Source organism: Petralouisia muris (assembly GCF_004793545.1).
Classification (GTDB): domain Bacteria; phylum Bacillota; class Clostridia; order Lachnospirales; family Lachnospiraceae; genus Petralouisia; species Petralouisia muris.
In genome coordinates this window covers 1-90,004 of sequence record NZ_SRYA01000019.1, presented here as the reverse complement: position 1 = coordinate 90,004, position 90,004 = coordinate 1, and the positions used below count along the sequence as shown (strand labels likewise).

The 90,004-nt window shown below is 43.1% G+C and carries 97 protein-coding genes, 1 tRNA gene and 5 pseudogenes; 39 read left to right on the top strand and 64 right to left on the bottom strand.

The annotated features are described in order from the left end of the window. Positions 1 to 148 precede the first annotated feature (148 nt). The 10 genes from E5329_RS11330 to E5329_RS11295 form a co-directional block, all read right to left on the bottom strand. Entirely contained in the window at positions 149 to 3,436 is a 3,288-nt protein-coding gene (locus E5329_RS11330; RefSeq protein ID WP_135989647.1) for a DEAD/DEAH box helicase, read from the bottom strand. Continuing rightward, positions 3,421 to 4,308, bottom strand: coding sequence for a Hachiman antiphage defense system protein HamA (locus E5329_RS11325; protein WP_135989646.1), 888 nt, complete (start codon positions 4,306 to 4,308; stop codon positions 3,421 to 3,423). Before E5329_RS11325 ends, E5329_RS11330 begins: the two co-directional genes overlap by 16 nt. A gap of 279 nt (positions 4,309 to 4,587) precedes the next feature. Beyond that, a complete protein-coding gene (locus tag E5329_RS11320) occupies positions 4,588 to 5,187 on the bottom strand; it encodes a hypothetical protein (protein ID WP_135989644.1) in 600 nt (199 codons plus the stop codon). 183 nt (positions 5,188 to 5,370) lie between these two features. After that, positions 5,371 to 5,817, bottom strand: a complete 447-nt coding sequence (locus E5329_RS11315) for a hypothetical protein (RefSeq protein ID WP_135989642.1) — start codon at positions 5,815 to 5,817, stop codon at positions 5,371 to 5,373. An 8-nt stretch (positions 5,818 to 5,825) separates the two neighbouring features. Continuing rightward, the gene (locus E5329_RS29730; RefSeq protein ID WP_168356590.1) at positions 5,826 to 5,972 is read right to left on the bottom strand and encodes a hypothetical protein; all 147 of its coding nucleotides are present in this window, start codon (positions 5,970 to 5,972) and stop codon (positions 5,826 to 5,828) included. A gap of 25 nt (positions 5,973 to 5,997) precedes the next feature. Further along, positions 5,998 to 7,593, bottom strand: a complete 1,596-nt coding sequence (locus E5329_RS11310; RefSeq protein WP_135989641.1) for a hypothetical protein — start codon at positions 7,591 to 7,593, stop codon at positions 5,998 to 6,000. Positions 7,594 to 7,609: 16 nt separating this feature from the next. Next, on the bottom strand, positions 7,610 to 9,142 hold the full coding sequence (locus E5329_RS11305; protein WP_135989640.1) for an AAA family ATPase: 1,533 nt from the start codon (positions 9,140 to 9,142) through the stop codon (positions 7,610 to 7,612). Positions 9,143 to 9,159: 17 nt separating this feature from the next. Next, positions 9,160 to 9,813, bottom strand: coding sequence for a hypothetical protein (locus tag E5329_RS11300; RefSeq protein ID WP_135989639.1), 654 nt, complete (start codon positions 9,811 to 9,813; stop codon positions 9,160 to 9,162). Further along, positions 9,800 to 9,940: a hypothetical protein gene (locus E5329_RS30630; RefSeq protein ID WP_275443203.1), complete on the bottom strand. Its 141-nt coding sequence runs from the start codon at positions 9,938 to 9,940 to the stop codon at positions 9,800 to 9,802. Before E5329_RS30630 ends, E5329_RS11300 begins: the two co-directional genes overlap by 14 nt. A gap of 24 nt (positions 9,941 to 9,964) precedes the next feature. Next, positions 9,965 to 10,549, bottom strand: a complete 585-nt coding sequence (locus E5329_RS11295; protein WP_275443201.1) for a WYL domain-containing protein — start codon at positions 10,547 to 10,549, stop codon at positions 9,965 to 9,967. A 188-nt stretch (positions 10,550 to 10,737) separates the two neighbouring features. Here E5329_RS11295 and E5329_RS11290 point away from each other — a divergent pair, with 188 nt between their 5' ends. Further along, complete coding sequence (locus E5329_RS11290; RefSeq protein ID WP_135989638.1) at positions 10,738 to 11,022, top strand: helix-turn-helix domain-containing protein; 285 nt, start codon at positions 10,738 to 10,740, stop codon at positions 11,020 to 11,022. A gap of 92 nt (positions 11,023 to 11,114) precedes the next feature. Here E5329_RS11290 and E5329_RS11285 read toward each other — a convergent pair whose 3' ends face one another. Together E5329_RS11285 and E5329_RS30625 are read right to left on the bottom strand one after the other, a co-directional pair. Next, the gene (locus E5329_RS11285; protein ID WP_135989637.1) at positions 11,115 to 11,342 is read right to left on the bottom strand and encodes a hypothetical protein; all 228 of its coding nucleotides are present in this window, start codon (positions 11,340 to 11,342) and stop codon (positions 11,115 to 11,117) included. Between the two features lie 91 nt (positions 11,343 to 11,433). After that, positions 11,434 to 11,565, bottom strand: a complete 132-nt coding sequence (locus E5329_RS30625; protein ID WP_275443200.1) for a hypothetical protein — start codon at positions 11,563 to 11,565, stop codon at positions 11,434 to 11,436. 503 nt (positions 11,566 to 12,068) lie between these two features. Here E5329_RS30625 and E5329_RS11280 point away from each other — a divergent pair. Next, positions 12,069 to 12,335 carry a hypothetical protein gene (locus tag E5329_RS11280; RefSeq protein ID WP_135989636.1) on the top strand — a complete coding sequence of 89 codons (267 nt, stop codon included), beginning with the start codon at positions 12,069 to 12,071 and terminating at the stop codon, positions 12,333 to 12,335. Then, a complete protein-coding gene (locus E5329_RS11275) occupies positions 12,328 to 12,819 on the top strand; it encodes a hypothetical protein (RefSeq protein WP_135989634.1) in 492 nt (163 codons plus the stop codon). The genes E5329_RS11280 and E5329_RS11275 overlap by 8 nt, the downstream gene beginning before the upstream one ends. Positions 12,820 to 13,020: 201 nt before the next feature. Here E5329_RS11275 and E5329_RS11270 read toward each other — a convergent pair whose 3' ends face one another. The 5 genes from E5329_RS11270 to E5329_RS11255 all read right to left on the bottom strand — a co-directional run bounded on the left by E5329_RS11270 (position 13,021) and on the right by E5329_RS11255 (position 17,784). After that, entirely contained in the window at positions 13,021 to 13,515 is a 495-nt protein-coding gene (locus tag E5329_RS11270; RefSeq protein WP_135989633.1) for a JAB domain-containing protein, read from the bottom strand. 302 nt (positions 13,516 to 13,817) lie between these two features. Further along, entirely contained in the window at positions 13,818 to 15,515 is a 1,698-nt protein-coding gene (locus E5329_RS11265; RefSeq protein ID WP_135989632.1) for an AAA family ATPase, read from the bottom strand. Positions 15,516 to 15,864: 349 nt separating this feature from the next. Then, on the bottom strand, positions 15,865 to 16,041 hold the full coding sequence (locus E5329_RS29725) for a hypothetical protein (protein ID WP_168356589.1): 177 nt from the start codon (positions 16,039 to 16,041) through the stop codon (positions 15,865 to 15,867). Positions 16,042 to 16,244: 203 nt separating this feature from the next. Beyond that, positions 16,245 to 17,201, bottom strand: coding sequence for a DEAD/DEAH box helicase (locus E5329_RS11260; protein ID WP_168356588.1), 957 nt, complete (start codon positions 17,199 to 17,201; stop codon positions 16,245 to 16,247). A 127-nt stretch (positions 17,202 to 17,328) separates the two neighbouring features. Further along, positions 17,329 to 17,784, bottom strand: a complete 456-nt coding sequence (locus E5329_RS11255; protein WP_135989629.1) for a helix-turn-helix domain-containing protein — start codon at positions 17,782 to 17,784, stop codon at positions 17,329 to 17,331. A 27-nt stretch (positions 17,785 to 17,811) separates the two neighbouring features. Between E5329_RS11255 and E5329_RS11250 the strand changes: the two are divergent. Together E5329_RS11250 and E5329_RS11245 are read left to right on the top strand one after the other, a co-directional pair. Next, positions 17,812 to 18,444 (top strand): annotated as a pseudogene (locus E5329_RS11250) (ABC transporter ATP-binding protein); the annotation flags it as partial. Next, positions 18,437 to 19,237, top strand: a complete 801-nt coding sequence (locus E5329_RS11245) for an ABC transporter permease (protein WP_135989627.1) — start codon at positions 18,437 to 18,439, stop codon at positions 19,235 to 19,237. The pseudogene E5329_RS11250 and the gene E5329_RS11245, both read left to right, overlap by 8 nt. A 126-nt stretch (positions 19,238 to 19,363) precedes the next feature. Here E5329_RS11245 and E5329_RS11240 read toward each other — a convergent pair whose 3' ends face one another. The 3 genes from E5329_RS11240 to E5329_RS11230 all read right to left on the bottom strand — a co-directional run bounded on the left by E5329_RS11240 (position 19,364) and on the right by E5329_RS11230 (position 20,926). Continuing rightward, entirely contained in the window at positions 19,364 to 20,185 is an 822-nt protein-coding gene (locus E5329_RS11240) for a 4'-phosphopantetheinyl transferase family protein (protein WP_168356587.1), read from the bottom strand. A 21-nt stretch (positions 20,186 to 20,206) separates the two neighbouring features. Further along, positions 20,207 to 20,743, bottom strand: a complete 537-nt coding sequence (locus E5329_RS11235; protein ID WP_135989625.1) for a Uma2 family endonuclease — start codon at positions 20,741 to 20,743, stop codon at positions 20,207 to 20,209. Positions 20,744 to 20,853: 110 nt separating this feature from the next. After that, a tRNA-Thr gene (locus E5329_RS11230) sits at positions 20,854 to 20,926 on the bottom strand. A 257-nt stretch (positions 20,927 to 21,183) separates the two neighbouring features. Here E5329_RS11230 and E5329_RS11225 point away from each other — a divergent pair. From E5329_RS11225 to E5329_RS11205, 5 genes are read left to right on the top strand one after another with little or no spacing between them, the layout of a single operon-like run. After that, positions 21,184 to 21,723, top strand: coding sequence for a helix-turn-helix domain-containing protein (locus tag E5329_RS11225; protein ID WP_135989624.1), 540 nt, complete (start codon positions 21,184 to 21,186; stop codon positions 21,721 to 21,723). Between the two features lie 15 nt (positions 21,724 to 21,738). Beyond that, positions 21,739 to 22,812 carry a spermidine/putrescine ABC transporter ATP-binding protein gene (gene potA / locus E5329_RS11220; RefSeq protein WP_135989623.1) on the top strand — a complete coding sequence of 358 codons (1,074 nt, stop codon included), beginning with the start codon at positions 21,739 to 21,741 and terminating at the stop codon, positions 22,810 to 22,812. 39 nt (positions 22,813 to 22,851) lie between these two features. Further along, positions 22,852 to 23,673 carry an ABC transporter permease gene (locus E5329_RS11215; protein ID WP_135989622.1) on the top strand — a complete coding sequence of 274 codons (822 nt, stop codon included), beginning with the start codon at positions 22,852 to 22,854 and terminating at the stop codon, positions 23,671 to 23,673. Then, complete coding sequence (locus tag E5329_RS11210; protein ID WP_135989621.1) at positions 23,667 to 24,449, top strand: ABC transporter permease; 783 nt, start codon at positions 23,667 to 23,669, stop codon at positions 24,447 to 24,449. Before E5329_RS11215 ends, E5329_RS11210 begins: the two co-directional genes overlap by 7 nt. Before the next feature lie 31 nt (positions 24,450 to 24,480). Beyond that, positions 24,481 to 25,542, top strand: coding sequence for an ABC transporter substrate-binding protein (locus tag E5329_RS11205; protein WP_275443199.1), 1,062 nt, complete (start codon positions 24,481 to 24,483; stop codon positions 25,540 to 25,542). A 147-nt stretch (positions 25,543 to 25,689) separates the two neighbouring features. Here E5329_RS11205 and E5329_RS11200 read toward each other — a convergent pair whose 3' ends face one another. The 5 genes from E5329_RS11200 to E5329_RS11180 all read right to left on the bottom strand — a co-directional run bounded on the left by E5329_RS11200 (position 25,690) and on the right by E5329_RS11180 (position 31,644). Continuing rightward, entirely contained in the window at positions 25,690 to 27,477 is a 1,788-nt protein-coding gene (locus E5329_RS11200; RefSeq protein WP_135989620.1) for a peptide ABC transporter substrate-binding protein, read from the bottom strand. A 65-nt stretch (positions 27,478 to 27,542) separates the two neighbouring features. Continuing rightward, positions 27,543 to 28,586, bottom strand: coding sequence for an ABC transporter ATP-binding protein (locus E5329_RS11195; RefSeq protein WP_135989619.1), 1,044 nt, complete (start codon positions 28,584 to 28,586; stop codon positions 27,543 to 27,545). Then, the gene (locus E5329_RS11190; protein ID WP_135989618.1) at positions 28,583 to 29,593 is read right to left on the bottom strand and encodes an ABC transporter ATP-binding protein; all 1,011 of its coding nucleotides are present in this window, start codon (positions 29,591 to 29,593) and stop codon (positions 28,583 to 28,585) included. Before E5329_RS11190 ends, E5329_RS11195 begins: the two co-directional genes overlap by 4 nt. A gap of 16 nt (positions 29,594 to 29,609) precedes the next feature. Beyond that, positions 29,610 to 30,698 (bottom strand): ABC transporter permease, encoded by a 1,089-nt coding sequence (locus E5329_RS11185; protein WP_135989617.1) that lies wholly within the window; start codon positions 30,696 to 30,698, stop codon positions 29,610 to 29,612. A 34-nt stretch (positions 30,699 to 30,732) separates the two neighbouring features. Then, positions 30,733 to 31,644, bottom strand: coding sequence for an ABC transporter permease (locus E5329_RS11180; RefSeq protein WP_135989616.1), 912 nt, complete (start codon positions 31,642 to 31,644; stop codon positions 30,733 to 30,735). 351 nt (positions 31,645 to 31,995) lie between these two features. On the opposite strand from E5329_RS11180, the gene E5329_RS11175 reads away from it, so the two are divergent. Next, on the top strand, positions 31,996 to 32,916 hold the full coding sequence (locus E5329_RS11175; RefSeq protein ID WP_135989615.1) for a DUF5688 family protein: 921 nt from the start codon (positions 31,996 to 31,998) through the stop codon (positions 32,914 to 32,916). On the opposite strand, the gene glgA is transcribed toward E5329_RS11175, so the two are convergent. Together glgA and spo0A are read right to left on the bottom strand one after the other, a co-directional pair. Beyond that, positions 32,901 to 34,337 carry a glycogen synthase GlgA gene (glgA, locus tag E5329_RS11170; RefSeq protein WP_135989614.1) on the bottom strand — a complete coding sequence of 479 codons (1,437 nt, stop codon included), beginning with the start codon at positions 34,335 to 34,337 and terminating at the stop codon, positions 32,901 to 32,903. The two genes, E5329_RS11175 and glgA, sit on opposite strands and share 16 nt — an antisense overlap. A gap of 16 nt (positions 34,338 to 34,353) precedes the next feature. Then, complete coding sequence (gene spo0A / locus E5329_RS11165; RefSeq protein WP_135989613.1) at positions 34,354 to 35,154, bottom strand: sporulation transcription factor Spo0A; 801 nt, start codon at positions 35,152 to 35,154, stop codon at positions 34,354 to 34,356. A gap of 453 nt (positions 35,155 to 35,607) precedes the next feature. Here spo0A and E5329_RS32155 point away from each other — a divergent pair, with 453 nt between their 5' ends. Beyond that, positions 35,608 to 35,736: a transposase gene (locus E5329_RS32155; RefSeq protein ID WP_275443206.1), complete on the top strand. Its 129-nt coding sequence runs from the start codon at positions 35,608 to 35,610 to the stop codon at positions 35,734 to 35,736. Between the two features lie 10 nt (positions 35,737 to 35,746). On the opposite strand, the pseudogene E5329_RS32150 reads toward E5329_RS32155, so the two are convergent. The 3 genes and pseudogenes from E5329_RS32150 to E5329_RS11150 all read right to left on the bottom strand — a co-directional run. After that, positions 35,747 to 35,920 (bottom strand): annotated as a pseudogene (locus E5329_RS32150) (FMN-binding protein); the annotation flags it as partial. A 292-nt stretch (positions 35,921 to 36,212) separates the two neighbouring features. After that, complete coding sequence (locus E5329_RS11155; protein WP_275443198.1) at positions 36,213 to 36,476, bottom strand: NAD(P)H-dependent oxidoreductase; 264 nt, start codon at positions 36,474 to 36,476, stop codon at positions 36,213 to 36,215. Then, positions 36,473 to 37,120 carry a TetR/AcrR family transcriptional regulator gene (locus tag E5329_RS11150; protein WP_135989611.1) on the bottom strand — a complete coding sequence of 216 codons (648 nt, stop codon included), beginning with the start codon at positions 37,118 to 37,120 and terminating at the stop codon, positions 36,473 to 36,475. Before E5329_RS11150 ends, E5329_RS11155 begins: the two co-directional genes overlap by 4 nt. Before the next feature lie 317 nt (positions 37,121 to 37,437). Between E5329_RS11150 and E5329_RS11145 the strand changes: the two genes are divergently transcribed. Next, positions 37,438 to 38,661 (top strand): 6-phosphofructokinase, encoded by a 1,224-nt coding sequence (locus E5329_RS11145; RefSeq protein WP_330572105.1) that lies wholly within the window; start codon positions 37,438 to 37,440, stop codon positions 38,659 to 38,661. A gap of 87 nt (positions 38,662 to 38,748) precedes the next feature. On the opposite strand, the gene E5329_RS11140 is transcribed toward E5329_RS11145, so the two are convergent. The 7 genes from E5329_RS11140 to E5329_RS11110 all read right to left on the bottom strand — a co-directional run bounded on the left by E5329_RS11140 (position 38,749) and on the right by E5329_RS11110 (position 48,881). After that, on the bottom strand, positions 38,749 to 39,630 hold the full coding sequence (locus tag E5329_RS11140) for a ZIP family metal transporter (RefSeq protein WP_135989609.1): 882 nt from the start codon (positions 39,628 to 39,630) through the stop codon (positions 38,749 to 38,751). Positions 39,631 to 39,685: 55 nt separating this feature from the next. Continuing rightward, positions 39,686 to 40,600 (bottom strand): alpha/beta hydrolase, encoded by a 915-nt coding sequence (locus E5329_RS11135; protein ID WP_135989608.1) that lies wholly within the window; start codon positions 40,598 to 40,600, stop codon positions 39,686 to 39,688. Between the two features lie 67 nt (positions 40,601 to 40,667). Then, on the bottom strand, positions 40,668 to 41,336 hold the full coding sequence (locus tag E5329_RS11130; protein ID WP_135989607.1) for a DUF6320 domain-containing protein: 669 nt from the start codon (positions 41,334 to 41,336) through the stop codon (positions 40,668 to 40,670). Further along, positions 41,333 to 42,610 carry a hypothetical protein gene (locus E5329_RS11125; protein ID WP_135989606.1) on the bottom strand — a complete coding sequence of 426 codons (1,278 nt, stop codon included), beginning with the start codon at positions 42,608 to 42,610 and terminating at the stop codon, positions 41,333 to 41,335. The genes E5329_RS11130 and E5329_RS11125 overlap by 4 nt, the downstream gene beginning before the upstream one ends. A gap of 25 nt (positions 42,611 to 42,635) precedes the next feature. Continuing rightward, positions 42,636 to 45,440, bottom strand: coding sequence for a response regulator (locus E5329_RS11120; RefSeq protein ID WP_135989605.1), 2,805 nt, complete (start codon positions 45,438 to 45,440; stop codon positions 42,636 to 42,638). 25 nt (positions 45,441 to 45,465) lie between these two features. Next, the gene (locus E5329_RS11115) at positions 45,466 to 47,520 is read right to left on the bottom strand and encodes a glycoside hydrolase family 31 protein (protein ID WP_135989604.1); all 2,055 of its coding nucleotides are present in this window, start codon (positions 47,518 to 47,520) and stop codon (positions 45,466 to 45,468) included. Positions 47,521 to 47,561: 41 nt separating this feature from the next. Next, positions 47,562 to 48,881 carry an aspartate kinase gene (locus E5329_RS11110; RefSeq protein ID WP_135989603.1) on the bottom strand — a complete coding sequence of 440 codons (1,320 nt, stop codon included), beginning with the start codon at positions 48,879 to 48,881 and terminating at the stop codon, positions 47,562 to 47,564. Positions 48,882 to 49,160: 279 nt separating this feature from the next. Here E5329_RS11110 and E5329_RS11105 point away from each other — a divergent pair, with 279 nt between their 5' ends. The 4 genes and pseudogenes from E5329_RS11105 to E5329_RS11090 form a co-directional block, all read left to right on the top strand. Next, the gene (locus tag E5329_RS11105) at positions 49,161 to 49,895 is read left to right on the top strand and encodes a LytR/AlgR family response regulator transcription factor (RefSeq protein ID WP_135989602.1); all 735 of its coding nucleotides are present in this window, start codon (positions 49,161 to 49,163) and stop codon (positions 49,893 to 49,895) included. A 9-nt stretch (positions 49,896 to 49,904) separates the two neighbouring features. After that, a complete protein-coding gene (locus tag E5329_RS11100) occupies positions 49,905 to 51,194 on the top strand; it encodes a sensor histidine kinase (protein WP_135989601.1) in 1,290 nt (429 codons plus the stop codon). A gap of 117 nt (positions 51,195 to 51,311) precedes the next feature. Further along, complete coding sequence (locus E5329_RS11095) at positions 51,312 to 53,246, top strand: GGDEF domain-containing protein (RefSeq protein WP_135989600.1); 1,935 nt, start codon at positions 51,312 to 51,314, stop codon at positions 53,244 to 53,246. Positions 53,247 to 53,318: 72 nt separating this feature from the next. Next, positions 53,319 to 53,810: pseudogene (locus E5329_RS11090) on the top strand (transposase); the annotation flags it as partial. A 140-nt stretch (positions 53,811 to 53,950) separates the two neighbouring features. On the opposite strand, the gene E5329_RS11085 reads toward E5329_RS11090, so the two are convergent. From E5329_RS11085 to E5329_RS30610, 3 genes are read right to left on the bottom strand one after another with little or no spacing between them, the layout of a single operon-like run. Beyond that, positions 53,951 to 54,253 carry an AAA family ATPase gene (locus E5329_RS11085; RefSeq protein ID WP_275443197.1) on the bottom strand — a complete coding sequence of 101 codons (303 nt, stop codon included), beginning with the start codon at positions 54,251 to 54,253 and terminating at the stop codon, positions 53,951 to 53,953. Continuing rightward, positions 54,250 to 54,816 (bottom strand): transposase, encoded by a 567-nt coding sequence (locus E5329_RS11080; RefSeq protein WP_168356586.1) that lies wholly within the window; start codon positions 54,814 to 54,816, stop codon positions 54,250 to 54,252. Before E5329_RS11080 ends, E5329_RS11085 begins: the two co-directional genes overlap by 4 nt. Beyond that, positions 54,813 to 54,914: a winged helix-turn-helix domain-containing protein gene (locus E5329_RS30610; RefSeq protein WP_275443196.1), complete on the bottom strand. Its 102-nt coding sequence runs from the start codon at positions 54,912 to 54,914 to the stop codon at positions 54,813 to 54,815. The genes E5329_RS11080 and E5329_RS30610 overlap by 4 nt, the downstream gene beginning before the upstream one ends. 363 nt (positions 54,915 to 55,277) lie before the next feature. Between E5329_RS30610 and E5329_RS32145 the strand changes: the two are divergent. Both E5329_RS32145 and E5329_RS32825 read left to right on the top strand, forming a co-directional pair. Continuing rightward, positions 55,278 to 55,457 (top strand): annotated as a pseudogene (locus E5329_RS32145) (transposase); the annotation flags it as partial. A gap of 455 nt (positions 55,458 to 55,912) precedes the next feature. Further along, positions 55,913 to 57,370 (top strand): DDE-type integrase/transposase/recombinase, encoded by a 1,458-nt coding sequence (locus E5329_RS32825; protein WP_135989597.1) that lies wholly within the window; start codon positions 55,913 to 55,915, stop codon positions 57,368 to 57,370. 347 nt (positions 57,371 to 57,717) lie between these two features. Here the strand turns inward: E5329_RS32825 and E5329_RS11055 are convergent, their stop codons facing one another. Together E5329_RS11055 and E5329_RS11050 are read right to left on the bottom strand one after the other, a co-directional pair. Further along, a complete protein-coding gene (locus E5329_RS11055) occupies positions 57,718 to 58,467 on the bottom strand; it encodes an Rpn family recombination-promoting nuclease/putative transposase (protein WP_275443205.1) in 750 nt (249 codons plus the stop codon). A gap of 245 nt (positions 58,468 to 58,712) precedes the next feature. Then, positions 58,713 to 59,003 (bottom strand): hypothetical protein, encoded by a 291-nt coding sequence (locus E5329_RS11050; RefSeq protein WP_275443195.1) that lies wholly within the window; start codon positions 59,001 to 59,003, stop codon positions 58,713 to 58,715. Between the two features lie 421 nt (positions 59,004 to 59,424). Between E5329_RS11050 and E5329_RS11045 the strand changes: the two genes are divergently transcribed. The 6 genes from E5329_RS11045 (at position 59,425) to E5329_RS11020 (ending at position 63,346) form a co-directional block, all read left to right on the top strand. After that, positions 59,425 to 59,775 carry a TnpV protein gene (locus E5329_RS11045; protein WP_135989596.1) on the top strand — a complete coding sequence of 117 codons (351 nt, stop codon included), beginning with the start codon at positions 59,425 to 59,427 and terminating at the stop codon, positions 59,773 to 59,775. 159 nt (positions 59,776 to 59,934) lie between these two features. Beyond that, positions 59,935 to 60,477: a DUF6609 family protein gene (locus E5329_RS11040; protein ID WP_135989595.1), complete on the top strand. Its 543-nt coding sequence runs from the start codon at positions 59,935 to 59,937 to the stop codon at positions 60,475 to 60,477. Between the two features lie 68 nt (positions 60,478 to 60,545). Beyond that, positions 60,546 to 60,824 carry a hypothetical protein gene (locus E5329_RS11035; protein ID WP_135989594.1) on the top strand — a complete coding sequence of 93 codons (279 nt, stop codon included), beginning with the start codon at positions 60,546 to 60,548 and terminating at the stop codon, positions 60,822 to 60,824. Positions 60,825 to 61,242: 418 nt separating this feature from the next. Further along, positions 61,243 to 61,692: a helix-turn-helix domain-containing protein gene (locus E5329_RS11030; protein ID WP_275443194.1), complete on the top strand. Its 450-nt coding sequence runs from the start codon at positions 61,243 to 61,245 to the stop codon at positions 61,690 to 61,692. Positions 61,693 to 61,725: 33 nt separating this feature from the next. Next, the gene (locus tag E5329_RS11025; protein WP_135989593.1) at positions 61,726 to 62,454 is read left to right on the top strand and encodes a DUF3239 domain-containing protein; all 729 of its coding nucleotides are present in this window, start codon (positions 61,726 to 61,728) and stop codon (positions 62,452 to 62,454) included. A gap of 106 nt (positions 62,455 to 62,560) precedes the next feature. Then, positions 62,561 to 63,346 (top strand): CPBP family intramembrane glutamic endopeptidase, encoded by a 786-nt coding sequence (locus E5329_RS11020; protein WP_135989592.1) that lies wholly within the window; start codon positions 62,561 to 62,563, stop codon positions 63,344 to 63,346. 47 nt (positions 63,347 to 63,393) lie between these two features. Here E5329_RS11020 and E5329_RS11015 read toward each other — a convergent pair whose 3' ends face one another. Together E5329_RS11015 and E5329_RS11010 are read right to left on the bottom strand one after the other, a co-directional pair. After that, a complete protein-coding gene (locus tag E5329_RS11015; RefSeq protein ID WP_135989591.1) occupies positions 63,394 to 64,341 on the bottom strand; it encodes an IS110 family transposase in 948 nt (315 codons plus the stop codon). Between the two features lie 81 nt (positions 64,342 to 64,422). After that, complete coding sequence (locus tag E5329_RS11010) at positions 64,423 to 64,713, bottom strand: hypothetical protein (protein ID WP_135989590.1); 291 nt, start codon at positions 64,711 to 64,713, stop codon at positions 64,423 to 64,425. A 192-nt stretch (positions 64,714 to 64,905) separates the two neighbouring features. Here E5329_RS11010 and E5329_RS11005 point away from each other — a divergent pair, with 192 nt between their 5' ends. After that, positions 64,906 to 65,643 carry a hypothetical protein gene (locus tag E5329_RS11005; protein ID WP_135989589.1) on the top strand — a complete coding sequence of 246 codons (738 nt, stop codon included), beginning with the start codon at positions 64,906 to 64,908 and terminating at the stop codon, positions 65,641 to 65,643. A 13-nt stretch (positions 65,644 to 65,656) separates the two neighbouring features. Next, positions 65,657 to 65,809, top strand: a complete 153-nt coding sequence (locus E5329_RS29720; protein ID WP_168356585.1) for a hypothetical protein — start codon at positions 65,657 to 65,659, stop codon at positions 65,807 to 65,809. Between the two features lie 104 nt (positions 65,810 to 65,913). Here E5329_RS29720 and E5329_RS11000 read toward each other — a convergent pair whose 3' ends face one another. From E5329_RS11000 to E5329_RS10985, 4 genes are all read right to left on the bottom strand, one after another. Further along, the gene (locus E5329_RS11000; RefSeq protein ID WP_135989588.1) at positions 65,914 to 67,158 is read right to left on the bottom strand and encodes an MFS transporter; all 1,245 of its coding nucleotides are present in this window, start codon (positions 67,156 to 67,158) and stop codon (positions 65,914 to 65,916) included. A gap of 97 nt (positions 67,159 to 67,255) precedes the next feature. After that, the gene (locus tag E5329_RS10995) at positions 67,256 to 68,425 is read right to left on the bottom strand and encodes a helix-turn-helix domain-containing protein (protein ID WP_135989587.1); all 1,170 of its coding nucleotides are present in this window, start codon (positions 68,423 to 68,425) and stop codon (positions 67,256 to 67,258) included. After that, a complete protein-coding gene (locus tag E5329_RS10990) occupies positions 68,407 to 69,741 on the bottom strand; it encodes an RNA-binding domain-containing protein (RefSeq protein WP_135989586.1) in 1,335 nt (444 codons plus the stop codon). The genes E5329_RS10995 and E5329_RS10990 overlap by 19 nt, the downstream gene beginning before the upstream one ends. A gap of 122 nt (positions 69,742 to 69,863) precedes the next feature. Next, positions 69,864 to 70,241 (bottom strand): TnpV protein, encoded by a 378-nt coding sequence (locus E5329_RS10985; RefSeq protein ID WP_135989585.1) that lies wholly within the window; start codon positions 70,239 to 70,241, stop codon positions 69,864 to 69,866. 639 nt (positions 70,242 to 70,880) lie between these two features. On the opposite strand from E5329_RS10985, the gene E5329_RS30605 reads away from it, so the two are divergent. The 8 genes from E5329_RS30605 to E5329_RS10945 all read left to right on the top strand — a co-directional run bounded on the left by E5329_RS30605 (position 70,881) and on the right by E5329_RS10945 (position 76,415). After that, positions 70,881 to 71,117 (top strand): hypothetical protein, encoded by a 237-nt coding sequence (locus E5329_RS30605; RefSeq protein ID WP_275443193.1) that lies wholly within the window; start codon positions 70,881 to 70,883, stop codon positions 71,115 to 71,117. Between the two features lie 907 nt (positions 71,118 to 72,024). Next, positions 72,025 to 72,327, top strand: coding sequence for a plasmid mobilization protein (locus tag E5329_RS10975; protein ID WP_135989584.1), 303 nt, complete (start codon positions 72,025 to 72,027; stop codon positions 72,325 to 72,327). Next, positions 72,328 to 73,104 carry a relaxase/mobilization nuclease domain-containing protein gene (locus E5329_RS10970; RefSeq protein ID WP_135989583.1) on the top strand — a complete coding sequence of 259 codons (777 nt, stop codon included), beginning with the start codon at positions 72,328 to 72,330 and terminating at the stop codon, positions 73,102 to 73,104. Further along, entirely contained in the window at positions 73,086 to 73,385 is a 300-nt protein-coding gene (locus E5329_RS10965; RefSeq protein ID WP_135989582.1) for a hypothetical protein, read from the top strand. Before E5329_RS10970 ends, E5329_RS10965 begins: the two co-directional genes overlap by 19 nt. 53 nt (positions 73,386 to 73,438) lie before the next feature. Next, positions 73,439 to 74,335, top strand: coding sequence for a ParB/RepB/Spo0J family partition protein (locus E5329_RS10960; protein WP_135989581.1), 897 nt, complete (start codon positions 73,439 to 73,441; stop codon positions 74,333 to 74,335). Positions 74,336 to 74,344: 9 nt separating this feature from the next. Continuing rightward, positions 74,345 to 74,629, top strand: coding sequence for a transposon-encoded TnpW family protein (locus E5329_RS10955; protein ID WP_135989580.1), 285 nt, complete (start codon positions 74,345 to 74,347; stop codon positions 74,627 to 74,629). A gap of 85 nt (positions 74,630 to 74,714) precedes the next feature. Continuing rightward, positions 74,715 to 76,019: a recombinase family protein gene (locus tag E5329_RS10950; RefSeq protein WP_135989579.1), complete on the top strand. Its 1,305-nt coding sequence runs from the start codon at positions 74,715 to 74,717 to the stop codon at positions 76,017 to 76,019. A 54-nt stretch (positions 76,020 to 76,073) separates the two neighbouring features. Continuing rightward, a complete protein-coding gene (locus E5329_RS10945) occupies positions 76,074 to 76,415 on the top strand; it encodes a DUF4368 domain-containing protein (RefSeq protein ID WP_135989578.1) in 342 nt (113 codons plus the stop codon). 397 nt (positions 76,416 to 76,812) lie between these two features. On the opposite strand, the gene E5329_RS10940 is transcribed toward E5329_RS10945, so the two are convergent. The 4 genes from E5329_RS10940 to E5329_RS10925 all read right to left on the bottom strand — a co-directional run bounded on the left by E5329_RS10940 (position 76,813) and on the right by E5329_RS10925 (position 80,180). Further along, positions 76,813 to 77,013, bottom strand: a complete 201-nt coding sequence (locus E5329_RS10940) for a cysteine-rich KTR domain-containing protein (protein WP_135989577.1) — start codon at positions 77,011 to 77,013, stop codon at positions 76,813 to 76,815. Between the two features lie 19 nt (positions 77,014 to 77,032). Continuing rightward, positions 77,033 to 78,451, bottom strand: coding sequence for an MATE family efflux transporter (locus E5329_RS10935; RefSeq protein ID WP_135989576.1), 1,419 nt, complete (start codon positions 78,449 to 78,451; stop codon positions 77,033 to 77,035). Next, positions 78,411 to 79,463 (bottom strand): GNAT family N-acetyltransferase, encoded by a 1,053-nt coding sequence (locus E5329_RS10930; RefSeq protein WP_275443192.1) that lies wholly within the window; start codon positions 79,461 to 79,463, stop codon positions 78,411 to 78,413. The genes E5329_RS10935 and E5329_RS10930 overlap by 41 nt, the downstream gene beginning before the upstream one ends. 189 nt (positions 79,464 to 79,652) lie before the next feature. After that, positions 79,653 to 80,180, bottom strand: a complete 528-nt coding sequence (locus E5329_RS10925) for a PadR family transcriptional regulator (RefSeq protein WP_135989575.1) — start codon at positions 80,178 to 80,180, stop codon at positions 79,653 to 79,655. 123 nt (positions 80,181 to 80,303) lie between these two features. Here E5329_RS10925 and E5329_RS10920 point away from each other — a divergent pair. Further along, positions 80,304 to 81,351 (top strand): annotated as a pseudogene (locus E5329_RS10920) (MATE family efflux transporter). 105 nt (positions 81,352 to 81,456) lie between these two features. Here the strand turns inward: E5329_RS10920 and E5329_RS10915 are convergent. From E5329_RS10915 to E5329_RS10900, 4 genes are read right to left on the bottom strand one after another with little or no spacing between them, the layout of a single operon-like run. Continuing rightward, entirely contained in the window at positions 81,457 to 82,065 is a 609-nt protein-coding gene (locus tag E5329_RS10915) for an L-2-amino-thiazoline-4-carboxylic acid hydrolase (RefSeq protein WP_135989574.1), read from the bottom strand. A 27-nt stretch (positions 82,066 to 82,092) separates the two neighbouring features. After that, the gene (locus tag E5329_RS10910) at positions 82,093 to 82,257 is read right to left on the bottom strand and encodes a cysteine-rich KTR domain-containing protein (RefSeq protein WP_135989573.1); all 165 of its coding nucleotides are present in this window, start codon (positions 82,255 to 82,257) and stop codon (positions 82,093 to 82,095) included. A 17-nt stretch (positions 82,258 to 82,274) separates the two neighbouring features. Beyond that, positions 82,275 to 82,913: a DUF998 domain-containing protein gene (locus tag E5329_RS10905; protein WP_135989572.1), complete on the bottom strand. Its 639-nt coding sequence runs from the start codon at positions 82,911 to 82,913 to the stop codon at positions 82,275 to 82,277. 13 nt (positions 82,914 to 82,926) lie between these two features. Beyond that, the gene (locus E5329_RS10900; protein ID WP_135989571.1) at positions 82,927 to 83,394 is read right to left on the bottom strand and encodes a hypothetical protein; all 468 of its coding nucleotides are present in this window, start codon (positions 83,392 to 83,394) and stop codon (positions 82,927 to 82,929) included. A gap of 120 nt (positions 83,395 to 83,514) precedes the next feature. Here E5329_RS10900 and E5329_RS10895 point away from each other — a divergent pair, with 120 nt between their 5' ends. After that, the gene (locus tag E5329_RS10895; RefSeq protein ID WP_135989570.1) at positions 83,515 to 84,051 is read left to right on the top strand and encodes a PadR family transcriptional regulator; all 537 of its coding nucleotides are present in this window, start codon (positions 83,515 to 83,517) and stop codon (positions 84,049 to 84,051) included. Between the two features lie 41 nt (positions 84,052 to 84,092). Beyond that, a complete protein-coding gene (locus E5329_RS10890; RefSeq protein ID WP_135989569.1) occupies positions 84,093 to 84,902 on the top strand; it encodes an AraC family transcriptional regulator in 810 nt (269 codons plus the stop codon). Positions 84,903 to 85,007: 105 nt separating this feature from the next. Here the strand turns inward: E5329_RS10890 and E5329_RS10880 are convergent, their stop codons facing one another. The 6 genes from E5329_RS10880 to E5329_RS10855 form a co-directional block, all read right to left on the bottom strand. After that, positions 85,008 to 85,136 carry a cysteine-rich KTR domain-containing protein gene (locus E5329_RS10880; RefSeq protein ID WP_135989568.1) on the bottom strand — a complete coding sequence of 43 codons (129 nt, stop codon included), beginning with the start codon at positions 85,134 to 85,136 and terminating at the stop codon, positions 85,008 to 85,010. Positions 85,137 to 85,143: 7 nt separating this feature from the next. After that, a complete protein-coding gene (locus E5329_RS10875; protein ID WP_135989567.1) occupies positions 85,144 to 85,560 on the bottom strand; it encodes a YjdF family protein in 417 nt (138 codons plus the stop codon). Position 85,561: 1 nt separating this feature from the next. After that, positions 85,562 to 86,089, bottom strand: a complete 528-nt coding sequence (locus E5329_RS10870; RefSeq protein ID WP_135989566.1) for a PadR family transcriptional regulator — start codon at positions 86,087 to 86,089, stop codon at positions 85,562 to 85,564. A 129-nt stretch (positions 86,090 to 86,218) separates the two neighbouring features. After that, positions 86,219 to 86,932 carry a conjugal transfer protein gene (locus E5329_RS10865; RefSeq protein ID WP_135989565.1) on the bottom strand — a complete coding sequence of 238 codons (714 nt, stop codon included), beginning with the start codon at positions 86,930 to 86,932 and terminating at the stop codon, positions 86,219 to 86,221. Between the two features lie 2 nt (positions 86,933 to 86,934). After that, a complete protein-coding gene (locus tag E5329_RS10860) occupies positions 86,935 to 87,567 on the bottom strand; it encodes a CatB-related O-acetyltransferase (protein WP_135989564.1) in 633 nt (210 codons plus the stop codon). Between the two features lie 131 nt (positions 87,568 to 87,698). After that, positions 87,699 to 87,962 (bottom strand): CD3324 family protein, encoded by a 264-nt coding sequence (locus tag E5329_RS10855; RefSeq protein WP_120409864.1) that lies wholly within the window; start codon positions 87,960 to 87,962, stop codon positions 87,699 to 87,701. Positions 87,963 to 88,396: 434 nt separating this feature from the next. Here E5329_RS10855 and E5329_RS10850 point away from each other — a divergent pair, with 434 nt between their 5' ends. Then, positions 88,397 to 88,783: a helix-turn-helix transcriptional regulator gene (locus E5329_RS10850; protein ID WP_275443191.1), complete on the top strand. Its 387-nt coding sequence runs from the start codon at positions 88,397 to 88,399 to the stop codon at positions 88,781 to 88,783. A 54-nt stretch (positions 88,784 to 88,837) separates the two neighbouring features. Here the strand turns inward: E5329_RS10850 and E5329_RS10845 are convergent, their stop codons facing one another. Together E5329_RS10845 and E5329_RS10840 are read right to left on the bottom strand one after the other, a co-directional pair. Further along, positions 88,838 to 89,215 (bottom strand): group II intron maturase-specific domain-containing protein, encoded by a 378-nt coding sequence (locus E5329_RS10845; protein ID WP_275443190.1) that lies wholly within the window; start codon positions 89,213 to 89,215, stop codon positions 88,838 to 88,840. 280 nt (positions 89,216 to 89,495) lie between these two features. Continuing rightward, positions 89,496 to 89,795 carry a group II intron maturase-specific domain-containing protein gene (locus E5329_RS10840; protein ID WP_275443204.1) on the bottom strand — a complete coding sequence of 100 codons (300 nt, stop codon included), beginning with the start codon at positions 89,793 to 89,795 and terminating at the stop codon, positions 89,496 to 89,498. Positions 89,796 to 90,004: the final 209 nt, after the last annotated feature.

The following is a 90,004-nucleotide window of genomic DNA, read 5'->3' as shown; positions in this document are numbered from 1 at the left end:
GTTCGGTAAACTCTTGTTCTTTTTCTCTCCTCAAAAATCGCAATTTCCTATAAAGCGAAAAAAGCAGGAGGTTTTTTCCTCCTGCCTGAATCAGCGGTTTCACTGTTATAATATGCAATTGAATTATGGGCGTTTATCAACCAACCACCTACTCCACTCTTTCTATCAGGATTTTAATCCTGTTTCCGCTGATTTCACAAATAGTGCATTCAAGCTGATAACCACTTTCTATGATATCATATATTTCTTCAGAACATTTCATCGGTACATACCCTAACGTATATTTTCTGTCATATGTCATGGCTTTTACTGCATACATATCATATTCATTCTCTTTATCCTGAACTAATTCCACATGCTTATTGTCTTCAAAATACTCTATGCCTATTTTGAAATAATCATAATATTTCAGACCCATGACGGGACATTTTATCGCCCTGCTTTTATCAAAATAGTGGGTCAGTTCTCTTTTTATAGAACGATATTTTGCAACCTGTTCCAGAATATACCTGTCAAATTTATCTCCAAAAGAATTCTGCAATTTCTCCTTTTGCACATTTACAACCCAATCCGTGATATCCGTTTCCTTATTTTCCTCTTCATATAAGGCATTTAAATCAATGGCAAGCTCACGTGATTTGATTCCGCTTTCACATAACAGCACAACATTTTCATCCAATGTCCCATACTTTACGCACCGAATTAGTAAGGAAATCATGCTGTATGCCTCCGAATTTTCATCCACATACACTAATAATGCACTTAATGCCCACGGAACAATATACTGAAACATCCTTCTTATGTACTTTGTGCATCTTTCCGTTGTTTCCTGCAAATCATTTTCTTCTCTGAAAATTTCTTCCCGGAAGGCTATATAGGAGCTGCCTTGAAGCCACATTTGAATCGCGGCATAATGATTTACTCGTTCGTCCTCTGGCAGAAATTCATTGCATTCCAATAATTCTAAATATATATGTTCTGGCAGCATGATCTGCATTTCATCCAGATCATTTACTTTCTCTGCCAACTCACACAAAGTTCTGTTTGTATCATAGGAAACCCCGGTTTTATTACATTTTTGCAAAAAAGAAAATGGAATTTCACGAGCCAAGCCATAATATTCGGACACATATCTGTCCATCATTTCTTCCACCTTAGATGAACGCTCTAAAAAAAATGAACTTTTATATTTCTCCTTAAACTCTTCTGCATCACAGTCCGGCATCATTTCATACAAAGAAAAAACAAATATTTGAATCCTCTCTATCATAGCCCAAAGGGATTTCTGTTCTTTGTCCAACTGGTCAAATCCCATCTGCTCTATCATTTCCAATTCATTTTCTTCACATTTATCAAATGAGCTCTCCAATACATTCGTGATTTTTTCACCATAATAGTATTCTAACAGCCGATCTTTCTCTTCCTTTTTGTATATATCTGGATACTTGATTAAAAAAATTTTTCCTTCCGTATCAACCAATGCCCTTCCAATCCTACCGGCAATATTCTTATAGTCGCCTAAATCCAAGCTTCTTTTCTTGTCAAAACTAAATACACTTCCAATCACTAATGTGCTCACAGGCAAATTCACTCCATCTGCCAATGTTGTGGTACATGCCAAAACTTTTATCACTTTTCCTTTATACGCGCTTTCAATAACGGCTCTGACATCCTCCGGTAAATCTGCATTATGGAAGGCAACGCCATACTCCAAAACATTTACAAGGGGATGGCTCTTTCCAAGCTGTCTGGCAATCGTCTGTCTTAAAGCCTGCAGCCTGACATCATGATATTTTTCCCTGTATTTTTCACATCTGGATATGAATCCTTTCATATCCCTTTTTGTATAAAAAAATACCAGAATGGTTTCTTCTTTCATCGTATTAACTGCTTTCCAGCATAAATCATACTTTGTATCCGATCTTTTGGCATCCTTACCGTTCGTTCTCTTTTTCCCATACGTTACTTTCTGAAAAACATTTTTCATTTCTGCACTCAGTTTATAAGCATATTTCACCCTTAAATGATATTCTTCATAAACGGTTTGCTGTTTTCCTATGCTATTTCCATACACTTTCACATTATTTTTGGGCAGATAAAACATGCCATAAATCTTTTTTGATGGAGTCCATTTATTATCATATACCGTTGCTTCTATATCTGCCAGACTTTCTCTTAACCCATCCACAATTGCCGACATCATGATTATTTTGTAATCGTATTTACTTTTGTTATAAATGAACCAGGCAATTAACGTCTCTTCTAACCAGCCGCGCTGGCCGTCTGATATTTTATGAAATTCATCAAATACGATGCATTGTAATTTTTCAAACAGCTCCGCCTGTTTTCTTGTTAATAAATCAAGTTTTTCCGGCGTCAAAATCAAAATCACAGGCTTATCAAACTGGAACTCTTCTTCAAATTCCAATTCCTTCTGTATCTGTATTCCAACTTTCCGAAACCGCCTGATAAATGAGTTCTCAATCTCATTGGTCAACGCAATGGTAGGAACAACATATATGGCAATCCCTTTCTTCCCGGACAGAAACCGATATAGAATCAGTTCAGATATCAATGTTTTGCCTGCGCTTGTAGGCAATGACAGAAAGAAAATATCTTTTTCTGTTTTTATTTTTTCCAACATGTCAAACAAAAAAGACTGGGATTTCCACAACTCATAAACATTATGCTCTTCTTTCTGAGTCAGCACATCGATATACTCTTTTATGCTTCTGTTTCGGCTTAATAAATTTCTAATTGAGCAGGAATCCATTTTCTCTGAAACAAGAAAAATCAGCCTGAACATGTAATAATGCTCTGAATCCGCTTCTTTTAATTCCATTAAAACTTCACTCAATCCATCCAAATCATCATGCTGTCCGTCCCGGTAAACCATGCTTTTGGAAAAAGCAATCACAGCATTCCGCAATTTATCGTCCGTCATCTTCTGTCTGGATATTATTTTAAATTCCCTCGCCAAAAACATTGCGTATAATTGCGTATAACCGGAATTCTTTTCTATGTCAGGGCACTTGTTCATTACAAGCCTGGCTAATATGATGCTGTTCGCTTGATTTTCCGCTAAAGAATAACATATGGAAGAAAATATTCCGTACTCTGCTGTTTCATCCTCTGGATACAATTCAGATTTACACAATACTTCAAAACAAAATGCCGCAATTTCAAATCCCTGCAGGCACACCTCATCTTCATACTGAAAATTTGTCAGCTTTGTCATAAGATAAAAAGCTATCTTATTGTATACTTCCAACTCTTTTGCGTAATTTCCATGGTTTGGAATATGAAATAAATCTCTCTCCAATATCTGCAGGTGAACCAACCCAAGCTGTTCTCTGATTGCTGCAATATCTTCCTTTTTTTCAAGCAGCCGCTTAATATTTGAATAGAGCCGCTCTGCGCCTACAACACGTTCCATATCCTATCCCTCATTCGTTCTATTACATCCTCAATATTGTATATCCCAATTAATTTAAATCTTCTGCACGCAGGAAAATCATCCACGATTTCTTCCAATTCCTCTTTTACTTTGCGAAACGCAAGCTTTCCAGCATTCTTTCCCTGATAATCATAATTAATCGCGCCTGCAACACGTTTCTTTTTATTTCCGCTCCCTGTAAGCCTATAAAAGATATCCAACATTTCTTCCAGAAAAGCCGAATATTCCGGTATGCTCTCATCATCACTTTCCAGGATACTCTGATAAATTTCACTGAAATTTTTATCTATCCTTCCTTGGAACGCCTGGATGATTTCCGGCAATCTTGTACTGTAACTGTTTCCGGTTGTTTTTACCTCTCCAATTATCATATAATAGCCATCCACATCTTTACGGATATCAATAAAATCAATTCCAGGCACTTTTGACGATTTCTTAGGGAATTTCGGTTCTATGTAAACCTTTTCGTCTTCAAAAATCTGCTCTCTTAATATGTAGTAAAAGCACTCGCCAAAATATCCTTTCACTGCATCATCATCAAATGATAATTTGAAATCTTTCGTCAACTTATACTTATCATCGCTGATAAAACCTGTATAAAATATATCCTGGAAAATTTTCTTTCTTCCGCTGTTCAATACGGAACTACCATTGACAGCATCTTCCATTTCCCTCAGCAGTTTAGCAGATGGGCATCTAAGCCTGCAGATAAATAGAGCGAACTCTTTGCAGAATTCATCTATCTCTGTATCGGATAAATCCTTCATGTTTATCTCAATTTTCCTGCAGCTATTGATTTCAGCATAATTTACGATGTCAAACCACCGGTTGATGTCTGGAAATTTCTTCACGCTTGCATCTCCCCACTCTTCTTAAATTCTACAATTTTCGGATACTTTACGTTTCCATTGTATCATGGATTGGAATTTCTTACCACAGCAATCACTGATTCAGATTGATAAATCATTGCCTGTTCCATTTCTGAATTATCACAGTTTGTGTAAGCATAAAGTTTGTGGCAGGGAAAACATTATTCCCTGCCACGTTTGGGCTCGCTTACAAACTGATTTAATTTTTGTGGGATTCCACAACTTTTACCTTATCCTCTATTTCTGGAAAATACAGCATTTTCAGAGTGGGTTTTCCAGAGATATGCGCATCTCCTGAATCTGCTTTTTCCATTTGGGGAGATTTGTTTCTACTATTTTGATATCTTCCGGTTCCAATCTGCCATGAGTATTTTTTTCCATGATGCAAAGCAACTGGGAAAGGTCATGGGCTATGCCTTCCTTCTGTCCGCCTGGAAGATTCTGGCAGAATGAGTCCAGCGCGGACGTTCTTTGCATTTCTTCTCCCTGTCCTGATTTCTGAGCATAATCCAGCAATTCCGCCACGTATTCATTGACATCTATGGAAGCATCTTTCCAGAAAATCTTAAGCAGCCTCATAATCTCTCTGATTCCCGCTCTTAATTCTTTGACATTTCCATCACATCTCTCAACAAAACTTTCAAACTGATCTCCAACTTCCGTAATCGGGTTTTTCAAATCCTTTATAAAAGAATCCCACAATATTTTTTTATGTTCTGCTGTTATCTTGGACCTCCAAGAGAAAGCACCAGTATCTATATGGTTTTTTAATATAGTACATTCATATTCCCTCACTTCACAAACGATCCAATCTCTTAAAGTGCATATTTCTTCTGCTTCATTCATTTCGTCTGTTGCCATTCTTTCATTCTCCTGTTTCTTAATACAGTTTTCATGCCAATCATTTCTCCGCAATCCAAAATCCGCCTGGCACTGTTCACTGTTTTTGCATAGTAATTTTATCCATCTTTCCTGAATTTTCCTGGGTATATCCGGCATTCCACTTCTCCCGGATATACCCTTTTCCACCAGATACACAGGCAATTATAATGATTCCATTTGCTTCAGGCATGACTTCATGGTCTGAATCTGCTCCTTCCAGTTCGGCACATTTTTTTCCAATGCTTCCATATCCTCTAACTGCAATTCCCTGCGCATATTTTTCTTTAAAATGCAGAGCAATTGCTCCCGTTGTTCGATTCTGTACAGGATGCCGCCTTTTTCTTCTTCCGAAAATTCCTTGTATAACCGGTTCAGGACAACGGTTTGATTTCTTTTCGGTTCTTTTCCCTGCATGGCATTTGCCCGCTCCATCAACCTTTCAACCTGTTCTTCCCGAATATCATATTCCCAATTTCCTGGAAAACTTTCTACCAGCTCCCGGATATATCTTTTCAATTCAATTTCATTTTCAACCTTCTGAAGAAATATTTCATACCAACTGCCCAGCTTTGTGCTGGGATCTTCCAGTCTCTGAATCAGCGACCCCATTTTCTGATTTATACTTTCCCTTCGTCAGTAAAAGCCTTAACCTTATCTAGGAGCATAAACATTTCCATCTTCATTCCCATCTTCAAATTAGCCATTATCGTTTCAATATCCTCATTCCCTTTTGCATATCCTATATCACCTTTGAAAAGTATCATATTTCATCCTCCTGTATTTCATTTATTACCAGAACAAAGAGCGTATTCCATCCACAATGCTTCCACCAAGTTCTTTTATGCCTTCCCAGGCCCTTTTCACAACTTCCCCGCCCTTTTCTGCAATCTTTTTTGCTCCATTGAACACTTTCTCTCCAACCGCGCTTCCGGCAGTATAACCCACAATGCCGCCAATCAGGCCTCCGGCAATCGGCCCCACAATGGGTATCCAGCCAAGGGCTGCAGCTCCAATTCCCGCCCCGGCTCCGGCACAGGCCAGGCCGGAAACCATGGCTGTGCTGGTTCTCCCCATGTGCTCCAGGCCTTCACTCATGGTCAAGTCCCCTTTCGCAACTTTCCAGAGGATTTTTACATTTTTCACAGCTACACAGGCAATCTTTGTAATGGTTCCCGGAGCCATTGGTTTTGGCAGGATAGAAAACACGCCTTTTTCCGATGCTACCGTCAGCGCGCCTCCCGCCGCTGCCTTGACGCCGGTATCCGCCCCTGTTCGTAAAGCTGCTTCCACCACTTCGTTCCCGTCAATTTCCTCTCCATTGAACACCTGTCCTGCCAAGCTGATTCCGGTAGTAAGCAATGCAGCCTGCATTCCGGCCACGCCGGCCTGTTTTCCAAGATTGATGGCCAATTCCCTGGTATTGTATACATTCCAGTCAGTTCTTGGAATTACACCCGATTCCTGTGCCTCTGCCTGCATCTGTTTTACTGTTTCTTTTGTCAGAGGGTCAGCTGTAATTCCCACTTCATCTGTACCACCGATATATGCTGTTACACTCTTATTCGGGAATGCCCTCTGCACCTCCTCCACCTGGTCCGCAGGTACCACCATACGCTGATTATTGTAATTTCCCCGTTTGAACAGCTCAATGGTGGACCGGGCGTCTTTGCCAAATTTAAACTGATACTGATGTACAATCTTCTCTGCCTCATTTTTCTTCCTGATTACCACATCAAAAGCGTTTTTTCCATATGCTTCTCCCTGTTTTGGTATTTCCGCATAGAGTTCAGATTTTTGTAATGTAGCTTTCACATTAAAGCTGTTTACCTGATGCTGCTCTGCAATAAAGCCATCCAGATTGATACATTCTTTGATTCCACCATCCATCCGCCGGACTGTCCTCATCATCTGGGTATTGGCTTTTTCCATGGCGGCATTAATCTGGTTCAGGTAATCCCCGTACTTATTGACTGCCACCCCTTTTGCCGCTTCCTCCATACGATCGGCAAACCACCTCTCTTTCGTCCTTCCATTTTCCATCTGTCTTGTCATATCCTGCAAATCCGCATCATATTCCCGGATGGAAGTGACAATTTCTTCTTTCATTTTCCGGGCTTCTTCCTGGGATTTTTCCGGAAGCTCTTTTTTGAGTTGGCATTCCAGCCATGCAAATTCTTCCTGCTCCTGTCCGCTTTCTTTGTATGCTGTCAGAAAGCGCTCCCAGATCTCCCGGACTTTGGCAGCCTCTTTTACCGTTAGCCCATCCACAGCAATTCCAGATTCTTCCAGTTCACCAACCACGGTTTTTACATCTGAACTGTCTTTCAACCTGCCAGCCACGGACTGCCCGCTTTCTTCCTCACAATATGTTTTTCTTTCTTCCATCCAATTTTCCTCCTGTTTATCTGCCGCTGGAAGCACATTTGAATTTCCGTTCCTTATACTCCTTCTCCAGTTTTTCAATATCATCCTTCATGACTTCATTGAGGGAATGGGTGGCTTCTATGGCCTCCAGTATATCCGAAGTAGAAATACATGGCCTGCCCTGTACAAAAGCATTTTCAATTCCATCTTTCACCACGCCCTCAATATCTGCTCCGCTGTATCCCTCCGTTTTGTTCACCAGCGTTTTGATGTCTATCCGTTCCAAATCTCCCGGCCTGCGTTTTCTGATATGAATTTCAAATATCTTTTCCCGCTCCCCCGGCGCAGGCAGCTTCACATAGAAAATTTCATCAAACCTGCCTTTTCGCATCAGCTCCGGGGGAAGCTTCATAATGTCATTGGCTGTGGCCACCACAAACACTGCGCTTTTTTTCTCCTGCATCCAGGTTAAGAACTGGCCGAACAGCCTTGTGGTAACTTCCGCGCCGCCTCCGGTTCCGCCGATTCCTGCAAATGCTTTTTCCAGCTCGTCCACCCACAGGACACAGGGGGAAATGGCTTCTGCCAGTGAAATGGCCTGGCGCAGGTTCGCCTCCGATTCCCCCACATATTTTCCCATCAGCCGCCCCATGTCCAGTTTCAGCAGCGGCACCTCAAACAGCTGGGCTGAGGCTTTGGCGTTCAGCGATTTTCCGCAGCCGGGAACCCCTGCAATCAGCACGCCTTTGGGAAGCTCCACGCCATAGCTTCTGGCTCCTGCCATATCCTTTAAAATAACGGCTTTCCTTCCCAGCCATTCCTTCAGGTTTTTCAGGCCGCCAATGTCCTCCATGCGCTCCGTGACCGGAATCATTTCCAGTATCCCGGCTTTTCGTATCATCTGCTGCTTCTGTTCCACGATAAGCTGTATAGTTTCCCGGTCAATTTTTCCTCTTGCGGAAACATCCAGAGCAAGAATCGTCTCAATTTCCAGTTTGGAAAGCCCTTTAAAGGCCACCACAATTTCATTCAGTAATTTTTCGTACAGGCTGCCCATGTTGCAGGCTTCCAGAAAATCACAGATAACTTCCCGTATGGCTTCCTCCTCCAGAAAATCTTCCTGTAAAAGCACCATGTATTTCTCCAATTCCCTTGGAACCCTGACAATGGGAGAAATAAAAATAAATGTGGTTTCCAGTTCCCCTCTCTCGATTTTCAAGCAGGCATTTTTCAGAAGGGCCACCAGCTTCGTCTCTTCCAGATAAGGATGGATGTCTTTGACAATCAATATTTTCCGATCTAATTCCCCATGGCATGCGCCGTCCCTGATTAAATCGTAAAGGCTTTTCTGGCCGCTTATTGTCTCATGGATGCTGACAGGCTTTCCCTGTTCCGTTTTTTTCCGGTTCACGCAGCCCTCCAGTTCATTCCATTCCCAGATTTTCCGGCTTCCGGTCACCTTCAGAATCATTTCGTCAATTTTATTGTCATCAAAACTGTCGATATAGATAATAGGCATCTGGGCATCAATATATTCCCGCAGCTTTGTTTCAAATTTTTCTTCTCTCACATGCCATTCCTTCCCATTCAGCGCAATGCCTGCTGCACTTTATCCAGATACAAATCCAACACGTCCAACAATCCGAAAAAGACATCTTCTACCCCTGTTTCCTGGGCAATCTTTCTCATCTCTTCTTCTGCAAACGCAACATCCCGCAATTTAATTTTCTTTTCCTTAAATTCTTCCCGGCTCTTGATTTCCAGCCAGATGGCTGGACGGTTGACGCCGATGCACTCTATGTTTTCCATCCATTCCGGTATCCGAAATTCTTTTCCAAAAAGATACACCCTGCCGCAGCCTGACTTTGCCAGCCGCTCCAATTCTTCCTGGCTGCCTGCAATATGCTCCATGTTCTGAAGCTGCTCTTCACTGACATATGGCTTTAGCTGCTCTTTCAATTCTGTCTGTTTCATGACTGCCTGCAAATCAATTTCACAGGATCCCTTCCATTGAACTCCCAAGGCCTCTGACAATTTCTGTCCAAAATCCGCCTCGCTGCCGTCCAGTTTCTGAACAGCTTCCCAAATATCATCGTAATAATTATTTTCCAGCCATCGTTCTAATTTTCCATTGGAAAAATATTCTGCCGCCAGCCCAGCGTCAAAATGCTCCCTAAGCTCTTCAATGCCCCTTGCTTCCGCCCCATCTTTCATCACCAATGGGAATTTAATCCTCTTCATTTATCTTTTCTCCTTTTCTCTTAAATTTCTTGTATAGTTCCTTCCCTTTCTGGTAGCTGTACTTCCTTGCAATCTCCTTTCCATATTTCTGGATGGCTATCTGGAAGGATTCTATTTCAACCAGCAAAAATGCAAAAAGCTCCTGGCCCTTCTAGTAGCCCAAAAGATAAAATTCCCCTCCCTGATATTCCACTGCAACTGGGTAAAACCGAATCCTTTTCTTTCCCTGGCTGTTTCCTTTCATCTTTAACCGGATGATGTTCCGCTCCAAAATGCATTCCAGCAAATCACCAAACAGTTTTAAAAAGGCTTCCTGCCCTTCTTTTTCCTCATACTGGCTGATTTCCTGCCGGATTAATTTCTCCACTGCATCTTTTTTCCTTTTCTCCGCTACAGACTGCAGGCTCCTTGCAAACCCTTCAAACTCATTTTTTTCCAATACCTGCCCGTTTTTGAGTATTTTAAGGATCAGCGCCAGTTCTGAGAAGGACAGTTCCCCGTTTTCGCAGCTGCCCGGCATCTGATATCTATTTCTGGATGGGATATAGTCGGCTCGCTGCCCGCTGTAATTTTCGCTTAAGAATATCCTGACTTTTTCTATATCCCTTTCAAATGTACGTTCAGAGATTCCATGTTCCATGCAGAAAGCCTCCTTATGGACTTCCCTTCCCCTGCGCATGGTGTCATACATTATCAAAATCCGGTTTACCTCATCCGTCCTATCTGCCTTTGCCATCCTACCAGACCTCCGTTACAGCTATACCATACTTTATGGGAACGACATATTATGACGCTCTGGAAAAATTTTTTGTTTTTTTGTATAAAAACCTTAAATTCTGTATATTGGTCTATTTTAACAATACTTTAGTATTTTGTTAATATATTCCAGATTCGATAAGCTGATAAAAAAGAAAGGAATCTCATATGTTTGGCGAAATAATAAAAAAAATACGGACTTCCCGCAATCTGAACCAGGTACAGATGGCAAATGAACTGAATGTTTCCAAGCAAACCGTTTCCAACTGGGAGAATAATAACATCCTCCCCTCCATTGAAATGCTGGTCAAAATCTCACGGTTCTTTTCTGTGAGTACAGACTATCTGCTGGAGTTGGATGACAGAAATTATATTGAGATCACCGGATTAACTGATACACAGCTGGCACATATACAGCAGATTATCTGTGATATTATTGATGGGAAGGACTGATTTCCTTTTTTGGATTTTGGATACTCCTTTCTATTAATCCTTCCACTTTCCAAAAAAGCGTTATTCTTCCACTCCCGTAGAAAATGAGACAGTCATTCCACCTCTGGCATGCTGTCCTGCAGAATTGCAAGTGCATACCGATACCCATCCATAAAAGCTGTGGTTCCTGTCCCGTCTATCAATTCTTCTATTTTCCGTCTCAGTTCCATACTGTTCTGCTCTGGAACAAGGGTGAGCAGTTTTTCTGTTTCATGACAAATTTCCACTTCATACTTCTGTTGATTCCATTGTCTCTTTTCATTTCGTTCTTCTTTTTGCATACTCCTGCCTCCTCCTGCTAAGCTGCCTAGACTTTTCTGTACCAGGCTATTTTATGCCCGTTACTATTTTTACTGTTGCTTTCTGTTAGTCTTATGATATTGTCCTTACTTCCGTAAAATCTGAATATCCTGCTGCAAGCTTGAAAACCTCTGTTCCCCATAAAACAGCAATTACACTGGTCGGAAAATGGAATTCAGGAATAATTCCATTATTCCATTTCATCCGAAAAGAACCTCCATGCCACCTGGCTGTGTATCACAGCTATAATATGTAATTCAAATATTGTTTCTTGGCATCTTCTTCCATCTGCCACAGTCATTTATTATTTTTTACATCTAATGGTAACATCCCATTGTTGCTGATGGTAACCGCTTACAATCTTTTGTGCGTACAAACTCCAAACGAAAAAATTCCAGAAGCCCAAAATACGGGATCCTGGGATACGCACAAAAGGCTGGTTACCTGCTGGAATGCTGCCTTCGCTATCAAATACAATAACCGCCACTCTTAGCTTTCTGCATGATTTACTTTCCATTATACTGTATCTATATATCTTATATCCTATATTCTATATATGGTTTGCATCTTTCATTTCCTAATATATATTCCGTTCTTTCTCCTCCGATTATATTTTCTTTATTCATATGTTTTCATCATCTATCAAAATTAAAAAATATATCATCTCTCACATAAATGTAACAAAAACCATAAAGGAGCAAATGAATATGAGCAAAAAAGAACGAATTTTTCTCCGTGTCACCTCAGACAAGAAAGAGCTCTGGGAACAGCGGGCGAAAAAACAAGGACTTACACTTACCGGACTAATAACATACCGCATGGACAACTGTGAAACCATACCGCCCAAAACCCACGAACAGAATGTTGTGGATTCCATGAAAGAAAATTATTTGATTAATACCTTCCTTCAAAGTCCTGATTTATCTGACAAAACAAAAAATATCATTGTAAAGGAGATGAAAAAATATGTCTGATCTACAGATTATAAATTTCGAGGGGAATTACGATAACGAAGACGCTTACAACCGGGTTTTAGGCTATATTGCACAGAAAAAATATATTGGAGGATTTGGTTTTTCCTGTATGCCAGAAATCTCCGTGGTTGAGTGGTTCCGGCTGAGTGAATTTTATTCCAACTATCCCTGTTCCAGAAAAATATGGCACTTTGCCATCACTTTCCAGAAAGAATGGGACAGTCGCAGCCTGATTTCTATGGCGGTATGGGTTTGCGGCATATTCCGGGAAAAATATCAGAGTTTGTGGGGCGTAGATTACAGCCAGGGAACTCCCCACCTGCATTTCGCCATAAACTCCTTCAGTTACCATCCTGATATTCCACCATTATCAGAAACGGAAATGCACAGATACCTGGAAGATTTACAGGGACGCTTGCAGCAGCTTTATCCAAACAAAACAATATCCTTAATATTTAAAGAAAAAGACGGCAGCTATGTTTGAGCAGTATGATGACATCCGCACCGTAAAAGAAGCCTCTGATACTTCCCATCTCTTATTTCTGTTGTACCTGCCTTGATAATATTTCCTTTGTACCGGCATTCCCTTTTCCCCCTGAAATTATTGTTGTTCTATAAAAGCACAAAATACAGCTATGGGTTTTCCATAGCTGTAAATTTTCCCGCTATTTCTGTTTGTTATCACTTAATCTGGAATTTCTGAAAGCACAACTGACAGTTTCCCCTCCTTTGCAAAGCTGAACCAGGAATCCCTTCCTACAATGATATGGTCGTAAAGCTGGATTCCCATAAACTCCGAAGCCACCCGTACCTTATCCGTCACACTAAAATCTTCTCTTGAAGGGTTCGACAATCCCCCGGAATGGTTATGGGCAAGTACAATCCCTGCTGCCCCGCATAGCAATGCTCGGATAAAGATTTCCCTTACCCCAACCAATGCCGCATTGTGCGTACCATGAGCCAACTCAAAAAACCCGATTGGCCTGCAGCCAGAAGTCATGCAGATAAGGTACATGTATTCCTCTGCCCTTTCTGACAAGTGAAACACATCATTCATGACCTGCACAATCTTTTCTGGGCCGTTTAAGTTTTCCACTTTTTTATAATTTTCTGAAAACTCTTCCACTAAGATATTTCTGTAATCCTGGTTAAGTGCCGTGTTAAACTTCTTTATTTTCAATTCTTTCGCTTCCTTTTCCTCTATTTTCTCCTAACTCCGGCCATCTCCGGTGAGACGCTTGGTTATCCTGCTATGAAAATCAGAGACGTTGCGCCACTGTGTATAAAACAAAAGCAAACCAGAGGCATCTTGCGCTTTTTCGCTCTCCGCAAGGTTCTGTTTTATAGTGCCCCCATCATGCAAAGTCTGCCGTCCGGCGGGCCGCATGGCCATCCATGCTGTGAAAGCTTTAGCTTTCATAGCAAAAAAAGGGACTGTCCATCTCCAGACAGTCCCAATAATTTTATATTTCAAAAATCCAATTAATTTTGTCCCTTCCCAAACCGGACTTCACAATCCTTCCGGAAAAACGACACTCCATAGCAGTCAATCTTCCGGTATCCTTCCGCACGCAACTCTTCCATATATCTTTTATCATATATCTGCTGCAGCGCTCTTTTTGCGTCATTTTCCAAATCGTCAATGGAATCTGACACTTTGATTTCCAGAATAAATGACCTCCCCCGCAGGGATGGGCTTTTCACCATAATGTCAGAACGGCCATTTCCCGATTCACGGTTAGACTTCACCAGATAATTCTCACTTTGGCTTAAGATTCCTGCCAGAAAGCCATGATAAAAGTTTTCCGCGCTGTCGTAAAAACTGACAGTATGGAACAGCTGGCCAGTCAATATGTCTGTCATTTTCTGGGCATTGCCGTCTTCCATCGCGCGGTACAAATCATGAAAATCCTCTTTCTTTATGATATCCTTCATCCAGTTCATAATCGTAGTCTCGTAAATCGTCATGACTTCCAGGTTGGGAACCCGTACTTTCAAAAAGGTATATTTCCCTTTAAAATATTCTCTTTCCTTTGTCAGATACCCTGTAAAATACAGGAAATTCCAAAGATTTTCGCTATTGCTGTGCATATCCCCATAAGTCACTTCTTCATGCACTTGGATGTCCAGAGTACCACCACTCAGAAGTATCTCAATCTGCCCTTTCATCTCCCTGTCGGCCCTGGCAATCATGTCCTTAATGATGTCATTGGAACTGGTATTAATCCAATAGGGACGCGGAAATGCATTTACATCTGAATACAAATCATATAGAAACTTAATCACGCTCCAGGGATTATAAACCTCTGCATCTCCAAATAAATACCCATCGTACCATTCCTTCATGGTGGGAAAACGGCTTTCCACGCCATAATCTTCCATCATCTGGAACACTTCCCGCTCTGTAAACCCGAAATGCTCGCTGTATTTCTTGTCAAGCACAGATATAATGTTCAGGTGGTTTAATCCCGTAAATATGCTTTCTTTTGAAATGCGCAGGCATCCAGTAATCACCGCGAACTGCAGATAATCATTGGTTTTTAATGCAGACTCAAACAACGAACGGATAAAATCCACCATTTCATTATAAAAACCTTTAAAATACGCATTCTCCAAAGGAACATCATATTCATCTATCAAAATAATTACATGCCTGCCTACCGTTTGGCAGAGACATTTGCTCAGGAACTTCAGGGAACTGGAATAATCATCATACTCCGCTTTCCCGTCTGCTATTTTTCGAAACAGGGATTTTACAGCATCATCCATTTTTCCACTTTCCAGTACATATTGATGCCTCTGGAATTCTTCTGCAAGTTCATTTTTTATTTTGCCATATGCCGATTCAAAGGTTGGCTGTTTTGCTGATTTCAATGTTAGGTTGATAACCGGATACCTGCTCATGTATTTTTCATACTCTTTTCCTTGTTCTATAATCTTCAACCCCTGAAAAAGCCTTTTATTTCCTTCATTTTTCTCCGAAACTCCCGTATCCTCAAAAAAATACCGGAGCATACTTAAGTTTAGTGTCTTTCCAAAACGTCTTGGTCGGGTAAAAAGATTTACTTTCCCTTTCAAGTCCAATAGTTCTTTTATAAACATTGTTTTATCTACATAATAATAGCCAGACTTTATCATGTCTTCAAAATTATCAACGCCTACTGGTAATGGTTTCTTCATTACTGCCACCTCCATATCATGCCAGATCGCTATACCGCGTGGCATTCTGCCCTCAGAATTCCTGCTTAGGCATATTATAACCTATCTCTCTTTGTTTCACAATCAATTTCCATATGGCAATGGCAAAGCCACTTCCAAATGCCTTTTTGTATTTTGACAAATCCTACATATCAGGTCTTCCATTTTCCAAAAAACTTTATTGTTCCGTTATTCCATTTCATCTGAAAAGAATCTCCACACCGCCTATTACAAATTTTTCGTAGGCTTTTTTGCCAAGATTTAATATATACCCAAAAACGGGCACACCATATAGGCATGCCCGCTTGTAGTCAGAAATTATTCAAAAATTTTAATGAACCAAATTCTGCAGCAATTGTCTCTGCTGCTGTTTTGTAAGTCCTGATTTCCCCACTTTCTCAGATATTTTTCCTGTCCAAAATTCTTCCGACTGCTCCCTATCAAAAACTGAAGATGCCTGTTCCGGCATATGTACCACAATCCTGATTTCCTGTCTCTTTCCTGCCATAACAACCCACTTCCCGTCAGCAGAGGCTCATAGTATACTATGCGCTCGCTGACAATTTATTCTTTATGGGTTGTTTGAAGGATTGTAAGAATTAACAGTCTGCCTTTATGTATATTTTTGTAATAATTTTCATCTCTCTCAGAATACAAAAACGGGATTATTCAATAATAGTGCCATCATTCTTCAGATTCACATACTTCCTTTTATGGATTTCCATCCACAATCCCATACTCTTTTCCCTCTCTCACCAAACAATAATTCAGTCCAATAAATTTCATTACATCATTGAATTTTTTTGTAAGAGGTCTGTTATCACTGCTTTTACTATATTCTTCTATCAGTCCTTTTATCACCTTCTTATCCTTTTCTTCAGAAACATCACAGGATTTTAAAATACGCACTATATCAAGTCGAATCTTTTCTCGTACCGCTTTTCTATCTTCTTCACTTAATACTTTCCCTTTGTAGTTCTCTATTACCTCACGCATTTTTCCAAGCAACGACTGCATTAATTCTTTACATTTTTCTTCAACATTTTTACATCCTATCCACTCCAGCTGTTCTTTAAGAAAAGCGGTTCCACCTTCGTATTCAAATCTATCAACCATTTTCTGATAATATTGGTACAAATAATCCCATTGTTTCACCGCTAGTTCATTGAAAATCAACGAAGTTCCTTTTACAAAACAGAGTTTTCTTGCACATTGATAGGAAAACTCAGATTTCATAATTTTTTCTAACAATTTATCCTCCTGACCCGAAAATTCCGTTTTAAATTTTACCTGTTTCTCACTTGTTAAAAAAAACCGTTCAAAATCTTTTTTATCTCTTAATAAAATATATACATTCAGGCACTCGGTATCTTCCCTTTTCCTTTTCCGTCCAAGCATCTGGATGAATTGCTCCCTTGTTGTTGCCATGATAATAAAATTCCGCAATTCATAATCTTTAATTGAAATTCCATTATCTAAAACACTCGTCGCTATTAATACATCCTCTTTAAAACACTCTTTATTACCAATGTATTTTACTATATCAGCTCCCTCTTCCTCATTTTTTGAATCAGAATCTATAAAAACAACCGTTCTCTTTCTTGATGTTTCACTTTCCTTCTGTAATGATTTATCTAATAAGCTTTTAATTTCCTTTCCTCTTTCCAATTCTTCCCTATTTTTCCTAACTATAACACCTTTTTCTTCTCATCACCACCCCTTTATTTGGAAAAGCAAGGACTTTCTATTTTTGCCTACAGAGAAAACAGGACCACATACTCTGCAGTCCCGTTTTTTACCTTTCCTTCCATTTTGTAACTACATGGTAATATTTCTCTGGAATCTGAACAGCGCCTGTCTCATACTTTTTATAAGACGACAGAGACACTCCTGTATTTTCCGCAAATTCCTTCTGTGACATGTTCTTTTCCTTTCGGATTTTCTTTAAATATCCCGGCACATCCGTTGTATCCACAAATATATGATACTCATTGCAGAAATAATATGTCTCAATTCCAAAATAATCTGCCATTCCTTTTAAGAGGCCGATATTCATATGTCCTTCCGCTATCTTTCCATTTGCATAAGCAAACACTGTATCATGGGAACACCCAATTGCTTCTCCTAATTCCCGATATGAAATCTTTGATTTCTTGATAAAATATTTAATCCTAATATAAATTTTATTTTCCATCCCGCAATAATCATCAAACATGCCCTCAAACACTTTATCAGACCTGGTTAAAATCACTCCCTTTGTTTCCCCTGCTGAACCATCGGCAAATCCACCCTCCTCTCCCTTCTGTCAGGGCTTCTGGAACCGGAACACGGTTCCATCTTGTTTTATGGACAGAAGCTGAACCAGAAAAGCTGCAATGCCATCGGCTATATGCTGCAGCACGACCATCTGTTTGAATGGCGCACCATTGAGAAAAACATTCTGCTTGGACTGGAAATCCAGAATAAGCTGACGCCGGAAACAAAAGGAACAGCGCTGAATATGCTGAAAACCTACGGCTTGTACAAATTCAAAGACGCCAGGCCCTCTCAGCTTTCCGGCGGCATGCGCCAACGGGCGGCCCTGATCCGCACCCTTGTACTGAAGCCGGAAATCCTGCTGTTGGATGAACCTTTCTCCGCTCTGGATTATCAAACACGTCTCACCGTAGGGGATGATATTGGGGCAATTATCAAAAAAGAAGGAAAAACCGCAATTCTGGTAACCCATGATTTGTCAGAAGCAGTCAGTCTGGGCAGCCGGGTACTGGTATTAAGCAAACGGCCCGCCACCATTCAGACTGTGGTAGATATCAATTTTCCGGACAATATCAGCGCACTGGAACGGCGGAATTCCTCGGAATTTAAAGATTACTTTAATAAAATATGGAAGGAGTTGAATGAAAATGAATGAAATATCCCTTGCTCAGCAGAATTTCCTGCTCACTCAAAAGAAGCATAAGCGCACTGTCACAGTCAGCAGGCTGTGCATTTTTATTTTATTCCTGGCAATCTGGGAAGGAGCCGCCAGGCTGGAGCTAATTGATTCTTTTATTTTCAGCAGCCCCTCCAAGGTGCTGCTCTGCGCTTATGGGATGATATTGGATCAGACGCTGTTCGCTCATATCGGAATCACCCTGTTTGAAACAATTGCAAGCTTTGGACTTGTTCTGTTTTTTGCCCTTGCCATAACGATTCTGTTATGGCTGAACAAACGTCTCTCTGAAACGTTAGAGCCGTATCTTGTAATTTTAAACAGCCTTCCCAAATCTGCGCTGGCGCCCCTTCTGATTGTATGGCTGGGCGCAACCTACAAAACCATCATTATCACTGGCATGTCAGTAGCTATTTTCGGCTCCATTCTAAGCCTGTACACCAGTTTTCAGTCTGTGGACCCGGAAAAAATCAAGTTGATTTATACCATGGGCGGCAGGAAATATCATGCCCTCATCAAAGTAATCCTGCCTGCGAATATCCCCTCCCTGTTCTCTATTATGAAGGTCAATATCGGCCTGTGCCTGGTAGGGGTCATTATTGGGGAATTTATCGCTTCCCGGCAGGGCCTTGGCTATCTGATTATCTACGGAAGCCAGGTATTTAAACTTGACTGGGTCATTATGTCCATTGTAATTCTGTGCATCCTGGCCCTGGGGCTGTACAGTCTGATTAATGTACTGGAAAAACAATATTTAAAGCGGCTGGGCTAAGAATTATTGAACGATTTTCTTACAACGTACACTCTGCGCTGCAGCAAAAGAAGCCTGGATTGAAAATAACGGAATCCATAAACTGGCTGCGGCGCAGAATGATTTGAGACAGAGCGTCACAGGCTATTACTGCCGCAGAGAATGTCTAAATTTTCCATATATTCGGGGAAACTTCAATTCCTGCCAGTCAATTTTGCTCTCTTCCTTAAAATTGTTGCACACAGCAATCCAGTACCCCTCTATCTTTCTCTGGGCAAAAAAACCAGGCTGTATGCAGGAAATATTAAATTCTCCATTAACTTTTTCCTCAATAGAAAACGCTGCCTCTTTCAAGGGGAAACTCATCCCTTCTCCCGTCATTTTGATGTAGCTTTCCTTCAGAGTCCAAATCTGCGCAAAGCGATCCTGCACCTGAATATTTCGTATTTCTTCCCTTGTTTCTTTCCTTGACCTAGCTTTTCTTTCTGTTCCAGAACAAATGTCCACTCCGAAACCATCCGCTCCCGATTCCCCAAAACAAAATTCCTTACCGCCAGGGGAATATTCCTCTCCAAGAATATACCTCATCTCTTTAAGGCTGCAGCAGCGGTGGAGCAAGGACATCCGCACACTTCTAGGCTGTTCTGTATCTACGCCGATTTCATTCCCCAAACCGCCGGGCGCGCCGCCGCTCCCCTCTGCCGCTGTCTCTACTTTTGCAGCCTTTCCTCTGGAACCGGCAACCGCGCATACCACCAGCCCGTCTGTATTGCTTACATTAAACCAGACATTCTCTCTCCCATCCCAATAAGGCTTTCCGTGTTTCCCTGTTCTTACTTTATCCCGGTTAAATTCAATCTTAAAAAGCTTCTTAAAACCATAATTTAATATCTCATCTGCAATTTTTCTCTGATATTGCAAATACGCCCCCAAAGCCTCCTGCTTCCGGGGACAAAATGTATAATACACGGTAATGGCGCTGCTCATAATTCACACTTGAATCCTTATCGAAAAGCCTTCGTAAAATCCAACCGGTATCGGTTCCTCAAAAGAATATTCTTCGGCCGTTTCCTTTTCAAAGTTATAAACGCAAACCCTTCGTTTCTGAGGATCTGCAATCCAGTATTCTCTGACGCCTGCGTTCTGGTATTTGAACAGCTTAACAAAATAATCCATCCGCCTGCTGCTGGGAGAAACAACTTCAACTCCCCAGTCAGGAGCGCCGTGGCAGCCCTTTTCATCCAGTTTGGAAGTATCGCAAATAACCGCCACATCCGGTTCTACATAATTTATCTCCTCCTGATTTAAAAACACTCCAAAGGGTGCCGGATATACCTCGCAATCTCCCTCATTTCCACGGACATAATTTCCAATCTCCATGCTTAACAGCTGAACCACTTTCTGATGGCTTCTCCCCGGAGGATCCATGTCATAAATCTGACCGTCAATCAGCTCCGCCCTGACTCCTTCCGGTAAACCATAAATATCCTCAAGCGTGTAACTTTCTTCTTTTCTCAGCGCTCCCATGCCTTCACCTGCTTTCCCACATTTCACTGCCATAAGCTATGATACAGCCCTCCGGCCGCAGCCACAATTTACAAAAAGGAGCTGCGATAAATGCACAGCTCCCGTTTATCAGCCAAAGAAGGGACTCGAACCCTCGACCTACGCATTACGAATGCGACGCGCTACCAACTGCGCCACTTTGGCATGTCATATAAAATCTTTGTCTATTATACCCGTTTTCTCTCTGTTTTGCAATCCCTTTTTTGAAAATTTTTGTAAATTTTTCTGTCTTTTTTCTATTGACATTTTCTGGTTTCCAGATATAATAGAATTTGTTTATTATTATTAAACAAAAAATCTATTATTAGTTTGACTTTACAATTACTATACATAATGTTTATATACTATGCCGTTATGTCTGATCGGCAAGACTTATCATTAATTCAGAAAGGATGGCTTTTATGGATATCGGGCACCGTATGAAAGAACTACGCATTCAATATGGGCTGACCCAACAGGAACTGGCAGACCGAAGCGAGCTTTCCAAGGGATTTATTTCCCAATTGGAACGCAACCTGACTTCTCCTTCCGTGGGCACGCTTCTTGACATTATCCAGTGTCTGGGCACTACCCCGGCAGAATTTTTCACTGACCAGGAACCGGAACAGATTGTATTCCGACAGGAAGATTACTTTATTAAGGAAAATGAGGATTTGCACCATACCATCAAATGGGTGATTCCCAATGCCCAGAAAAACGCTATGGAACCAGTGCTGATTACCCTGGCCCCCCATGGGTCTTCTGAAATGTATCTTCCCACTGAAACAGAGGAATTCGGATATGTTCTGAAAGGCTCCGTAAAGCTCCACTACGGACCCCGCTCCTTTGTAGTCAGGCAAGGAGAGTCTTTTTATTTTAAAGCAGGAAAAAAACATTACATCGAAAATTGCGGCGGCAGGGAAGCTACCATATTATGGGTTTCTACGCCACCAAGTTTTTAGGAGGAAACATCGGCCATGAGCAAACGACTGATTGATTTATCGCATATCACCAAATCTTATGACGGGCAGACCGTCTTAGACGATCTGAATCTGTATATCCGTGAAAATGAATTTCTGACACTGTTAGGCCCTTCCGGCTGCGGAAAAACCACTACTCTGCGGATTATCGGCGGCTTCGAGACGCCGGATTCCGGAAAAGTGATTTTTGATGGAAAGGATATCACCAGCCTCTCTCCCAACGAACGGCAGCTCAACACGGTATTCCAGAAATACGCCTTATTCCCCCATATGTCCATTGCAGAGAATATTGCCTTTGGACTGAAAATCAAAAAGAAAAGCAAGGCTTACATTGACGATAAAATTAAATATGCATTAAAGTTAGTGAATTTGGAAGGATTCGGCAAACGAAGTGTAGATTCCTTAAGCGGCGGCCAGCAACAAAGAATCGCCATTGCCCGGGCGATTGTCAACGAACCCAAAGTGCTGCTGCTGGACGAACCCTTAGGCGCACTGGATCTAAAGCTCCGGCAGGATATGCAGTATGAATTAATCCGCCTGAAAAATGAACTTGGCATTACCTTTATCTATGTAACCCATGACCAAGAGGAAGCCCTTACCATGTCTGACACCATTGTGGTAATGAACCAGGGGTATATCCAGCAGATTGGCACGCCGGAGGATATCTACAATGAACCCACCAATGCTTTCGTAGCTGATTTTATCGGGGAAAGCAATATTATTGACGGAATTATGATAAAAGACCGCCTGGTTCAGGTTCTGGATGTGAACTTCCCCTGTGTGGACGAAGGATTTGGAAACAATACTCCTGTGGATGTGGTGATCCGGCCGGAAGATGTGGAATTGGTGCCTCCGGAGACAGGAATGCTGGAAGGAGACGTTACCTCCCTGATTTTCAAAGGCGTCCATTGGGAAATTGAAGTTCTTGCCAACGGATTTGAATGGCTGGTGCAGACCACGCAGATGCACCCGGTAGGAAGCCATGTGGGAATCCGGGTAGATCCCTTCAACATCCAGATCATGAACAAACCGGAATCCAGCGACGAACAGGCGGTGGAGTCGGATGAATAACATAAAATTGCAAATGATACTAAAAGGCGGTGAACCCATATGCGTAATATAAAGCGGCAGCTTCTTGCCGGCCCATATCTTTTATGGATGGCAGGATTTATCCTGCTTCCGGTGGTAATGATTCTATACTATGCCTTCACTACCACCAGCGGACATTTTACTTTATTAAATGTAAGTTCAATTTTTGCATCTATTCATTTAAAATCATTGTTTCTCTCACTGAAACTGGCATTCGTCTGCACAGGCGCCTGTCTTGTGCTGTCCTATCCGCTGGCTATGATTTTAAATAATATGAAAGAAAAAAGCCAGGGATTTATTGTATTTATATTCATCCTGCCCATGTGGATGAACTTTATGCTGCGCATCCTGGCCTGGAAGCTGCTGCTGTCCAATAACGGCGTTATCAACACAATCCTGCAGGGACTGGGACTTCCGGGACTGGATATCCTGAACACCCCTGCTGCCGTGGTATTCTGTATGGTATATGATTTCCTGCCCTTTATGATACTTCCGATTTACAACACCATGTCCAGAATCCAGCAGGACATCATTGAAGCGGCAGGTGATCTGGGCGCAGGAACAGTTACAATTTTCTTTAAAATCATAGTGCCTCTTACTATGCCGGGCGTAGTCAGCGGCATTATCATGGTATTTGTCCCTGCCCTGACTTCTTTTGCAATCTCAGATCTTCTGGGCGGCGGCAAGGTGCTATTAATCGGAAATGTCATTGAACAGGCATTTATGCAGGAATACAACTGGAACCTGGGTTCCGGTCTGTCTCTTGTGCTTATGATCTTTGTTATTGCAAGCATGGCCCTGATGAGTTCCAAAGGAGAAGAAGGAGGTGCAGGCGTATGGTAAAGAAATCTGCAGAACGCATTTATCTGGCTTTAATTTTTCTGTTTTTATACCTGCCCATTGCGGTGCTGATCATACTCTCTTTTAATAATTCCAAAACCAGAGTTCAATGGGGAGGATTTACCTTAAAATGGTACAAAAATCTGTTTTCCAGCGGTTCCATTATGGAAGCCTTCGGCACCACCCTGCTGATTTCCCTGACCTCTGCGCTAATTGCCACTGTCCTCGGCACACTGGCAGCTCTGGGAATTGACGCCATGAAAAAGAGAAATCAGGCCATTATGGTGGGCGCTACCAATATTCCCCTGCTCAATGCAGACATTGTAACAGGTATTTCCATGATGCTTCTGTTCGTGCGCTTTACGCGCCTTGGCATGGGTACGGTACTGATTGCCCATATCACATTCAATATTCCCTATGTGATACTGAATGTGCTGCCCAAGCTAAAACAGAGCAGCCGTACGACCTATGAAGCGGCTCTGGATTTGGGAGCTACCCCTGTCTATGCCTTTTTTAAAATCATCTGGCCACAGATACGCCCTGGCGTTTTTTCCGGTTTTCTGATGGCAATGACTATGTCATTAGATGATTTTTCCGTTACCTACTTTACCAAGGGAGCTGGCATTCATACCTTGTCTACCATGATTTACACAGAAATGCGCAAAGGAATCCGGCCGGAAATGTATGCCCTGTCCACACTTTTATTTTTACTTGCGTTGATACTGCTGCTGTTTATGAATTTCGGCCCTTCTGCCCGCCGGGAAGAAAGGGACGCATGATTGAACTATTTAAAACCAAAGGAGATTTTCAATGAAAATAAAAAAAGCACTCTGCTGCCTTTTGATCTGCCTTGCTATTTCCTGGCTTTTTGCAGGATGCGGCCCCAAGGACTCGGAAAACACCCTGACTGTACTAAATTATGGCAAATATTTAGACCCGGACGCCATCGAAATGTTTGAGGAAGAAACAGGAATTAAGGTAGAACTGGAAGAATATGTAACCCCGGAAAATATGTATACCAAATACCGGGCCGGGGCCATTGACTATGATTTAATCTGCACCTCCGATTATATGGTAGAAAAGCTAATTCAGGAAGGAGAGGTTTTGGAACTGGACTACAGCAATATCCCTCTTTCCGAAAATCTGGATTCCACTTATTTTGAATTTTCCAAATCCTTCGATCCGGAAAACAAATATGCCATCCCCTATTTTTTCGGCACGGTTGGCATCCTCTACAACAAAGATATGGTAGATGAATCCAAAGTGAACTCCTGGAATATCCTCTGGGATCAGGAATATTCCGGCCAGATTATCATGGCCGATTCTGTCCGGGATTCTTTTATGGTAGCGCTGAAGCTTTTGGGCTGTTCCCTGAACACGACAGACGACGCCCAATTAAAAGAGGCCCAGGATCTGCTTCTGAAGCAAAAGCCTCTGGTCTATTCTTATCTGGTGGACGAAGCGCAGGATGAAATGATTTCTGAAAATGCTGCCATGGCAGTGGTCTATTCCGGGGAAGCCGGATATGCGCTGGAATTTAATGACAAGCTGGCTTTTTCTGTACCGGAAGAAGGCTCTAATATGTGGATTGATTCCTGGTTCATTCCCAAATCCGCCAGACACAAGGAAAACGCAGAGAAATTCCTGAATTTTCTCTGCCGGGAAGACATTTCCATGATGAATTTCGATTATGTTTACTATGCCACTCCCAATCAGAAAACACGGAAAGCTTTGGATTTAGATCTGCAGGAAAATACGACGATTTTTCCTCCTACGGAAACGCTGAACAACTGTGAGGTCCTGAAACCTCTGGACGATGAGACTACTATGAAGCTGAACCTGCTTTGGAAAGAAGTTAAGGCGGCAGATTAATCTAATTTTCAGCAAACAATTTATCCACAAAAACATCCCCGGAGAAATCTTTTTGACAGGATTCCTCCGGGGATGTTTTTTCTTGCTGATGTGACACTAAAAATAAGTGAAACTTAGACTGTTCCGTCTATTCTGTGTTCATCTGCCTTAGTTCTTAGTAGCATTCATGAAATACTTCATGCCATAAACAGTTGCATAAATTCCATCTACGTTAGGTTTCTGCATATAGATATCATTGTAGTAGTAGAGCGGAACAACTGCCCATGTATTCATCAACATATCTTCTGCCGTATGCATTAACTCCACACGTTTTGCAAAATCTGCAGTATTGCGGATTTCTGTAATTAATGCATCGTATTCTGCCCAATCCGGTGCGGAATCACTCTTCTCGCCTTTTCCTAACTGCATGTCATTATTACCGGAATTAGAAGTAAAGATCTCTAACATATTTACAGGGTCATTGTAGTCAGCCAACCATCCTTCACGGGCGATGGTAAAGCTTCCGTTCTTTCTGTTCTCAAGGAATACGTTCCAGTCCTGAGTCTGGATTTCCATGGTAATTCCAAGAACGCCTAAATCCTGCTGTACTGCCTGTGCAATTGCAACATGGCCGGTACCGTCATTGGTCAGGTATGTCATGTTGATTGCCGGATCAATTTTATAAGTGCCGTCGCCGTTGTCTGTGAAGCTGTATCCTGCTTCTTCCATCAGTTTCTTAGCATCTTCTACCATAGCCGCACCTGTAGTGGTTGCATCATAGTAGCTGGTATCTGCCTGTTTGAATTCGCCGCCGTTACCATCTGCCATTCCAAGAGGAACGAAAGAATCAGCAACTACCTGTCCGGACTGTCCGATATTGTCAACGATGAACTGACGGTCAATCAGAAGGTTCATAGCCTGACGCATTTTTGCAGCTTCTTCTACGGTTTTTCCATCAAAAATCGGGTCATTTACATTGAAACCAATGTAATAAGTTCCCAGGTTATCCAGGATGCCGAATTCCGGATTCACGCCATTCAAAGAGGAAATCTCATCGTTTGGCACAGTGTCAATGTAATCTACATCGCCGCTGTTGTATGCTGCATAGATTGCAGTATCGTCAGCGCTTAACATGAAATGAAGCTCTTCCATGGTTACACTGTCAACATTGTGATAATTGGCATTCTTCTTGTAAACCATGCTCTCATTGTGATTCCAGGATTCCAGAGTGTATGCGCCGTTACATACAAATCCTGCTTCCTGCGCCCATTTTCCAGGAACTGTTCCGTCCGGATCTGCTGCTTCTACAGAAGCCTGATGTACCGGGAAGAAAGTCGGGAACGCCATTAAGTCATTGAAATAAGGACAAGGATTTGTCAGAGTAATTACCAATGTATAATCATCTGTAGCTTCCACAGAAAGAGTGCCGTCATCTTTCTTTGCAATAATGTCAAACAGATATGCATAATCTGCTGCCGTTTCTTCTGCAATAGCACGATTCCAGCTATAGATAATATCGGATGCCTTCAGGTCGTCTCCGTTACTCCATTTGGATTCAATCATCTTAACAGTATAAACTTTACCATCTTCGGATACTTCAGGCATATCCGTTGCCAAATCCGGAATCAGGTTTCCGTCCTTGTCATAAGTATACAATCCTGCAAAACTATTTACTGCAAGACAGCCTCCGTCTACAGAGCTGTTCAATGCCGGGTCAAGGTAGTCCGGTTCAGAAGCCAGGTTAATATTCAGTACATTTGTATCTGAATTAGTTGTGGAACCTTCTGCATCTGCGCCCTCTTCTGCATCTGCATTGGCGTCTGCATTGTTTGAGTCTTCTGTCTGTGTATTACTAGCTGAATCATCATTTTTATTCGCTGAATCATTTTTGCCGCAGGCAGTCAGACTCAATGCCATACATGCAACCAGTAATACGGATACCAGTTTCTTTTTCATAGTATTTCCTCCTAATTATAATATTAAATCTATGCTTTAACCAAAGAAAAACTCTGGAAAAAACCTTATTTATTCCAGCATGCAACCATATGTCCGTTGCCCCTGTCTGTCAATTGAGGCATCTCTTGTGCACACTGGTCGGTCGCATACCGGCATCTGGTCCGGAATGGACATCCGGTAGGCATTTTCAGGGGGCTTGGTACATCTCCCTCCAAAATAATACGTTTGCTCTTTCTTGCTGTTTCAGGATCCGGAATCGGAACCGCCGACAACAGACTCAATGTATAGGGATGAATGGGATTGGCATTTAATTCATCTGCATCCGCCAACTCCATCATTTTACCAAGATACATAACCGCAATACGGTCTGAAATATGATGTACAATCAAAAGATCATGGGCAATAAACAAATATGCAACGCCCAATTTTTCCTGTAATTCTTCAAACATATTGACCACCTGCGCCTGAATGGATACATCCAATGCAGAAACAGGCTCGTCACACACAATAAATTTCGGATTTACCGCCAGCGCACGGGCGATTCCGATACGCTGCCTCTGACCGCCGGAAAACTCATGGGCGTACCGCATGGCATGTTCCGCATTCAATCCTACCAGTTCCATCAGCTCCAGGATTTTCTCTCTGCGTTCCCCCCGGTTGGCATAAAGGTTATGCACATCCAGAGGCTCTCCGATAATGTCCTCCACAGTCATACGGGGATTCAGGGATGAATAAGGATCCTGGAACACCATCTGCATCTGCTTCCGGTAAGGCAGCATATTAACATCAACTTTAGTTCCAAGGACAGGCTTACCGTCTGCGCCTAAAATGACTTTTCCTTTCTCATCATATTGTTCCCCGCTGTCAAAGAGCACTTCACCGTCGAACTCAATGCGCCCTGCCGTGGGCTGATACAGCCGAAGCAAGGTTCTTCCTACTGTTGTTTTCCCACATCCGGATTCCCCCACAAGGCCCAGTGTCTCACCAGGCTTTACTGTAAAGGATATATCATCCACCGCCTTCAGCGGAATTGTCTTAAATCCCTGACGCACGGGAAAGTACTGCTTTAAGTGATCTACCTTTAACAGATACTTTTCGTTTTCACTCATGACCGTTCTCCTTCCTGTGCTTCATACAGCTCCTTAATGTTCATCCAGCAGCTTGCCAGATGTGTGTCACTGACACGCAGTTCTTCTGGTTTTTCCTTCAGGCAGATCTTCATAGCCGCATCGCATCTGGGGCAGAATGCGCATCCTTCGGGCATCTGCAGAAGATTGATGGGCGTTCCGCCGATGGGAACCAGCTTTTCATTCATATTGTCTGTTTTCGGTATGGAGCGAAGCAGACCTTTGGTATATTCATGGGCCGGCTGATAGAAAATATCATCTGCCGTTCCCCGTTCACAGACCCGCCCGCCGTACATAACGAGAATCTCATCGCACATGCTGGCAATAACTCCCAAATCATGAGTTACCATAATAATTGCCATTCCAAGCTTCTTCTGTAAATCCTGCATCAGTTCCAGAATCTGTGCCTGTATGGTTACGTCCAACGCCGTAGTAGGCTCGTCTGCAATCAGAATATCCGGCTCACATACCAATGCCATGGCTATCATGACACGCTGGCGCATACCGCCGGACAGCTCATGGGGGTACTGCTTCAATCGGCTCTCCGGCTCGTTGACTCCAACCAAGGTCAACATCTCCACAGCCCGTTCTCTGGCCTGCTTCTTATCTTTATCTGTATGGAGCAATATCGCCTCCGTCAATTGGCTTCCAACGGTAAACACCGGATTCAGGCTGGTCATAGGGTCCTGGAAAATAATCGAACATTTCTCTCCCCTGAACTTCTGCATCTGCCTGCTGTTCCATTTTGTAATATCTTCCCCATGGAACTTCACTTCTCCCGCGGTGATTTTGCCGGTTTCTGCCAAAATCTGCATAATGGAATATGCCGTTACCGACTTACCGGAACCGGATTCCCCCACAATTCCCAGAGTTTTCCCTGGTTCCAATGTAAAGGAAATTCCATTTACTGCCTGAACCTCTCCATTTTCCGTAAAAAAACTGGTATGGAGATCTTTTACTTCCAAAATGTATTTATTTTCTTCGCTCATATGCTTATCTCCTTATTTATTTCAATTTAGAGTCGAATGCATCACGAAGACCATCGCCCAGTAAATTCAACGCCAACACAATCAGACAAATTGCAATTGCAGGAATCACAAGCCGCAGAGGATAAGACTGCATACCTGCCCTGGCATCATTCGCCAGACTTCCCAGAGAAGTCAGCGGATCTGATACTCCAAGACCCAGGAAGCTTAAGTAACTCTCTGTAAAAATTGCGCTGGGCACCTGCAATGCAGTAGTAATGATAATAACAGACAAACAGTTGGGTAAAATATGCCTGCGCAGAATCCTGCTGTTCTTCGTACCGATACACCTGGCAGCCAGTACATATTCATTATTCTTAATGGTAAGAATTTGCCCCCGGATCAGACGGGCCATACTCACCCAGTACAGCAATCCAAACACAATGAAAATTGAAATCATATTTGTTCCCAAAGCCTGCAGGGAAGTCCCTTCAATCAAAGGCTTCAAAGTTTCATTCAGCACCACCGAAAGCAGAATAATAATCAGCATATCCGGCAGGGAATAAATAATATCCACTATACGCATCATCACAAGATCCAGCGTTCCACCGAAATATCCTGCAATAGAGCCATACAGCAAACCGATAATCAATACCATAATGGAAGCCACAACGCCTACGGAAAGGCTGACCCTTGTTCCGTAAATCACACGGATAAAGTAATCTCTGCTCAAACTGTCTGTTCCGAAAATATGGGGAAACAGCTTCTCTCCTGTCTCTTCCATATACTTGGTTTCCAGCTTGGAATACTCAAAAGGCCCCAGGTTTGCCGCTGTCTTGTCCCTGACTCCATTTACCGAAATAATCTGGGAATACTTATAGGGCACAATCATCGGCGCAATGATAATCGTCGCAATAATCAGAACCAATACTACAATACTTCCCATAGCAAGGGGATTTTTGCGCAGACGTCTCATACCGTCCTTAAAAAAGGTGGTAGATTCTCCCATAACGTCCTGCTGCTTCTTTTCATCATCTGTTGCCTGTTCAAAATTCTTATCATTAAATTTACTCAAATCCACCTGTGCGGAAAAGAGCTGCTTTTTCTTCAACTCCTGATTCTCCAGCATACTCTCTATCGTCCTTTCTGTCCTTCTCTCATTTTTATTCAAATGTGATTCTCGGATCAATCATCTTATAAGCAATATCCGTCAATAAATTTGCAACAACCATCAATATGGCAAGAAACAGCGTAACCGCCATAATCATTGTATAATCACGGTTTACAATGCTTGTTACAAATGTAGATCCAAGTCCTCCAATGGTAAAAATATTTTCCACTACCATGGAACCGGTCAGAATATATGCAACCATAGGTCCTATATAGGTGACAACAGGAACCAGCGCATTACGAAGGGCATGCTTAAAAATTACTTTCCAGCCTGGAACTCCCTTTGCCTTTGCAGTGCGGACATAATCCTGATTCAAGGCATCCAGCATACTTGTTTTCGTTAAACGTGTAATATAAGCCATAGGATAGACGCTCAATGCGATAATCGGCAGAACATAATTCGGATTGCTGGAGGACCATACCGGAAACCATCCCAGCTTCAGACAGAACACCAGAAGAAGCAAAGTCGCCAGCACAAAAGATGGCATCGCTGTCCCCAGGGTTGTAAAAAAGATAATAAGCCGATCTGGCAACTTGTTACGAGTAAGGGCTGCAATACTGCCAAGCACCAGTCCAATCACAATGGCAACTGCCGCAGCCATGCCGCCTAACTTGGCTGACACCTGGAAACGCATCGCAATTTCATCCCAGATATCACGTCCGTTATGTAGGGATACCCCCCAGTCTCCATGTAACAAATTATTCAGATAAAGCACATATTGCTCTCCGATAGGTTTGTCCAGATTATACCTCTCTTCCAACACTTTCTGCGCTTCTGCACTGGTGGCCTTCTCTTTATTGAAGGGGCCTCCTGGAATAGCATTCATTACAAAGAATGTAATGGCACTGACAATAAGAATAGAGACAATTGCCAGCACTAATCGTTTTCCAATATACTTCGCCACTTTCTTCTCTCCTACCTTCTGTATTTTGATTTTGATTTCAAAGATCAAAGAAACATGCATAATGATAGTGTACTTGTTTTATATTGCACCACTTTAATCTTCTAAAATTTTATAAAAAAACATAATTACATTATACATGTCAATTGACATTTGTCAATAAAAAACTTCGCAAACTGCCTACCATTTTGTAACAAACCTTTTACTCACCCGTCCCTTCGGGACAGGTCTCATAAATTTTTTATCCCGCATCTTAAAAAAATTCTTGCTTTTTCCGCCTGTCCATGTTACAGTAAAAAACACACATATTTTCGTGTGAATACCTCCCAACTGCCAGCACAGCCAGGAGGTAATATGACTTACGAAGAATTTAAACAAAAACTGACAGACAATCTGACGGAACTGTTTCCGGCAGGCACACACATTTCGATCCGTCAGTTTTCCCATAACAATCACATCCTGTTGGATGGTCTTACGATTCTGGAACCAGGCAGCAATGTCTCGCCCACCATTTACCTGAATTCTTATTTTTCCAGATATCTGGAAGGAACTTCATTTCCTGCCCTTCAGAATCAGATTCTCCGATACTATTATGAGCATTGCAGTATTCCTTATATCGACACTTCATTTTTTACCTGCTTTGACAAGATCCGTTCCCGCATTGTCTATAAATTAATCCATTATGAACGAAACAGGGAACTCCTGAAAGAAGTTCCCCATATTCCCTATCTGGATCTCGCTATTGTATTTTACTGCCTGATACAGGACGGCCCCTGTAAAAACACTTCTATCCCTATCCGCAATGAACATCTGGAATACTGGAACATTTCTGAGGATGAGCTTTGGACTCTTGCCCGCAAAAACACTCCTGTCCTGCTCTCCTTTTGCTGTGATTCACTGGCAGATCTGGTACTGCCTGCATTAGATCTGCTTCCTGCACCAGAACGCAGCACCGCCTGGGACACTCTTCATTCCCAAATCGTCCCCATGTATGTGATTACCAACAGAAGACGCCTGAACGGCGCCTGCTGTATCCTTTATCAAAATGAATTAAAGCAGGTGGCAGAACACTTAAAGGACAGTTTTTACATCCTTCCCAGCAGTGTTCATGAAGTGATTGCCATACCGGCTTTTGCTGCCGGAGATCCAGAAGAACTGCCCCGTCTGGTCCGCGAAATCAACATGACAGAAGTAGCCCCGGAAGAAGTGCTTTCCGACTGCGTCTATTACTATGACAAACGTACCGGCCAGATTTCCCTTTACGAAAGTTCCTGATAGAGTTTTTCGTATTTCTTTGCAGAGTTCTGCCAGGAATTGTCCATTTCCATGCAGCGTTTCATCATTCCACGCCAGTCCTTGGGATGATTGCAGAAAATATCGTAGGCATACCGGACAATCATCAGCATCTCTCCTGCATGATAATTTGCAAAACTAAATCCGTTGCCGGTATGCCAGATTCCATTGTAAGGCTCCACCGTATCCTTCAATCCTCCCGTCTCCCGTACGATGGGAATCGTACCATAACGCATGCTGATAAGCTGACTCAGCCCGCAGGGTTCAAACTGGGAAGGCATCAAAAAAGCATCGGCCCCTCCGTAAATCATATGGGCTATCTCCTCGCTGTAGCCTATGGTTGCAGACACACGATCGGGATATTTCCAGTCAAAATGCCTGAAAAAATCCTGGAACTGTTCTTCTCCGGTTCCCAACACGACTATCTGTATATTCAGGGTATTTAACATCTCTTCCATCACTGACCTTACCAGATCAAAACCTTTCTGCTGAGTCAGCCTGGAAACTATGCCCAGCACCATGGCGGAGGAATCCTTCCGAAGCCTCAGTGCAGCCTGCAGCGCTTCCTTATTTTTCTTCTTCTTTGCAATGGTTTTTTGATTAAAATTCACTGCAATTTCAGGATCTGTCATGGGATCGTATTCTTCTGTATCGATCCCATTGACAATGCCGGACAACTTACCGGACACTTCCCGCATTACGCCGTCCAAGCCTTCCCCTCCAGTCGGGTCCTGAATTTCCTTTGCATAAGTTTCACTGACAGTAGTCACCCGATCTGCATGGAGAATTCCTGCCTTCAGGAAATTTGTCTCTCCATAGGCTTCCATGGCTCCATAGCGATAACTTGCCGGCAGATCCCTGCAATTTTCAATATCGTCAATCCGCCATCTGCCCTGAAATTTCTGATTATGAATCGTCATTATTGTCTGTATATTCCGATAAAAAGGATTTTCCCGATAGAATGCGTCCAGAAATACTGGTATCAGGGCCGCCTGCCAGTCATGACAATGTATAATGTCCGGGCAAAATCCCAGTTCCGGCAGACAAGTCAATACTGCTCTGCAATAAAATGCAAACTTATTGACGTCTTCAAAAATTTGATTATAGGGGCTGTTTCCGGCAAAATAATGTTCATTATCAATAAAATAGTAATGAATTCCTTCTATTTTCGCCTCATAAATTCCTATGTACTCTTTCTCTCTTGGCATGTCAGCATAAATTTCTGTTACGTATTTCATTTTTTGTCTGCAGTCTTCCGAAATACACAGGTACTTAGGCAGAAAAACTCTCACGTCGAATTTCTCTTTATCCAGATACTTTGGCAGAGCACCGACAACATCTGCCAATCCTCCTGTTTTTATAAAGGGATTTCCCTCGGATGCTGCAAAGAGTATTCTCTTCATGTAAAAAACCTCCTACTTATTCTCTCAACTTATATTCTAACCGAATTTTGTCCGCAATTAAAGCTATAAATTCAGAATTTGTAGGTTTTCCCTTTCCATTATGGATGGTATAGCCGAATAATTCGTCAATGGTATCCATTTTTCCCCTGCTCCAGGCCACTTCAATGGCATGGCGGATGGCGCGCTCTACCCGGCTGGGAGTGGTCTGATATTTCTTTGCTATCCCAGGATAGAGTATTTTTGTAATGGAATTGAGCATTTCCATATCCCGCACGGACATGATAATTGCTTCTCTTAAATATTGATAGCCTTTGATATGGGCCGGCACTCCGATTTCATGAATGATATTTGTCACATCACTCTCTAAATTCCGCTCCTCCAGCTCTTGTTTCCGCTCATATGCATTGACCTTACGTACTTCGCTGCCTTTATGCACTTCTGCATTCCTAACGTGCTTAATCCGGTTCAACACCACATCGTTGTCAAACGGTTTCATAATGTAGTAATCTGCTCCCAATGAAAATGCGTCTTCCGTGATTTTTTCCTGCCCGATTGCTGATATCATGATGAATGCCGGGTGCTTTTTCATATTTTTGTCATTTCTGATTTTATCCATCACTGTCAAACCATCCAGTTTCGGCATTACAATATCCAAAAGCACCACATCCGGCTCTTTCTTTTTTATCATTTCGTATGCTTCTTCTCCATCTTTCGCCGTTCCAACTACCTGAAGCTCTTCATCACTTCTTACAATATCCCCCAATTCTCTCAACATTCTCTCATTGTCATCTGCAATTGCCACATTTAATTTTTCCACGTTACATCCTCCTGTTGATTTTCATAATAAACCCTCATAAAAGGCAACTATTTGTATTATATCCTCAATTAATTATTCCTTCAATGAAAAGATTTCCCCGACTTTCGACAAAGTATTTGAAGTACCATCGTACCAGCGCGATCTTTGTCGTATTATAGTCCTTTTGTCATAGTGATTCTATCATACATATTGTATAATTGTATATTTTGTCGAAATTTGTCGTTTCTTTTTAGAAATTTGAATAATCAAAACTCTCTGCCGAAAACATTTTCGTGACAGAGTTACGCCACCCAGAGCAAATGATTTCCTGTTTCACACAGAAAGCGGCTCTGCCCGAACAATAACTTTTTACCTCATAAGAGACAAGCCGTCACTATTGTGAATAGTGGCGGCTATTTCTTTTTCCCTTGCAAATCTGATAAATCAAATTAGCAAGGGCAACAATGAGTATTCCTGGTTTTTAATCTTGACTCAACCTCACTCCATACTTACAGCAAACAGGAGGGCGAAGCCTTCCATTATCACTATCAGACCCACAGCTATCATCCACTGCTGTGTTTTGAGCGCTTAATTCTCCTATGAGCGCATTTTCAACAGCTTTTTTAATGACAATGCTCGAATTCGTCGCACCAGAGATTGCATCAACATCTATCTTCTGTTCCTCAATTATTTTTTCTATGACGGTTTCTGCAGCTTTGCCACGCTCATGCCTATGCTCCAAAATGTTAACACTTACAATTTTTCCATTTTCCACAGTAACTTTCACTTTGGCATATATAAAATTCACATCATACTCTCCAATATTAATTCCATCGGAAACATTGGCAACATCAATTTCATCAAAAGCAGTTTCCTTTACGACTCGTTTATACTCAGCAACTTTTTTTAGGTAAACTGCTCCCAAAATGAACGCAGCATGGAAAAGAACTACGATAATAACTGAATTTATTCTCTTTTTGCATATTCTGATTTCAAATGCCTCTCAATCTTTCTGGCTATCCGCTTTGGCAGCTCTTTTTTAGAAGCTGCGCCTGCATAAACAACTTTTCCTATTGGTTTCATTCCTGCCGTCTTAAAGAATTCATCCATATTGCGATTGCCCCTTTACTTTGTCCTGATATCCAAGAAAAAGGAAAGGGAGTATTGCAGGAAGTCAAAATCATATATTTTTTCCCTTGCAGGTGCGGCTTGGGGAAAGTGCTTGTTTCTTCCATGGCCGTTCCTAATAAGCGGTCAAATAAGTTTTTTACAGAAGCAGGAACATTCGCCCAATAAATTGGAGCCGCAAGAAGAACTATTTGGCATACATAAATCTTGTTCATGGTAAGTTCACTCCTTCCTTTTCAATTGAACGGTACAACATATCAAAACCGTACTCTAAAAATTCAATTTTAGATAAGTGCATTGTTTTTTCAATATATTCTTCTTTATTTGCAGCTAACTGGATAAGTCCTGACAGCATGCCCCAAAAATGAAAAATAGCCGGCATGATTTTTATATCATCACGCAAATCGCCTTTTTTCATGCCACTCACTATAAAATCCTTTATTTTTTCATTTATTTCTTCCCCGATTTGATAGGTTTCTTTTTCTTCAGGCAAATAGTTCTGGCTTTCAAAATCAATGTTTATTTTATCTAACGCCATTCTGAAATAAAAAGGAAATTCTTCTTGGTATAGAACTAATCCCCGGCAAATCAAATCATATCTCGTCTTTGTTTCCTCCTGCCGCTCCAACGCAGAAGTGATATAACTGCAAAGCTTTTTCATGCTGTCTAATACTAAAAAGCCAATAATTTCCTCCTTGTTCTCAAAGTACACATATAATGTTGCTTTACTATATCCGGCCACTTTTGCTATATCATTCATGGAAGTTGCCGTAATCCCTTTCTCCATAAACAATGCAGACGCGGCGGCTGCAATATTTTCTCTATGTACGCTTTTGGGTTCTTTTTTTCTGCGAGCCATATGTTTTTCTCCTTTCAACAATTAAACCTATGGTTTAATTATATTTTCTAGACATAATTTTGTCAATCCGGTATGCTCTGAAGCTATTTTGCTGTTCTGTCCATTCTAAGGTGTCTTCTTCTTTTAGGCATCATACCCTGTGCCTGTCGAGGTCAGCAAGGTAAGTTATATTTTCCAATCTGCGTCGTCTTATTGTTTTACCCAGACAAAAGTTTACCAAACGATAAAATGATCCTATTTTTCAAACAAAAACGTATTTGCCATTTCCGCAGATCTATTATAGAATTACCATATACTATTAAAAAAGGAGAATTGAAATGAACAATTGTATTGTAGCCCAGTCCGGCGGTCCCACCGCCGCCATCAACGCCAGCCTTGCAGGAGTCATTCAGGGCGTCCTTGACCATCCTGAATATGATCATATTTACGGCTCACTCAACGGAATTACCGGAATTCTGGAAGAACGTTTTCTGGATTTGACCGAAACCTTCCGGCAAAAAGAAAACCTCGAACTTTTAAAAGTAACCCCCGCCATGTATCTGGGCTCCTGCCGATACAAGCTGCCCAAAATGGAGGAGGATATTGCCACATATGAAACTATTTTCCGTTTTTTTGAAAAAATGGAAATTTCTGCGTTTTTCTATATCGGCGGAAATGACTCCATGGATACCGTGGACAAGCTTTCCGCATACGCCGCCAAAATACAGAGTAACGTCCGTATGATCGGCATTCCCAAAACCATTGACAATGATCTGTGTGTGACAGACCACACTCCGGGATTTGGTTCTGCCGCAAAATATGTAGCGGCCTCATTTCTGGAGATTTTCCATGATACTGTAATTTACACTCCCAAAAGCGTTACCATTGTGGAAATTATGGGGCGGGACGCAGGATGGCTCACCGCCGCCTCTGTACTGGCCCGGAATGAATATTGCGCTGCGCCCCATCTGATTTATTTGCCGGAATCGGCCTTTGACAAAGAAGCTTTTCTAAAAGATGTCGGCAGGCTTCTGGAACAGTACAATAACGTAATTGTTGCTGTTTCTGAAGGAATCTGTGACAAAGACGGAAACTATATCAGCGCTTCCACCGGCGCCGTAGATAATTTCGGACACAGCCAGTTAAGCGGCGCCGGAAAAACACTGGAATATCTGGTGCAGGAGCGGCTGGATGTAAAGGTGCGTTCCATTGAGCTGAACATCCTTCAGCGGTGCGGCGCCCATATGGCTTCCCGCACCGATCTGGAAGAATCCTTCTGCCAGGGGCGGCACGGCGTTTCTTGCGCCGCTCAGGGAAAGACCGGTCTGATGGTAACAATTCAGCGTACAGGCAGCCAGCCCTATCAGGTTACCTATGGCTCCTCCCCGGTGTGTGAAATCGCCAACCAGGTAAAATCCGTACCAAAAGAATTTATAAATGCTGCCGGAAACGACGTGACCCCGGAAATTCTTCCCTACCTGCAGCCGCTGGTTCAGGGACAGCCGAAGATTGCTTTTGATCAGGGAATCCCCCGCTATCTTCCTGTGCCGCATTTATTGTAACACACCAGAGATTTACCCCCAAGGCTGCAGGATTGTGAAAGAGCAGGATTCCCTCCAAAACCTCAATTACTGCAGCACAGCAACGATTTACCCCAAGGCCACATCCAATATCATCATAATCAGAAATCCCGCCATAACTCCAATGGTTCCCACATTGGATGTTTCATCCGGCTGGGCCTGGGGAATCAGTTCATCTGCCACCACATAAATCATAGCGCCTCCGGCAAAAGCCAGAAGCCAGGGCATGAACCGAACCACAGATGCCGCAGTGAAAAACACAAGAATTCCTGCAAGGGGTTCCACGATCCCAGAAAGGCATCCTGTCAGAAATGACTTTCCCACACCTGCCCCGGACTGCCGGACAGGCAGAGAAATAGCTGCCCCTTCCGGGAAATTCTGAATGCCGATTCCTGCCGCTAGGCCGATGGCGGAAGCCAGATACGCCGGATCTTCCGGATGCTGCCCGGCCAGGACAAAGGCAAGCCCCACTGCCATTCCTTCCGGAATATTATGGGCCGTTACTGCCAATACCAAAAGCTTCGTTCCCGCCTCTTTTTTCTGCAGACAGGGATTCGCCATTGCCGGCTGCCCTATGGCAGCGCTTTCACAGGAACGGATATCCCCAGAAGATCGGTTCAATCCGCAACGCCCTTCTGCCAGACAGGCGCCATGCAGCCAGGAAAGCGTCTTATCCACCAAATACAAAAACACGCCGCCCAGTACAAACCCCAGTGCAGGCGGAAACCAGGGGGACATTCCCTGTTCCTGACTCTGCTCTATGGAAGGGATCAAAAGGGACCAGACGGAAGCCGCCATCATCACCCCGGAAGCAAACCCCAGAAACGCCCGGTTCATCTTGTCGCTGATGGCTCCCTGGAAACAAAATACCACTGCCGCCCCCAGTGATGTCATAAGAAAAGTAAATCCGGTGCCTCCAAGCACCTGCAAAAATATATTCAGATTAATCATAAAAACTCCAGAACTGCATTTCATAATTACAGTATGCAGTCCCGAAGTTTTTGTTTCATGTTCCGGTTACCACTTCAAAATACCTGCCGATTTCCCGCCAGGCGTCCTTGGATTCCGGCATCATCATCATTCCCATCTGAAACACATGGAACATCCCCTCATAAATGCTCAGGCGCACTTTCACCCCCTGCTTTTTGGCTTTATAAGCCACTCCCACAGAATCGCTTAAGAGCATTTCCACGGAGCCCGCCTGAATCAGCATAGGGGGAAATCCCCAGTAATCCCCAAACATCGGGGAAATATAAGGCTCCTTGGGATTGTGGCAGCCGATATACTCCCGATTATAAATCAGGCTGTCCCTGGTATTCCCAAACAGGGGATCTCTTTCATAATTATCCTCATAGGAGGGTCCGCTGGCAGTCAAATCGGCCCAGGGGGACATAAGAATCAGCCCGCCGGGAAGCCGTCTGTTCTGATCCTTCAAATACATGCAAAGGGCCAGCGCAAGGCCGCCTCCTGCAGAATCCCCCGCTACAATAATCTGCCTGCTGTGCCAGCCGGCTTCTTTCAGCCAGCCAAAGGCTTCCACCGCATCCTCTAAAGCCGCCGGGTAAGGATCTTCCGGCGCAACCCGGTAGTCAATGGTCAATACGCTCATGCCCTTGCTGACTTCACAATACAATCCGGCAAAGGAACGATAAGCGTTGCGCATGGCCCCGATATAACCGCCGCCGTGAAGCTGCAGAATCACATAATCATTTCTTGGCGCCTCTCTGCTGCTCAAATATTCCATTCGAAACCGGGGAAGCTCAATCTCTTCCATATAAAAGCAGTCGGGACACCGCCACTTTGGCTCCACCAGCTTCTTGCGCAGCTCCCCGGTTTTAATTTTTCTCCCAATCAGGTTGTCATTGGTCACATGGGCAATCATCTCACGGATCACCCTGCCCATCACGCTGACTTCTCCCATAGCCTGTCCTTTCTAACATAAATAAGATTTCCATTCCACACACAAAAGCTTCCGTTCCTCTCTGATTTTACACATGGAACCTCCGTTTCAATTCCGTCTTCGCCTTCCGGTCGCCGAAAATCAGCGTACCAAGAAGCAGGCACAGGGATACCGCCAAAGCCGCCAGAGAAAACAGGGGTTTTGTAATTACAGCGAACCTCCACAAAATCATACAGACCACAGAAGCAACCGCCGTAAGGATCTGCATCAGGATGTAGCTCTGCCAGTTGGAGGCGTTTACAATCATAAGTGTGGCAATGGTTCCATTCAACAGAAGAATTGCTCCGGGCAGTACATAATTCACAGACCAGCCCCGGTATCCCACAATATAATCTGCTGCAATTACCAGAAGCACCGCTCCGATCACCTGTGTCAAAATCACGCTCTGATATCCCCGGTTTTTCTGAAGAGAGTATTTCAAAGTAATATAAAAATATAAAATGCAAATTCCCGTAACAGCCGACCACCAGACTCCATGAAAATACAGATAATTGAACACTATCAGGGCCGCCTCTGACACAATAGCCAGAAAACTATATAGACGCACAATAAAACTCAGCTTACGGGAAACAGATTTTACATCGGGATACCCGGTGCTCTGCTCCTGTTCCCCTGACGTCTCCAATACACTGCTGCACAGTGGACAGATTGCTGTGTCATCCAGGATTTCTACTCTGCATTTTTTGCACTCTTTCATTCGTTATAAACTCCATTCGTCTCTATTTTCACCGGTATTCCATCCTCCGAAAGCCTTCGGAAAAATCCACGCTGTATGGACACATCCGCCAGATTGCTGGTGATGGTAAAGACCAGCGTATCCTGATAGGAGCAGATGGTTCCCTTAATATTCTGTCCCTCAGACATGGATAAAAAGGCCCGGAAGCCCTCAATATATTCCTGATATTCCTCCCTCACCTGAATATTGCCGATGTTGGTCACCGTTGTGGTATTGGCAAGGGCGCTGTTGTGATAGACATGGCGCATAGCAATATTTTTCAGAAAAAGGGGAACTGCCCTCAAAATAAAATTCTTCTCATTTGACACATTATAGGCAAAGAGATTCTCCAGATTCTCCCGGTTGATCTGGCTGCGCAGGCTATCCGACACAATCTCCACTACCTCCGAAAAAGTATAGCTTTCTTTCTTGGGATGAAACACCGCCGACACAATCACAAAGAAATTTTTCATGGTAATGGAGTCAAAATAGGGACGAAGATTCACCGGAACACAAGAACTGAGCGGCCGCTTGCCGGGCATTCCATGAAGGCACTCCTGATAAATGCTCCACAAAAAAGCTGCCACCAGATACTCATTGATGGACACATGATAAAGATTACACGCCTTTTTCAGCTCTTTCACCGGCATAAATCCATGCATCACTCCAAGCTCTGAAGGTCTTAGCTTCTCACCCTTTACGTGATAAGCCCGTTCCGTTTTATAGCCCTTTTTATGGCTTTTTTTGTAATTTTTCAGATAACTGTCCTCCCGGTTCAGGGAAGTGTCGCTGCAAAGCCCATCCCCCATTTTCTCCTTCAGATCAGGATGGGCCAGCCGAAGATACTGGTAGGTCAGCTCCTTTAAAAAGGTAATCCCTCCTATGCCGTCTGTCAGCACGTGAAAAACCTCCAGATTAATTCTGTTTTTGTAATAATTCACCCGAAACAGATAATTGCTGTTCCGGTTTGGGGAAATATACTGACAAGGATAACGGTATTCCTCCTTCACCTCTGGCGCCGGCTTCTGATTTGTCTCAAAATAATACCAGAAAACCCCGTACCGCATCCGAACCCGAAACACCTCAAACCACGGCAAAACCTTTTCCAGCGCCTGCTGCAGAAGCACCCTTTGAATCTCCTCTTTCAGGACAACGGAAATACGGTATACATTGCTCATACTTTCTCCTGCAATCACGGGAAACAAATGCGCCGTATTATCCAGTTTATCCCATTTAATTTCTCTTTTCTCTGACATATTGCAAACCCCACAATCTGCTGCCTTAAGACAGCCATTTCGACAATATCTTAGTCAGGAGCTGAATATCAATGGGTTTCGCCAAATGATCATTCATTCCCGTATGTATTGCTTTCTGCACATCCTCCGAAAAGGCATTGGCTGTCATTGCCACAATGGGAATGCTTTTCGAATCCTTCCGGCGGCTGTCCCGAATTTCCTTTGCCGCCGTGTAGCCGTCCATCACAGGCATCTGGATATCCATAAAAATAATGTCAAAATATCCTTCCTCCCGGCTCTGAAAGATTTCAACCGCCTCTTTTCCATTGAAGGCAAGAACCACTTCCAGTTCAAACATTTTCAGGATTTCCGTTGCAATCTCTATATTTAGCTCGTTATCCTCCACCAAAAGCACCTGTTTGCCAGGGAAGGTAACCATTTCCGCTTCTTTTTCTTCCTGTATTTCCTCCTGTTTCTGATGCTCTTCGCTCTGCAGAGGCAGAAGCAGCGTAATAACAAATCTGGAGCCTTTATTCAACTCACTTTCCACCTGGATCGTTCCCTGCATCAACTGAATCAGATTATAGGCGATGGGCATGCCAAGGCCGGTTCCCTCCATACTCTCCACTCTTGGGTCTCCGGAACGTTCAAATGGTTCAAAAAGTTTCTTCTGAAATTCCTCTGACATACCGAATCCATTATCCTCAATGATAAACCGGTAATGTCCATAATTCTGATGCAGAGGATCAAGCTCTTCTACCTGAAAGCAGATTCTTCCGCCTTTTTGCGTATATTTTACGGCATTTCCCAGAATATTATGAAATACCTTCTGCAGACTCAGATGATCTCCCATTACTTTCCGGTTCTTTACGGCCATACTTAACGTAAGCTTCTGCTGTTTTTCTTCCGCTTTTGTCTGAGAAATGGTCATTACCTCTTCCACCAGCTCCGTCAGATCAAAATCCTCAATGACAAGATTCATTTTGCCGCTTTCAATCCGGCTCATATCCAGCACTTCATTTACCAGATTTGTCAGATGATGGCTGGCAATTTTTATCTTATTCAGACAGTCCGAAACCCGCTCCCTGTCGTCCATATTCGCTTCCGCAATGGCCGTCATCCCCACAATAGCATTCATGGGAGTACGGATATCATGACTCATTTTACTCAAGAATTCGCTTTTGGCCCGGTTGGCCTGTTCTGCCGATTCAAAAGCCTTCTGCAGCGCCGCCTTATTGTCTGCTTCTGCCTGAATCTGCAGTTCAATGTCCCGGACACAGACAAACAATTTCGTATGCTTTTCATCAAAATATCGGACGGTAATCAGCTTATGCCGGTTCCCATATTCCTCATTGCCTGTAAAATAATACTGCACTGCCTCCTGAGTCTGTTCTATCTGTTCCAGAACTCTTTGCAGCGTCACCCGGTTCCTGAAAAATTCTTTGTCTCTTTCGCAGATAAACAGATCGATAAAACGCATCTTAATCTCTTCAAATTTTCCCTGGCCGATGCTTCTTCTGGGATTGATATGCCTGGCAACCTTAACCTCCGTATTGCCGCTGTTCACATCAATAATGCCGATTCCATCATATTCCGAATCTACGGTAAATTTATACAGGGACTGATATCGCTCATTCTCCAGCTCCATCGCACGCTGCCTGGTTAAATCTTCAATAATTCCCACTGCAAATACAGTATTCCCCCATTCGTCAAATCTCACACTGGACATGCTGCATTTGCACCAGAATTTCCCCCGTTTTGCACTGTAATAAAAATAATCGTTCTTTCCTCCGTCCCGGATAAATTCATGAACCCGACAAAATAACTCGTAATATTCCATATCTACCAGATCTTTTGCAAAATCATGCTTCACATCCAGATATTCCTCTTTGCATCCGTAATACCTTGCTGTCTGTTCCGGCAGAAGAATCTTTTCCTCCTTGGGATAGTAAAAATATTCAAAAATATTCGTATTTTTCAAAGACATCCGAAGGATTTCCATATTTCCTTCAAAGCGGTTCTCCAGGTATTTCTGATATTCCTTTTCCTGTTTCTTCTGTTCGTCAATGTCCTGGATTGCAATCAATACCCTCCGATCCTGAGGGGCTCTTGTCACAAAGTAGCAGGTAAAGCTGACCCAGCGGTATTCTCCCTGGATCTTTCTGCGGTATTCCCGAACAAACTTTCTGTTCCCCTTCTCCTGCTGCTTCTGCAGATTTTCCAGACTGATTTCTCTCTGAAGCTGCTCCCGATCCTGCGGGTGATAAAACTGAACGATGTTCCATACGGCGCTTTCCATGCCAGGCCCGCCTGTTAAAATAGTTTCCCCTTCCTTCGTAAGATGGAGGGGATGAATCTTGCCCTTGTCTATTTCCAGCAGCATAACGGAAAAATATAACTCTTTCAAAGAGACCAGCATGGACTCATTAAAGCTGCGCAACTGCTCCGTTTCCTTTTTCAGGGAGACCATCTCTGAAATATCCTGATGGTATCCCCAGAGCCGAAGCCCGCGGGTATAATCCTGATCCAGCGTTCCGCCGCAGCGCACATACATTTTTCCTGTTACAGGATGATACCAGCCATAACTGATTTCTCCATGCTGTCCCTGAGCCATGGTCTCTACCGCTTTCTGCACCAACCCCAAAGCAGATTTTTCAATCCTGCTGTACCAGTGGGCATAGCATTCCTCTGGGGTTGGAGTTTCTTTCAGGCCCAGCAGCTCCAGCATTGCCCGGTCTGCATACATCCGTTCCTGCCTGCCTTCCTCTATCTCAATAGACCACAACCCTACTTTGGCGTCATAAAGGATATGGTTCATTCTGATATTTTCATCAAACATTCCATTTTCCATAATAATTCCTCATATCGAACTTCTTTTATTCCGCTTTTACATGCAGCTTCTTCACATGGGCCGGATTCTCATAATCTTTACTGTAACCATCATCCTGGTACAGCTCATATTCTGCTGATTTCGTAACAAAATGCAGTAATTTCAATTCTTTTTCTTCCGTTTCTTCCAAATACTGCCCCGGCTGGGTATAAGGCACAATTTTCTCCGGCCGGATAAAAAATACAACTTCCTCCAATGGCGTCTCTATATAATAATGGCCCTGTTCCAGAACTTCCGTTTGAATCTGTTCCATAGACGCAAGGCGCACCAGCTTCATGGGTTCCGGCAGATAGACATATCTTCCCCTGGCATTCTGGGTATATACCGGCGCGATCATAATGCTCTCTCCCACCAGAAGCTGATCCTCCACATCCTTTGCATATTCATCCTCCGGATAAACAAAGGCCAGCGGCAGAAACATCATTTCATCCCGCAGCGCTGCCTTCATATATTCGCTGTAAAGGTAGGGCGTCAGGCCATAGCGGACGCCGATCAGGTTCCGAAAAGCTTCTTTCCTAGTAAACTGATAGCACTCCTGTTCTCTGGTTCCCAGTGCGGCGTGATTACGCATCAGGGGCGTAAAGATTCCAAGGGCCATCCAGCGCAGCAGCAAATCCTCTGTTGTATCAGCGCCGAATCCCCCTAAGTCCGCCCCGGTATACAAAAAACCGCACATGTTCAGTGAAGGAAGCATCTTAAGATTTAAAAGCAGATGGGACCACCAGGATTTGTTGTCTCCCATCCAGATTCCGCCGTACCGGTGCATGCCGATGTAGGAAGATCTGGAAAAAATCAGAATCCTCTTATCCGGCTCTAACTCCTCAAAGGCTTCTCCTGCCGCTCTTGTCATACCAAACCCATAGAGGTTGTGCACTTTGTCATGACGTATGGACTTGCCCTCCATATTATGATAAAAGCTCTGATAATCTTCTGGATTATTTGCCAGTTCGTTCACCTGATCCCGGAATTCAAAAATTTCCCACATATCCATATTCTGGCATTTCATGGACTTTAATTTCTTCACAACCCCTTCTAAATTCTGCTCCGAATAGAAAATGGCAGGCTCATTCATATCATTCCAGAACCCTTCGATTCCCTGATCCAGAAGTGATTTATAGTTTCTGCCGAACCACTTCCTTGCCTCCCTGTTCAGCACATCGGGAAAATGGACTTTTCCCGGCCATACAGCCCCTACAAATTCTTTTCCTGACTGGTCTTTGCAGAAATACCCTTCCTTTACTCCCTCTTCATAGACATCATATCCCTCTTCGATCTTCACGCCTGCATCAATAATAGGCACAAGATGAATATGCTCCCTTTTCATCTCCTCCACAAATGCAGGAAAATCAGGAAACCGCTGCTGGTTTACCGTAAAATCTTTAAATTCTTCCATATAGTCAATATCCAGATATACCATATCCAGGGGAATCTGATTCTTGCGGTATCCCCGGACCACGGTGCGGATATCTTCTTTCGTCTGGTATCCCCAGCGGCTCTGCCCGAACCCAAAGGCCCATTTCGGCGGAATATAGCTTCTCCCAATTAGTTTCCGAAATCCCTTCACAATATCAAGGACGGTATCCCCCTCCAGAATATAAAGATCCAGATTCCAGTCCTGAGGCATGATGCGGATCTCATCCATCCGCTCATATCCCATATCCAAAACCAGCTTCCCCGGATAATCTATAAACATACCGAAGGTCTGGGCGCCGTTTACCACAAAGAAATTATGGGCGCCGTACAAAGAACGTTTCTCTTCGGTATGATTGGGATCATCGGAACAATTGCTCTCATAGATCCAGCCCCGCTTATTAATTCCTCTGACATTTTCTCCCAGGCCATAGATTCTGTCCTCCTGTCCCATCCGATACCAGAGCTCATCTCTCTGCACCATCGTCTCCTGGGCGTCTCCGTCTGATTTCAGCTCCATCTGCTGAATCCGTTCAAAATAGGGAAGTTCCCCTTTCTCTATGGGAACCTTTTGTACCACTGCCTCTGTATTAATTGGATTTCCAATGGAAAATCTGCGAATTTTACTCATAGCTCCTGCTCCTTCCTGCTATTTTCGCAAGCCAAACGTCCCTATATCTGCGTTACCACAAAAATATCGTAAATCGCCCGGATTGCCTCCTCAAAATCACTGTTCTGGACGCCGATAATAATATTTAACTCACTGGACCCCTGATCGATCATTTTCACATTTACATTTACATGGGCAAGGGCGGAAAAAATCCTTCCTGCCGTCCCTCTGGTAGATTTCATGCCCCGGCCCACCACAGCGATAAGGGCCAGGTTGCCTTCCAAATCAATGCTGTCCGGCTGTGCCAGACGATGGATGGCTGACAATACCTGCTGTTCTTTTCCCTCAAATTCCTCCTGGTGAACAAATACCGTCATGGTATCTATGCCGGAAGGCACATGTTCAAAAGAAATTCCATGCTCTTCAAAGGCTGACAGCACCTTTCTGCCGAATCCAACCTCCGCATTCATCATATCCTTATCAATATTGACCGCCACAAATCCTTTCTTCCCTGCAATTCCGGTAATGGTATAATCCGGCTGCCGGCAGGTGCTCTCCACAATCAGCGTTCCCTCGTCCTCTGGGGCGTTGGTGTTGCGGATATTGATAGGAATTCCCTCCTTGCGCACCGGAAATACTGCATCCTCGTGAAGCACGGTAGCTCCCATATAGGAAAGCTCCCTGAGTTCTCTGTAAGTAATAACCTTAATCACTTCCGGTTTCTCAATAATCCTGGGATCTGCAATCAGAAATCCTGAAACATCCGTCCAGTTCTCATAAATATCTGCCCGGACTGCCTTGGCTACAATAGACCCTGTAATATCGGAGCCGCCTCTGGAGAAGGTTTTGACGGTGCCGTCTTCTTTCGCTCCGTAAAATCCTGGGATGACTGCATATTCACAATTTTCCAGCCTTCGGGACAAAATTTCATCGGTCTTATCCGCATCAAATTCCCCGTTTTCTTTAAAGACAATCACCTCTGCTGCATCTATAAACTCAAATCCCAGATAATTCGCCATAATAATGCCGTTTAAATACTCCCCACGGGAAGCCGCATAATCCGCTCCGGCTTTCTGCCTGAAATTCTCTGCAATCACTTCAAATTCCTTATTCAGAGAAAAGTTCATGTTCAATCCATTAATAATGGCGTCATACCGCTCCTGAATCTTTTTCAGCAGAGACATAAACTTTCCTTCCGCTTCTGCCAGCTCATAACACTGATAGAGCAGATCCGTCACCTTCGTATCCTTGGCGTTGCGCTTTCCCGGCGCGCTTGGCACCACATATCTGCGGCTCTCATCGGAACGGATAATTTTTCCAACCTTTGCAAACTGGCCTGCGCTTGCCAATGAGCTTCCTCCGAATTTCACTACTTTTGTCATTTTCTCACTCCACAAAATAAGGTTCTCCCTTATCTTCCTTTCTTCTGATTCTTCTTTTCAACACTGTATTATAATCAGAGTGTATTTTACCACAAAATCACCAGAATGAAAACTTATTTTTTCGTTTTCCAAGATTACAGGTTCCTAAATGAACATTTACTACAGGCTTGCTTTTTGTATCAATCTATATTATAATATCGACATATTTACAATATCACATACTGCAAAATAAAAATAGCCTTACGGCCTGTTTTGCAGTATTTTTTTGAGGAAAAGTACATGAAAATTACAATCTGCGATGACAACATGAAAGACCTGGCAAGAATAGAGCAGTTGATTGCAAACTACAGAACGCTTTATCCGGGAAATGATTTTGAACTGGAAAAATATACAGACCCTTCTCTCCTGTTTCGGAAGATCCAGGAGAAACGCCTGTCTGACATTTATATTCTGGATATCATTATGAACGGAACAACCGGCATTGACATTGGAACTCTTTTGAAGGATTCCGGCAAAAACGCTGTCATTATTTACACAACCTCCTCGGATGATTTTGCACTGGACGCTTACGGAGTCCATGCACTCAGATACCTTCTGAAGCCAGTACAGGAACAGACTTTTTTTGAAGCTCTAAGCTTTGCTTTAACCCAGAAAAACGGCGTAAAGGACCCCATCTTTCCGGTGAAAACCAAAGATGGGCTGATATCCGTTCCCTTTTCCAAAATAGAATATATCGAGAACTCCTCCCGTATGCTGCGCATCCATCTGACAGACCGGACTGCCATAACCAGCATTTTTATACGGAAATCTTTTGAGGAGGAAATCAAAGAGCTTACCCGGGAAAAAGGCTTCATGCAGGTTCATAAGTCCTTTCTTGTAAATTTCAGCCATGTCCAGAAATTGGACGGAACCAGCATTATCATGAACAGCGGCGCAGATATTCCTATCAGCAAAAAGAATACTTCAAACGTAAAGAGACAGTATCTTTTGTTCATTTCATCCGAGTACAGGTAGGGAGGACACATGGACTATTTTAACAATTTATCTTATATCATTAGCCACCTGTTTTTGATGCTTTACATATATCTGTTTATCCCGCACGGCCACAACAAACTTACGTCCTGCCTGATATGCTTTTCTTCCTTCCTGATTTTGAGTGGCGCAGATATTCTCAAACTGAATATTTTTCCAGGCAGTGATGTCTGCTATTTCTTTGTCACCTTATTCCAGATTTTTGTGACCCAGTCCACCGGTCCTCTGATTGCCGCTCACGGAAACAGCAAAATTCTGTTTATTGGCTTAAGCGCTTCCAATTATACGATTATCGGAAGCGTTACCGCCTCCATTCTGTATATCTATACAGAAAACATCCCCCTTTCCCTGGTGGGAAACTTTGCCGTCCATACTGCTATTCTGCTTATTTTATACAAAAGCATCCGAAATATCTGGAACAATCAATACGAAAACGACAACAATCGGGAATGGTGGGAATTATGTCTGATTCCTTCTATTTTTTACTGCACCTTTTCCTGTTTTGCCTTTTTCCCTTACCCCCTTCAGGAAGACCCCCACAATATCCCTGGTATCCTGTGCCTGATGATTACCATGCTGGTTTCCTATGTTGTGGTGCTCCATTATATTGAAAGCGACTCCAAACGGCAGGACATCTACTGGAAAAATATTCTCTTTGAATCCTACATCAAGAGTCTGGAAGCCCAGTATGAGCTGGTAGAAGAATCCGAAAAAAATATCCGGATTCTCCGGCATGACATCCGGCATTACATCAGCATGATCGAACATCTTCTGGATGAAAAAAATTACGATGAAATCCGCAAAATTATTGCCCATATCAGCAATACGTCGGAAGAAAACAAGGTGGTAAAATACTGTGACAACCTGATTATCAATTCTATTATTTCCAAAATGCAGGAACAGGCCCAGGCTCTCGGAATTACGGCCAGCCTGGATCTTGAAATTCCCCGGAAAACCCTTGTGGACAATTACGAACTTGCAGCCGTCATTGCCAACCTCTTTGAAAATGCAATGATCTGTGTGAAAAATTATGAAAAAGAAAAAAGATACATTGACATCAAAATCCGGCACACCCGGGATCACCTGCTGATTCAAGCAAAAAACGAGTGCCGGGAAAAGCTTGTTTTCGACCCCGCCACCAAACTTCCCAAAAGCCAAAAAGGAAAAAATCACGGCCTGGGCATGCAGAGCATTCTGGCCTTCTCAGAAAAAATTGACGGCGCCATCGACTGTTACCTGGAAAAAAACGTTTTCCACATGATACTGTTTGCAAAATTTTAACTGTTCCTAACTGCCGTTACAAAATAACACGATTTTGCGAAATATTAAATCCTCTGTATTTTACAGGAAATGCTATAATGTTTAAGAGTATTTTTATAAATAATGGAGGATTTTTCCATGCAGAAAATTTTTATCCGATATACCTTCGCGATTATGACATCAGCGATTTTACTGATATTCTTCATCAACTTTTTATTTACCCTGCACACTTTGGAATCCCAGCAATTTAATACTTTTCATACCAAGACAGCGCAGATTATCCACACATTGGAAATGAACCAGGAGGAACTTACAATTATCCGTGAAAACCTGGACGAGGATTATCTGACCCGCGCCAAAGCAGCCGCCTATGTATTAGACAGAGAAGATGAATTATCCCTGAATGTAGACGAAATGAAATATCTGGCCAACCTGCTGAATGTAGACGAAGTTCATGTCATTGATGAAAACGGAATCATTGTGGCCGGCTCCGTCTCTCAGTATATCGGCATCGACATGGCAAACCACAAGCAGACCCGGGCCTTCCTGGCCCTTTTAGAAAGCGATGACAAAAACGCATACTTAATTCAGGACTCACAGCCTAACGCCGCTGAAAATAAAGTGATGCAGTATGTGGGCGTGGTTCGGAAAATCAAAAAAGGCATTGTCCAGGTAGGATTTAAGCCCACCAGACAGATGGAGGCGCAGGCGAGAAACACCTACGATTCCATTTTCAATTTATTTCCAGCAGATGTGGGCGAAGAATTTTTTATCATAGACAGCACAACAGGAACTATCCTTGGACACTCCAACGGCCTGGAACAGCATTTTGACGCAGAATGCTATCAGCTGGAGCAGCTTGCAGGCTGTCAGAAAGGCGCATACCTGAAGGGAAAAGAGGGCAGGATTATGTATGTGACCGCCACTCCCTATGAAGACAAATTAATTTGCGCTGCCCTGCCCCGGGACGCGCTGTTTGAAAAACTCTGGGAGCAGATTTTCAATACTTTTCTGTATTTGCTGCTGATAGAAGCTGTGGCGCTGATTCTTCTGAATCACCTGGTAAAGCGAAAAGCTGTGAACGGCATTCACCGCATTATTGAAAATCTGACCGCCATTACCAACGGCCATCTGGACACTGTGGTAGCGGTAGGTGGAAACCGGGAATTCGAAGAACTGAGCCGTGGGATCAATACCATGGTAAAAAGCATTGTCAGAAGTTCAGACCGCATTTCGACCATTATTGAAATCAGCGGCGTTCCCCTTGCCGCCTTTGAATATGAGCGTGGGCTGAATCATGTTTTCCATACTTCCGGCCTGAAGGAACTGTTAGATATTCCGGAACAGATGGCGGAACGATTCTTCAGCAATTCCGTACTGTTTGACCGCTATATCCAGGAAATTATGACGAACCCCATTTCCGAGGAAACTGATATTTTCCGTATCCGGGATACCCGCTACGTCCGCATCCATATTTCAGAATCTTCCGGTAAACATCTTGGCGTTGTAATGGACGTCAGCAGCGATATTTTGAAAAAACAGCAGATGCATTACGAAAACACGCATGACTTCCTGACCGGATTGCACAAATTCCCCCATTTCAAACAGCTTGCTTCGGAAATCCTGAGAAACATGCCCCAAGAACATATCTGCGCCGTTGTCATGATAGATTTGGATCATTTTAAATCCATTAACGATACCTACGGCCATGATGTGGGCGATATATATCTGCAGAGTTTTTCTGCCGTCATGCAGTCCATGCCCGAAGAACATTTTCTGACCGCACGACGCTCCGGCGATGAATTCTGCATGATGATTTTCGGCTGCAAAAGCCGGGAGGAAATTACAGGCTATTTAGACAAGTTCTACGAAACCCTCAGAAGCAATCCCATTGCTCTGTCTCCGGATAAAAATAAGGTGATCAGCGCTTCCAGCGGATTCGCCTGGACTGCAGATCCTTCTGACAGTATCCGCCAGCTTCTGTCCCAGGCGGATGAGGCTTTGTATGAGATAAAACGCCAGACCAAAGGGCGCTATGGGGAATATGCAAGTAAAATCCTTCCTTTGACATAACATAATTTCTTTCTGAATCCTACGGAAACATACGGAACAGAATCCTTCGTTTAAAACAGCAGATGGTATGGAAAAAGCATCACCGTCCGTGCCGGTTATGAGGTCATAAACCGTACCATTGATAAATATGGCCAGTTCCTTCTGGAAGGCGACATTGAAGTCAATATCTGGTGGACAAACCTTGGAATGACGGACCGCGAAGTCATTGCGCTCTACCATGCCCATGACGAATGCGAGCAGTTTCACAGCGAGAGCAAGACCGACATGGATCGGGGGCGGCTGCCATCCGGGAATTTTGAGACCAATGAACTGGCATTGGAGCTGGCAATCCTGGCCTATAACCTCCTTCGGATGATCGGACAGGAAAGCATCGGCAGGAAGGGCACAGAGACAAGGCATAAGGTCAGACGCAGGAGACTGCGCACGGTGATTGGTAACATGATCATTATGACAAGCCACGTTACAGAACATGCCAGACAGCTGATGTTAGGCCCTGGCGGAAGCAACACATGGAGGTATGCATTTGCCGGGGTGTATACGGCATTTGCAGATTTCCGATTATAAATACCATCTTGTCAGCTCCCTTGTTGCGAAACCAAGGGGTAAGTATGCCCTTTTGAACGAATTTCCAGAGTTCCTAACCGCTATTTGGAAATAAATTCAGTCCATATACATTAAAAATACAACTTTTGAAGAACTATTTATCAATAGTAAGTCAATCCATCATCATCTACTTCTCGAATCTCTGTTTTTCTATCAGGCAACTGGAACACTTCTCCAAAAATTGCCGGCGCATTGCCACGATTTATTTCTCCTATGATAAGAATATATTCCTTTTCTGGATTCTTATATGCATCATGAAGAATATTCGTAAATGAACCGGGTGTAAACTTATAGCTTACCTGCCCATCTTCATCAACATTAGGCAGAATCTGCCCAATAAAATCAGAATATGTGTAATCTGGATGGAAAACCAAACGTTCCGAAATATCAGCTGCTGCAGTCACGCTCCCACCAGAATACTGCACCCTCTGACAATGCAGTAAACATATATTGCGTGCGGAATAATCCCGCTGTGTATGTTCTGCTTCAGGTTATGGTTCAAATATTCATCTGGATTGATTTCAGGGGAATAAGGTGAAGTGTAAAATAATTCTATTTCATCCTTATGCTCTAACAACCATTCTGCAACAATTTTTCCATGATGGACTTTAAGATTGTCAACGATAAATAAGACTTTCCTGTCCGTGTCTTTTTCAAGCCGTCCCATAAAGTCTATAAATCGTTGCTGAGTCATGTTCGCATCATAGCGGAGAAAATGGCAGGTTCCCTGATTGCTGATGGCTGAAATCATATTGTTCTTTTCCATTTTGGAGAAAGTCTGTCCCTTTGGCGCAAATCCTTTGACATGGTACGCCTGATTATTTATTCCAGTCTCATCTCCCCAAAAAATTACGGCATCTTCTTTTTTTGCCTGTTTTACAATGGCAGGATATGTTTCATGCATAAATGCGTTCATCTTCACATTATCCTGGAAATACGCCTTTTTCGTTGGGCATTGGCAGGTCACCCCCACCGTTTCAGGTATTCGCTCATATTCCGAAGCGTAATGGCTATATTATATTTTTCCTGAATTAACTGGCGTACAGCGGCACGTGTCCACAACATAAAGCTCAGTTTCCTCTGGTCAGGCATTTTGTCAATAAGGATGTTTCGGATCTCTTTTTCCTGTGCAGGCGTAAGTTGGCGTTTTTCGCCTAATTTACGGCCACGCTTTTTCTCCTTCAGACATTTCGCGCCCTCCTTTTTATACACGCTTGATATTCTATCCACTGTCTGAATTGAGATATTGAGCGTTTCCGCAATTTCTTTATGCTTTACATGCCTTTTTTAAAGTCCTATCGCTTGTTATTTCATGATTTTCCTGGTCTCTGGGGGACTTTTAGTAAATTGATTTTTTCCATACTTTTATTATATCCGAAAACCATGCTAATGAATAGAGAAAACATCAAGTTTTAACCGCTAAAGTAATATAACTTCCTGCGCCCTCATAAACACAATAAATACAATGTTCTCAACAAAGTGGAGATGCTACAAGGCGCTGACAACATGCCCAGCAAATGGCAGATGCTCATCTTCCTCGGGCAGCAGACCATCCTGAATATGCAGAAAAACGGTACTGCACAGACGGAGCGGAGCTGTTGTCAATAGAACCGTGGAATACCGCAGCAGGCGGCTGCGCTGACTGTGAGGATATGCCGCGAAAGTCTATCGACATAAGGCTCACGGATAATCCTGGCCAGCAGAAAAGGGGCGACTGCGCCCTTTTCCTGCCATCCGGCGAGGACGGGTGCGGGCAAAGCCCGCTAATGGGTCAAGGGACGAGTCCCTCGTGGGGTTTGGGGCAACGCCCAAAGGTCTTAAAACCACCAATATCTGCAATTTTCAAGGTTTCTTTAAGCCTATTTTTTAGACTAAGTTTTTTCATAGATTACTTGACACTGCCCAACACCCGGTACTGTAAAGTTTTACAGCTCTATTCTCAATTAAAACCCTTCATTTTCAAGGATTACACCACTTTTTGCAAATAAAAAAAAATGACCCCCTTTTTTCGTGTATCATGTAGTTCCCACACAAACAAAATACGAAAGGTAAATCATTGCTTTATGGATAACATTATACTATATTTATTTAAAATCATTCAAGAACAATATCTGCAAATCTGCTGGCTTGTTCTTTTTATCTGCAGATACATCCCTCTCAAGCAGTGGGCACATGAGGAACTCCATAGCCCTAAATACAAAAAGTTCCTCACAGACAAACTCCCTGTCATCAAACCTTTTATCAAACAGGACTGGCAGCTCTGGAACGAATACTGCCGCCTCCGCTACGGCAAAGCCGTTAAGCCCGTCAATCCTCATAAAGGCAAGCACCGTAACGTTCCCTCTGACACCGTCTGCCCTCTCTGCGGCGCCCCTCATGACTGCCTCTATGACAACTCCGGCGGCCGCGGGCAATTTAAGCGCAAGGTCTGCGGGCAAACCTTCGTCAATGTTGAAAAAGTAACCTCCCAGTTAAAACTACAGCGCCCTTATTGCGGCCATGCATTCCAGCCCGTCAAAGACCGGAAACATTTCCGTATCCATAAGTGTGTCAACGACAACTGCACTTACTATCAGTGGAATCTCCGAAAGCTCCCCAAAGGGCTTCCACAATCCGAATACTGGAAATACAAACTGCGGTGCCTTTACCGCGAATTTTCCGTAAACTTTTTTGATATGGAACTGAACCAGCTCCCAAAGTGGGCAACCTCCTTCCGGTATAAGAAAAACAACGCCTATATCATGGGGCTGTGCCTTACCTATCGGGTAAACTTAAAGCTCTCCCTGCGGCAGACCGTACAGGCCCTGAAAGAAATCCATGGCATTGACATCTCACATACCATGGTCAACAACTATGCCAAAACAGCCGCTGTCATCATCCGTCCCTTTGTCGATTCCTATGACTACAATCCTTCCAACGAACTTGCCGCTGATGAAACTTACATCAAAATCAAAGGGGTCAAAGCATATGTCTGGCTCATCATGAATAAAGTGACGCGCTCCATCCTCGGCTATCAGTTCTCCACTTCAAGAGATGTGGGGCCTTGCATTCTTACCATGCGTATGGCATTTGATAAATTTAAGGAATTCCCCGGCAGAACCCTGAAATTCATTGCTGACGGATACAGCGCGTACCCGCTTGCCGCCCAGCAGTTCAAGATTGAAAAAGGCTGGGACATATCCATCACACAGGCGAACGGCCTTACCAATGACGACGAGGTATCCAAAAAATTCCGGCCATTTAAACAGTTGATTGAACGCCTGAACCGAACCTTCAAGGAATCTTACCGCGTCACCTGCGGTTACGGTACGGACGGCGGCGCAATACACAGCGTTTCCCTCTGGGTCGCTTACTATAACTTTCTGCGTCCTCATGAAAAATCCGGCGGCAGGGAACCGCTGAATAAAGTGGAACCGCTGGAAGGCGCCGGAAATATGCCCGGTGAATGGCAACTCCTGCTCTACCTCGGCCAGCAGGAAATCTTAAAGCAGCAACAGGGCGAAGCCCATATCTGTTCTTAGATTCCGAGCCAGAGGGAATGACCTAGCCATCCCTAAGGGACCTGCCCTTGATGGCACGCCAAAATCAATCGTATCTACCATTATCAAGGTTCTAATGGAGCCTATTTTTTTGACTCCAGTTTTTCATAGGCTACTTTACACTACCCAACACCCTGCTCATATTTTTCCTGATAATTCATCTGCAAAGTCATATCGTCATGCCTCTTTTTCTTCTTCCCTCTTTTCTCTATACCGCATTTCCAATGTCATAATCTCAGCCCCATCTACATTCCATTTTTTAGTGAACCATCCATATTGAAAATTTTAAGGCAAAACATTTTGAAATGCTTTGCCTGTGACTTTGTTTTCTAACTGATATGATATTCCTTATAAAATTCCTGACGGCATTCTTCATCCTGCGACACTCTGACAATATCAGATAGCCTGCCGTCTTCATTTAGTAACATTATCAGTTTGGCCATCTTGTTTTCTCCATATTTTTCTCCTATTTCCCGATTTTCCTGGTCACGCATTAACAATGTCATATACTCATGCCTCCATTCTCTGTTTTTCCTGGCATTTTCCACTGCCTCTTCCAATTCATCCACAAACGGGTCTGCTGGTTTCTTCCCAGCTACATAATCTAAGAACGCTTTCAGTCCGGGGCTGACATCATCCATCGTCCCCTTGGCATTCAGGAATATCTTTGTCGTTCCGTCCTCCAGAAGGATATCCTTATCTTCCCTGCAGGTATTCTCAAACGTGTAGATATGCCTGCCCATGCCGAACTGGTCGAAAGGGCAGATAAAAATAGTATAGCTCGGTTTTAATTTTTTGTACGATTCGCATTTGTCAATCATCTGCATATCCAAAAGGCTCTGATAATATCTTGTTCTCTTTGGCATCTCCTTTGACATAGCGACTTGCATCTCAATATCGTAAACATTATTGTTGCTATCTGCAACGTATACATCCAAACGCACGCTTTTCGCGTCTATGTCAGGACGTATCGCTTTTTGTGTTTCTGGATATTCTATATGGTCTATCTTTAACTGTGGCAGTATCCGCTGTAAAAGCTCTTTGCACAGCTTTGGGTCCTGCATGACTTTCCCAAAGATAAAGTCATTCGATATCTGTAATTCTTCCCACGCTGTGGCGTTAGTATTATGATTTTCCCTTCTGTTTCCGCCTTTCTTCGGTTTGATTATAACATATCCACGCAGCCGGATAAAGGGTTGTTTTCTGTATTGGATGGACAACCCTATCTATTTTCTGGCTATGATAATTACAGAAAAACCTTATTATATTTATATTCAATTAGCATCGGCTAATTTAATTGCGGCATTATAGTTCGGAAACCACCCTATGTATCTGCTCGTATTCGATGCTCTCTGAAACAATATTTATAAAAAGCTCTGTCATTCAGCGTTTCATCGGTCAGCTCGGAGTGTTCAATGTGCCTGCTCACCCTGTTCAGATGGGATATGTCCTCAAGCTCGAATCTGTCAAACGTCTGGTACAGCATTTCGTCAATCTCAATATTCTGCTGCTTTCCACGCCCGTCTTTAAAAGAGAGGTAATAATGCCCCTCGGTTATCGTCAAAGTGTACGGATTATACTTGTCCTTTTTTCGGTTTGGATGCTTTTCAAGCATTGTAATTTCCTCCAATCAATCTGAATTTTTTTGAAAATCCAGATTGACGGGCGGAGAACAGCATCCCACGTTAAAAACAGCCCTGCGGCATGTTCTAACAAAAAACGACAAAAGAAAAACCGCAAAGGCTGTCACCACATAAGGAGATAATTTGAAAACATAATTGGAATACAGCTTATGGGCGATAGCAAAGGCAAAAGCCAGCGTAAAAGTAGGAATGCTTTTCACGCTGGCTTACTCTATATAAAAATATAATCACATATTCGTAAAATGTAATTTCTTTTGCCACAATGCGGAAAAGTAATGCAAAATTCAAAGCAGCACTTAGCGGTTGATAATGTGCATATCAAAGCAGTCAACAACTAACCCAAAAATAAAATTATGGAGGATTAATACTATGGAAAAGACATTGTTTGAATAGATGGGCGGGACATATACAAGGGTTGGCGATTATTATTTGCCTGCACTCGCCTTACCTGCCGAAAAAGAAAAGCATATCGGCATATGGGGACAGAGACATGCAAAGTATTTGAAACAAAACCATAAGGTTTTATATATGAACCTCTTTACCAGCGGCAGGCTGAATGAATATCTTGCAAGTGTAGACGCACTGGCAGTAGATATGTTTTTTCGGCTGGCAACGAAATATTCCGACAGGCAGGGCGTGACAGAACAGTTGAAATCCGAAAACCAATTCTTATGGATTCAAAAGATGAATAACATTTTGGCGTGTGTAAGGGAAGTTGTTGAAAATGATATAATTTATTCATAGGTGAATGACAGCGTTTCCGTAATAAGCGGCAGTCCCATTCAAACCTAAGCAAAGACAGTAAGATAGAAAGACAGTTTGAGAATTGAAAAATCCCATGTTTTCATGTATAATTGGAAAAAGAAGTTAGACTGGAAAATCGAAATTTACAGGAGGAACGAAATGAAAGAAATATTGGAATTTAACCACAAAAAACAATGTGGTTTATGGTTGATTCTTATTGGAATTGTACTAATAGTAGCTGTCATTTGTGGCGGTGAATTTTTTGTTAATCCGTTTGTGTTTCTGATAGGTTATTATGCCTGCTTTTTTGGAGTCAATGTAAACAAAAAAGTGAGAGAAAAACTTTCTCAAGGAGATATTTCTAAAAAGCAGATAAAGATAATTTATTTTTCGATTGCTACGTTGTTCATATTAATGTTTTGTATTGCTGGCCCGTTTATCCCCGGATGGCATTGGAGGCAGATATGGCTTGGTGTACTGATGGCAACATCAATACATTTCTTCTTGTGGTTTTTTGTACATGGTTGGAGTATGGTAGTGTTGGGGATTGTATGTATGGTTATCGTAACAATGGGCTATATTTTTCCGGGCATACCAGTTTCAGTTATTTGCATTGCAGATGTGATGGTTAAACTGATATGCGGAATATATTTGTTATTTATTGCAAAACCATCAAAATACATTCCTAATATGATAAAATAGCGAATGTACAAAGAAACAACTTCCAGTTTGACATACTGAAAAATCAAGATTTGAAAGGAGTAACAGACATGGAATTTCCTTTTTATGATTCACCCGATACTGCTACGATTATCTGTTGTCATATATTGAAGCGTCAGGCACCTATTCTATATGTATCACATGATGAAGATGACGGAATGTGGCAATTTCTATGCGGAGAAACACACGAAACAGATGAAGCAAAGTTAGTATCTTTAAAATGGGTTTTTGATTTAGATAACTCTGTTAGTACCTTAAAGGATATGCCTTGCGGTTACTTTGCAGAAAGGAAAACTCAAGATGACGATTGGATTATCAGAAAGCGATAACTTCCCATTTGTCGAGCAGAACAACACATCATCACAGAGCCAGGCGCATAAGACGCAGAGACGAAAGACTCGTGAAAAATCACAGTTATCGGGAGGTTATGGCGAGCGACAAATGGGAAGTTGTACTGGGTAAAATAAAATTATTTGGCCAATAGATAATAATGGGTAAAATATTTAATATTTAAGATAATTATGATTCAAAAAAACAGAAAATTCATTGCTGTCGCGTTTAGTTTCTTTCAAGTTTGTTTTGTTTGAATACAGAACGGACAGGAAGAATAAATAACATACGCGCTTGTGCAAGGGGGATTGTAAAAGGGGAAGTTATTTTTGCATAAATCCAATGCAGCGTTTAACATTTCAACGGAGCGTTTCTTGAATATGGTGTTTCTTGTGATATTATGAAATCGGAAAGAAGGTGAAAATATTGAACGTTCAAAAAACAGGCAGTCTGATTGCCGCTATCAGGAAAGAACAAAATCGCACGCAGCAGGATTTAGCGAATGAATTGGGAGTATCAAGTGCAGCTGTTTCAAAATGGGAACGGGGTATCGGATTTCCAGATGTATCTCTTATGGAACCATTAGCTGCATCCCTGGGGATTTCCATAGCAGAATTATTCAAGGGCGAAAGAACAGAAAACAACATTGATAACGAATATGAATGTCTGTTGTCAGATGTTGTAAAAGTATCAGCAAATGAAATAACCAAGAAGAAAAAAATAACGAATTGGATGATTGCCATTACTGTTGCTGTTCTTTATTTGATGATTTCTGTAATATCACACAAGTGGGAAATAACCTGGGTGGTCTGGATTGTATATTGTTTTTATCGGATTTTTACTGAATATATCTATAAAAAATATTAGTAATCTACAGAAACGTAAGAAACGGAGAAAAAAATGGTCGATTATTCACAATTTGAGGCAAGTGTAAAATCCGGCATCCATGCAGATGTGAGCCGGATACGGCAAAAGGATGAAATAATAAAAGCCGTCGTCAAAAAGCGGCGAAGCTCCGCGATAATCTGCGTGTGCTTCCTATGTATGTCAGGAATTTCTTTGTTTAAAAGCTGGATTCCCGCCGTTATCTGTTTCCTTCTTGCATTGTTTTTCCTATGGCGGGCTGTCGGAAAATTTTCTGACGAGTATTTACGGGAAATGTACGAGGAGGGGCTTTTGGTTCCCGGCATGATCGTGAAAACGGAACCCCTTACTATCATGGCAATCGCAAACATGACCGCGCGGGATGGCGCGGCAACCGTAAATGGGTGCTACTGTCTGGAGGTGAAAGAGCTTGACGGGGCGCAAAAGATTCTATTTGAAAAAATCCCCTGCTCCTGTTTTTTCTGCTATGAGGGCGGCGATTACCATTCTTCCTTCCAGCCCCATCCCCTCTATTGGGGAACGGCTGATCAGCAGTCTGTTCAAGAAGCGTTAAGACAGGTGGAGGAGGACAACAAAGAAAATACAAAAGATGAATGGGAAGTGCTCAAGGAGGTTGCGCGACAGTTCCCTGATTTGGGAAACGGGAACTTGATTTTACTGGATGAAAATTACGTTCCCTTCGGGAAAAAGAACTACATGGACAGCAACTATAAGCCCCTCAACGAGGAAGCTGCCCCCAAGTAATATGTTCCATTTAGGGAAACGCTAATGAAAGCGTTTCCCTCGTCGCAAATGCGGGATTTATAAGTGAGAAAAGAGTTCCTGATACGAATTTTGGGAGGTAATTTTTATGTTTTTTTCAGTAATATTAATCTTGTTGATTGCCATTGTATTCAGAAAACAGAAAATGGCCGAAACAGGACAACAGAAATCTGATGAAATAGAACATTTGTCTAAAAATAAAAAAGAACTCATCCTCGGCTTATCATGGTATATATTCTATTTTATGCTGTCTTACATAAGCTGTGCCTATCAGGTCGATATAATAAGCGAATTATCAAACTGGCTGTTTCTGGTTTTCTTTCCACTCCTGATTATTGCTGTTTTCAGAAAAGAGAAAGTGATACAAACCCTGAAAGAAACAGGCTTAAAACATTTTGACAGAAAAACTGTACTAAGGATACTGTTGATTTGTGCTGTATACCAAGGTGTTATTATCCTTGTCTTTGGTTTAGGGGAATTTTATTTTAATATAACGAATATTCTCCAAATATTAATAAAACTTCCAGTATTTTTTTGCCTGATGATACTTACAGCAGCGTTTACGGAAGAAGTTTTCTTCAGGGGCATTCTGCAAAGAACTATGATGGATTCACTGAAAAAGCCGTACCTTGCCATACTGCTCACCGGTATTCTGTTTGGACTATACCATTTCCCGTTTGCATATTATCTGTGGGACGATACTGCCGGAAACATAATGTATTCACTCAGAATGGTTATGACGGAACATGTCCTTACTGGCTGCGCTTTTGGATTTATGTACTATAAATCCAATAAAAACCTCTGGAGCTGTATCATTTTACATGCTTTCACCAATGCGGCTATTATGGCTCTCGGCACTGTATTTTCGACATAAACAGTGTATCCAGAACTTATGACAGGGCTTTTAACAACGCAGACAAATCAAAATTGAAGTTTATAGAGAATGTAAGTAAGGAGTTTGGCAATGAAAAATCTTTTGAAAAGTAACCGATTTGCAGTTTTCATAATCTCCACATTTGGCACTTCCTTTACTTTTTCTTCCAGATATCCATCCAGTCTCTTTAGCTGGTCTGTCTTAGTAAGATAGTCATTCACAAGGATCCATATCTCAAGCCTTGCCGCCTCTCCGGCTTCCAGCCCTACACTGTTCTGTGCAACTTCTACCAGAGTCTGTGCCCTCTTTATTCCTGCCGCACGCACTTTTGCATCTCGCCATATCTGATTGATTCCGCCTGCTCCAATTTTTAAGATATCCTCTGGAAGTGGCGCCTCCTTAAGAAGCATAAGTCCACTAGTGGAATTCCAATCGGCATAACACTCAAAATACTCCGGAAAGAACTTCTGGAGCCATCCCTGTATCTGGTTTGACAGACGCACATGCTGTTTCATGATCTGGTCTCTGCAAACAGAAGCCTCCCTGATCTCGGCATAAATCCCGCCCGGCAGATACGATGTTGAAAATCTTCCGTCTTTCACAAGCAACGCGATCGTCTTGGGATCTTTCAGGTCACTCTTTTCAGGACTGTTGTCATCCAGTTCCATGCTCCTGTTTACCGTATACGGATTGACTGTCACAAGCTGGATATCATGATCCAGCAGGAATTTCTGGAACGTAAGCCAGTAGCATCCGGTAGGCTCACAGCCAACAATGACCTTTTTCATTCCGGTTTTATTCATGAGTTCCTCTGTCCATCTGAGGAAAGTGAGAAACCCCATTCCGGTGTTACTGAACTTAAATACCCTGCGGGATAGTTCAAATCCCCTCCAGTCAAATGCCCTGCAGAAGTGAGTCTGTGATCCGACATCAACTCCTACGATCAATGTGTCAGATGTTACTTGCATAAGTCTGTCATTTTGTGTTAAATTCATTATTAGAAACCTCCGTTGATTTAAGTGTTTTTATTCATCCGGCCAAGATGAACACTCTAATCATACATCAGAGGTTTCTTTTTATTCAATTGGCGTTATTTCTGAATTACAGGAATGCTCTCTATGGACGTAAGAATAATCAACCGGAGCATATCTGGGTTTATATTTAAACTTATCCGGATAGAACAGTTCATAAAGCCTGTCGTCACCCCATTCAGAAATATCATCCCATGATTTGTCCGATTGTAAGAATAACGCCTGTACTTCAGCGACGTTATTTCTTGATACACCTAAAACTTTTGACACCTCCCTTGCGCTTAGATTTTTTCCCAGAAGTTCCAGAATACTTCTGACTTTTGTCTTCTTAAACATAAAAAGACCTCCCTATAGATTATTTGGTGATACTGCATCAGCAGTTCTCCAAGAATAACTATAAGGAGATTTATAGTGAAATCAAATATGTGTGCTGCCACAATATGTTGTGGTGGCTCTGAAGGTGGAAAATACCATTTCCGGGTGGCTCTGAAGCGGGAAACTGGTGGCTCCCAAGGGGGATAATATTCAGTGAAGGACGACGCATTCAAGAATGAGCTTTTTCTGGAAGAAACCAAGCGCTTCTACACCACTTTGATTAACCGGCACATTCACGACCCGGAGCGGCGCTTGAAGGTCTTTGACCCGAACAGCGTCTACCTCCCGACAAAGAAAATCGGGAAGAACAACCCGAAGGCGGCGGAGATCGAGGCGGACAACACTGCACGGCAGGACTGGAACAGAACGGCGGATATGGCGCTGGTGTCCGGGATCGAGGAGTCCAAGATCATTGAGATCAAGAACGAGCATGTCTACGACGAAGCAACACGCTCCATTCAGAAGCACGGCTGGCTGCCGGGACTGTTCCGTGGGATCATCCAAAAGGCAAAGGAAATCCTGATGGGATTGATCCGGGAGACGGAGGTCCCTCCCAAGCCTACGCTGTCCGTTGATATGGCAGAGTACCGCAAGATGCAGAAACTGATGGTCAAGGTACAGGACGAGGCCAGGGCGGTGAAGCAGCTCATGCACGGAGAGCTGCCAAAGCTGGAAAAGCAGCTTGCCGAAACGACCGGCCTGTTCAAAGGCAAAGAGCGCAAGGCCCTGCAGGAAAAGATTGCAAGCTTAAAACAGGAGATCGACCGCCGGATGAACCGGCTGCCCAACATTCTCAAAGAGGACGGCTATCCCGACGTGCAGGCATTCAAGCGGACGTATGACGCCGCTACGGCCCTCGTGGAACAGTACAATCGTGATCTGGCCGCATGAGAGCAGGCGGTCAATGGCAAAGGTAAAACCAAGCCTCAGCAAAACCGCCCGAAAGAGAGAGTATCCGAAAGAAGCTCCGGGATTTGGAGGCGGAAGCCAAGCGCCGGAATGCCGAGCGGCGGCGGAGTCCCGGCACCGCAGCTATGACTATGACAGAGGCCGCTAAGATAGAAAAATACACCGCAGGAAGCCCTGCGGTGCATACATAGAAAGCATAAAAGGTGAAAACCACCAAATCTATTTGTAAGAATCTGTAAGAGCCGGTATAAATTATTGTGTCATCTCGTCATCGCCCGTTTCATACACCCTGCGCACGTCCTTACGCCTGCCCCAGATCAAAAGCCAACTGGCAAGCATGGCGATGGCACCGCCGATCGTGACACACCACCGATAGTCGAGAATTTCCCCAAGAAAGCCCATCATCAGGGAAAAAACGCTGGCTCCGGCGGTGATCAGTACGTCGTCAAAAGCATTGATACGAGACCGAAGTTTTTCGGGAATATAGCGCTGCACAGCTGCGCTTCGCAGAATTGCGCTGTTGCTCCCGAGGAATCCACAGATCCCACGGTTGACCAGCATCAGCGGATAGGGCAGCCAAAGCAGGCACATGTCCATAGATTCATAAACCTGATAGACAAAAAACACGAGGCCGTACTTCTTCTTATCAGGGATCTTGATTCGGTATTGCAGCGCACTGCCAATTGTCCGTCCGGCGAATTCTACCACGGAAAATGCTGAGTACATAGCGGCAGTGAAACCCGGAAAAGTGCGAAAGAACGCCACCAAAATGGGTGAAAAACCACTGGCAACACCGTTTGTAACTGCCATATATTCGTAGATACTGCGAAGACCACGCTCCTCCTTTAAGTACTGCACTGCCTCCCGTATATCACCAGCCCAAGCCTGTAGAGAGTATGGTGTACGGTGTTGTCGTTCTGTTTCGTCCAGATGGATAAAGCTCTCTGTGATGGCTGCTGCAAAAGAGAGACCACTTTGAGCGATCAAAATCCATGCGACGCCGAGCGTGTCCAGAAGAACAGCAGCCAACGGCGCCATGATGACCTTCAAAACCGGATAGAGCATGGAGGACACCGCGTAGCCTTTTTGCTCTGCGCCTTCCGGAATCAGTTCCGGATAGATGCTGGTGAATGCCAACTCATCCACCGCGCCAATGCAAGCCAGCAGCAAAGACACCGCAAGATAACCTACATAGGAAAAATTAAAAAATAGCAGCCACAGACCCATTCCGGCCAGCAATACAGCGTTTGCGATATCGCCTGCTACCAGAAATGATTTGCGGGGTAGCCGGTCCATGAACGGCGCAATCAAAACCGGGAGTAAAAGATGTGGAAGGAGCTGGATTGCTACAATCAGAGCCGAGGCCAATGTACTGCCAGTTTCATCAAACACCAAGAACGCTAATGCAAAACCGCCTACGATTGCGCCAACTGTGCCAATAGCTGATGCAAGAATCACTAAGCGGAAGTTCCGCGTCCATAGTTTCGCTTCTTTCATATGTATCACCTCTGCAAATAGTGTAGCAGTTCGGTGAGATAAATAATAGCCCGCATATTTGGGAAAGTTCCTCTGAATATGCGGGCTAAATTATGCTTTATAATGTTTTTTCAGGAAACTCCTCCAGCAGTTCGCAGGCTTTCTTATATTGCCTGGTTGCTTTATACCATTCCAGCACCCAAGGCAAGTGGAAGATTGCAAAGCCAGAGGGCAGTTCTCTTCGGAGGCGGGTAAAGCTTTCCAAAAGCAGCGTGCCATAATCCTCTCGTGAGAGATAGTCCGGGTGCTCCACGCGATACCGAACGAGAGAAAGAAGCTGCATGGCAAGGGAGCGATCCATCTCGTCGGTATCCATGCCTTCGGCCCGTTTCAATGTGCTGAGGGCCATCTCCCGCCGTCCGGTCTTTTCACAGCAGATCGCCAGCTTGTGCAGTGACATCAGTGAAGGCTGTTCCTGCCGGGAGAACCATGTGTAGGCATCCTCATAGCGTCCTGTCTCAATCCACGCCGATGCTGTGTTATAGCCAATGGCCCCAAGGGCTCTCTGATCTTGCAAATCCTCAGCCAGCCGCTGCGCCACCCGATATTGACGCTCCATGTTGGGAAGATCCTGCCGATTGCAATATGCGTTGCCGAGGAAGAGCTTCGCCTCCAGCATGATCCGCACCGCACCTTCCCTGCTTGCTAAGTCATAAGCAGTCTGCAGCGCGTCCACTGCGGATGAGTAGTTTCCGGCTTTATAGTCGGCCATGCCCAGCGTCAGGTAGGTATATGCGTTAGGCATGAGTTGCACCGCCTCAATTTCCCGCCCTTGTAATATCCGTTGCAGGGCTAATTGCCGTGTATCCATGCATGCTTCCAATGCAGTATCCAACGGCTTTTCGGAAGAAAGCAACGTCAGATCCAGCCACGCAGGAACAGCTCGATAGCGTTCTATGTCCTTTTCATGTAGCAGATGTCGTAGCTGATTAAACCTACCGTCAAACAGCAGCTCCCAACCCTGCATTGCTAATTCAGCAGCTTCTTTCTCAATTCTTTGATCGCTTTTTAACTCAAGCCGCTCCAGGAGGAGACGCAAAACCTCTTCTGACGGATCTGCTTTGCCGGTTTCAATCTTGGACAGATACGATACTGTACAAATTCCTTTGCACAGCCCCGATTGACTCCAATTTCGCCGAAGCCGCTCACGATAAATGATATAGCCTAGGTAATTCATATAATTATAAACACCTTTCTTTGGAAGATTGATTATTTCAGCACTTCCCATCTCGGCTCCTGCTTGGAGCCGACACGCTGGATATATCCTTTGTCTCTTAAGGAATTCAACGCCCTCTGTACCGTTCTGACCGTTTTGGATATCTTGTCAGCGATTTCGCCGCGTGAAGAATCTGGCTTTTGCTTTAGAATAGCAAGAACAGCCATTTCTGTTCCGTTCAAAGTGACATCCAAAGTGACGCTGGGAATGTCACTTTGACGCTGCGGCCTATACAGGGTGAACTTGAAGCCAAGCTCATCGCTCTCGTAAGAAAAGCGGATTCCGGCATCCTTGCACAAACTGTTGATACGCTTAAAACCACTTCCGAACTGTTCGATCGACTTATTGAGATAAAGGATTTTGGCAGTCGTGGCGTTTCGGATCACGGATTCGTAATTGCCCTTCATATAGTCTTCCGGCTTGTGATTGCTGGCATATTCGTCGAGTCTGTATATGGTGATCATTCCGGGATGAATACAAATCTCGTGATTCGTGCGGCTATTGTAAACCGCATGGGCAAAGCTGTTGGTCAAAACTTCTCTGATGACCGCCACGGGGATTTCCGGTATCTCAGTTCTCTCTGTGCCGATGATTTCGCTTCTCCACCGGATGTTTTTCAGTATGTAATCCTCAGCCATTCCGAGAAGATTATAGATGTTATCCTCAAACAGCTTCATATCAAGGAAAGTGAGCTTTTCGTCCGTCGCAAATATGGCGGCTTTCAGCGTGACGAGATGCGTGCTTCCGAAAAGGTACTCACCCGCATTGTTGAGGTTGTCGCCATTGACAAGCCCATACCGCTTCAGGATGACCGGGCAAGTATATCTTCCCTCAGGTATTCTTCCGAAGGAAACGGCTTTTTGCCAAAACGATTTGACAGTATTCTTATCGACCTGTTTCGCCGATGCGGTAGAGGGAGATTTTTCCCACTTTTCACGGTATTCGTTTGAAACGAAGAAGTTTTTCAGTTCTTCTGGCGTCACCTCTCGAGCCTCGTCGGAGGTCCGAAGATAATACCTTCCAGCGGCGGAATACGGTGTATTATTACCGTTGAATTCTACCTTAATCAAATGTTTTCCGTCCAGAACGACTTCCTCAATGGCAGGATAGATCTGTGGCCGTATGCTTTCATATACGGATCGTGACACATCTCTGAGCGAGGATTCGGACACATCCTGACCGCAGATGTCACCATTAGGCTTTACACCAAAATAGAGCGTTCCGATCCCATGCTTATTCAGGATGGATGAAATAGAGATCATCGCCTCTTTCATTTCTCCTGTTGTCTTCTTGAATTCAAGTGTTTCTGTTTCTTTTCCTAAGTTCATATCCTGCCCCTCGCTTTCCGAAGTGACATTATCATACCACGTAGTGACATATTTGTCACCATAAAAATGTCAGTTCGATCGCAAAAATGGACAGCGGGGATTGCTCCCCGCCGCCCGGTTCATTATGCGTAGATCAGACTGTGATTTACGATCTCTATTGCCCTGTCCCGGATGTTGTTCATCCGTTGCACCCACAGCATTTGATCCTGCGCCTTGAGCTGTTCGGTGACGCCCTCACGCTCTGCCATCTGTTTTATCAGCAGGAGCATTTGCTCCGTCGCCTGCTCGTTGATGTCGTCAAGGTAGGTATTCAGCCTGCCGCTGGTCAGCAGTTTCGTGTACAGGGTTTTGCGCTCTGTTTTGATGTATTGCAGGTGCCGCCGGCCCCAAATACCGATAGGTCTTTGCTCTTGAGCCGGTACTGTCAGACAGGGGAAATAATAGTCGCCCCGCAGTTCGTACCACAATCCGTTGTTTTCGTCATAAATGGTCTTTTCCATTGTGAAATCCTCCTATATAATAACTCCGTTGATGTATTCGCACATATGTCACAGGCTCCCGATCGCCACACCTTGTTATATCCTGTTATGGGATTTTCTTGCCCTTGCTTTTGCCCTTATGAGCTGCGCGGGCGTCGTTGAAATGGTGTAACGTTTAATAAAGGGATTCGGTGAGCAGATTGCGAAAAATCCTTTGTTTTCAAAGGCTTCAGAGGATTTCATAAAAGCCCTATAATCACTGGCGGATGCCTATGATTTCGGGGATTTCAAATTCCTGTTTGTCGAGAAGTCAAGAATAAAAAGAAATCGGAATTTCATAAGGAGAGGATAATGGTTAAAGAAGTAAAATGGACAAGATATTTATGACTGAGCCTGCTCTCATTTGCAGCATTTATGCTTGAATATCTGTCAATATTCATAATTGAAGTTATAATTCTGCATGTAGACATACAGAATTATATAATGCAGCAAAGAAGTATTCATTGTATCATAATGGTTTTTATGTGGGCGTTTTTCATTGGCGTTCTCCTGCTTTTTTCAAGGAAGCATTATCATTTTCCAGAAAGGGGAAGCAAAAGGGATAAGATTTCCTCGAAAAGTTGGATCGTAACGCTTGCTTGTTTCATTGGTTGCAAAATTATGACTTTCATTGATTGGCATACATTAAAGCTTGTCGGAGAAGCACAGGGTAAAACCATATTCCAATTTTGCGCGCAATATTTATACTATATATTTGAAGTAATGCTTGTCATTCTAATCATAATATACGGGCAAAAAGCAATTGAATCCTTGTTGCAAAAAGAAAGTCCAATTCCTTTTGGTGGTATTATTTTAGCTATGACATGGGGGCTTTTCATTTCGTATCAAGAGGAGTAGGACTAGAAATATGGAACGGAATTTCTACTATGATATTTTCTGTTCTTAGTGGAGTAATGTATTTAAGATTAAATAGAAAATGCTTGTATAGCTATCTTTTCATCGCTATGGGATATTTGCTATAATCTCCCATTTATCGGGCGGACAACATATCACCAAAAAGCCAGACACATAATACGCAGAGTTGGCAGGCTTGTGAGCAATCACAGCCTGTCGGCTCTGCTCTTTTATCCAAAGATAAACGAACATGATTTTATTTGAAATTAAATAGTATTCCCACCTTCCGAAAAAATATCCAAAAACTTTTTGGAAAGTATTGACAAACACTTATTTCATTCAGTATAATAAAATACTCTTTTATGAGAACCACAACCAATTACATATCCTCACAGAATTTTGGAGTACAGCTTTACGCCGTACACGCCTGCGGTATGCGAACAGTAGATACCGCCGCTTTTGAAACTGCTTCGAACTGTCGGCAACAGATAAGCGTAACAGACAGTTTCGACTTTGAATCTCAAAGCCGGTTACATCATTGTGAAACCAAAACCGCAAGGGATAAGTCTATCCTTTTGTATTGGTCGGCACACATTGATGTGCCGGCTTTTTTGCTGCCCAAATGCCGGTTACAACTAAATGACCGGCTGGATGGGATATGATTTTGCGATAACCTCTTTTTTTCGGAGAGTAAGCGAAACAACGCCGCCTGAGACGGGGGCAGGGACAGAAAAACGACATTCAGACAGACCGGCGGAAAACAACAGACCGTATGCGGCAGAAAGGGTGTCGCATACCGCAGCAAGCAGGGAAACTGTATCGACAGTTTCCGCCCCAACCGGCTTTAAGAGCCGATTGCCCTTTGGGGAATCCCCCAATCCCCTCAAAAATCCAAGAAAGGACTGATGTTATGAATGAAGCCAAGAACAAAAATTTATTTATCCGTGTGAGCGAACAAGAGAAAACTATCATTGAGCAGAACGCCAAAAGGTGCGGGCTTTCCGTGTCAGAGTATCTCCGCCAGCGTGCTTTGGGGTTTATGCCAAGAGCCGTCCTGCCCGAAGTATTTTTCTCTTTTAATGATAAGCTGGATGAACTCTGCGTCGCTGTCGAGGGCAAAATCACGACGGATACGGAAGAAAAAATAAGCAGACTCATTGACCGCATTACCGAAGAACTGATACTGCCAAAACGTGAAAGGCTGGTGGTATAAATGGCGACTACCGGCTTCTGGCCTGTCAAAGACAGGCTGAAGGAAGTGATTGACTATGCCAAAAATCCCGACAAAACCATAGATAAAAAGTATGTGGACAGCGATTTATACGCCGCCCTGCGATATGTTTCCAATGACAAAAAGACCGACGAGCGTATGTATGTCAGCGGCGTCAACTGCAACGCAAAGCGTGCGTATGAGCGTATGACGGCAACGAAAAAACGCTTCGGGAAAACAGGCGGCAATGTGGCATACCACGGTTATCAGAGCTTTCAGGCCGGCGAAGCCACGCCTGAAGAAGCGCACAAAATCGGACTGGAAACCGCAAGACGGATGTGGGGAAACGAGTATGAAGTTGTTGTTACCACACACCTTAATACAGATAATGTCCATAATCATTTTGTTGTAAACTCTGTATCCTTTCAGACGGGCAGGAAGTTTGAAAACCACATCTCCGACCACTACCGCCTACGGGAAATCTCCGATGCCGTATGTTTGGAACACGGGAAAAGCATCTTGAAAGACGCAGAGTTTTACGGTGGGAGCAAAAAAGAATATTGGCAGAAACAAAACGGCGGGCTGTCACATCGGAAGATTTTGAAAGCGGATATTGACGCCGCCCTCGCCCAGTCCGCCAACTTCAAAGCCTTTGAAACCCGTTTAAAGGATATGGGCTATGAAATCTGCCGTGGTGAAAACTTCGCCCATTATTCCGTGAAAGGGACAGGCTGGCAGAGGGCAGTCCGCTCTCCCACGCCATGCGGCAGGAAATTGTAAAATTAGATAAAACGCTGAAAGAATACAAGTTCCTATGCGGGAACAACATTGATTCCCCGCAGGAGCTTGTTTCTTTTATCAGTGAAAAGCGTGGGCAGATTTCCGATTTGGAAAAAGAACGGCAGTCAGTTTACAACCGCAACCGCCATAAGAAAAGTGAGGAATTAAATGCACAGGCAAGGGAAATCTCCGCCAAGATAAAACCTCTGCGGAAAGAATTATCCCTTGCAAAGGCTGTCCTTGAAAAAATACCGAAGCTTAAAGAAGTAATTGAAGCCTAACGGCAGGCGGAAACTGCCGTTATAACAAAAAATAGGGAAAGAAGGTATGCACGATGACAAATAGCAAAATTAAAACCAATACCCCGCCGAAGAAAAAGGCAGCGAATATCCAAGCAGATAAACTCCATATCTTTGAGGGACATCCCTTTAAAGTACTGGATGATGAAGATATGGGCAGTCTTATCGAAAGTATCAGACAGCAAGGCATTATCTCCCCACTGATTGTAAGAGCGATTGAAAGCACAGATGAATATGAAGTGATAAGCGGACACAGGCGTTTACACGCCGCCGTCAAAGCAGGGCTTTCCGAAGTTCCAGTCTTAATTTATCCCCTTGACCGAAACGAAGCGATGATTGCCGTTGTAGACAGCAACCTGCACCGTGAAAGGCTGCTCCCAAGTGAAAAAGCCTTTGCCTACAAAATGAAAATGGATGCAATGAAAGCACAGGGCAGGAGAACGGATTTAACTTTGTCGCAAGCTGCGACAAAGTCAGATACCGCCGCCGAAATAGGAAAATCACAGAATGAAAGCCGTGACCAAGTATTCCGCTATATCCGTCTGACTTACCTTATCCCCGAACTGCTTGACAAGGTTGACGAGGGCATTGTCGCACTCAGCCCCGCCGTGGAACTCTCCTACCTCTCCAAAGAACAGCAGAAAATACTGCTTGACGCAATGAGCCTGAATGACTGCACACCCTCCCACGCACAAAGCATCCGCATGAAGAAACAGGCGCAGCAGAATACTCTTTCTTCGGACGGTATTTATGAAATCATGTCGGAGGAAAAAGGCAACCAGACCGAACGTATCAGCTTTAAAGTACAGGATTTAAAGGGATTTTTCCCGAAAAACTTTACGCAGAAACAGATGACGGACACGATTCTAAAGCTGCTTTATGAGTACAACAGAAAACTGGAACGAAGCCGCAGAAGCCGTGAGGAAAGGTAAGGTGGCAGTATGAAAAAATTAGAAACCTTTACAGCCAGTCCAAATGTAGTCTATATGCTGCCGCATGAGCCGATAGATGAAAATGAGAAAATCAATTTATCGCAAGAGGTACTGCCCCGCAGTCCCGAAATCCGCATTGAAAACAGAAAATTAGTACGTTTCAGCGGTGAAAACGAGTTTTCATTAAAAATTGGCGGCACGACCTACGAAGTCAATACCCATTTCAGCAAGAAAGGAAACCAAAGCGTATTGGAGCAGTTTAAAGAACTGATACTGTCCGAAAAGCTGGTTTAATATTGCACATTGGAAAAAGATAACTGGATATAGTAAGATAACCCTGCCTTTGCTATGCCCGGTTGTCAGAAAGGAGCAAAAAATTATGGCAACAGCAACGAAAATAAACGGGCAGACCGAAGAAAAAATCACAGCTTTGTATTGTAGGCTGTCGGTTGACGATGATAATAAAGACGAGGAATCCAATTCCATAACGAACCAAAAGCAGATTTTACAGGATTACGCCCGCAAAGAGGGATACAACAACACCATGTTCTTTGTGGACGACGGCGTGTCGGGGACGACCTTCCAAAGACCAAATTTTATGCGTATGGAACGTACGGCGGAAAACGGTGAAATCAGCACGATTATCGTAAAAGACCTTTCCCGCTTCGGGCATGAGCAGGTGGAAATGGGCAGGCTTACGCAGGTGGTGTACCCTTCCCACGGCATCCGCTTTATCGCCATACAGGAGCGTGTGGACACTCTGACCGGCGACGGCGTGGAGATGATGCCCTTCCACAATATTTTCAACGAATGGTATGCGGCGCAGACCTCTAAGAAAATCCGTGCAGTGTGGCAGTCCAAAGCGGAACACGGCGAACGTATCGCTTCTATCGTGCCCTATGGGTACAGAAAATCGGAAGATAACCCAAAACAATGGGTAATCGACGAACCGGCGGCGCAAACCGTAAGGAAGATTTTTGCCCTTTGCCTTGCAGGGAAAGGCCCGATGCAGATTGCAAGGCAGCTTGAGGAAGAACAGATACTCTCCCCCGCCGTCTATTTTGAATCCATCGGCAGGAAACATGCGCAGAAAGTCCCCAAAAACCCTTATGGGTGGGAACAGGCGACCGTTGGCTATATCCTTGAAAACAGGCAGTACACCGGCTGCGCCGTCAATTTCAAAAGCACTACCGTCAGTTACAAAGTCCATAAGAGAATCCAGCACAGCGAGGAAGACTACCAAATCATACCCGACATGCAGGAAGCCATCATCCCCGAAGAACAATGGCTGAGAGTGCAGGAGCTTCGGAAACACAAGCGCAGGCCGACAAAAACAGGCAGGACAATCCTTTTCTCAGGACTGCTCTACTGCTACGACTGCAAATCGAAAATGCACTTTGTCGCCGCCAAGAGCATGAAACGGAAACAAGAACATTTCCGCTGTTCCCAATATAAATCCGGCAGAGGAAATTGTGCTATGCACTATATCCGTGATATTGTCCTTGAAAGGCTTGTGCTGGAAGCTGTCAGCGACTTATCCGATTTTGTACGCTGTTATGAGCCGGTATTCCTGTATCTGCTGGCAAAGAAAAACAACGCCATGCGGCAGAAGGAATACCAACAGCTTCAGAAAGCGATGGAGAATGGTACAAAAGCGGATAGCAGAAATCGACAGGCTGATTGAAAAGGTATTTGAGCAGAACGCAGGCGCGTACTCTCTGATGAGCGGTTTGCTAAAATGCTTCAAAGCTATGAAAAGGAGCAGAAATCACTGACGCAAGAAGTGGAAGAAAACCGCCAGACCTTGCAGAACGCCGAACAGCGGGTAATGGATTTAAGGCTTATCTTACGCACTTTGCGGGAGATAACCGACATTAAAGAGCTTACCCCTACGCTTGTCAATTCGCTGATTGAGCGTATCGAAGTCCACAACAGCGACAAGTCCAGCGGTCACAGCCATGTGAAGGTGGATATTTATTTTACAGCGGTGGGTATGATTGATATTCCCACCGAAAAAGAAATCCTTGCCACAATGGAAGAAATACGGAACAACCCGCAGGACTTCAAATTTGTGGCATAACAAACGAATACAGTGTAATCCCTTTTATAGAGTTACACTGTATCCTACATAAAAACATCCTTATCTGGCGACAGCAAAGGCTGTCACGCCCTCACGGTTTATAAATATAATTGTTCTTATATGCAGAGATTTGACTTCTACTTCTTGGGTAGAAAGCCCCCTTGCACTGACAAAGATTTTTTTAACAGGCTGTCCACCCATCTCCGATATGATATATGTATATGGAACTTGCTATTTGCAGGCAATAAAAATCCCTCCAAACTTGAAACAGGTTTGGAGAGTGCTTGTTAAGTCTTTCGGGCATAGCAATACCGCCCATCAAATCGCCATTTTTTTTATTTGGTGGACGTGCCTACCTTTGGTTATGTAAAAAGAAAAGCCGACAAACTGTGATTGCTCACACGTTCATCGACTCTACATCTAATGTGTCTGGCTCTGTGATGACTATTGTTTGTAGATTTCTCACTTCTATCAATCTTTCCTGCCTGCATTTCGGACAGTAGAGAGGATAATTATTTATCAGAATAGTATCCTCTCTTATTCTGCTGCGGGTTTTACTCCCGCAGACAGGGTATAATATCCATTCTGTCTGTTTCAATTTCTTGCCTGCCTTTCTTTCAAAAATAATTGTATTGTTTCCGATGCCTGCATATCAGATATACCGTCAGCATAAGCGTGAAAAGCTCCGCAAACGGTACTGCAAGCCATATGCCCGTTACCTCTAAAAATCTCGGCAATGCCAAAAGGAACACCGTAATAAATCCAAATGTCCGCAGGAAAGATATGGTTGCCGATGCCTTTCCATTCGATAATGCCGTAAATAAAGCGGATGAAAAAATATTGCATCCAGAGAACAGAAAGCTGAATGAAAAAATGACAAATCCTTTCTTTGTAATTTCAAAAACATTCCTGTTATTCTCGGCAAATACCTTTGCAATGCTTTCTCCTCCAAGCAGGGAAAATAAAAATACAAATATGGAAATCCCCACTATAAAGCTAAAACAGATACGGACGGTCTTTTTTAGCTGTTTTACATTCCCGCTCCCATAGTTATAGCTTACGACGGGGGCTGTACCCATAGAAAAGCCAATATAAAGCGTTGTTAAGAGGAACTGCGAATAGATGAGTACTGTAATGGCAGCTATGCCGTCCTCGCCTAGCAGCTTCATCATTGTTACATTAAACAGAAATGTCGTTACGGCAGTCGAACACTGGCTTACCAGTTCCGACACACCGTTGGAGCAGCTTTTCAGCAAAACAGATACGTCCATGTCAGGCTTGCAAAAGTGCAATTCACTTCTTCCTGGCGGTAACGCCTCCTCCCTTCGGTCAGCGGCAATTCGGTCGCCGCATTCCAATTCGGCTCCGCCGAAGCGGCTTCCTCTCAGAAAAAATATTGTACCGATAATTGACGGTATTATATATCCAATGCCTGTCCCAATAGCAGCTCCCTTGATTCCCATTTGCAGTAAAACGATAAAGACATAATCAAAAACCATATTGGCAATCCCCGCCAAAACAGCAAGCACTAAACCTAATGTCGGCTTCCCCGCCGTCACAAACAGATTCTGATATAAAACCTGCATCATGTTACAGACGGCAAACATGAGCTGTATCGTCAAATAATCTTTGCAATATGGGAACAATATTTCACTCGCCCCCAATCCCCAGATGATTTCATCCAAAAAGAGAAGCCCTGCCGCTGTAATCAGCAGACCGATAACCGCCCCTGCCACGACAATCAACGTAAAATTGCTTCTGGCTTCCTCTGTGTTTCCATTCCCCATTTTCTTCGCAACGACCGCACTTCCTCCTGTCGCAAGCATCGTCCCCAGACCGACAATCAGATTGATGACAGGGCAGACAATATTGATGGACGACAAAGCGTTCGTGTCTACAAACCGTGCGACGAAAATCGTGTCTACAATGGTGTATAATCCCATAAACAGCATCATCACCATGCTTGGGAAAGCAAATCGGATAAGGGATAGGGCGTTAAAGCTCTCTGCTAACGGGTTTTTCTGTGTTTCGGTCATTCCTTGTTTCCCCTTTCCTGCCCGTATTTTCGGGCATAGAGGTATACCCTTGCGGTATTTCCCCCTTATTGCCGAATGGCATAAAGGTATCCCCGAAGGGGGGTTCCTCCTTGTTTTTCGGTGGAAGCACGAAACGCTGCGTCGGATAGCCATATTCCACAAGCAATTCCCGTTCTGCAAATCCAAGACGGCGGTATTCTTCCCGCCAGCCCGTATCTGCCTTATCGCCTGCACGGTATGTCGTCAACGTAATCTCTTTCCCGCAAAGCAATTCTTCTGCCAGCTTATCAAGGAACAGCTTTGTAATGCCGAGATGCCGATACTGCGGATGGACAGCCAGAAAGTCTATGCTGCCTGTGTCGGACGAAAATCCCATCACGCCAATAGCCATATGGTAATGCCCCCTCCTTTCGGTCGGCGGCAATTCGGTCGCCGCATTCCAGTTCGGCTTCGCCAAAGCGGCTCCCTCCCGTAAAATCAAAGCCTTTTTATCCGCAATATACTGATGCAGGTTTGCGGCGTAATCTTCCTTATCCAGACATGGATAGCCGTCAATCGTGAGGCTTACCAGTTCCATCCAGTCATCCACATCTTCGGGCATGGCAAATTTAATATTGTCTTTTGTTAAATCCATTTTTACAAGCTCCTCCTTCAGATAGATTTCAAGCTGTAACGGGTAGAAATTTTCCATTTCCCGAAATTGGGCAGGGGAAGTCTTATACATCGCCTTAAAAATATCCGTAAATGCCTGCTGGCTTTCATAACCGCTCATAAGGGCAATCTCGATAAGCGGTTTTGCAGAAAATACCAGAAGTTTTGCCGCTTCTGTAAGCTGCCGCCGTTTTGCGTAGTCATGGATAGTCAAGCCGACGGTCTTTGTAAAAATCCGATGCAGATGGTATTTGGAATAGTGCAGTGCCGATGCCACCATATCTAAATCCATCTTTTCATGCAGATGTTCTTCGATATAGCGGATAGCCTGTGAAACAATGCGTACTGTCTGACCTTGCATTTTGCAACCTCCTTTCTTCATTTTTGCCCATGCTTTATGGGCATAGAGGTACACCCTTGTGGTGTTTCCTCGTTTTGCCCTCACAATTTAAGCATTATGATATGTCAAATCGGGGGTTCAATGAGATATTGTAGCACAAGGAGTTTTCTATCTTTTCATCATTCTTGCTATGTTTTAAACCATCTACATTTACAGCATTTCTTCTTTCAATGCCCTTATCCATTCTTCGATTGCCTGCACTAATCGAAATTGCTGATGCAGAACTGCCATGCCCGTGGCAGGAATATCGGGGGCGTTTTCTTTTAAGTCCATGTTCTCCTCAAGATAGGATTTCAGCACATTGATATTGCTCTCAATATTATCCAGACATTCCCTCTGCTGTTCCTTTTCCATGCTTTCTAAATTAACGATAACCGCATTAAAATCCAAGAATATGTTAATCGGCTTGCAGGATATTTCAAGCATCAGCTTCTCAAATTCCTCATTTCCTGCATCCGTCAAGGAATATACCGCCTTTTCGGGCATTTTTCCCTCTTTTTCCGTGCGGCTTGTAATAAGCCCCTTTTCTTCCAACTGGATAACCTTTTTGTATATAGATGGTGTGCTGATTTTTACCCATTTTGAAATGTTGCGGTATTCCACCAGTTTCTGAATATCGTATGCACTCAAGGATTCCCGTTTCAACATTCCCAGTACAATCAAGTCAATGGTCGCCATTTAAAATCCCTCCTTTTTCTATTGACAACTACTATAAATTATAGTATTATAATCCCTGCAACGCAATTACTATATTTTATAGTAATATAAATAACACTATTTGTCAAGAGAAAGGAGTTCAAAATGAACAGTCAAAGTAAAAAGATGGAGCTGCTCGGCAGCACATCCATACCAAAAGCACTTTTAGCAATGGGCATCCCAACAATGATTGGCATGTTGGTAAATGCTTTCTACAACCTTGTTGACGCTTATTTTGTCAGCGGGTTAGGGGAGAGCCAGATGGGGGCAATCTCCGTGGTCTATCTATGTGTTTGATTTAGGCGTGGCAGGAGCAGCGATAGCAACCGCAATCTCACAAGTCGTTTCAACCTGCGTATATCTGACCTATATTTTTCGCAAAAAAAGCGTATTCCATTTTCGGGTTAAGGACTGCACATATACAAAAGAAACCCTCTCCGAGGATACCTCTATGACATTCGTCAGCACTAAGGAAACCATGTCTGAGATTTTCAAAATCGGCATCCCGACATTGATATTCCAGATTTTAACGAGTGTGTCCATTTCCTTAATCAACAATGCCGCTGGCGATTACGGGGACTCTGCCATTGCAGGCATGGGCGTTGTCACCCGCCTTATCTCAATGGGCAGCTTGTCCGTATTCGGGTTCATTAAAGGCTTTCAGCCCATTGCTGGGTACAGTTACGGGGCGAAGAAGTTTGACCGTCTGCGTGAAGCAATCAAGACTTCCATCCTATGGTCTACGGCTTTCTGTGTGATTTTTGGCGTGATACTGGCTCTGTTCCCTACTGCTATCGTCTCTCAATTCACAAAGGGCGATGCCGAGATGATTCGCATCGGGGCAGCGTCTTTGAAGGCAAACGGCATTTCCATTATGCTCTTTGGATTTTATACGGTGTATTCTTCCCTGTTCCTTGCTTTGGGAAAGGGCAGAGAGGGATTTATCCTCGGAGCTTGCAGACAAGGGATTTGCTTTATCCCCGTTATCCTGCTTCTTCCGATTGTCTGGGGGCTAAATGGAATTATGTATGCCCAGCCGATTGCCGATGTGCTTTCCGCAGTCATAACGGTATTCATGGCGATACCTTTCCACAAAAAATTGAATAGCATGCAGAAACAAACTTCCGCAATAAGCACGAAAGACAACGACTAAATTTTTATCTTTCTGACAAACAGAGCCGACGGGCTGTGAGGTTTCCCACAAGTTCATCGGCTCTGCATCTATGCGTCTGGCTCTCTAATGGCTTTACTTGAGTATCTAATTTCCATGAATGAAATGAAAGTCACAGCAATTAGCGCCTCCCCCTATTGTTCCCATGCGTTCAAATCTAATCTTAGGTTCATATCCCGAAAAAGCAGTTATATCACTTTGACAAAAAACTGGACAAAGTTCTGGACAGCAATATTTCTCACACATATCTTTGTAAAGACAACGGACTATATCAAAATGAATTTCTCTATTATCATGCCTTTTCCATTCTACCGTAAACCCCTCTGTTGGGTACTTTTTGCTCATATGCGATTTGGCAAACATTTTAAATAAACCATATGTAAATGGCATTTTTGTAAGTTTAGCATTTTCTTCCGCTAAGCTGTGAGCATTATGCTGTATTTCCTTATGGGCAATCATAAATGCTTGTTCTTTGGTAAAACCCTGTTCAATAAGGGTTAAATATACACCCATGATTGGCAGCAATCTTTTGAAAATATGCTGATTTATTTCGTCATTCTCGGATTTTGCTTCTCTATCGTTTAGATTCGTATATTTTTCACACATTAAAATATAGAGCTGTTTCCCTTGTTCATTTCCATATTCCTCAGTTAAATCATCGTATAGAAAACTGAAATCTGTTTCTTTATAGTCCATAATCTTATCTCCGTTTCATGCAATCATTTATTTATCTATAACTGTTACTTTCAGATGTTTCGCTTCAATCAGCATTTCCTGCTTACATTTTGGACAATAAAGCGGAAAATTTAGCAGGACTGTATCTTCTCTGATTTGATTACGGGTTTTATTTCCGCAAACAGGGCAGTGTACCCATTCTGTTTTTTCCATTTAACCACCTCACCATCTTAGGACAGCAGATTATGGACAGCCTTGTAAGCAAGCGGAATATACATACAAAGTAAAGACAGCCGTTCCCACAATCCCTCATATTTCAACACGGTGTTTTGAAACTGCTCTTTATCTCCCATAATAAAGCAGACAAAGAAAATTAATGCCAAAACAAAAGAAATAACACATACAATGCCGAAAATGATATTGTTCTGCTTAAATGCTAAAATCCCGTTCAGCAGTGGAAAAAACAATAATGCTATAAATCCGATTGCCGCACTTATTCCGTGTACTTTTGAAGCGGCAGTAACAATGTCTTTGTTTTCATTCACATGGAATATTCCCGAAACCAATCCTGCTCCGACAGCAAATGTCCCCAGTGAAAACAACAGTAAAACTGATAGGATTGGAAAGCCTTTTTTCGTAGTAAAAAAATATGCAGCCGCTGTAAATGCCAGAAAACATCCAAGCCATATTAACCATGTATTATAAATAACACGAACGGGGCTTTGCAGACTTCCCAACGCACTCATTGCCATTGTTTTACTGTTGTACCCATCATAATACCGACATAATATCCACGGAAGAAAAAACTCGCCAATGACTGTAAAGAGTATAATTGAATGAAATAACTTACTGTTTATTATATTTCCCATTTTCCAATCACTCCTAATATCTCTCTATTTCTCCATGAAAATTATGGGCTTTTTCAAGCAGCGGTCCTTTTGCTCCCATTGTAAAGGCAATATCACTGCTGCGGATTGACAACAGTTCCATTCCAGACTGTAATTCTAAAACGTCCAACGTATTTTGCGGCAACTTAACCGTTCCATCCTTATCAATGTTAATCCACGCATATTTACGCCCTTTATATCGGGTAAACTCGCCCTCGGAAAGCTGGCAGTCCCTTAACGCAGGGCATTCCTCCAATATATGGCTGAGTTTTGAATTTGACAGCAGCGGATATGTCGTCACGCAGAAACCGCCTGTTATTTTGCTTCCCGTAAAAATTATCACTTTTCCATCCCGCAGTGCATCATATTCCAACAATGCCTGTGGCGGGATGTGTATTGTTAAATCGGGGTTTATAAGGGAAAGACCAAATACAAATTTACCCCCTTTATTGAGCTGCGGCATAAAAAACCTCCTTTCCAGTATTCCTTTTTCTACATTGATATGTTATAATAGTAGTGTCTACAAAAACTACTTTATATATAAAGTACTACAAATATAATGCAATGTCAAGGAGGAAAAAATATGCTGTCCAAACCTGCCACAATGCTTTTAGGTTTCATATACGAAAAACCACTTAACGCATACGAGATAATAAAACTCTTAAACTACATGAATGTGAAATGGTGGTTTAATATCGCTGATTCAACGGTATATTCAACCTTAAAAACCCTTGAGAAAAAGGAATTTATATCTGGCACTACCGAGAAAGTCGGAAATATGCCAGACCGCACCGTTTACAAACTTTCTGATAAGGGGAAAAGCGAATTTATAAACACTTTAAAAGCATCAATCCTGCAATTCAACTACGATACAAACATCTTTTCTATTGCCGCTTTTTTTCTAAGTACATTTACACCTGATGTACAGCAGGAACTTTTGCAGGAGCGGCTTAATATTCTGCAAAAGTACCGTGCAGGGATTGAAAAACAAATCAATCCGTTATGGGAAAATGAAGTTTCTTCCGCCCATTCTGCAAATGTAAAAAGAATGATTGACCTTGTAGATGCTGAAATAACAGGGACAAACCGTTTACTTGAAAGCTGCAATGCCAACATATAACACAAGTCCATGAAATGGATAACAGACCGTGAGGAAAACCTATGACTACAAACAATATCCGCTATTTATATCATGCAGAAACAGGCATTGAGCTGATTTTCTGCAATAATTCAACTATATCCTACCCACTGCATAATCACATTTCCGTACTGACAATCGGCATCATACTGGACGGCTCCGTAGTCCTTACAACGAATAAGGAAACAAGGACTTATAAGCAAAACGAAACATTTACAATATTTCCGTATGAACCACATAGCATTTCGGCACATGACAGCTATACCCTGCTTACCCTGTGCATTGATAAGAATGCTGTAAACAACGCAAATGTTATCACTATACAAAAACGTATCGGGCTTCTTCTGATGCAGGCTCTGAATATAGGAAAAATTAGCCACTATCAACTATTACAGCTATTAAACTGTCTGGATGAAACCTCGGATTCTTCAAACTGGCGGCTTAAAAACCATCCCCCGTATATCCACGACTTAAAAAGGCAGTTGGAATTATACCCAGAATGTAAACTTACTGTCGAGGAAATGGCACAAAACGTTTTTATAAGCAAATACCACTTTATCAGAAGCTTCAAGGCAGAGGTAGGGCTTACGCCGCACCAGTTCCAAATCCAGAACCGCATCCGTAAGGCACAACGCCTAATCCACGAAGCCGATACAATAACCGAAGTAGCTTTGACCACGGGTTTCTGCGACCAAAGCCACTTCATAAAGCAGTTTGAAAAACAGGTAGGCTTGCCGCCTTTAACTTATAAATATTCTTCTGGAATTATCCCCCCAAATACTTCTATATCCTCTGGGGCACTCGTGCCATTCGCCGATACGAAAGAGACATAACCAGATAGGGCTATTAGCAGAGGGCGGGCATAAATTTTGCGAACAGGCAAAGCCCGTCATCCCCTGCAATCACTTCATGCGGTACGCCTATGGGAAATATAGATATTACACCCGCGTTTCCTGCTTACATTTCGGGCAGTACAACGGATAATTTATTAATACCGTATCTTCCCTTATCCTGTCACGGGTCTTATTAGAACAAATGGGGCAGCGCACCCATTCTCTTGCTATCATCAGAACATTACCTCCCTCTGTGCTTTGCTTTTTTCTTTTCCTGCCGCAGAGCGAATTGCCGCTCTTTCTCTGCTTCTTTCTGTTCTCTGGACTTCACTTTCCGTTCCAGTTTCCCTTGTTCATGTTGGAGTTTTAAGGCTTGCCTCGCTTTCGTTCCAATTCCCTTATTTTCCAACTGGGTGTTGATTTCCCTCTGCATACGCTTGGGATTGATTTTTCGTTCTTCGGTTTTTTCTGTTTTAACTGGCGGGCTGAATTTCAGCTTATGCCAGTTTTTGAGCAGAAAATCATACACCTCATAATCTTTCGGCTCTGCGCCGAACGTAATCTTGCAGACCTCATACTTGTCGCCATCTATGCGCTCAAACAATCCTATCCAAAAGGGATTTTCAAACAGAATTGTCAAGCTGCTTTTCATCACCATGCTATAGGCTTCCCCTAAACTGGCTTTCAAATTTATCAAGCCATTCTAGCAGGGATTGGTATAACAAACGCTGCTGTTCAAAAATCGCTTTCCCACCCAATGGAATATCTGGATAGCTGGCGGCATATTCGTCAATGGATTTTGCTGAAGCCGTAAGATTGTCCCGCAGCTTCTTTATCAAATCCAGTGCTTTTTCCCTGTCCATTTTGTTTAAGTTTGTAATGACAACATTGAAGTCAAACAGCAATGGGACTTTCTGGCTTGCGTAAGTTTTCATAAGCTGCCCAAAATACGCCCGCCCCTTATCCGTGATGGAATACACCGCTTTATCAGCGAATTTATCCCCTTTCACAATATTGCTCTCTAAATAGCCTTGCTCATTCATTTGAAGCACTTTCCGATAAATGGACGGGACGCTAATCTTTGTCCATCTTGAGAGATGATGGTATTCCACATCTTTCTGGATGTCGTATGCGCTTTGCGGTTTCTCCATAACAATTCCGAGAATTACCAAATCTATGGATGACATATTCTCACCTCCGTTATTACTATTATCAATATTACTATTGTTGATAGTAAAAGTCAAGAAGAATTTATCTGACTGCCATCCATTTATATTACCGCTCTCTGCCGCTAATTATTTCCATACAATTAGGATTTAGGAACTTGCCCGCATATCGAATTGAAATTCTTTTATTTCTCCAAACCTATTATCTAACACATAAAAAACCTTATGTGCCTGAACAGAATATACAAAGGAAACCCTCGTTGCCCATATTCCCTCCTGCCGAACAGATTCTAAGATTTTGAAGGCATCCGTGACCGAAAAATTATCATTCTGCTTTTCCAGTTGTTCCTTTGCCCTTTCAAACCTGTCATCTCCAGACACAATATATGGTCTGGTTATTTCTGGATTGAGTATGGAATAATTCGTTATCAGAGAATATCTTTTCTGTTCAAAACGGTGTCCAATCCCTGGCTCAATCATTAGCACACGCCCTTTCCTGTCTGAAAACATCGCCTGCATAGTAGCGTCTTTGGCATATACAATTTCTTGGTTCTTTACAATGCGGCAGGCATCCCCAAATGACAGTTCTCCTTTGACGTACTGTTCCGTCAAATCAGAAATTGCAACACACCCTGCATCAACAGAATACCTTCCCTTTTCGTTTCCATTTACATAAAGCAATGTCCCGACATTCCCGTTCCTGTTTACTCCATGAAAAGAATGGTACTTATTGTCTGGCATTTTTATCCCGATGAAAAATCTGTCTTTTTCTGTGATGACTGTATGCGTCCACACGGAAAGGTCGATGTCAAAGTTAAATCCAACGACGGTATCATTTCCGTTATATACAAATCTTGTACACATATTTACACCTCTTTCAGTTGTTCCATACATCCCGATTGTATTGCCTTTATGTTCCCTGCAATCTTTTCTTCCGACCAGTCCCACCATCTCATTTTAAGTAATTGCTCTATTTTTTCATCAGAAAATCGTCTTTTTATTGGTTTTGCAGGGACGCCGCCCACAATGGTATAGGGCGGCACATCTTTCGTGACAACCGCACGAGTTCCAATAACTGCTCCATCTCCAACCGTCACGCCTGCTAAAATAACCGCTTCATACCCAATCCATACATCATTCCCGATGTTTATATCTCCTTTATTATCCCATGCTTCTGTGACACTCTTTTTCTCAAGCCCCCATTCTTCAAAAAACAACGGAAACGGATAGGTGGATAAGGAATCCATCGTATGGTTTGCGCTGTTGAAAAGAAATTTTGCCCCGCAAGCAATAGAACAAAATTTCCCAATCTTGAGCTTATCGTAATTGATTGGATAATGGTACAGTACATTATTCCTCTCAAATTCCGCAGGGTCACTTATAAAATCGTTATACATCGTATAATCGCCAATCTCAATATTTGGATTAGTAACCACGTTTTTTAAATAGACAGTCTGTGTATCCCCTGTCCTCGGAAATTTTTTTTGTAAATCTGCCATCTTATTATCCTCCTGTCAATACATAATACACCGTAATTTTACCCTTTCGTTGATACATCCTCAATACATAGAATGATACAGAAATAATCAGTATAAAAGAGAGCTGCCATTGATACGGCAGCCCTCTCCAATTATTTCTGATATATTATTTTTCTTATAGCATATATCGAAAGATAATATTTATCCGCAAGTTTTTCAATAGAAACACCTCTGCGGTATTCTTCAATGATAGCTTTATTGCGTCTTGCAAGTTCTTTCCGATAACCAGACAATTCACCCCAAGATTTATGCTGTTCGTTCTTAACTGGAATATAAATATATCCTGCCTGGACATATTTTTGTAATTCCTCAATCAGCATGTCGGGGAGAATGTCATTTGCATTCACATATTTCATACGCAGGCTTCCTCCTTGATTCTCCTAAAGACCACATGAAATGTGCATTTATTAGGTTCTAATGTCAAGCAGCAAAGCCAGATATTTTATATCAGCGACTTATATTTCTCCATGCAAATGTCGCTTATTACACTGGCTTTGCATGGAGTAAACCTTTATTTTTTCTTTTTTTATTCCTACACATAATATCCTCCAAACGATAGCTTCACATCAAAGTATCAAATAAACTTTTTCTTCTCATATTCCCTTTCATCATTTTTCGATATGAAATAGGACTTTTTGTATTATAGCACTTTTTATATTTAAACTCAATCATCCAGTACTGTTTGTTCTCCTATATAGCATTTGTAGTTCCTATACATAGAAATTCTATCTCTTTTAATAGGAACTTCTATCTCTGTAAAATGGAACATAACAAATTTCAGAACAGGCGGTTGACATATGGAAAGGGAAGAAACAAGAAAAACAGATACGGATTTGACTTTACTCCGATGGGGCTTGACATCAAAACTTTTCGTGAAGCCCAAAAGATAACACGGGAGAAATTAGCGGAAACGCTTGATATTACGCCACGGCATCTCCAAGCAATCGAGCTGGAAGGGAAACATCCAAGCCTCGGACTTTTGGCATATATCGCAATAATATTCGATATGCCTATCGACCCTTACATATTTCCAGAGAAAGCTGACGCCAAAAGTGCCGTGTGGAAACGCTTGGATGTGCTTCTGGATAAATTGAGCGACAGGGATTTATCCATTCTTGAAGCGACCGCAATCGCCTTATGTAAGGATCGGGTAGGAGGCTACCCATTAGTTGAGTAGCCGACCTCCCACACCACTGTACGTACCGTTCGGTATACAGCGGTTCAATAGTTTTCACGATACTTTTAGATAATAGTCAAGCATGGATATATAGCCCAGCCTGGCTATTATTTTATTGGTAAGGGCAACTCTTAATATCTGCGCTGCCCTCCAGTAACCCTTCCGGCTGTTGGCTATCTGATGCACCTGCCATTCTTCGAGTTTCAACGCTCTTAAGTTTCGGTACCTCGTCTTCACCTTTTTCCATTGTTTCCAATAGATTGCCCGTATCCTGCGCCGGAGCCATTCATCTGTCTCCGCCATCAGTCCTTTCATGTCTGCAAGTTTGTAGTAATTTATCCACCCTCTGACATATTCCGCAAGTTTCTGTCTCCGGTAGTCATTGCTCCACCCTTTATTCCTTCGGGTTATCTCCCTTACTTTGGCCTTCATTTTACTGACCGTTTTGGGGTGTAGCCGGAATCTGCATTTCCCTTTGTTCCGATAAAACGCATATCCCAGATATTTTACCTTGCCTACATGGGTTACTGTTGTCTTGGCTCGGTTTACTTTCAGGAATAACTCTCCCTCTATGAATGGGATGATGTTTGCAAGCGTCCTCTGTGCACTCTTCCTGCTCCTGCAGAATATCAGCGAGTAAGTAGACCTGAGGAACCTCCCCTCAAGTCTCTCTCAGAACCGTACGTGAACCTCTCAGCTCATACGGCTCCCATCATCCAGCCGCTGGCAGTATCCCAAATTTCCAGTGTGCAAACAGGTTCCTGTCACGCTTTGCTATCTCTCCGAGCCAGTGTTCCGCCTTTCGTCTGGCCTTGCGCTTCTTATACTTCCTCCGCACCCATTTCACCAGACATCCATTGATGCACCTCAGCACATCATATAGTTCTGATTTATAGAAATGCGTGTAGCAATTAATCCATCCCTGTATCTGTCGGTTGAACATATTTGCTATGTCGTAGAGGTCTTTGTCCGATTTTAATTGCAGTTTCCATCCTCTTACCTCTTTGCGTATGGCTTTCTTTGCTTTCTCACTGATTGCCGGAAGGAAGTTTGTAAAGAACTTCCCATATCTGTTCTTTGCATATCTTGGACGGAATGCATATCCCAGAAAATCAAAGGAAATATTCTCATGATTCCCTCTCCGGTCATCGTCTTTGCAGTATACTTGTAGCCCAGCAAATTAAAGTTCCTGTCTCCCGCACAAAAACGTCAAATTAAAAT

Excerpts from the sequence above, each read along its gene's own strand:
- E5329_RS10925 (WP_135989575.1), bottom strand. The coding sequence starts at position 80,180 with ATGGCGACCATTGACTTGATTGTACTGGGAATGTTGAAACGGGAATCC.
- E5329_RS11010 (WP_135989590.1), bottom strand. The coding sequence starts at position 64,713 with ATGTTTAAGAAGACAAAAGTCAGAAGTATTCTGGAACTTCTGGGAAAA.
- E5329_RS10950 (WP_135989579.1), top strand. The coding sequence starts at position 74,715 with ATGGCAACAGCAACGAAAATAAACGGGCAGACCGAAGAAAAAATCACA.
- E5329_RS10975 (WP_135989584.1), top strand. The coding sequence starts at position 72,025 with ATGAATGAAGCCAAGAACAAAAATTTATTTATCCGTGTGAGCGAACAA.
- E5329_RS11105 (WP_135989602.1), top strand. The coding sequence starts at position 49,161 with ATGAAAATTACAATCTGCGATGACAACATGAAAGACCTGGCAAGAATA.
- E5329_RS11195 (WP_135989619.1), bottom strand. The coding sequence starts at position 28,586 with ATGAGTGAAAACGAAAAGTATCTGTTAAAGGTAGATCACTTAAAGCAG.
- E5329_RS11045 (WP_135989596.1), top strand. The coding sequence starts at position 59,425 with ATGGGCGGGACATATACAAGGGTTGGCGATTATTATTTGCCTGCACTC.
- E5329_RS11225 (WP_135989624.1), top strand. The coding sequence starts at position 21,184 with ATGGATATCGGGCACCGTATGAAAGAACTACGCATTCAATATGGGCTG.
- E5329_RS11175 (WP_135989615.1), top strand. The coding sequence starts at position 31,996 with ATGACTTACGAAGAATTTAAACAAAAACTGACAGACAATCTGACGGAA.
- E5329_RS10845 (WP_275443190.1), bottom strand. The coding sequence starts at position 89,215 with ATGAAGGCCAAAGTAAGGGAGATAACCCGAAGGAATAAAGGGTGGAGC.
- E5329_RS11210 (WP_135989621.1), top strand. The coding sequence starts at position 23,667 with ATGGTAAAGAAATCTGCAGAACGCATTTATCTGGCTTTAATTTTTCTG.
- E5329_RS10870 (WP_135989566.1), bottom strand. The coding sequence starts at position 86,089 with ATGTCATCCATAGATTTGGTAATTCTCGGAATTGTTATGGAGAAACCG.
- E5329_RS11150 (WP_135989611.1), bottom strand. The coding sequence starts at position 37,120 with ATGGCTCGCAGAAAAAAAGAACCCAAAAGCGTACATAGAGAAAATATT.
- E5329_RS11145 (WP_330572105.1), top strand. The coding sequence starts at position 37,438 with ATGAACAATTGTATTGTAGCCCAGTCCGGCGGTCCCACCGCCGCCATC.
- E5329_RS11285 (WP_135989637.1), bottom strand. The coding sequence starts at position 11,342 with ATGCAAAAAGAAGAACGAAATGAAAAGAGACAATGGAATCAACAGAAG.
- E5329_RS30605 (WP_275443193.1), top strand. The coding sequence starts at position 70,881 with ATGACTTTCATTGATTGGCATACATTAAAGCTTGTCGGAGAAGCACAG.
- E5329_RS10880 (WP_135989568.1), bottom strand. The coding sequence starts at position 85,136 with ATGATAGCAAGAGAATGGGTGCGCTGCCCCATTTGTTCTAATAAGACC.
- E5329_RS11015 (WP_135989591.1), bottom strand. The coding sequence starts at position 64,341 with ATGAATTTAACACAAAATGACAGACTTATGCAAGTAACATCTGACACA.
- E5329_RS11135 (WP_135989608.1), bottom strand. The coding sequence starts at position 40,600 with ATGGGAGAAGTCAGCGTGATGGGCAGGGTGATCCGTGAGATGATTGCC.
- E5329_RS11200 (WP_135989620.1), bottom strand. The coding sequence starts at position 27,477 with ATGAAAAAGAAACTGGTATCCGTATTACTGGTTGCATGTATGGCATTG.
- E5329_RS11235 (WP_135989625.1), bottom strand. The coding sequence starts at position 20,743 with ATGGGAGCGCTGAGAAAAGAAGAAAGTTACACGCTTGAGGATATTTAT.
- E5329_RS11140 (WP_135989609.1), bottom strand. The coding sequence starts at position 39,630 with ATGATTAATCTGAATATATTTTTGCAGGTGCTTGGAGGCACCGGATTT.
- E5329_RS11115 (WP_135989604.1), bottom strand. The coding sequence starts at position 47,520 with ATGAGTAAAATTCGCAGATTTTCCATTGGAAATCCAATTAATACAGAG.
- E5329_RS29720 (WP_168356585.1), top strand. The coding sequence starts at position 65,657 with ATGGCAAAGGTAAAACCAAGCCTCAGCAAAACCGCCCGAAAGAGAGAG.
- E5329_RS10985 (WP_135989585.1), bottom strand. The coding sequence starts at position 70,241 with ATGGAAAAGACCATTTATGACGAAAACAACGGATTGTGGTACGAACTG.
- E5329_RS11025 (WP_135989593.1), top strand. The coding sequence starts at position 61,726 with ATGGTCGATTATTCACAATTTGAGGCAAGTGTAAAATCCGGCATCCAT.
- E5329_RS30610 (WP_275443196.1), bottom strand. The coding sequence starts at position 54,914 with ATGTTGTGGACACGTGCCGCTGTACGCCAGTTAATTCAGGAAAAATAT.
- E5329_RS10970 (WP_135989583.1), top strand. The coding sequence starts at position 72,328 with ATGGCGACTACCGGCTTCTGGCCTGTCAAAGACAGGCTGAAGGAAGTG.
- E5329_RS10995 (WP_135989587.1), bottom strand. The coding sequence starts at position 68,425 with ATGGGAAGTGCTGAAATAATCAATCTTCCAAAGAAAGGTGTTTATAAT.
- E5329_RS10890 (WP_135989569.1), top strand. The coding sequence starts at position 84,093 with ATGACTACAAACAATATCCGCTATTTATATCATGCAGAAACAGGCATT.
- E5329_RS11205 (WP_275443199.1), top strand. The coding sequence starts at position 24,481 with ATGAAAATAAAAAAAGCACTCTGCTGCCTTTTGATCTGCCTTGCTATT.
- E5329_RS29730 (WP_168356590.1), bottom strand. The coding sequence starts at position 5,972 with ATGATACTTTTCAAAGGTGATATAGGATATGCAAAAGGGAATGAGGAT.
- E5329_RS11265 (WP_135989632.1), bottom strand. The coding sequence starts at position 15,515 with ATGAAGAAACCATTACCAGTAGGCGTTGATAATTTTGAAGACATGATA.
- E5329_RS11330 (WP_135989647.1), bottom strand. The coding sequence starts at position 3,436 with ATGGAACGTGTTGTAGGCGCAGAGCGGCTCTATTCAAATATTAAGCGG.
- E5329_RS10915 (WP_135989574.1), bottom strand. The coding sequence starts at position 82,065 with ATGGACTATAAAGAAACAGATTTCAGTTTTCTATACGATGATTTAACT.
- E5329_RS10900 (WP_135989571.1), bottom strand. The coding sequence starts at position 83,394 with ATGCCGCAGCTCAATAAAGGGGGTAAATTTGTATTTGGTCTTTCCCTT.
- E5329_RS10960 (WP_135989581.1), top strand. The coding sequence starts at position 73,439 with ATGACAAATAGCAAAATTAAAACCAATACCCCGCCGAAGAAAAAGGCA.
- E5329_RS10990 (WP_135989586.1), bottom strand. The coding sequence starts at position 69,741 with ATGAACTTAGGAAAAGAAACAGAAACACTTGAATTCAAGAAGACAACA.
- E5329_RS11245 (WP_135989627.1), top strand. The coding sequence starts at position 18,437 with ATGAATGAAATATCCCTTGCTCAGCAGAATTTCCTGCTCACTCAAAAG.
- potA (WP_135989623.1), top strand. The coding sequence starts at position 21,739 with ATGAGCAAACGACTGATTGATTTATCGCATATCACCAAATCTTATGAC.
- E5329_RS11120 (WP_135989605.1), bottom strand. The coding sequence starts at position 45,440 with ATGGAAAATGGAATGTTTGATGAAAATATCAGAATGAACCATATCCTT.
- E5329_RS10895 (WP_135989570.1), top strand. The coding sequence starts at position 83,515 with ATGCTGTCCAAACCTGCCACAATGCTTTTAGGTTTCATATACGAAAAA.
- E5329_RS11155 (WP_275443198.1), bottom strand. The coding sequence starts at position 36,476 with ATGAACAAGATTTATGTATGCCAAATAGTTCTTCTTGCGGCTCCAATT.
- E5329_RS10855 (WP_120409864.1), bottom strand. The coding sequence starts at position 87,962 with ATGAAATATGTGAATGCAAATGACATTCTCCCCGACATGCTGATTGAG.
- glgA (WP_135989614.1), bottom strand. The coding sequence starts at position 34,337 with ATGAAGAGAATACTCTTTGCAGCATCCGAGGGAAATCCCTTTATAAAA.
- E5329_RS32825 (WP_135989597.1), top strand. The coding sequence starts at position 55,913 with ATGGATAACATTATACTATATTTATTTAAAATCATTCAAGAACAATAT.
- E5329_RS11100 (WP_135989601.1), top strand. The coding sequence starts at position 49,905 with ATGGACTATTTTAACAATTTATCTTATATCATTAGCCACCTGTTTTTG.
- E5329_RS11280 (WP_135989636.1), top strand. The coding sequence starts at position 12,069 with ATGAGCAAAAAAGAACGAATTTTTCTCCGTGTCACCTCAGACAAGAAA.
- E5329_RS11275 (WP_135989634.1), top strand. The coding sequence starts at position 12,328 with ATGTCTGATCTACAGATTATAAATTTCGAGGGGAATTACGATAACGAA.
- E5329_RS11050 (WP_275443195.1), bottom strand. The coding sequence starts at position 59,003 with ATGCTTGAAAAGCATCCAAACCGAAAAAAGGACAAGTATAATCCGTAC.
- E5329_RS11130 (WP_135989607.1), bottom strand. The coding sequence starts at position 41,336 with ATGAAAGAGTGCAAAAAATGCAGAGTAGAAATCCTGGATGACACAGCA.
- E5329_RS11315 (WP_135989642.1), bottom strand. The coding sequence starts at position 5,817 with ATGGGGTCGCTGATTCAGAGACTGGAAGATCCCAGCACAAAGCTGGGC.
- E5329_RS10865 (WP_135989565.1), bottom strand. The coding sequence starts at position 86,932 with ATGTGTACAAGATTTGTATATAACGGAAATGATACCGTCGTTGGATTT.
- E5329_RS10875 (WP_135989567.1), bottom strand. The coding sequence starts at position 85,560 with ATGGTGATGAAAAGCAGCTTGACAATTCTGTTTGAAAATCCCTTTTGG.
- E5329_RS11300 (WP_135989639.1), bottom strand. The coding sequence starts at position 9,813 with ATGAAGAGGATTAAATTCCCATTGGTGATGAAAGATGGGGCGGAAGCA.
- E5329_RS10945 (WP_135989578.1), top strand. The coding sequence starts at position 76,074 with ATGCTTCAAAGCTATGAAAAGGAGCAGAAATCACTGACGCAAGAAGTG.
- E5329_RS10965 (WP_135989582.1), top strand. The coding sequence starts at position 73,086 with ATGCGGCAGGAAATTGTAAAATTAGATAAAACGCTGAAAGAATACAAG.
- E5329_RS10905 (WP_135989572.1), bottom strand. The coding sequence starts at position 82,913 with ATGGGAAATATAATAAACAGTAAGTTATTTCATTCAATTATACTCTTT.
- E5329_RS10910 (WP_135989573.1), bottom strand. The coding sequence starts at position 82,257 with ATGGAAAAAACAGAATGGGTACACTGCCCTGTTTGCGGAAATAAAACC.
- E5329_RS10860 (WP_135989564.1), bottom strand. The coding sequence starts at position 87,567 with ATGGCAGATTTACAAAAAAAATTTCCGAGGACAGGGGATACACAGACT.
- E5329_RS11110 (WP_135989603.1), bottom strand. The coding sequence starts at position 48,881 with ATGACAAAAGTAGTGAAATTCGGAGGAAGCTCATTGGCAAGCGCAGGC.
- E5329_RS11290 (WP_135989638.1), top strand. The coding sequence starts at position 10,738 with ATGTTTGGCGAAATAATAAAAAAAATACGGACTTCCCGCAATCTGAAC.
- E5329_RS11020 (WP_135989592.1), top strand. The coding sequence starts at position 62,561 with ATGTTTTTTTCAGTAATATTAATCTTGTTGATTGCCATTGTATTCAGA.
- E5329_RS11215 (WP_135989622.1), top strand. The coding sequence starts at position 22,852 with ATGCGTAATATAAAGCGGCAGCTTCTTGCCGGCCCATATCTTTTATGG.
- E5329_RS11035 (WP_135989594.1), top strand. The coding sequence starts at position 60,546 with ATGGAATTTCCTTTTTATGATTCACCCGATACTGCTACGATTATCTGT.
- E5329_RS11320 (WP_135989644.1), bottom strand. The coding sequence starts at position 5,187 with ATGGCAACAGACGAAATGAATGAAGCAGAAGAAATATGCACTTTAAGA.
- E5329_RS11040 (WP_135989595.1), top strand. The coding sequence starts at position 59,935 with ATGAAAGAAATATTGGAATTTAACCACAAAAAACAATGTGGTTTATGG.
- E5329_RS11000 (WP_135989588.1), bottom strand. The coding sequence starts at position 67,158 with ATGAAAGAAGCGAAACTATGGACGCGGAACTTCCGCTTAGTGATTCTT.
- E5329_RS29725 (WP_168356589.1), bottom strand. The coding sequence starts at position 16,041 with ATGGCAGGAAAGAGACAGGAAATCAGGATTGTGGTACATATGCCGGAA.
- E5329_RS11095 (WP_135989600.1), top strand. The coding sequence starts at position 51,312 with ATGCAGAAAATTTTTATCCGATATACCTTCGCGATTATGACATCAGCG.
- E5329_RS11295 (WP_275443201.1), bottom strand. The coding sequence starts at position 10,549 with ATGGCAAAGGCAGATAGGACGGATGAGGTAAACCGGATTTTGATAATG.
- E5329_RS10935 (WP_135989576.1), bottom strand. The coding sequence starts at position 78,451 with ATGACCGAAACACAGAAAAACCCGTTAGCAGAGAGCTTTAACGCCCTA.
- E5329_RS11125 (WP_135989606.1), bottom strand. The coding sequence starts at position 42,610 with ATGTCAGAGAAAAGAGAAATTAAATGGGATAAACTGGATAATACGGCG.
- E5329_RS10930 (WP_275443192.1), bottom strand. The coding sequence starts at position 79,463 with ATGCAAGGTCAGACAGTACGCATTGTTTCACAGGCTATCCGCTATATC.
- E5329_RS11185 (WP_135989617.1), bottom strand. The coding sequence starts at position 30,698 with ATGCTGGAGAATCAGGAGTTGAAGAAAAAGCAGCTCTTTTCCGCACAG.
- E5329_RS11190 (WP_135989618.1), bottom strand. The coding sequence starts at position 29,593 with ATGAGCGAAGAAAATAAATACATTTTGGAAGTAAAAGATCTCCATACC.
- E5329_RS30625 (WP_275443200.1), bottom strand. The coding sequence starts at position 11,565 with ATGAAATGGAATAATGGAATTATTCCTGAATTCCATTTTCCGACCAGT.
- E5329_RS11310 (WP_135989641.1), bottom strand. The coding sequence starts at position 7,593 with ATGGAAGAAAGAAAAACATATTGTGAGGAAGAAAGCGGGCAGTCCGTG.
- E5329_RS10955 (WP_135989580.1), top strand. The coding sequence starts at position 74,345 with ATGAAAAAATTAGAAACCTTTACAGCCAGTCCAAATGTAGTCTATATG.